This window comes from Eisenbergiella tayi (genome assembly GCF_001881565.1).
In the GTDB taxonomy this organism is placed as follows: Bacteria; Bacillota; Clostridia; order Lachnospirales; family Lachnospiraceae; genus Eisenbergiella; species Eisenbergiella tayi.
Window position 1 is genome coordinate 1 of the sequence record NZ_MPDJ01000014.1, and the last position, 84,639, is coordinate 84,639.

The 84,639-nt window shown below is 44.8% G+C and carries 66 protein-coding genes, 3 pseudogenes and 1 riboswitch; of the genes and pseudogenes, 54 read left to right on the forward strand and 15 right to left on the reverse strand.

The features are described 5' to 3' along the window. From BLA28_RS30760 to BLA28_RS30795, 8 genes and pseudogenes are all read left to right on the forward strand, one after another. Positions 1-512, forward strand: a pseudogene (locus BLA28_RS30760) (hypothetical protein); the annotation flags it as partial. 280 nt (positions 513-792) lie between these two features. Further along, positions 793-4,245 (forward strand): helicase-exonuclease AddAB subunit AddB, encoded by a 3,453-nt coding sequence (gene addB / locus BLA28_RS30765; protein ID WP_069155645.1) that lies wholly within the window; start codon positions 793-795, stop codon positions 4,243-4,245. A gap of 3 nt (positions 4,246-4,248) precedes the next feature. Further along, a complete protein-coding gene (gene addA / locus BLA28_RS30770) occupies positions 4,249-7,896 on the forward strand; it encodes a helicase-exonuclease AddAB subunit AddA (protein ID WP_069155644.1) in 3,648 nt (1,215 codons plus the stop codon). Positions 7,897-8,081: 185 nt separating this feature from the next. Continuing rightward, complete coding sequence (locus BLA28_RS30775; protein WP_009254284.1) at positions 8,082-8,636, forward strand: ECF-type riboflavin transporter substrate-binding protein; 555 nt, start codon at positions 8,082-8,084, stop codon at positions 8,634-8,636. 178 nt (positions 8,637-8,814) lie between these two features. Next, positions 8,815-10,524: an ABC transporter ATP-binding protein gene (locus BLA28_RS30780; RefSeq protein WP_069155643.1), complete on the forward strand. Its 1,710-nt coding sequence runs from the start codon at positions 8,815-8,817 to the stop codon at positions 10,522-10,524. Next, on the forward strand, positions 10,517-11,344 hold the full coding sequence (locus tag BLA28_RS30785) for an energy-coupling factor transporter transmembrane component T family protein (RefSeq protein WP_069155642.1): 828 nt from the start codon (positions 10,517-10,519) through the stop codon (positions 11,342-11,344). Before BLA28_RS30780 ends, BLA28_RS30785 begins: the two co-directional genes overlap by 8 nt. Before the next feature lie 58 nt (positions 11,345-11,402). After that, entirely contained in the window at positions 11,403-12,284 is an 882-nt protein-coding gene (locus tag BLA28_RS30790; protein WP_069155641.1) for an aldose 1-epimerase family protein, read from the forward strand. A 193-nt stretch (positions 12,285-12,477) separates the two neighbouring features. After that, a pseudogene (locus tag BLA28_RS30795) lies at positions 12,478-13,806 on the forward strand (oleate hydratase); the annotation flags it as partial. A gap of 67 nt (positions 13,807-13,873) precedes the next feature. On the opposite strand, the gene BLA28_RS30800 reads toward BLA28_RS30795, so the two are convergent. Then, on the reverse strand, positions 13,874-16,285 hold the full coding sequence (locus BLA28_RS30800) for a hypothetical protein (RefSeq protein WP_069155640.1): 2,412 nt from the start codon (positions 16,283-16,285) through the stop codon (positions 13,874-13,876). Between the two features lie 395 nt (positions 16,286-16,680). Between BLA28_RS30800 and BLA28_RS30805 the strand changes: the two genes are divergently transcribed. The 11 genes from BLA28_RS30805 (at position 16,681) to BLA28_RS30855 (ending at position 28,411) form a co-directional block, all read left to right on the forward strand. Next, positions 16,681-18,042: an ABC transporter substrate-binding protein gene (locus BLA28_RS30805; protein ID WP_069155639.1), complete on the forward strand. Its 1,362-nt coding sequence runs from the start codon at positions 16,681-16,683 to the stop codon at positions 18,040-18,042. Between the two features lie 63 nt (positions 18,043-18,105). Further along, on the forward strand, positions 18,106-18,996 hold the full coding sequence (locus BLA28_RS30810; protein WP_044970380.1) for a carbohydrate ABC transporter permease: 891 nt from the start codon (positions 18,106-18,108) through the stop codon (positions 18,994-18,996). A 5-nt stretch (positions 18,997-19,001) separates the two neighbouring features. Beyond that, positions 19,002-19,841, forward strand: a complete 840-nt coding sequence (locus BLA28_RS30815) for a carbohydrate ABC transporter permease (RefSeq protein WP_242880541.1) — start codon at positions 19,002-19,004, stop codon at positions 19,839-19,841. 36 nt (positions 19,842-19,877) lie between these two features. Next, on the forward strand, positions 19,878-20,789 hold the full coding sequence (locus tag BLA28_RS30820) for a dihydrodipicolinate synthase family protein (RefSeq protein ID WP_069152187.1): 912 nt from the start codon (positions 19,878-19,880) through the stop codon (positions 20,787-20,789). A gap of 35 nt (positions 20,790-20,824) precedes the next feature. After that, positions 20,825-21,967, forward strand: a complete 1,143-nt coding sequence (locus tag BLA28_RS30825) for a mandelate racemase/muconate lactonizing enzyme family protein (protein ID WP_069152188.1) — start codon at positions 20,825-20,827, stop codon at positions 21,965-21,967. Positions 21,968-21,980: 13 nt separating this feature from the next. After that, positions 21,981-22,757 carry an SDR family NAD(P)-dependent oxidoreductase gene (locus tag BLA28_RS30830; RefSeq protein WP_069152189.1) on the forward strand — a complete coding sequence of 259 codons (777 nt, stop codon included), beginning with the start codon at positions 21,981-21,983 and terminating at the stop codon, positions 22,755-22,757. A 19-nt stretch (positions 22,758-22,776) separates the two neighbouring features. Beyond that, positions 22,777-24,126, forward strand: a complete 1,350-nt coding sequence (locus BLA28_RS30835; RefSeq protein WP_069152190.1) for a family 4 glycosyl hydrolase — start codon at positions 22,777-22,779, stop codon at positions 24,124-24,126. A gap of 33 nt (positions 24,127-24,159) precedes the next feature. Then, positions 24,160-25,644 (forward strand): beta-galactosidase, encoded by a 1,485-nt coding sequence (locus tag BLA28_RS30840; protein WP_069155638.1) that lies wholly within the window; start codon positions 24,160-24,162, stop codon positions 25,642-25,644. A gap of 51 nt (positions 25,645-25,695) precedes the next feature. Continuing rightward, positions 25,696-26,541, forward strand: coding sequence for an SMP-30/gluconolactonase/LRE family protein (locus tag BLA28_RS30845; RefSeq protein ID WP_169897325.1), 846 nt, complete (start codon positions 25,696-25,698; stop codon positions 26,539-26,541). Continuing rightward, positions 26,538-27,536, forward strand: coding sequence for a 2-dehydro-3-deoxygalactonokinase (locus BLA28_RS30850; RefSeq protein ID WP_044970393.1), 999 nt, complete (start codon positions 26,538-26,540; stop codon positions 27,534-27,536). The genes BLA28_RS30845 and BLA28_RS30850 overlap by 4 nt, the downstream gene beginning before the upstream one ends. A gap of 92 nt (positions 27,537-27,628) precedes the next feature. Then, positions 27,629-28,411 (forward strand): IclR family transcriptional regulator, encoded by a 783-nt coding sequence (locus BLA28_RS30855; protein ID WP_071699717.1) that lies wholly within the window; start codon positions 27,629-27,631, stop codon positions 28,409-28,411. Positions 28,412-28,471: 60 nt separating this feature from the next. Here BLA28_RS30855 and BLA28_RS30860 read toward each other — a convergent pair whose 3' ends face one another. Further along, positions 28,472-29,032, reverse strand: a complete 561-nt coding sequence (locus BLA28_RS30860; protein WP_069155636.1) for an energy-coupled thiamine transporter ThiT — start codon at positions 29,030-29,032, stop codon at positions 28,472-28,474. A gap of 140 nt (positions 29,033-29,172) precedes the next feature. Beyond that, a riboswitch (TPP riboswitch) is annotated at positions 29,173-29,276 on the reverse strand. Positions 29,277-29,735: 459 nt separating this feature from the next. Here BLA28_RS30860 and BLA28_RS34475 point away from each other — a divergent pair. The 22 genes from BLA28_RS34475 to BLA28_RS30970 all read left to right on the forward strand — a co-directional run bounded on the left by BLA28_RS34475 (position 29,736) and on the right by BLA28_RS30970 (position 55,392). Then, the gene (locus tag BLA28_RS34475) at positions 29,736-29,984 is read left to right on the forward strand and encodes a DUF4147 domain-containing protein (protein ID WP_069155635.1); all 249 of its coding nucleotides are present in this window, start codon (positions 29,736-29,738) and stop codon (positions 29,982-29,984) included. A gap of 164 nt (positions 29,985-30,148) precedes the next feature. Next, the gene (locus BLA28_RS34755) at positions 30,149-30,292 is read left to right on the forward strand and encodes a DUF4147 domain-containing protein (RefSeq protein ID WP_278336223.1); all 144 of its coding nucleotides are present in this window, start codon (positions 30,149-30,151) and stop codon (positions 30,290-30,292) included. 79 nt (positions 30,293-30,371) lie between these two features. Continuing rightward, a complete protein-coding gene (locus BLA28_RS34365) occupies positions 30,372-30,590 on the forward strand; it encodes an MOFRL family protein (protein WP_069155634.1) in 219 nt (72 codons plus the stop codon). 69 nt (positions 30,591-30,659) lie between these two features. Next, positions 30,660-31,790, forward strand: coding sequence for a CdaR family transcriptional regulator (locus tag BLA28_RS30880; RefSeq protein ID WP_069155633.1), 1,131 nt, complete (start codon positions 30,660-30,662; stop codon positions 31,788-31,790). A 152-nt stretch (positions 31,791-31,942) separates the two neighbouring features. Then, positions 31,943-33,406: an ABC transporter substrate-binding protein gene (locus BLA28_RS30885; protein ID WP_069155632.1), complete on the forward strand. Its 1,464-nt coding sequence runs from the start codon at positions 31,943-31,945 to the stop codon at positions 33,404-33,406. A 116-nt stretch (positions 33,407-33,522) separates the two neighbouring features. Next, complete coding sequence (locus tag BLA28_RS30890) at positions 33,523-34,443, forward strand: carbohydrate ABC transporter permease (RefSeq protein WP_069155631.1); 921 nt, start codon at positions 33,523-33,525, stop codon at positions 34,441-34,443. A 54-nt stretch (positions 34,444-34,497) separates the two neighbouring features. Next, a complete protein-coding gene (locus BLA28_RS30895) occupies positions 34,498-35,325 on the forward strand; it encodes a carbohydrate ABC transporter permease (RefSeq protein ID WP_044968883.1) in 828 nt (275 codons plus the stop codon). 38 nt (positions 35,326-35,363) lie between these two features. Next, positions 35,364-36,704 carry an FAD-dependent oxidoreductase gene (locus tag BLA28_RS30900; RefSeq protein WP_133304936.1) on the forward strand — a complete coding sequence of 447 codons (1,341 nt, stop codon included), beginning with the start codon at positions 35,364-35,366 and terminating at the stop codon, positions 36,702-36,704. 47 nt (positions 36,705-36,751) lie between these two features. Continuing rightward, positions 36,752-39,292 carry a glycoside hydrolase family 2 protein gene (locus BLA28_RS30905; protein WP_069156548.1) on the forward strand — a complete coding sequence of 847 codons (2,541 nt, stop codon included), beginning with the start codon at positions 36,752-36,754 and terminating at the stop codon, positions 39,290-39,292. Positions 39,293-39,308: 16 nt separating this feature from the next. Next, positions 39,309-41,453, forward strand: coding sequence for an alpha-amylase family protein (locus BLA28_RS30910; protein WP_069155629.1), 2,145 nt, complete (start codon positions 39,309-39,311; stop codon positions 41,451-41,453). After that, a complete protein-coding gene (locus BLA28_RS30915; protein WP_242880540.1) occupies positions 41,390-42,700 on the forward strand; it encodes a glycerate kinase type-2 family protein in 1,311 nt (436 codons plus the stop codon). Before BLA28_RS30910 ends, BLA28_RS30915 begins: the two co-directional genes overlap by 64 nt. 230 nt (positions 42,701-42,930) lie before the next feature. Next, the gene (locus tag BLA28_RS30920; RefSeq protein WP_044968879.1) at positions 42,931-43,890 is read left to right on the forward strand and encodes an NAD-dependent epimerase/dehydratase family protein; all 960 of its coding nucleotides are present in this window, start codon (positions 42,931-42,933) and stop codon (positions 43,888-43,890) included. A gap of 65 nt (positions 43,891-43,955) precedes the next feature. Further along, a complete protein-coding gene (locus BLA28_RS30925; protein ID WP_069155628.1) occupies positions 43,956-44,888 on the forward strand; it encodes an aldo/keto reductase in 933 nt (310 codons plus the stop codon). Between the two features lie 6 nt (positions 44,889-44,894). After that, positions 44,895-45,794, forward strand: a complete 900-nt coding sequence (locus BLA28_RS30930) for a glycyl-radical enzyme activating protein (RefSeq protein ID WP_069155627.1) — start codon at positions 44,895-44,897, stop codon at positions 45,792-45,794. A gap of 32 nt (positions 45,795-45,826) precedes the next feature. Next, positions 45,827-48,160, forward strand: coding sequence for a pyruvate formate lyase family protein (locus BLA28_RS30935; RefSeq protein WP_069411340.1), 2,334 nt, complete (start codon positions 45,827-45,829; stop codon positions 48,158-48,160). 41 nt (positions 48,161-48,201) lie between these two features. Next, entirely contained in the window at positions 48,202-49,197 is a 996-nt protein-coding gene (locus tag BLA28_RS30940) for a dihydroxyacetone kinase subunit DhaK (RefSeq protein ID WP_069155625.1), read from the forward strand. Positions 49,198-49,248: 51 nt separating this feature from the next. Continuing rightward, positions 49,249-50,253, forward strand: coding sequence for an aldo/keto reductase (locus tag BLA28_RS30945; RefSeq protein ID WP_069155624.1), 1,005 nt, complete (start codon positions 49,249-49,251; stop codon positions 50,251-50,253). Between the two features lie 43 nt (positions 50,254-50,296). Further along, entirely contained in the window at positions 50,297-51,190 is an 894-nt protein-coding gene (locus BLA28_RS30950; protein WP_069155623.1) for an SMP-30/gluconolactonase/LRE family protein, read from the forward strand. A gap of 39 nt (positions 51,191-51,229) precedes the next feature. Continuing rightward, a complete protein-coding gene (locus BLA28_RS30955; RefSeq protein WP_081329783.1) occupies positions 51,230-51,877 on the forward strand; it encodes a DAK2 domain-containing protein in 648 nt (215 codons plus the stop codon). After that, complete coding sequence (locus BLA28_RS30960) at positions 51,874-52,848, forward strand: DUF4432 family protein (protein ID WP_069155622.1); 975 nt, start codon at positions 51,874-51,876, stop codon at positions 52,846-52,848. The genes BLA28_RS30955 and BLA28_RS30960 overlap by 4 nt, the downstream gene beginning before the upstream one ends. A gap of 80 nt (positions 52,849-52,928) precedes the next feature. Next, a complete protein-coding gene (locus BLA28_RS30965; protein ID WP_044968854.1) occupies positions 52,929-54,431 on the forward strand; it encodes a CoA-acylating methylmalonate-semialdehyde dehydrogenase in 1,503 nt (500 codons plus the stop codon). Between the two features lie 13 nt (positions 54,432-54,444). Further along, positions 54,445-55,392, forward strand: coding sequence for a 2-hydroxyacid dehydrogenase (locus BLA28_RS30970; protein WP_071699718.1), 948 nt, complete (start codon positions 54,445-54,447; stop codon positions 55,390-55,392). A gap of 191 nt (positions 55,393-55,583) precedes the next feature. On the opposite strand, the gene BLA28_RS30975 is transcribed toward BLA28_RS30970, so the two are convergent. Continuing rightward, complete coding sequence (locus BLA28_RS30975; protein ID WP_069155620.1) at positions 55,584-56,585, reverse strand: LacI family DNA-binding transcriptional regulator; 1,002 nt, start codon at positions 56,583-56,585, stop codon at positions 55,584-55,586. A 396-nt stretch (positions 56,586-56,981) separates the two neighbouring features. Here BLA28_RS30975 and BLA28_RS30980 point away from each other — a divergent pair, with 396 nt between their 5' ends. The 5 genes from BLA28_RS30980 to BLA28_RS31000 all read left to right on the forward strand — a co-directional run bounded on the left by BLA28_RS30980 (position 56,982) and on the right by BLA28_RS31000 (position 63,403). Next, a complete protein-coding gene (locus BLA28_RS30980) occupies positions 56,982-58,418 on the forward strand; it encodes an ABC transporter substrate-binding protein (protein ID WP_071699719.1) in 1,437 nt (478 codons plus the stop codon). 97 nt (positions 58,419-58,515) lie between these two features. Beyond that, positions 58,516-59,403: a carbohydrate ABC transporter permease gene (locus BLA28_RS30985; RefSeq protein WP_069156545.1), complete on the forward strand. Its 888-nt coding sequence runs from the start codon at positions 58,516-58,518 to the stop codon at positions 59,401-59,403. A 15-nt stretch (positions 59,404-59,418) separates the two neighbouring features. After that, the gene (locus BLA28_RS30990) at positions 59,419-60,255 is read left to right on the forward strand and encodes a carbohydrate ABC transporter permease (RefSeq protein WP_071699720.1); all 837 of its coding nucleotides are present in this window, start codon (positions 59,419-59,421) and stop codon (positions 60,253-60,255) included. A 45-nt stretch (positions 60,256-60,300) separates the two neighbouring features. Continuing rightward, the gene (locus BLA28_RS30995; RefSeq protein WP_071699721.1) at positions 60,301-62,655 is read left to right on the forward strand and encodes a glycoside hydrolase family 38 N-terminal domain-containing protein; all 2,355 of its coding nucleotides are present in this window, start codon (positions 60,301-60,303) and stop codon (positions 62,653-62,655) included. A gap of 58 nt (positions 62,656-62,713) precedes the next feature. Beyond that, on the forward strand, positions 62,714-63,403 hold the full coding sequence (locus tag BLA28_RS31000; protein ID WP_071699739.1) for a D-lyxose/D-mannose family sugar isomerase: 690 nt from the start codon (positions 62,714-62,716) through the stop codon (positions 63,401-63,403). A 130-nt stretch (positions 63,404-63,533) separates the two neighbouring features. On the opposite strand, the gene BLA28_RS31005 is transcribed toward BLA28_RS31000, so the two are convergent. The 8 genes from BLA28_RS31005 to BLA28_RS31040 all read right to left on the reverse strand — a co-directional run bounded on the left by BLA28_RS31005 (position 63,534) and on the right by BLA28_RS31040 (position 70,266). Then, a complete protein-coding gene (locus BLA28_RS31005; protein WP_081365680.1) occupies positions 63,534-64,445 on the reverse strand; it encodes a sensor histidine kinase in 912 nt (303 codons plus the stop codon). 31 nt (positions 64,446-64,476) lie between these two features. Continuing rightward, on the reverse strand, positions 64,477-65,214 hold the full coding sequence (locus BLA28_RS31010) for an ABC transporter permease (protein WP_071699722.1): 738 nt from the start codon (positions 65,212-65,214) through the stop codon (positions 64,477-64,479). Positions 65,215-65,228: 14 nt separating this feature from the next. Beyond that, positions 65,229-65,915: an ABC transporter permease gene (locus BLA28_RS31015; RefSeq protein WP_069152210.1), complete on the reverse strand. Its 687-nt coding sequence runs from the start codon at positions 65,913-65,915 to the stop codon at positions 65,229-65,231. Beyond that, a complete protein-coding gene (locus BLA28_RS31020; RefSeq protein ID WP_071699723.1) occupies positions 65,908-66,831 on the reverse strand; it encodes an ATP-binding cassette domain-containing protein in 924 nt (307 codons plus the stop codon). Before BLA28_RS31020 ends, BLA28_RS31015 begins: the two co-directional genes overlap by 8 nt. A 168-nt stretch (positions 66,832-66,999) precedes the next feature. Continuing rightward, positions 67,000-67,686 (reverse strand): response regulator transcription factor, encoded by a 687-nt coding sequence (locus BLA28_RS31025; RefSeq protein WP_071699724.1) that lies wholly within the window; start codon positions 67,684-67,686, stop codon positions 67,000-67,002. A gap of 156 nt (positions 67,687-67,842) precedes the next feature. Beyond that, entirely contained in the window at positions 67,843-68,661 is an 819-nt protein-coding gene (locus tag BLA28_RS31030; RefSeq protein WP_071699725.1) for an ABC transporter permease, read from the reverse strand. A 2-nt stretch (positions 68,662-68,663) separates the two neighbouring features. Further along, positions 68,664-69,467, reverse strand: coding sequence for an ABC transporter permease (locus BLA28_RS31035; RefSeq protein WP_071699726.1), 804 nt, complete (start codon positions 69,465-69,467; stop codon positions 68,664-68,666). A gap of 10 nt (positions 69,468-69,477) precedes the next feature. Beyond that, a complete protein-coding gene (locus tag BLA28_RS31040; protein ID WP_009254242.1) occupies positions 69,478-70,266 on the reverse strand; it encodes an ABC transporter ATP-binding protein in 789 nt (262 codons plus the stop codon). A 431-nt stretch (positions 70,267-70,697) separates the two neighbouring features. Here BLA28_RS31040 and BLA28_RS31050 point away from each other — a divergent pair, with 431 nt between their 5' ends. The 7 genes from BLA28_RS31050 (at position 70,698) to BLA28_RS31080 (ending at position 79,872) form a co-directional block, all read left to right on the forward strand. Then, on the forward strand, positions 70,698-71,354 hold the full coding sequence (locus BLA28_RS31050; protein WP_071699728.1) for an HAD hydrolase-like protein: 657 nt from the start codon (positions 70,698-70,700) through the stop codon (positions 71,352-71,354). 398 nt (positions 71,355-71,752) lie between these two features. Continuing rightward, positions 71,753-72,688 carry an alpha-L-fucosidase gene (locus BLA28_RS31055; RefSeq protein WP_071699729.1) on the forward strand — a complete coding sequence of 312 codons (936 nt, stop codon included), beginning with the start codon at positions 71,753-71,755 and terminating at the stop codon, positions 72,686-72,688. A 459-nt stretch (positions 72,689-73,147) separates the two neighbouring features. Then, on the forward strand, positions 73,148-74,047 hold the full coding sequence (locus BLA28_RS31060) for an ABC transporter permease (protein WP_242955530.1): 900 nt from the start codon (positions 73,148-73,150) through the stop codon (positions 74,045-74,047). 7 nt (positions 74,048-74,054) lie between these two features. Continuing rightward, positions 74,055-74,960 (forward strand): carbohydrate ABC transporter permease, encoded by a 906-nt coding sequence (locus tag BLA28_RS31065; RefSeq protein ID WP_071699731.1) that lies wholly within the window; start codon positions 74,055-74,057, stop codon positions 74,958-74,960. Between the two features lie 105 nt (positions 74,961-75,065). Continuing rightward, the gene (locus tag BLA28_RS31070; protein ID WP_071699732.1) at positions 75,066-76,847 is read left to right on the forward strand and encodes a type 2 periplasmic-binding domain-containing protein; all 1,782 of its coding nucleotides are present in this window, start codon (positions 75,066-75,068) and stop codon (positions 76,845-76,847) included. 187 nt (positions 76,848-77,034) lie between these two features. Beyond that, entirely contained in the window at positions 77,035-78,912 is a 1,878-nt protein-coding gene (locus BLA28_RS31075) for a helix-turn-helix domain-containing protein (protein WP_169897326.1), read from the forward strand. Between the two features lie 150 nt (positions 78,913-79,062). Beyond that, entirely contained in the window at positions 79,063-79,872 is an 810-nt protein-coding gene (locus BLA28_RS31080) for a CPBP family intramembrane glutamic endopeptidase (protein WP_071699734.1), read from the forward strand. Here the strand turns inward: BLA28_RS31080 and BLA28_RS31085 are convergent. The 4 genes from BLA28_RS31085 to BLA28_RS31100 form a co-directional block, all read right to left on the reverse strand. Further along, the gene (locus BLA28_RS31085) at positions 79,850-80,815 is read right to left on the reverse strand and encodes a WYL domain-containing protein (protein WP_071699735.1); all 966 of its coding nucleotides are present in this window, start codon (positions 80,813-80,815) and stop codon (positions 79,850-79,852) included. The two genes, BLA28_RS31080 and BLA28_RS31085, sit on opposite strands and share 23 nt — an antisense overlap. 75 nt (positions 80,816-80,890) lie before the next feature. Then, complete coding sequence (locus tag BLA28_RS31090) at positions 80,891-82,216, reverse strand: WYL domain-containing protein (RefSeq protein WP_071699736.1); 1,326 nt, start codon at positions 82,214-82,216, stop codon at positions 80,891-80,893. Then, on the reverse strand, positions 82,200-83,540 hold the full coding sequence (locus tag BLA28_RS31095) for an MATE family efflux transporter (protein ID WP_071699737.1): 1,341 nt from the start codon (positions 83,538-83,540) through the stop codon (positions 82,200-82,202). Before BLA28_RS31095 ends, BLA28_RS31090 begins: the two co-directional genes overlap by 17 nt. 3 nt (positions 83,541-83,543) lie before the next feature. Beyond that, positions 83,544-84,011, reverse strand: coding sequence for a MarR family winged helix-turn-helix transcriptional regulator (locus BLA28_RS31100; RefSeq protein ID WP_071699738.1), 468 nt, complete (start codon positions 84,009-84,011; stop codon positions 83,544-83,546). Positions 84,012-84,362: 351 nt separating this feature from the next. Here BLA28_RS31100 and BLA28_RS31105 point away from each other — a divergent pair. After that, a pseudogene (locus BLA28_RS31105) lies at positions 84,363-84,639 on the forward strand (hypothetical protein); the annotation flags it as partial.

The following is an 84,639-nucleotide window of genomic DNA, read 5'->3' on the forward strand; positions in this document are numbered from 1 at the left end:
TCCCGGCGAAGAAAAAATGGATGACTATGAATGCGCCCATGCATATAGGAAATGCCATGGCGGAATACCGGATAACCAAAGAGGATATCATAGGAAATATCCCGGAACCGAGAAAAAGCTATGATAAACTGTCGGTAATCATCATCTGTCTGAATGAGAAGCTGAAGAAGGGGACCGAAGGAACACTCCATGGTTTTCTGAATACGCTTCTGTCACCAGAAATGGACAGGAAGGAAAAAGAAGAGTCGCTTGTGCGGGATTACGGAATGAAAATGGAATATGAACTGGGAGAGGAGCTGAGTGAAATGTGCAATCTGAGTGAAGCGATTGAAGAGAATGCAATTAAAAGGGGAATTCAGCAAGGAATACAGCAGGGAATACAGATTTTAATAGAGGATAATCTGGAGGAGAAAATTCCCGAGGATCGCATTATCGAAAAGCTCCAGAAAAAGTTTAAACTGAATAAAGAAGAAGCGGTAAAGTATTTGGAGAAATTCCGTGGTGATAAATAAGGATTAAGGATTCCAAACTGGTTTTGAAAAGAACCGTATAATATACCGATTTCTGCCGGCTATTTTTGATTATAGTCTTGCTGATGAAAGCCCGGACTGCACTTTGATGCGGTCAGGGCTTTTTGGCTCCTCGCACGACTGTCAGTATAAAATTGTAAGATGTCAGCCCGGGTGAAGTATGGTATAGTAAGTAGTATATTTCAGGTTACAGTGCGTATCACAGGAGAGGAACAGGAACTGCTTTTTGACAGCAGTAACCAAAGCTACAGGAGGAATAATCGTGTCATTGCGTTTTTATACAGGAGCGTCAGGAGCGGGAAAAAGTACGGGGCTTTACAAAGAAATCATTCAGCGCTCCGGGAAAGAGCCGGATCGGAATTTCCTGATCATAGTACCGGATCAGTTTACGATGCAGACGCAGATGGATCTGGTGACGATGCATCCCTGCAAAGGGATTATGAATATAGATGTGCTCAGCTTCGGGAGGCTTTCCCACCGGATTATTGAAGAGGTGGGAGCGGACGAGAGGCCGGTGCTGGACGATACGGGAAAGAGCCTTGTTCTCCGGAAAATTGCGGGGAAGCTGAAGGGGGAAACGTCGGTAATCGGGGGAAATCTGAATAAGACCGGTTATATCCACGAAGTGAAGTCCGCGATTTCGGAATTCATGCAGTATGGGATCGGTGTGGAGGAACTGGAGAAGCTGACGGATTATTCCAGAAAGAGGGGACAGCTTTATCATAAGCTGAAGGATCTTGGAGTGCTTTATCAGGGGTTCCGGGATTTTATACGGGAAAAATATATCACAACAGAGGAAACGCTGGATGTGCTGGCGCGGCTGCTTCCCAAATCGGAACTGGTGCGGGGGAGCGTAATTGCTTTTGACGGATTTACGGGTTTCACGCCGGTGCAGAACCGGGTGCTGCAGCAGCTGATGGGGCTGGCGGGCGAGGTGATCGTTTCTGTGGTTATGGACGGAAGCGAGGACATGTATGACGAGAAGGAGGAGCAGAACCTGTTTCACCTGAGCAAGAAAACGGTGGCGTCTTTAAGCCGCCTTGCGGCGGAGGCAAAGGTGGCCCGGGGAGAGGATGTGATTTTAACGGCTGATCCGGTGCCCCGGTTCCGGGAGAATCCTTCCATGGCGCATCTGGAGAAGCAGCTTTTCCGTTATCCCAGCAGGCCCTATGAAGGAGAGGCTCAGATACGGATCATGGAGGCGTCCACGCAGCAGGAGGAGGTGCGGCAGGTATGCATTGCCATCCGCGAATACCTGCGCCGGACGGGAAACTGTTACAGGGATGTGGCTGTGATTGCCGGGGATCTGGCGGCGTATGCCAGCTTCCTGGAAAGAACGGCGGCTTTGTATGATATTCCCATTTACCTGGATCAGACGAGAGGAATTGTCCTGAATCCTTTTATCGAATATCTGAAAAGCGCCCTGCAGATTGTGACAAGAAATTTCACCTATGAGTCGGTCTTTCATTATATCCGCAGCGGCCTGGCTGATTTTACCCCGGAGGAGGCGGACCTTCTGGAAAACTATGTGCTTGCCACCGGTGTGCGGGGAAAAAAGAGATGGCAGACGATTTTTGTGCGCAAAACGCCGGATATGGAAAATGAACTGGAGGCGCTGGAGGGTTTGAATGTAAGCAGGCAGAAGCTGGTGGAGCAGATGGAGCCTCTGATGCAGACATTTACGGATACCCGATCCCTCGTCATGGGATTGTACGGATTTATTGAGAAAAACGAGGTGCAGGTTAAGCTTAAGGCATATGAAGAACAGTTTGCCGCGGAAGGGGATGCGGTAAAGGAAAGGGAATATGCCCAGATTTACAGGCTTGTCATGGAGCTGCTGGACAGCATTGTGGAGCTGATCGGGGATGAGCCGGTGAAAATGGAGGAGTTTTCCCAGATTCTGGAGGCGGGCTTTCAGGAAATCCAGGTGGGGACGATCCCTCAGAACGTGGACAGGGTCGTGGCGGGAGATATGGAAAGAACCCGTCTGAAGCAGGTTAAGGCTTTATTTTTCCTGGGAATCAATGACGGCTATATTCCCAAGTCTGCGGGGAGCGGCGGGATTATATCGGACATGGACAGAGAGTTCCTGGCGGAAAGCGGGATGGAGCTGGCACCGACTCCGAGGCAGCAGATGTATATCCAGAAGCTTTACCTTTACATGAATATGACCAAGCCTTCGGACAGGCTGTATCTGTCCTATGCCAGGATGAGCAGCGAAGGGCGTTCCATGAGGCCCGCTTATCTGATTGAAATGGTGAGAAAGCTGTTTCCTTCCATACAGGTGGAAAAGCCGGAGGAACTGCCGGGCCTCATGCAGGTGCAGACGCTGGAGGACGGGCGGGACAGCCTGGTACAGGGACTGCGGAAGTTTGCGGATGCCAGAATGGAAAAAGACGGGGAAGAAGAAAGGGATTTCCGGCATCTTTATCAGATATATGCGATGCAGGAGAATACACGGGAATGGACCCATGAAATGGAGCAGAAAGCGTTTTTCAGCTACCGTGACAGGCCTCTTGCCAGAGAGGCGGCCCTGGCTCTTTTCGGGCGTACCCTTCTGGGGAGCGTAAGCCGGCTGGAGCAGTATGCATCCTGCGCTTACGCCCACTTCCTGCAGTATGGGCTGATGTTAAGGGAGCGGGACGGATATAGCTTTGAAGATGTGGACATGGGGAATATTTTCCATGGGGTTTTGGAGATTTTCGGAGAAAAGCTGAAGGAACACGGCTGGACCTGGTTTGACTTTCCCAGGGAGGAAGGGGAAAAGCTGGTGGAGGAGGCTGTGGAGGCCTATGCGGTAACCTATGGGGAAGCCGTTCTTTTTGATAACGCGCGGAATCAATATGTGATAACAAGAATCAAACGGATTTTGAAACGAACGGTGTCAACCCTTCAGTATCAGCTGAAAAAAGGTGCCTTCCGACCGGAGCAGTTTGAGGTTTCGTTCTCCGTGCTGGAGGATTTGGAGTCTGTAAATATTGCCCTCACGGGAGAAGAAAAGCTGCGCCTTCGGGGGCGGATTGACCGTGTGGATGTATGTGAAGAGGAAGACAAGGTGTATGTGAAGGTCATCGATTATAAATCGGGAAACCGGGATTTCAGCCTGGCGGCCCTGTATTATGGCCTGCAGCTGCAGTTGGTGGTCTACATGAACGCCGCTGTGGAAATGGAAGAAAATAAATTCCCGGACAGGAAGGTGGTGCCGGCGGCCATGCTGTATTACCGGGTGCATGACCCGATTGTGGAAGGGGAAGAAACGGAGAACGAAGAGCAGATCCAGGAAAAAATCCTGGCGGGCCTGCGGATGACCGGTGTGGTGAATGCCGATGAAAATATCGTGGCCAGCCTGGACGGGGCGTTCGGAACCAAATCCGATGTCATTCCCGTGGAGAGGAAGAAGGACGGATCCTTCAGCGCCCGTTCCAGCATCCTGCAGGAAAATGATTTCCGGGTGATCTCCGACTATGTGAATTTAAAAATCAGGGAAATCGGCACGGGGATTCTGAATGGGAATATAGAGCTGAATCCTTATATCCAGGGGAGCGGCCAGTCGGCAAAGGATGCCTGTACCTATTGCCCTTACAGCAGGGTTTGCGGTTTTGACAGGAAAATCCCGGGCTTTCGGAAGCGGGAGCTGGAGGCGATTCCGGAGGAGGAAGCGCTCCATAAAATGGAGGAAGCGTTAAACAGCAGCAGGGAAGGCGGAAGGAGTTAGAACATGGCAGTGACATTTACACCGGATCAGCAGGCGACCATCGATGCCAGGGGCAGCAGCATTCTGGTATCGGCGGCGGCAGGCAGCGGAAAAACGGCGGTATTGGTGGAAAGGATCATACAGATGGTAAGCGACGGGGAGCATCCGGTGGATATCGACAGGCTCCTTGTGGTTACCTTTACCAATGCGGCGGCGGCCCAGATGCGGGAGCGGATTACCCAGGCTCTTTCCGCCAGAGTGGATGATAATCCGGGAAATGCCCATCTGCTCAAGCAGCTGACGCTGATCCATAATGCCCAGATCACCACCATTGACAGCTTCTGCCTTTATATTATCCGGAACCATTTTGATGAAATTGACCTGGATCCGGATTTCCGTGTGGCGGATGACGGGGAAATCAAGCTTCTCATGCAGGATGTCCTGGCGCAGATGCTGGAGGATTATTTTACGGAAGGCAGGGAAGACTTTCTGGCCTGTGTGGAATATTTCGCGCCGACGGGAAAGGAAAAGCGGCTGGAAGAGCAGATTCTGGGACTGTATGAATTTGCCATGAGTTATCCATGGCCGGGAGAATGGCTGGAACTTCACAAAGAGGATTATGCGGTTTCTCCGGAAAACCTGGAGGAATGCAGGTGGGTGGGACTGCTGGAAGACTATGTCCGCACCATGCTCGCGGAAGCGGGGGACAGCCTGGATCAGGCGAGGATGCTCTGTGAGGAAGCGGACGGTCCGTATATGTATCTGGATACACTGGAGGCGGATAAAAATACCATAGACCGACTTGCGTCAGCGGATAGCCTGCAGGAACTGTATGAACGGTTTTCGGTTCTGTCCTTCGGACGGATAAGCTCCAAAAAGGATGACAGCGTATTGCCGGAAAAAAGGGAAAAGGCCAGAGAAATCAGGAACAGTGTGAAGGATCTGCTGAATGGTCTGGCTAAGAAGTATTTTTATGCTTCCCCCCAGGCCCAGGCGGAACGCATGGCGGCCTGTGCCCCTTATGTTTCCTGTCTGCTGTCTCTTACCGATGACTTCCGTATGCGCCTGGATGCCAAAAAAAGGGAAAAGAACCTGATGGATTTTCATGATATGGAGCATATGGCGCTGCAGATACTTACGGAAAAGCGGGAGGACGGAGTCTATCCCACCGCAGCGGCACGGGAAATGCGGGAATATTATGCAGAAATCATGATTGACGAGTATCAGGACAGCAACCTGGTGCAGGAATATCTGCTGAAAAGCATTTCCGGTGAGGAGGACGGTAAATTCAACCGTTTTATGGTGGGGGATGTCAAACAGAGTATTTATAAGTTCCGTCTGGCACGTCCGGAGCTTTTCATGGAGAAGTTTGACAGCTACGGAAAGGGAGAAGGAAAAGAGCGGCGGATTGACCTGAAACAGAATTTCCGAAGCCGCCGTCAGGTGACGGACAGCGTAAATGCCTGCTTTTCCGTGCTCATGGGCCGTGATCTGGGGGGCGTGGAATACGACGAGGACGCGGCCTTGTATCCCGGAGCCGTTTTCCCGGAGCCGGAAGGGGAGGAGGAAGATGTTTACCGCACCGAGGTGCTGCTCACGATGTCGGAGGAGGACGGCCTGGAGGATCGGGAACGGGAAGCGCTGGCGATTGCAGGGAAAATCCGCCGGATAGTTGGAACGCTGCCGGTCGTGGATAAGGAAAGCGGCGAACTGCGCCCCGCAGGCTATGGGGATATCGTCATCCTTCTGCGGACCACGGCAGGCTGGGATGAGGTATTTAAAAAGGTGCTGGAAAAAAGCGGCATCCCTGTTTATATCACCTCCAAAACCGGATATTTTGCGGCGACGGAGGTTCAGACCATACTGAATTTTCTCAAGGTTTTGAGCAATCCGCTCCAGGATATTCCTCTGTTCGGGGTTCTGAAATCAGACGCAGCAGGCTTTACCGACGAGGACATTGCCTGTATGAAGGCGGAAATGGAAGGGGAGGGCAGAAGGCTTTTTACATGCCTGACCTCTTATACGGAAAAAGGAAGCAGGGAAGAGCTTTGTGAGAAGGCGCGGCGCTTCTGCAGCATGCTGGAGAGGTTCCGGCGGTATGTGGCTTATATGCCCATTCATCAGCTGATAGAGCAGTTCCTTAAGGAAACGGGGTATCTGTATACCATATCCGCCCTGCCCGGCGGGGAACAGCGCAGGGCCAATGTGGAAATGCTGCTTTCCAGGGCGGAGAATTTCGAAAAGACCAGCTATTTCGGTTTGTTCCATTTTATCCGGTACATGGAGCAGGTGGAAAAATATAATATCGACTATGGAGAAGCCAACATTCAGGATGAAAATGCGGATACCGTGCGGATTATGAGCATCCATAAATCCAAGGGCCTGGAATTTCCCGTCTGCTTTGTGGCGGGGCTTTCCAAGAAATTCAATATGCAGGATACCAGCAAGCCTGTGATAATGGACATGGATTACGGAATTGCCCTTGATTTTGTGGATATCGAATCCCGTGTGAAAGGGAATACCCTGAAAAAAAGCGTGCTTTCCGGCAAACTGCGCAGGGACAGTCTGGGAGAGGAACTGCGCGTTCTGTATGTGGCGATGACCAGGCCCCAGGAAAAGCTGATTCTCACCGGCAGCTGCAAGGATGAAGAAAAAGTGCGGCGGATGCTGGAAAATGGGGAGGACTATGAGCGCGCCGGGGGGCGTCTGGGCTTTATCCCCCGTTCCGAAGCCGCTTCGTATCTGGACTGGCTTCTGCCGGCCTGGGCTGTCTGCGGGCAGGAGGTGACACTGCTGTCAGGATCTGACCTTTTACAGGAAAATATGGAAGAAGAGCAGGGACGGGAATATCTGAGACAACGGCTGCGGACATTTGAAAGAGAGGCTTCGGAGGAAAAACAGGAGGAGGTTGAAAAACTCCGGCTCCTCCGTGAGCATATGGAGAGCGTTTATCCCCATGAAAACCTCAAAAACCTGTATACAAAAACCACAGTTTCCGAATTGAAAAAGGCGGGAATGGAGGAAGCAGCGGAAGAAGCCTATCATCTGTTTGAAGAAAAGGAAATCGTCCCTTATCTGCCCCGTTTTGTCAGGGAAGAGGAGGCGGTGAGCGGAACGGCACGGGGAAGCGCTTATCATAAGGCGCTGGAGATTTTTCCCTTTGAACGGCTGGCACAGGAAAAGGGCGCAGGCCCGGCAGATCGGGAAAAGGTGAAAGAACTGCTGAATCAGATGACCGAAACGGGAGCGCTCAGCCGGGAATTCCGTGCGGCGGTGAATCCGGATAAAATAGCAAGGTTTCTGGAATCCGATCTGGCGGCCAGGATGGCGGGGGCGGCGGTGAAGAAGAAGCTGCACAAGGAACAGCCCTTTGTGCTGGGCCTTCCTGCCAGTATGCTGAACCCTGGTTTCCCTCAGGAGGAAACCGTACTCATCCAGGGGATTATCGACGTGTATCTGGAGGAAGAGGACGGCCTGGTTGTTGCCGATTATAAGACCGATTCGGTAACTCATGCCCAGGAGCTGGTGAACCGCTATCAGGTGCAGCTGGATTACTATGCGCTCGCCCTGGAACAGCTGACGGGCAGGAGGGTGAAAGAGAAAATTATCTATTCCTTTGCGCTGGCGGAGGAAGTGATGCTTGGTGCTGCCGGCGGACCGTATCTGAAATGACCGGGAAATTCAGGGAAACCATTGCAAAAACAGTGAAAATCCGATATAGTTAGGAGGTGGGTACAGGCTGGAAAACAGCTTGTGCAGACTACGTAGGAACGGTGTGCCGGGGAAGCCGCTCCGTCTTGGCGGAAACGTCCGCGGTGACATCGTAAAATACTTTATCTTATGAGGAGGAAACTCAAATGAAACTAAAATTCGGTATCAAAGAAGTTGTTGCTATCGGTATCGGAACCGCGCTTTTCATCGTTCTCACCAACGTTCAGGTTCCTTTCGGCATCATTCCCAATACCGCCCTGCAGTCCAGAGTCGCTGTCCTGACATTTTTCTCGGCAGTATTCGGACCTATCGTCGGCGGAGCCATCGGCCTGATCGGCCATGCTCTGGGTGATGCGCTCTTCTACGGAAGCGTATGGTGGAGCTGGGTGTTCCCGGATGCTCTTTTCGGTATCCTGATGGGACTGTTCGCAGCCAAATATGCCATCAAGGACGGCGGTTTCAACGGAAAAGCAATTGCTCTGTTCAATGTGGTACAGATCATTGCCAACGCTCTTGCCTGGATTTTGCTTGCTCCTGTACTGGATATCCTGATTTATGCGGAACCTGCCAATAAGGTATTTACCCAGGGCGTGCTTGCCTTCATAGGAAATATTGTTGTTGCCGGTGTCCTCGGAACACTGCTTGCGGTGGCATACTCCAAGATTGGGGCCAGATCCTCCAGCCTGTCCAAGGAAGATTAAAGGTTTCCTTTCGGGAAACAGGGTAAGAATATAAAGAATACCGGGAGGCATAGGTCCGGCTGCGTATGCGGCGTGATCTGTGCCTCCGGGACTGCTCTGACTGCCCTGACGGCAGAGGCCGAAGCCATGAGGATATGGTTTGGGAGCGCTGCCAGAGGGAATTAAAGTGAGGTAAACCATGACCCCGATTATAGAATTCAAGGATTATACATTCAAATACCGTTCCCAGGTAGAACCGACGCTGTACAATATTGACCTTGCGGTTTATCCGGGTGAGAAGGTTCTGATTGTGGGACCATCCGGCTCCGGAAAGTCAACGCTGGCCCATTGTATCAACGGACTGGTTCCTTTTTCATTCCCGGGAGAAAGCTCCGGTACTCTGACTGTGGGAGGACAGGATCCATCCAAAGCCGGGATATTCGGCATGTCCAAGCTGGTGGGAACTGTGCTTCAGGATACGGACGGGCAGTTTATAGGCCTGACGGTGGCGGAGGATATTGCATTCGCCCTGGAAAATGACTGCGTGGAACAGGCAGAAATGTTTTCAAAGGTTGATGAAGTTGCAGAAATCGTGGATGTCAAAACACTATTGAGCCATGCCCCCACAGAGCTGTCGGGGGGACAGAAGCAAAGGGTTTCCATGGCGGGCGTTATGATTGATGACGTGGATATTCTGTTATTTGATGAACCTTTGGCAAACCTTGACCCGGCTACCGGGAAAAAGGCGATTGACCTGATAGACAAAATCAGCCGGACAACCGGCAAAACGGTGCTCATCATAGAGCACCGCCTGGAGGACGCCCTTTACCGGGATGTGGACCGGATCGTGGTGGTGGGAGACGGCAGGATTGTGGCGGACAGGAAACCGGATGAGCTGCTCTGCACGGATATTCTGGAGAAGGAAGGTATCCGTGAGCCTCTGTATATCACGGCTTTAAAGCATGCCGGCTGCGAAATCCTTCAGGAGACCCATCCCCAGCATATTGAAAGCATGGATTTGGCCCCTTATAAGGAAAAGGTACAGGCATGGTTCCGGAAAGCCAAGCTGCCTCCGGCCCGTCCCGGCAAGGAATCAGCCCTGGAGGTTCTGGATCTGGATTTTTCCTATATTACGGGCAATCCTGTGCTGCGGAATATTGATTTTAAAATCGGAAAAGGGGAAATGCTCAGCATTGTGGGAAAAAACGGCGCAGGCAAGAGTACTCTTTCCAATCTTGTGTGCGGATTTATCAGCCCGGACAGGGGAAGCATATTGCTGGGCGGCACGGATATTTCATCTAAATCCATAAAGGAGCGGGGCGAGGTGATAGGCCTTGTCATGCAGAATCCCAATCAGATGATCAGCAAGCCCATGATTTATGACGAAGTGGCATTGGGGCTTGCGGTCAGGGGCGTGCCCGAGGAGGAAGTGAAGGAAAGAGTATACGAGACGCTGAAAATCTGCGGCCTGTACCCGTTCAGGAACTGGCCCATATCCGCGCTGAGCTTCGGACAGAAGAAAAGGGTGACCATCGCCTCTATCCTGGTTATGAATCCTGAAGTCCTGATTCTGGACGAGCCTACGGCGGGGCAGGATTTCCGGCATTATACGGAAATCATGGAGTTCCTGAAGGAGATCAACGACCGCCTGGGAATTACCATTATCATGATTACCCATGATATGCACCTTATGCTGGAATACACGGATCGGGCGATTGTCATTGCGGACGGAGAGCTGATAGCCGATGATATTCCTGCCAATGTCCTGACCAGTGAAACCATTGCGGATAAAGCCTACCTTAAAAAAACATCCCTGTATGACCTGGCGGTGAAGTGCGATATCCCGGATCCCTCCGGCTTTGTGGAACGATTTATTTATTTTGAAAGAGAGGAGAGAGCCAATGGCTAGACTTCTTACTTATGCGCCTAAGAATACATGGATTCACCGGCTGAGCGGCGTGACGAAGATGCTGTTTTTTGTCCTTTGGTCCATTGCGGGCATGCTGACCTATGACACAAGGGTGCTGGCGGTCATGCTTGCGATCAGCCTGCTGATTTTCAAGGTGTCCAAAACGGAATGGAAGCAGGTGGGAACGGTATTCAAATTTATCCTCTTTTTCCTGTTCCTGAACCTGATTACCGTATTCCTTTTTTCGCCCTACCAGGGTACGGAAATTTACGGGACCAAGACGGTGCTGTTTCATATCGCGGGACGTTACAGCGTGACTACCGAGCAGCTGTTTTATGAATTCAATATCATGCTGAAATATTTTACGGTCGTGCCGGTAATGCTGATGTTTATGGTAACCACGAATCCCAGTGAATTTGCGGCCAGTATGAACCGTTTAGGGATCAGCTACAATGTAGGCTATGCGATTGCCATCGCCCTTCGGTATGTTCCTGACGTACAGTCCGATTTTACCAAAATCAAACATGCCCAGGAAGCCAGGGGAATTGAAATGTCCAATAAAGCATCCATTTTTAAAAGGCTGAAAAATATGGCAAACATTATTTTTCCCCTGATTTTTTCCAGTATGGACCGAATCGATGTGGTAAGCAATGCCATGGAACTGAGAGGGTTCGGAAAAAAGAAAAAAAGGACGTGGTACATGGGGAAACCGCTGGAACGAAATGATTATCTGACACTCGCATTTGTAGTCTGCTTTGTTGCGGCGGCGCTGGTCATTACTTTCCACGACGGAAACCGTTTCTTTAATCCATTTCAATAAATGACGGAATTATCCTCAGAATACGGCAGCGTATTAGGAAGGATGCGGAGGAAAACATATGAATTATACAATAGAAAATGACAGACTGAAGATTCAGATAAGCAGCAGAGGCGGGGAAATGCAGTCTGTTATCAGAGACGGAAGGGAATATCTGTGGCAGGCGGATCCCCAATACTGGGATGAAAAAGCGCCTAATCTTTTCCCATATATCGCCCGAATGACGGAAGGAAAATATGTGCTGGACGGCAAAAGCTATCCCATGCCTCTTCATGGCTTTGTCCATGTGACGGAGCTGTCCATGGAAGAGCAGATGGCCGATCGCATTGTTTTCCGGCTGGATTCTGATGAAGAAACAGGAAAATGCTATCCTTTTGCTTTTACCTACAGAGTGATCTATGAGTTGGACGGAGATGTCCTTCATATTACGTACCAGGTGGAGAACCATGATGAAAAGACCATGTATTTCGGAATCGGCGGCCATCCCGGCTTCCTGGTTCCCATGGAAGATTCTCTCGGATTTGAAGATTATTACCTGGAATTTGAGGGAACAAAAGATTATGACGAGCCTGTCAGAATTGGATTTTCACCCGATTGCTTTGTGGACGGCGGCATGACACCTTTTCCTCTGACAGACGGCAGTAAAATTCCGCTGAAGCACAGCCTTTTTGACAATGATGCCATAGTTCTGACACATACGCCGAAAACAGTGTCGCTGAAATCTGACAGAGGAACGCGCCGTGTGACGGTGAGTTACCCGGATATGGACTATATAGGCTTCTGGCATGCCACTCTGACGGAAGCGCCCTATGTATGTATTGAGCCGTGGTCATCCCTGCCTTCGCGCCAGGATATCGTGGAGGACCTTTCCACCCAGCCGGGGCTGAAAAGCCTGAAGGCGGGCGGTGTGTACCGGAACAGCTGGAGTATCGAGATTCTTTAAGAAGGATAATCCGATTCAGCCAAAATTCCCAAACTGTATAAAGTTTTTACAATATGGCAGTCCTGTCAGGATTTTTGACAGGGCTGTTTTTTTGTCTATGGAAGGGATTCTGTAATTAGGCTATCCTATGGCTACAAGGTTCCGACAAACAGGGAACAGCAAATCCAAGGAGGTAAGAATATGTATTACAGTAATGGAAATTATGAAGCTTTTTTTCACAAAGGATGAAGACCTCTATGACAAGAAAATAGAAGATTCTTTTACCGATGAATTTTTCTCTTCTAACTTCTGGCTTTACTGGAGAACCATGTTTGCCTTTGAGGAATGGCACAGCGCCCTGGAGATGAAGCTGTATATCCAGCATTTTATCCACCATATCGGAGGCCTTCCTGATTTCTCCGCCCTGAAATTTACCAAGTACAATCAGTATGAATCCTTGATTCTACCCATGGTGAAGTACCTGGAAGAACATCATGTGGATTTCCAGTATGATACCCGGGTTATCAATGTGATTTTTGACATCTCCGGGACGAAGAAAGCGGCAAAGCAGCTTGTGCTGGAGCGCAGCGGGAAAGAAGAAACCATCAATTTGACGGAAAAGGATCTGGTATTTATAACAAATGGAAGCTGTACGGAGAATTCGTCCCTGGGGGATGATGATCACGCGCCTGTCCGGGATGATTCCGCAGGCGGCTGCTGGCAGCTGTGGCGCAACATTGCAGCCCAGGATCCTTCCTTCGGCCATCCGGATAAATTCTGCACCGATACCAAGGCTACCAATTGGGAATCTGCAACCATCACTACGCTGGATGACAGGATTCCTCCTTATATACAGAAAATCTGCAAGAGAGATCCCTTTAGCGGCAAGGTGGTGACCGGGGGTATTATCACTGTGAAGGATTCCAAGTGGCTGATGAGCTATACCCTGAACAGACAGCCTCATTTCAAGGATCAGCCCAAGGATCAGCTGGTGGTGTGGGTATACGGACTGTTTACGGATGTTCCCGGTGATTATGTGAAAAAGCCCATGCGGGAATGCACGGGGCGGGAAATTACGGAGGAGTGGCTTTATCATCTGGGAGTACCTGTGGAGGAAATCCCGGATATGGCGGCTGGTTCCGCACACTGCGTTCTCTGTATGATGCCCTATATTACTGCATTTTTCATGCCGGGGGCTGAGGGCGACAGGCCTAAGGTGGTGCCTGAAGGCTGCACGAATTTTGCCTTTATCGGACAGTTTTCCGATACGGTAAGGGATACGGTATTCACTACGGAATATTCGGTGCGTACGGCTATGGAGGCTGTATATACGCTGCTGGATGTGGACAGAGGGGTTCCGGAGGTATTTGATTCCTGTTATGATGTGAGAGTTCTGCTGGATTCTACGTCGAAGATGATGGATGGTAAGAAGCTGATGGATATGAAGGTGCCGTTTATATTGAATCTGGTGGAGAAGAAAGCACTGAAAAAAATAGAAGGGACGGTGATTGAGGAACTGTTGGAAAGGTATCATGTGATTTAAGGATGGAAGAGCCGATGAGTGAAACTCCGGAGATTTATCTCCGGAGTTTCTTGATTTGTATCAGCTGTTAATTATTGAGTAAAGTCCTGCTATCCAGTAACAACTCTATCATTTTTGATGGTGCAGAAGTATTGGAGGAAACAATTGTTAATGTATCGGACTCATTTTGATAAAGTTCAGCAGCAGGCCATTCTCCATCAGAAGTAATAATTTTAGCATTTTCGACAGGAAAAGGACAGGAATTCCATACAAGTTCCAAAGTAGTGGAATCATTTTCTGTATCATAAGTCCATATGTGTATTATTTTGTTATCGGGATCCCAGGTCAGATTGCGGACCATGCCCGTACAGGAAAGAATATATGGCATATTTTTACCCATACAAGGATTAAAGGGAAGATTATAGTCAAGGCCGATTCCCCAGTCCGGACCACCCACATACATCAGATTCAGCGGACTGTTTACTGCTTTCAGGAAGAGTGCTGCAAAGCGTATGATGTAAACACTGTTGCGTTCTCCCAGTTTGTCAATAGGTTCTCTGCCTTCATAACTGCACTCCAAGCCGATATGAATGCCCTTGTAATCAAAGTTCTTTTCCTGGTAATCCATTTCTGTCTGCAGAATAATACGGAAAAACTGCATAAACAGAGGGTCTCTGGTGACTTTACTCAGATATGGAAGACAATCCACATAATCGTTGATGCGCATAGGAAGGTCATAGGCAGAATAAAAATCCTGTTCTCTTACCAGACCACGTGTTTCATGGGTAAAACCTGGTATCTGTACGGGGATAACAGCAGCCCACTGATATGCAAAAGCATCTTTTGCCATCTGCAGATATCGTTCTTCTCCGGTTCTTATGTGCATTTGAGCACAATAACACATAAATCCCATAATACCGATAGCATCATTATTTTTGGGCGGTTTGCCGCCTCCTACCCAGGCACCTCCGTCCATGCAGCCATCAGCCCAGTTATTTATATGTACAAAGTTCTGATACAGCCATTTTTCAATTCGAAGCTGTGTATTATGTATCTTTTCATCACCGGTATCCGCGTACATATAATCCATGGCAAGTAATGCTTCTGAAATAGCAGGCGCATACTTATCACATTTTCCATTTATATTATAGTTACGGCCAAGAGAACCATCCTCTTCTGTCATATTTACTGCAAACAAGATACATTTCTGGGCGGCTTCTTTCCATTCCCTTTTATCAATTCCTTCTGTCTTTAATACTTCGTCATAAAGCATGTAAAGGTGATGAGCGCCCAGATTCATATCGCCTATGTTGTAATAGAAACCAAATAATTCCTCTGACTGCATATCTTCAGAATTTGACTGATAAAGGGTACCCATATCCGTATTATAGATGGTGTATTGCCCTGATGAAAGCTGTTGAGATACTAAAAAATCTGCCATTTCAAAAGCACGTTCTCTTGCCCATGTTTCTTCTCTGTGTCGGCACCAATAGCGGTATAGTTCATAACCAAGCTGTACCTGAGGGCCGGGGCAGATATATTTGGAATACCATCCATGAGGAACTGTTGTATCATAGCGGCCGGTATCAGTTCGAATTAACTGGGTATAGCCTTTTCCGGGTATATAGCCAGGAGCATTCTTATACATATCCATCAGCATTTCCACAGCCCGATGAATGGGATAGCGTATGGAAGTGTCTTTATTATAACCACAGTTATCAATATATCCCTTCAGACACTCATACTGTGAATGACCCATTGATACGAGGAAACGAAAGTTTTTGATGGATTCTTCTTTTTCTTTAGTGAGTTCCACTCTAAGCAATTCTAATTCAGTAATACACTGTAAATCTAATGCCCGTGCCATTCCTTTAAAAGGAGAATAAAGACGGAAGGGAGCCTCAGGTGTATTTTGGCTGTCAATTTCGACATGGGCTGCATAGAATTCATCTTCCAGATGATACCCTGCACTAAGATACACTTCCTGTCCATTCAGTTTTTCACAGCCTAAAATTACAGGAGCCCGGGAAATATCCGTATCAATACACCAACGTTTTCCTTCTTTACCAAAAAGAGTATCTTCATATGGGTATTTCATAAAAACGGCTTCACTGGTATAAAAAGGAATGCTTATAAATACACGGTGATAAATAGGATGAATAGGATCAAGTTCATATTCAAAGATAATGGCTGGAGAAGAAGCTGATATACTAGCATAAATGTGAAGGCTTAGTTTTTCATCTTTTCCCCAAAAATGTATTTTTCCTTTTTTCTCTGTATTTTCTACAATTTCATACTGTTGCGCACAAAATTGTTTTCCAACGGAATCTTCTTCTAAAAAAAAGGAAATTGGTTCACCAAGGGGCACATCATCAAGATAAAAGGTACCAAGCCCCCATTTTCCATCATTCAGGGATGGAATCCATTGTCCTGTATTACGATTCCCCATTATGGGAATCCCCTGATTATTTACAGATATTAACATATTAGCAGTAGTCATTCTGCGCCTCCTTATTCTTGTAGAATTGTGAGATTCGTATATAAGAACAAATTGGCATTTGAGAATTATGTAATTTGAAATTAGCACATATAACGAGAAATGTCAAATAAAATCATAAAAAATACATTATATATGAGAATTTATTTTTTACACTTAAATAATAGACAAAAAATGTATAAAAAATTTATATATTATATAAGAATTTATGCAATATGAACAAGAGTGTATTGACAAAACTGCAAAACAGTAGTACTTTGAAAATGTGAGATTCGTAATTAAATAAAAGTTTTTATATAGGAACACATTAAACGTATATACAGTTAATAGAAGGTAAGGAAATGAGCAATTTATGTAAACAGGAACAGTATGAAAGTTAAGTGAAAAGGAGAAGGTTTATGAAAAGAAAAGTATGGAAAAAGGTGACGGCAATCCTGGTAACCTCCGCAGTTTTATTAGGAGGATGCACAAGTACGAATCAGAAGGAATCAGAAGGAGCAGCGGAACCCACACCGGAAGCAGCAGTGGATAGCAGTGAGGTAGTAACCGGTGAAGGAAAGGAGACTATACGTTATATGATCTGGGGAGATGCCAGTCTGTATAATCAGATATCAGATAGTCTTCAAACTACTTATCCGGAGTTTTTCGAAAAATATGAAATAGAAGTAATTGTTGGCGGCTCTGGTGATAATGAAGTTGCTGAAAAAATTCGTTTATCTCTGGCTAGTGGAGAACCATGTGCAGATATTATTCAGCTGAATTATACGCAGGTGCCTGAATTTGCTGAGGCAGGAGCCTTGGAAGATTTGAGCGATGTATATGAAGGTTTTGAAGATAATCTGACATTTGCAGCAAAGAATCTATCTCAGTATAAAGATCAGATAGTTACGGTAGCTAATCAGATAAACAGTAAGCTTTTCTACTATAGAAAAGATATTTTTGATGAATGTGGTGTGGATCCGACACAATGGAAAACAGTTGATGATATGATAGCTGGTTCGGCCCAAATCAAAGAAAAATATCCGGATTCTTTCATACATAACTGCAGTAAAGAAGAAGGCTTCAGCGGATACGATGCCTATATGATGATGTGTGTTTATGATGCAAAATTCAGTGATGAAAACGGGGAATATATATGTGACACGGATCCAGGTCTGCGAAAGAGTATGGAAACATTGAAAAAAATATTTGATTCCGGTATTTGTTATGGCTCTGGTGATTTTACTCCGGACTGGGAAGCAGCGTTGGCGGATGGAACATTGGTAGGTGAGTTTACAGGAAGCTGGTTTAAATTATTTATTCCCGGATATGCGCCTGATCAATCCGGAAAGTGGGCAGCTTGTCTGTGGCCGGAGGAAATCCGTAAAGGTTCGGAAGCAGGAGGCAGTGTATTGGTAATTCCTGTTTTTTCTGAGCAGAAAGAGGCGGCCAAAGAGTATTTGAAGATGTACAGGCTACAGAAAGAAGGTGTTTTAGCAGCCTTTGAAAATGCTGACAGAACTCCGATAACTCAGGCAGAATTTGATACTATTGCTGAAAAAGAAAATGATTATCTGACTAATAATTATTGGAAGATTGAAAGTGACAGCTATGATCAAAACAGTTTTACTATTTTTAATTATTCTCCTAATGCGGTAGCGGAAATGACCATTTTTAATGGTTGGTGTGCAAAATATTTTTCTGGTCAGGCAGATTTGGATGAAACACTGAAGGGTATGAATGACGATATGAAAAACCAGATAGGTAATGCACTGGAGTAAAGATTGCCATGATGGCGGCGGGGATCTGTTCAAAGATCCCTGCTATTAAAGGGAGGTGTTTTTTTGCAGGGAAAATCATTGAAAGATAAAGTAGTACCATATCTGTTTATTCTGCCTTTCCTTATTTCCTTTCTTTTATTTTTTGTAATACCAAGTATATATTCTTTTTATCTGAGCTTTACTAAATATCCTGGATATGGGCAGGCTAAATGGCTGGGAATTCAGAATTACAGGAATATTCTGCACTATGGAAGATTTTGGGATGCTTTGGGAAGAACATTTTTTTATTGGCTGGTTAAGTTTATTCCTGTTACAGTAATCAGCTTTATGATGGCTTATTGCCTTAAGACAAAGGCTATTGTTAATAACCCTGTTTCCAAGGTTATAAAACCGATTCTGTTCCTTCCTCAGGTATGTGCAACAACAGCCTGTGCTCTGGTTTTTATGATTATTTTTGCTACACAGACAGGAGTAATCAATCAAATTTTTGGAGGGGAAATTTCCTGGATAGAAAATGCCAGAACATCTAAATGGGTGGTATTGATTTTGCTGATCTGGCGAGGAGCAGGATGGTTTATGGTAGTTTATCTGTCAGGGATGACAGCCGTTTCTCAAGATGTAATAGAGGCATCCAAAATCGATGGAGCCAATGCGGCCCAAACGCTAAGACTTATCATCATTCCCCTCATGAAACAGACCTTTAAATTTGCTTTTATTATGGATGCTATTTCCAGTCTGAGGATGTATACGGAAGCAGCTGTTCTTACAGCAAAAGACGCGGGAGGTGTAGCAAGAGAGGTCGCAGAAGGGGTTATTAACCTATTGATGTTTAACTTGAATTCCGGTAATTTTGGTATGGCATGTGCCTATGGCTGGATCATATTTGTGATTATATTTGTCATATCTTTGTTTATTCTGGGAACGTTCCGTGAGAAAAAGGAGAAAGGGCGGTAATAAAATTGAAGAAACAATATAAGTGGAAAAGTTTGCCGGTATGGATCTTTTTAGTTATCATGTGCCTTCTTTCCCTGTTTCCCGTTTACATTATGATAACAGGATCTTTTAAGAGTGCTTCAGATTTAGCAGTGAATTCCTATGGACTTCCTCAGAAATGGACACTGGAAAACTACAGAAGGCTTTTATCGTATAACAGTGGAATTATTGCCAGGACATACATGAATTCTATAGTAATTACGGCCTCCCATACTATATTGGTTATGTTATTTGGTTCTATGGCGGCTTTTGCATTTTCTAAGTATCATTTTAAAGGTAAAACAGTCCTTTTCACCCTGCTACTTGCCACGATGATGGTACCGTTTGAACTAAGTGTGACACCATTATATATCATGTTCAGTAAGATTGGATGGCTGAATTCCTATAAAATACAAATCATTCCATTTACAGCAAATGTTTTCGCCATGTTTATGATCCGCCAGTTTATGGAAGGTATTCCGGATTCTTTGGTTGAGGCTGCCAGGATAGACGGAGCAGGACATTTTAAAATTTATTACAAGATTATGGTACCTATATGTAAACCGGTAATGGGATCTACTACGGTATTAGTAGCTTTGGCTAAATTTAATGATTATCTTTGGCCTAAAGTTGTGGTTCAGAAACAAATGTATCAGCCTATTATGACAGTACTGCCCACTCTAAATGAAAAGAATGTAGTCTGGAATATCCCAAGGGAACTGATTCTAACGGGATGTACTATTGTTATTGTACCACTTATTATTTTGTTTGTTTGTCTACAGGATTTATTTATGGATTCAGTAGCAATTGGCGCGGTAAAAGAATAGAAAGGAATAGCTGTACACAGGCTTGGAGGAAAAAAAATGACACAATTCAGAGGTATTTTTGGTATACTCACGGCTTCTTATAAAGAGGATATGTCACTGGATGAAAAAAGTGTACGCAGTCAGGTGGATTTTTGTGTGAAAGCAGGAAGCCACGGGATTGTTGTTCCTGTGAATGCCAGTGAGTTTATTGTTTTAAGTGATGAGGAAAGAAAGGATATTATCAGATTCACGGTAGAACAGGCAGCTGGAAGAGTACCTGTTATAGCCGGGGTAACTACTCAGTCAACGTATCAGTCAGTAGAATTTGCTGCGTATGCAGGAAAGATAGGAGCAGATGGTTTAATTGCTATGCCTCCTTATGGGGCTAGGGCTACTGATGATGAAATTGTAGAGTTTTATAAGAGGATAGGTGATGCAGGCAGGATTCCTGTGTTTATTCAAAATTATATTCCACCGGTAGGAACTGCAATGTCACCATCTCTTTGCGTCCGTATCATGCAAGAGGCAGATTATGCCAGTTACATAAAGGAAGAAACTCAATATTCCAGCCAGGTTATTACTGAAATTGCCAGACTTGCTGAAATACTTCCGAAAGAAAAATATTTAGGTACTATGGGAGGAAAGGCAGGAAGGTATCTGATTGATGAATATCACAGAGGTGTCTGTGGAAATATGCCTGCCTGCGATATAGTAGATATCGATGCTAAAATATGGAACCTTCTGGAAGAGGGAAAAGAAAAAGAAGCAATAGCACTTTATAATCAAGCTATTCCTCTTATGAATATGGAATATATGTATGGATATGTACTATATAAAGCTGTTTTGAAAAAGAGGGGCATAATAGACTGTGATTCAGTCCGGGTTCCTGGGGGAAAACGGCTGGATAAGTTTGACTATACGGAACTAGACAGGATTTTAAAGGAACTGGAACCTTATTATCAAGTATAAGCCAAGAGGATTATAACAGTCAGGCGGTGGGATAAATGAAAATTATAGATATGAAAATTGTCGTAGTCGGTAATCCATGGAAAAATTGGATATTTGTAAAAATTTTTACAGATGAAGGGATAGAAGGCCTTGGTGAATGTACGGGAGGCTTGATGACAGCACCGAATGAAGGAAGTCTGAAGGAATTGAAAAGCCGTATTATAGGCCGGGATCCAACCCGGGTGAATGAACTGATTGATTTTGTAAGAAAAACCCTTTTTCTTTCACGAGGAGGAAATGCTTTATCAGGCATTGAAATGGCATGCTGGGATATTATTGGAAAGACATGCGGCAGGCCGCTTTATCAGCTGCTTGGTGGAAAAGTAAGAGAAAAAATCAGAGTATATGCTAATGGATGGTATCAAGGCCCCAGAGAACCACAGGCATTTGCTGAAAAAGCTGCCCAAATGGTTGAGGCAGGATATACCGCCTTAAAATTTGATCCCTTTGGCAAAGCTTATAAATTCATGAGCAGGGAAGAAGAGATACTTTCCATGGATATAGTCAGAGCCGTAAGAAGAACGGTCGGGGAACAGGTAGATTTGATGATAGAGGCGCATGATCGTTTCAGCTTGTCACAGGCAGTGCGTTTAGGACAGCTTTTAGAGGAATTTCATCCATTTTGGTTTGAAACTCCTGTTTTATCGGATAATCTGGAAAAGGTGAATGAGGTAGCGTCAAGAATACATATACCAGTTATTGCCGGAGAACGTAGTGAGGATCCGCGGGAACTAGCAAGGCTAATGTCAGCAAACAAGATTGATCTTATTAATCCGGAAATTCTTGGTGTGGGAGGTATCGGAGGCCTGTTGGATTGTTTTGCAGCAGCCAGATGCTTTGACTGTTTTGTAGCACCTCATAATGCTCAGAGTCCATATTGTACTGCTGCGAATGTGCATGTTGGTATTACGCAAACTAATTTGTTAATTCAGGAATGTTTTGATGATTCAGCAGCGCCTTGGGTGAGTGAGGTACTTCTTGGTTTCCCCAAAGTGAAGAATGGCTATATTGAGCCGGAAGATGTTCCAGGAATTGGGGTAAGCCTTCAGGAAGAAGAAGCATTGAAACATCCTTATGGAGATAAGAATTTTTTATGGATGTTTGAGGATGGATGGGAACGAAGAAAGGGAAACAAGTAGAGGAGTCTGGGATATGCGGTTACAGGATAAAGTCATTGTAGTTACAGGAGCAACCAGTGGGATTGGAAAAGGAATTGCCAGGGTATTAGCCGGAGAAGGTGCTTGCATTGTTCTTGCGGGACGTAACAGCACTGCCGGGCTGAAAGTAGAAGAACAGATATGCCGGGATGGAGGCAATGCATTTTTCGTGGAAACAGATATTCGCTGCGTGGACATGTGTAGGTCGCTGATTGATGAGACTGTCAAAAAATATGGCAGGATAGATGGTCTGGTAAATAACGCAGGGATATTTCCGTATGCGGAATTTGAAGAAGTAACCGAAGAAATGTATGACTCTGTTTTGGAAACAAACATAAAAGGTGCCTTTTTTTGTACGCAGCAAGCTGTTAAGTATATGAAACAGCGCAGATGCGGTTCAGTGGTTAATATCGGTTCTACACATTGGCAAACAGGGGGACAGGGATTAAGTGTGTATTCGGTCTCAAAAGGAGGGCTGCATACTTTTACACAGCATATTTCGCATCATTATGCCCCGGATGGAATCCGCTGTAACTGGGTAACGGTAGGATGGGTTATGTCTGAAGGCGAAAAAAGCCGGCTTTTGAATACAGGAATGACGGAAGAAGATATTGCAGCACAGGCAAAAAAAGAAATACCTATGGGACAGTTTCAGACTGCTGAAGATATCGCGAATGCTTGTGTATATCTTTTGTCTGATGAAGCAATGCAGGTAACAGGGACGGATATTAAGGTAACAGGCGGCTTTTTATCCGTATCCCGAATTGGATAATTAGGGTTGGAGGAATATTATGGGACAGATTAAAATAGCTATTATCGGTGCAGGCAGCTCACAATTCTCAGGAGGAATAATAAGAGATATTTGTGTTACTCCGAATTTGCACGGAATAAAAATTACGTTGATGGACATTGATGAGAAACGGCTGCGTTTCATCGGTGCCATGGGAAAAAAACTGGCGGATGAACTTCATGCTCGTATTGATTTTGAGCTCACCACAGATAGGGAAAAAGCCCTTGATGGAGCATCTTTCGTTATAAATACCGCTCAGGACCAGGGGCATCCATGGGCTACAGAACTGACAGAAATGGCAAAACGTCATGGATATATGTATGGAGGCCTTCTTTCTCTTACCTACAACGCTGCCTTTCTGATAGATGTGGCAAAGGATATAGAAAGAATATGTCCGGATGCATTGCTTATCCAATCATCGAATCCGGTTTTTGAGGGATGTACCGCAATTACGCGAAGTACACGGGTGAAAACGGTAGGACTATGTCACGGACACTATGGTTATCGTGATATAGCTGATGTTTTGGGGCTGGAGCGGGAATATGTTTCAGCAAAGATGTGTGGCTTTAACCATTGGATTTTCATGACAGATTTCAGATATAAAGGAATTGATGCCTATCCTCTTATAGATAGATGGATAGAGGAAGAAGCGGAGGAATATTGGAAAAAGCCAAGGAAATACTCCGATCAGCAAATGAGCAGGGCGGCTATTCATCAATATAAAATGTTTGGTCTTATGCCTATTGGTGATACCCCTCGTATGATGGATTTTCCAACTATGTATGGTTGGATATACAATGAAAGCCTGGAAGCCAAAAAGTATTTTTATAGTCAGCAGGGAGGCTTTGACAGCGAAGAGGGATGGAACCAGTATCTGGCCGACTTAAATCAGAATTTAATAAAAATTGAAGAGGCTGCTGTGAATCCTGAGAAAAAGGTAAGTGAAATTTTCGAACCCAAGCAGTCAGATGAACAGATTGTGCCAATAATAGAGTCTCTTTTGTTTGATATACCAAGGATATATCAAGTGAATATACCTAATAAGGGCAATTTATTGGAAGGTTTTCCTGAAAATATAGTAATAGAGGGGCAGGCATTGATATCCGGTGCAGGTATTCAGGGAATACATAATAACAGACTTCCGGACAGAGTCATGGCTGGAGCAATGAATCCCAGATATGTACAGTGTGAATTGATTTGTGAAGCGTTGCTTTCCGGAGAGCGGCAAGCTTTTAAGCTGGCTCTGCTGGCGGATCATTATACAAAGAGTGAAGCCCAGGTGGATGCTCTTCTGGACGAATGGTTTTCTCACCCGAAGAATACTGCTATTAACAAACTGCTGAAGAAATAAGAGGCATAATATATTTACATAGGAGGGTAGGATATGTCAAGTAATATAGAATTACGAAATATAAATGGAAAACAGTTGATTTATGTGGAGGGAGATCCCTTTTTGATACTTAGTTTTCAGTTGGATTGTGATTCCTGCTATGATGCAGGCACAATAGACCGTATGATGAAAAATGCGGTGAAGATGGGGTGTACAGGAATATCTCTTCTCTTATACTGGCGGTTGATCGAACCGGAAGAAGGTAAATACGATATGACGATTTTAAAGTCTATGCTGGACAGTGCGGCGGCATATGGTTTGAAAATTGTGCTCGTATGGTTTGGATCTTATAAAAATGCATGTATGCATTATGCTCCTGACTGGGTCATCCGGGATAGAACACGTTTTGCCAGAGTGATAAAAGAAGATGGCAGTATAACCCCTTTTGTGGCCTGCCCTAATGGAAAGGAATTATTGGAGAAGGATATTGCTGCTGTCAGTCAGGTATTTTTATTCCTTAAGAGTGAAGATACCCAAAATACAGTAATTCTTTTTCAAGTTAATAATGAAACAGGAATTATTGGAAATACAGATCGCTGTCACTGTAAGGTATGTGAAAATCTGTTTATAGAAGGAGGATACCGGGAAAAGTACCCTGATAATGCAGCAGAGGCTTTTATGGCAGAAAGTATACTATCCTATCAGGAAGCAATAGCAAAAAAAGCAAAAGAAATTTATGATATTCCCTGTTACATGAACTGCTGGCTTGCCCAACATTCTCCTGATTCGATACCAGGCTATACTTATCCCTGCGGGGGGCCGGTTTATCGTGTCCTGGATATTTACCGGGATAAAAAGAAATATGTGGACTTTGTTTCACCTGATATTTATACACCAGGCTATAGAGATTTTATGAGAATTGCAGAAGAATATTGTTTTGAAGGAAATCCTTTATATGTTGCAGAGCATGCTTTGGGAAAAAGCAGCAGGGCTTATAAAAATGTATATTATGCATTTGGAGAATTTGGAGCGCTTGGTTTTGACCCATGGGCTATTGACTGTGCATATCCGGATATGATGGAGTCTCCTCTATGTGACTGTTTTCATGAGCGTTGGAGTGATGAAGCATATGATATGCTGGAGTCTTTCGTTCCTATCAGGGATTGTATGATTCCGGTGGCAGAAAATATGGGTACTGAAAGATTACAGTACTGGGTACAGGAAGAAGGAGAAACGTCAGTAACATTACTTTTCGAAGATGTAGCGGTTAAAGTGGATTATTGTAAGCCGGAATTTGGAGCTAGCCGTGGTATTGTAATTCGGATGGACGATAAGGAATTTATTGTACTTGGATGCAAATCGACATTTTGTTTCCTGGATAGGAACGGGAAAAAACTTCGGCTTAAGGATTCCTGGAGAGGCACATATAAAAAGAGAAAATTCATCAGAGAACGAAGAAATACCATATCTTGGAATGATGATGCATTTACAGTTATGCTGAAAGAATGTGGGGTTACCCTGAATATTCTGGATGAATGAAAATATGTTGGCTGAAAAAGGAGAAATCAGATGAAACAGCTTGAGGCACAGTTGGAAGAAGCCATTAAATGTTTATTGGGAGAAGGTCCCTGTTATGATGAAAAAACAGGGATACTGTCTTGGGTGGATATTAAAACCGGTACCCTTTATAAAAAGAAAGAAGGCAGAGTTACATCTATTCAAACAGGACAATATCTGGGAGCAGCAGTTCCTGCTGACAGCGGAAATTATGTAGGTGTGCTGACCACCGGAATTTATCTTATAACAGATAAGACTATTCATAAAATATATACCCTGAATGAATTTCATGATTTCCAGCGTGCTAATGATGCGAAATGTGATGCCGAAGGCAGACTCTGGTTAGGTTCCATGCCATTATTTGAAGATGATATGGATAAAGGAGGAAATCTGTATTGCTATAGTATGAAAGCTGGATGCAGGCTGATGTTTGGTGGAACAAAAATATCCAATGGTATGGCTTGGAGCAGAGACGGACAAATCATGTACTATATTGATTCAGCTAGGAAACAGGTAGATGCTTTTGATTATGATATGCAAAATGGGATGATTGGTAACAGAAGAAAAGTGATTGAAATTCCCGTTGGTGTCCCGGATGGAATGACTATCGATGAAGAAGGAATGCTTTGGATAGCCTTATGGGGAACGGGCAGTGTAGGAAGATTCTGTCCTATAACTGGTAAAATGTTGGAAAGAATTATAGTACCCACATTAAATGTGTCTTCCTGCTGTTTGGGAGGACCGGAAGGCGATATCCTATACATAACGACATCAGGGGAAGGCGGCGGGAATGGAGACGGATTTTTATATTCAGTACATACTGGTGTGAGAGGGCTTCCTGTAAATCGGTTTGATGACAGAAAATGGATATTACAATGAGAGAAAACAGAATAACTATCGATATGGGGACAACAAATACAAGAATTGTCTTGTGGGGAAAAGGACAACAAAAGAGAGGAGAAATAATCTATAGAATCGGAGCAAAAAGAAGTGCTGAAGAGGGGAATAACAGAGAAATCTGTGAAGCTTTAAGAAATGGATTTACAGAACTTTTCAAGCAGACAGGGGTATGCTGGGAACAGGTAAAAATGGTAATTGGCTGCGGGATGCTGACTTCTGAACTGGGACTTGTTCAAATACCCCATATATCTGCTCCGGCAGGTATATGTGAATTGGCACAGTCTGTAAGAATGGTAAACATTCCCGATATTTGTCCTTTGCCTTTTTATCTGATACCCGGGATACAAACAGCAAAAGAAACAGTTACTGTGGATAACTATGATAAGTATGATGTCATGCGGGGAGAAGAGACGGAAACAGTAGCTATTTTGAAACAGTTCGGGCTGTCCGGCCCTGTCCTTTTGTTTTTGACAGGATCTCATGATAAAATTATTTTTGTGGACAGGAATGGAAGAATTTCTCATTCTATTACCAGTATGACAGGCGAATTGCTGGAAGCGGTAACTTTTCATACAATATTATCAGATGCGACAGGAAATGCTTTTGTTACATCGGAGGAATATGAAGAAGATATGGTTATGAAAGGATACTTGGATGGAAAGCGATTTGGAATAGGACGAAGTTGTTTTTATGGAAGAATTTTAAAGGAATGCGCCGATATAAACAGAATCAAGATATGCAATTACCTTTTGGGTGTTATGCTTCAAAATGATATAAAGGCTGTCGAGAATGAAACAGCTGGTTTTCGGGATGCGGTAGTAGCAGGAAAAGGTGCTGTAGGAAACGCATTGTATATGATTCTGAAGAAAGAACGAATATTTGAAAAAGTAATTCATTTCGAAGATTGTAAAGGAGAATCTTTTTCTTCTGTTGGTGCTTTAATGATTGCGGATTATCTGATACAAAACGGTTGAATTAATGGAAAATTAAGGATAATATTAAAGAGATATAGGAATATTCTGTTAATTAAAATGCCGGATTAAAAAATCTAACGGGGGAAAAGGTTATGAGAGAACAGAACCACAGATCAACATCCAGGGTGCTTGATATTTTTGAGTTGCTGTCCCTGTCAGAAAACGGTTTGACTTTGACTGAGCTGGCAGCAAAGCTTGATGCACCCAAAAGTAGTATTTTTCCTATTATTCATACAATGGAGGAGAGGCAGTTCGTTAAATGTGATGCAACTACTAATAAATATAAGATAGGTCATAAAGCGTATCTAACAGGCGGAACATTTGAAAGTGAAAAGCCAATATTTGAATACATTAAATGCCAGATGAAAGAGGTGGCGGACAACTGCAATGAAACCTGTAATCTGGGTATATTAGTAGGTTCCCTTGTTACCTATGCTGCTATTTGTGAATCCAGAAATTCTTTTGGATACAGGGCCTATGTTGGAGTACGTTTTCCAGCTTATTGTTCTGGTATAGGGAAAGCTCTTCTCTTGTATAAGACTAAAGAAGAATTGATGGAATTATACCCGGAAGGCCTTAAGAAATATACGGAAAATACCATTACAAGTTTTGATGAGCTGTATGCCCAGCTTCAGAAAGCAAAGGAAGAGGGATTTACTTATGAATCGGAGGAGGCAAGAGAAGAAATTTTCTGTATTGCCATAGCGTTGTGCAATGGAGACAATTCTGTTGCTGCCATCAGTGTATCTATTCCTCTTTATCGGGCTACAGATGATAAAATCAGTCTGGTAAAAGAAAATTTGAAAAGGGTAAAAATGAATACAGAACAGTATCTAAAAAAATTCAATATTGTAGATGGATGGGAAATCGTATGAGTGAATAAAGGATAAAAAAACAGCAGCCTAAAACTGCTGTTTTTTTATGAAAACGAAAGATCAATTACTGCTGGTAGCCATAACCTTCAATCTCCCCATAACCCTCTCTATCGGCGGCAGAGCGATGAGGACAACGGTAAGAATGGCTTCCGGAAGAATATAGCTCAGATTATAAAGGGTAGATGCCCAGATAGCAGCCATATTTCCGCCGAAATTTCCCACATAAGTGGTATAGAAAATAAAACCGGAAATTTCATGGAACAGGAAGCGGCCTGCAACACCTACCAGATAACCCTTCAGAAGTCCATGCTTTGACTTACTGAAGAAACCGGAAAGCCCCAGTGCGCCGAAGGCCAGAGGAAAGTCCAGAAGCACCTGGGCGGGATGGACTACATAAGGGCCGGTAATAAACTGCAGGACACCGTAGGCCAGAGCGGCGATAATTCCCACCTTGGGTCCGTACCAGTAACCGACCAGACATACGATCAGCATGGAAAAAAGGGTGATTGAGCCGCCGTTAGGAAGACTGGGAAGTTTGATAACAGTGGCGATGACGGTTGCCAGCGCGATGGCAACACCGGAATAAACGACTTGCTTTACAGTGATAGAACTTTTGCTCATAAAAAAACCTCCTTGGTATTTGTACGCAAAGAGGGAAGTGATTTAATCGCTGCGAATCTGTATGATTATGGCATATAACAGAATCGCATGATATTGCTTTTGTAAATAACGGATGCAGAAGGTATAAGTTAATTTATCCGTATTTACAAAATATGCTTCCTTACGCCGGTATTACCCGGGTCAAGTGGTAAGGGTCAGAAACCAGTGGTTTCATTCTCAGCAATCGGCTCCCCTAGCGTGCATTTGTATTAAATTCTTACTTACTATAAACCGGTAAAGTGAAAAAGTCAAGTATATGGAAAGATGAATTATTGTGTTGAATGGAAAGATGAATTATTGTGTCCTGCTTTTAAAATTGTTCATGGAAAATATGATAATTGGAAATAATGGGAGTGTTAATTGAAAATGAGTATAACTTAAATAAGGCAAGTGACTGGCTTCATTTTTATTATTATCTGTTAAGAAAATAAAAGGAATGACGGCGGCTGTTTTTGTAAATAATCATATGTTTAGAGAAAAGTGGAGTGAAGGATGTTAAATTTCGCTCCACTTTTTTGTATTACTGACACAAAAAACATAGAAAAATTTTGGATAATTATAATGAGAAAAAAGATAATATTAACGATATAATGATAATGAGAAGATATAATAGGTAAGTCTTTACATTAAACAGGTATAGGAAAGCAGGGGGTATGAATAGAAAATGAAGACAGAATACAAGGATGCTGAAATAATTATCCGGAATGCGATCAATGAAGTATTATCGGACAAAGTGGTTTGTACCGTGTTTAATGGCAGAGAATGTATGGATAACGTATATATTGTAGCAGTGGGAAAAGCAGCATGGAAAATGGCTTATACCTGCAAGAAAATATTGGATGCTTATATAAAGAAAGATATTATTTTGACAAGATACGGGTGTGCACAGAAGGATTTGACCATTTTGAGATAATTGAGGCGGGACGTACAATACCTGATGATAATTCGATAACGGATATCCCCAAAGTAATTAATATGGTAAAGGGGCTTATGGAAGAGGATAACATAGTCTTTCTTTTATAGGGAGGAAGTTCCGCACTCTTTGAAAAACCAGTACCGGGAATTACATCGGAAGATATTCAGGAGGTTACACGGCAATGTATGAACAGCGGTGCCAATATTACCGAGATTAAAACCATAAGAAAAAGATTGTCGGATGTAAAAGGCGGAAGAAACCAGGAAATAGCATTGAGTGCGGCACGTGGAATACGAGATTTGTAAAATGTAGTTATTTTTCCATCAGTTCGGATGGTACGGACGGTCTCACGGACGCGGCGGGAGGAATTGTAGATGGAAGACAGTGAATGAATTGGAGGCTATGGGAATCAGCTGTGAGGAGATTCTGAAAAATTATGATTCATACCATGCGTTGGAAAAAGCAGGCGGTTTAATCAGAACCGATGCAACGGGAACTAATGTGAATGTTAATGAACAGGCCGTACTGAACGTATTACTGGCAATGGAAAAGCAGAGTTTAGAGAGGCTGACGGAAAACTACGTCAGCTTTTTCTTGATTTGACAGAAAGGTGAAGTCAGAATATGATCGTAAAACTACAGAAAAGTAGTAAAAGTGATGGAGGACAATATAATGGACAGTGTTTTGGCAGGAAAGCTGATTGAACGGATATCCAATTTTACGGATTATAATGTAAATATTATGGACGAGAACGGAATTCTTGTGGCAAGTCGGATGAAAGAACGTATCGGTTCTTTTCATGAAGTGGCGTTCGATATTATTAATGGTACAAATGATACGGTGATGGTAGATATGGATAATCCGGAAACCGGCGTAAAGGCAGGTGTGAATATGGCTATTTATACCAACAAAAAAAAGGTTGGCGTAGTTGGTGTTACGGGCAGTCCGGATATGGTTTTATCTGTTGCGAAAATAATAAAGATGTCCGTGGAAGTTATGATGGAATATGAAATGTATAAGTATGAGAGTATGAAAAAATATAATTTGAGGGAACAGCTCATGCATCTCATATTTTATAATGATAACTTTGAAAGAGAAGATCTGAGTAAATATTTTAAAGCGCTGAATCTGGATGAAGAAATTTTACGTATTCCGATTTTAATCCAGATAGAAAATTCAGAGGCTTATATGACAAAGGTAAAAGAAATTCTGGATGGGAATAAATTCCGTTCCCGACAGGATATTGGAGATACTACAAAAGAAGACTTTATTTTTCTTTTTAAGGGAATTGACTGTGATATTAGAAACGTCATGCAGGACTACAAATATCTGGTCGGTGAATACCTGTCCCCTCTTCTTCAATATATCAGGGCACGTCATTTGATTTATAACATTTACGTGGGGCCCATACAAAATGATATCATGTATTATCGTCAGGCTTATCTGGATTGTATGTGGATGCAGAAAAATATGGGGAACAGCGAGAACGGAAGCTTTTATTTTTATGATTATATGATCCGTTATATGGAATCCAGGGTTCCGGTATCCGAGTTTAATGCCATATTCTATATGCTGAAGAAAGAACTGGGGAAAAAATTTACAGATAACTATACAGAGACAATAGAAGCTCTGATAGAGAAGGATTATAATCTGGCAAAGGCGGGGAATATGCTTCATATCCACAAAAACACCCTTGTATACAGGCTTGATAAAATAAGAGAGGTATTAAATATGAATCCTCTGGTAAATAATACGGAAAGAGAATTTATGGAGTGTTTTTACTACTATTTGATACGAAAATAGATTTGTGTTGAGGAAACAAATAACCGTCGGGAATTTTGGTGCGCAGGCTGATTTCAATACCTTCCTGGTCCGATATAATAAACTCATGATTCAGCGGGACAATAAAGCTGAAGATGGTAGTCACTATTATAAAGAACAGGGAGGTATTTTTAATGGGAAAAATGAAAAAACTGATGGCATTGCTGGCATGTACAGCCATGGTAGCAGGAAGTATTGCAGGATGCGGATCCAGCAGCGATACCAGCGCACCGGCGCCTGCAGAACCGGCGGTATCTGAACCGGCTGGTGAATCGGCGGAAGCGGGGAGTGAAGCCGCTCAGGGTGATTCACAGGTGGTGAGTGAAGAGAGCGGTACTCTGAGGATGTATGGCCCGGGGCTTTTTGCAGCGGTCGGGGAAAACGGAACCACAGATATGATTACAGGAGTTACACGTCCGGGCTACAGCGAGCTTATTAAACGCTGGAATGAACTTTATCCCAATGTTACATTGGAAATTGAGCCAATCCCGTGGGATAACTGGAAGGCAGCTATTCAGACAGCGGCTTTGTCAGGCGATTATGATATCCTGATTCATGGAAACGGAAACGCGGATTACAGCCTTGACTTAACGGAATATCTGGAAAAGGATCCGGAGGTAAAAAATGCTCTTACCTTTTATCCTTACAGAAGAAATCCGGATAATATGACTGAAGTAAGACCTTACGGCCTTTCTTACACACTGAATCCTGTTGTCTGCGTAATCGACAAGGAAATTCTTAAAAATTATGGTGTAGAGCTTCCTGATTCCTCATGGTCACTTGAAGATATGACGAAGATTGCGGAAAGCTGTACGGGAACGGATCCGGTAACCGGAAAAGAGACATATGGTATCAGCATGGTGAAAGCTTCTGATGCTTATAAGAATTACATATTGATCGGCCGCGGCATGGATAATGAGATTTTTGAATTCAGCCCTAAGCTGAGTGAAACAAAGGTAAATTTTGATACCCCTAAAACCCAGGAAGTTTTTGATTATCTTGCAGAACTGGGCAAATACAGCAGCCCTGATTATCTGGAAGGTCTGGATTTGGCAAATGCTTATACAGAGGATCATAATCTGGCAATGATTTGGGCAGAAGATGTTTACAATGTTTACAATACAATCAAGGCAGCAGGCCTGGAGGAGCGTTTCATGTTCCTTCCCCTTCCCAAGATTCAGGAAGGCGCTCATAAAGGAATTACCTGCAGTAATGTAGGTGACCTGAATATCTGTATCTATAAAGATACGGAGCAGAAAGATCTGGCATGGAAGTTCCTGAAATTCCTGGTAACAGATCCGGAAGTACAGCAGTGGTTAATTGATACCAATTCTATTCCCGCTAATGTAGAAGCCGGCAGCCTGCTTTATGATGTAATGCCTGCGGATTATGCGGATGCTATCACAGAAGTTATCAGCACAAGCCCGGAGGGATATAATTCATCAGCATCTGTTTGGTATGACAGCACATGGTTCGGTACCTTCCAGAGTGATATTGTAACGGAATTTGATCAGCTGCTTAAAGGCAACGCAACATCAGCAGAAGTTACAAAGGATATTCAGGGTACTGTAGACGGATATCTTAAGTCACTGAATTAATCAGACAGTATTTCAGTCAGGCTTTGGTAATCAAAAAGGAGGGAGACTCATGGATCCCTCCTTTTTCCTCTAAGAATCAAAAATGCGCATACAGACAGCGCGGAGGGGAGCATTAAATGAAAGATAAAAAAACCTTTAAATTGAGGTTGAAAAGAGAAATGCAGTGGTATTCATTTCTCATAGTCAGCATTATAGCCCTTGTACTGCTTACTTATATTCCCATGCTGACAACAATTAAATATAGTTTTTACAACACCAGGATATTGTCCTTCGGGGGAGAATTCGACGGGATTACCAACTATAAGGTTCTGATGGGAAATAAAGCATTTATACAGTCTCTGGGAAATACCTTTATTCTCGCACTGCTGAGCCTGCTTCAGATTCCGATAGGTTTTATTCTGGCATCGCTCATTAACGGGCTTGGAAGGGGAAAACTGCAGAGCTTTTTCCGGGTGTCTTATTATCTTCCCAATATTATTACCGGTGTCAGTGTCGTATTGATATTCCAGGTGGTGCTGAAGGAAAACGGAGGCCTGCTCAATGATCTCCTTTCTTTCCTTACAGGACATAAGGTGACGATAGGATGGCTGTCGGATGCCCGTTATTCCCGTTTTGGGGCGACTATTCTTAATGTATGGCAGAATACGGGATATGCGATGCTGATTAATCTGGCAAGCATGCAGTCGATTCCCACGGAAATCTATGAGGCGGCCGAAGTAGACGGCGCCAACAGTCTGAAAAGATGGTTTTATATTACCATTCCCAATATGAAAACATGTTTTGCCTTTTTGTTTATTACAACGATTATCAACGGACTTTCCCGTTTTACGGATTTGTTTATTATCGGCGGGAACTCCGCTACAGGAAGACCCGGCGGTTCCCTTCAGACGCTGCTTATGTATATTTACCAATACAGCTTTGAATATCCGCAATATGGCATGGCCAGTGCAGGCGCCATGATTTTATTTGTCCTCACTTTTGCGATTACGATGGTAAATCTTAAAATGACAGGATTTTTCAAGAAAAATAATGACTGATGCAGAGACTTTTGTATCTGATGATATCTATTTGAAATGGAATCGAGGAAGCATATGAAAAAAAAGAAAATAACGAAATATATAGTGGCAGCATTACTGCTTATTGCCCTTCTATTGATTCTGACCCCTTTGTTCTGGTGTATTTCCCTGTCCTTTGACAGAAGGGCTCTCACGAACCTGCCGGCATTTTCCCTGATACCTCATGAGCCGTCACTCTTTAATTATCAGGCGGCATGGAATACGATTCCGCTGGTACGGTATTATGCCAATACATTGTTCCTTACGGTGACCAATACGGTAATCTCTGTCTTTTTTGCCATGATGTGCGGTTATGCATTTGCAAAAGGGAAATTCATGTTTAAGAATTTCTGGTTTATTTTCATGCTTGCGGTTATGATGATCCCTTTTGAATCCAGAATGATTCCTCTTTATATCCAGTATAAGAACTGGGGGATGCTGGATACATATAAACCGTTGATATTCGGAAGTTTTGCTTATGTATACGGCGTATTTTTTTCCAGACAGAATATTGAGGCGATACCGGATTCTCTGAGAGAGTCTGCCTACATTGACGGCGCAGGGGAATGGAGGATCTTCCTTCAGATAATAATCCCTCTTTCCAAGCCTTTGATCGCTACTTTGTCGATACTGCAGGTCCTGGCAAACTGGAATTCTTATCTTTGGCCTTTAATTGTACTGCGTTCCAGCCAGAAGCAGGTGATTTCTGTGGGTGTTGCCATGTTTAACGCGCAGCAGGATATGGTATATTACGGCCCGAGAATGGCAGTTGCGGTAGTCAGCGCTATCCCTCTTACCATACTCTTTCTGTTCCTGCAGAAATACATAGTCCAGAGTATTGCGTTAAGCGGAGTCAAACAGTAACCGGCGGCAAAGCAGAAGGGAAAAGGGAGAATAGAACTGTGAAGGTAATAAGACCGCAGATGGAATTGGAGATTAAAAGAAAAGCGGATATTTTAGTGGTTGGAGGCGGCCCGGCAGGCATAGGGGCGGCGATCAGCGCAGCAAGGCTTGGGAAAAAGGTACTTCTTCTGGAAAAGAGAGGTTTTCTGGGAGGAAATATCACGGCCTGTTATGTGGAAAACTGCAATCATTTTCTGAAGGGAACCCCTTTCCATTCAGAAGGGCTGTATAAAGAAATTGAACAGAAATGCTATGAAATATATGGGAATGACAATATCCGTGAAAAAAATAAAATGGCTTTCCACAGTGAGTATCTGAAAATTTTCCTGGATAAGTTTATGAAGGAAAATAAGGTGGAGGTTCTTCTTCATTCCTTTGTCAATGAAGTGATCACCCGGCGCAATCAAATAGAGGCTGTAATTATTCAGACCAAACAGGGGCCGGAAGCAGTTAGCGCGGAGATCATAATCGATGCCACAGGCGATGGAGACGTGGCTTTCGGCGCAGGGCTGCCTTTCGAACAGGGAAGGGAAAAAGATGGAATGTGCCAGCCGGGGACGGTGAATTTCCGGGTGACAGGAGCGCATACGGAGGAGATGAAAGGGGAACGGCTGTCTGAAATCAGCAATATCTTCACAAAGGAATCCAAAGAAGGCAGAACAGGGCTTGCCTGCTCCAAACAGGATATCCCTTTTGGAAGGCTTACGAAGGCAGGGCAGATCAGTTACGTGAATTATTCCTGCGCCCATGGAATCGATCCTACCGATATCGAGGGGCTTACAAGAGGAGAGATGGAGTGCCGTGAATATATCCTTGAAATTTACCATTATCTGAAAAATCAATTCCATGAGTTAAGAGATATTGAAATTACTTCCATTGCTCCGGAAATAGGCTTCCGTGACAGCAGAAGAATCCGGGGTGAATATTATCTGACAATAGAGGATATGGAGTCCGACAGGCAGTTTGATGATGCCATTGCCGTATTTCCCAGATTTTATGATATGCTCCCTCCGGACGGAACAAGCAGCGGAGACGGAAAAGTGGAAGGGAAAGGCTACGACGGGCATATTTTTGAACCGATTGTGGATGAACGTACCTTTCAGGTGCCATACCGGGCTCTGGTGCCGGCAGGCATCAATAATCTGCTGCTGGCAGGCAGGTGCATCAGCGCGGATCATGTGGCGGAAAGCGGCATAAGGGCGATTTCCCTGTGCATGATGATGGGCCAGGCGGCAGGCGCCGCGGCGGTGTTGGCCGTACAGGACAGGGTAAAACCGGCTGATATAGATTATAAGAAGCTTCAGGAAATATTGAGAAAACAGGATATTTCCCTTCCCTGATCAGAGGGAGGAAATGTCCCGTTTGCTTGGAAAGACAGGGAAAAGATATGAATACAGACAGAGTGCTTTCGGATGGCTGGGAGCTGAAGAGGATTGATCCCCGGGAAAAAATAGATGCAGCTGCCTTTGGACAGGAAAAAGAAGACTGGATACAGGTGAAGTCTATGCCTGCCCAGGTACATGATATTTTATATGACAATGGTTTTCTTGATGAGGAATACAGGCTTGGCTGGTGTGAAAATGTATTGTGGGTCGGAGAGTATGACTGGCTGTACCGCTGTTATTTCCGCTGTGAAGACGAAGCGTCAGGCGCAGGCCTTTTGTTTGAAGGGCTTGATACCTATGCGGATATTTATCTGAATGGGAAACTGGTGGGAGAGCATGATAATTTTTATCTCCCTCAGGAGGTAAAAGTCAGTGGGTCACTGCAGAAGGAAAATATCCTGCTCATTCATTTTCACCGGGTTTCCGATTTCCTTGAAAGGGAGAAATGGAATCCTGAATGGGACGGAGCTGTCCAGAAATGCAAGGTGATCCGAAAACCTATCCATGATTTTCCGCCGGAGGTTCCCGACGGGGGAAGCAATTACCAGGGAGCCATTCCTTATTTTTCACCGATTGGCGTCTACGGAAAAGTACATGTAAAAACATGGGGCGAAGTAAGGATTGAGGAAGTGCTTGCAAAAGTTACGGTTGATGAAGCGAATGACGGTAAAGTGAGGCTTATCATAAAGGGAGAAGGCGGTAATACCGCATTATCCTATAAGCTATATGCAGGGCGGGAGCTTGTTCAGGAAGGGGCATTGGAAGAAGGACAGGAGCCCGGGGCAGAATGGAGCATAGAAAGCAGCTTTACTGTTGCGCAGCCCAGTCTGTGGTATCCCAGGGGCTTTGGAAAACCCTTCCGCTATCGTTTGGAAATCATAGCGGCCCAACGGGGAAACATCGTGGATAAATGGGAAAGGCAGATTGGTTTTAAAAAAGTGGAAATGCCTTCTCCTCTGGAATTTATTATCAATGGAAAACGTGTCCGCCTCTGGGGCGGCAGTATGGATCCTCTTCAGGGGTATACGCACTGCTACTGCAGGGACAGGGCAATGCGGCTGTTTGATATGGCGGAAAATGCTAATATGAATACCCTGCGGATTTGGGGCGAAGGAATCCCGCAGCCGGATGAATTTTATGAAGAGGCGGATCGGAGAGGAATCCTTATATGGCAGGAATTTTTCCTCGGACACGGGGCGTATCCGGATACGGAACGGATTGCGGACGAATGCCGGAAAGAGGCGGCGGCGCTGGTTAAGCGGCTGATGCACAGGCCATCCCTCCTGATGTGGTGCGGAGGAAACGAGACCATAATGGGAGCGGAATTTGCCGGAAAAGAACCCTTCGGAAAGGATATCCCCCTGAAGGTATTCCCGCAGGTAGTGGAAGAATTGGATCCGGGAAGGTATTACCATCCGAATTCACCCTGGGGCGGAGAGTGGGCGAATGATCCCAGGACAGGAGATTATCATACCTATGATTGTGTATGGCAGTATCCTTATCAGGATTATCCGCAGTTTATCAGCGAACATATACGGACGGCGCCGCCGGTAATGCACAGCCTGAAAAAAATAATCAAAGGCTCGATTTGGCCGGAGGATGAAAAAGTATCAGGCTGGGAAGCGGCAGCAAAACAGGGGCTGCTGAGTACCTATGAAAGCCCTGACTGTATGCCGGAAAACTGGCTGCAGAGAAGCCACCGCAATGCAAACGGACAGCGGAAGAGCGGACCGTACTGGGAGTTTTATGAACCGCAGGGGCCGGAGGATATGATATACCGGTTCGGAGCTGCTTATGGACAGGAAATCAGAAGATACGGGGAGCAGATCCGCAGAGGGAGCAGACAGCCGGGTGAAAGCAGGAGAAGCAAAGGGTATTTTTCCTGTAAGCTTCTGGATACCTGGCCGAAGGTATACTGTGCATCCATTGATTTTTTCCAGGAAGGATATATTCCTTATTACTCCCTGGTCAGGCTTTTTCAGCCCGTACTACTCAGCTTTGAAAAAGGAGAGAGCATCCGCCTCTGGCTGGTAAACGATTCGGACAGGGATGTGGAAGGAACGGTCACGGTTTCTATTTATCATTTAGGGGAAGAAAGAAATCTCCGGGAAAACCAGGTGGATATTCGTATCGGGCAGGGCGGGTCGGATATGGTCTTTGATTTGGCGGAATACCGGTTTTTCCCGAAGGACTGTTTATTATACGCAAAATTTGTGGAAAAAAATGGTGATGTATGCTGTTCTGGTGTAGACTATGTAGATATAGAGAGACATCTGCGCTACAAGGAAGCAAACCTTGATGTCAGGCTGGATGGAAATTATCTGGTGCTGAAGACAGATGCGTTTATACGCTGCGTGGAGATCAAAGGACAGAGCGGAGAAGATGAATTCGGCTGGCTTTTTTCGGATAATTATTTTGATTTGATGCCCGGAGAAGAAAAGAGAGTAAAGATTCTCGGAAATAAGGACAGCGGACAGCTGCGGATAAAAGGACATTATCTGCAGGATGAAAAGGTACTGTCATTTACACGCAAAGGACTTTGACAGCGGGAGGAAAGAAATGGACGATATGCAGGATAAGGCTCCATGGTATAAACGTACCTTTTTATGGGGGCAGACCAATTTGACGGAGGATGATCCCGAAAAATGTGATTTGGATTTCTGGATTGATTATTGGAAAAAAACAGGGGTGGAAGGGGTCATTATTAATTGCGGCGGAATCGTAAGCTATTATAAGAGCAGGTTCACGGCGCAGTATAAGGCAAAATATCTGGGAGATAAGGACTATTTCGGTCTCTGGAAGGATGCGGCCAGACAGGCAGGGCTTGCTGTGGTGGCGCGTATGGATATTAACGCCACAACGGAGACTCTGTATTCTTCAAACCCGGAATGGTACTGCAGGGATAAAGAAGGAAATCCGTATCTGTCTCAGGGAAGATATGTTGCCTGTGTGAACGGCGGCTACTATCAGGAATTCCTCCCTCAGGTTTTTCAGGAGATCATTGAGAACTATCATCCTGACGGTTTTGCAGACAACAGCTGGGCGGGTATGAAGCGGACAGATATCTGTTATTGTGAAAACTGCCGGAAAAAGTTCCGGGAAGAGTACCGGATGGAGCTGCCGGAAAAAGAAGACTGGGAAGATCCGGTTTACCGGAAGTGGGTGCGCTGGAACTATCAGCTGAGGATCCGGAACTGGCATTTCTTTAATAAAGTTACAAGGAAGGCAGGAGGAGAAGACTGCCGGTGGTTTGGGATGCTGACGGCGGATCCGTTTGATACAGGCGAACGTTTTTATGATATCAAAGCGTTGGTAAAGGATTCGGATTTCGTTTTCAGTGATCAGCAGAGCAGAGATCCCATTGACGGATTTGAACAGAATTCAGTGAACGGAAATCTTCTGCGTCTGGCTTCTTCAGAAAATATACTTGTTGCGGAAAGCATGGCGCATTATTATAAAGGCCTGCGTACCTTCCGGCTGAGTGCGGCGCCAAGACAGGAAGTGCGCAACTGGATGCTCACCGGTATAAGCGGAGGTATCATGCCCTGGTATCATTTTGTGGGCGGAGGGACACAGGATCGGAGAAAGTTCCGGATTTCCGATGATTTGTTCCGGTGGTTTAAAAAGCAGGAGCCATATCTTCATGACAGGGTAAACTGTGCCTGTGTAGGACTTGTATGGAATCAGGAAAGCGCGGTCTATTATGGCAGAGGGCATGGAAAAGAGGTCTGCGGCTATCCGTTTGCCGGATTTGCACGGTCACTTTCAAAAGCGGGGATTCCTTTCGTGCCGGTTCATGCGGATGATATAGAAAAATATGGAAATCGGCTGGAAACCATTATTCTGCCGAACGTGGCTGTTTTGTCATGGGAGCAGGAAGAGCAGGTTATCCGGTTCCTTCAGTCCGGCAAAGGCCTTGTCATGACCGGTATGACCGGACGGATGGATGAAGAAGGAGAAGAAAGAGCCCAGGAGGAGTGTTTGCTCTGGGAATTTCTCGGACTCAGCAAAAGCGGCTCTGTTACAGGGGTATGCGGTGACAGCAAAGATGACTGGATGAATCATGAGACCCATAATTATCTGAAGGGCAACGATACGTTTAATCCTCTTCTGGAAGGTCTGGAGGATACTTCGATTCTGCCTTTTGGAGGATCCGTAGTGGAGACAGCAAGCAGCGGGCCGCTGGAAGCTATTTTCCATTTGATTCCGGCATTCCCTATTTATCCCCCGGAGTTTTCCTGGATACGGGAAGAGAGGGAAGACCTGGGAACCATTTTTGCAGGGGAATTGGAAAACGGGGCCAGGGTGGTATATATGCCGGCGGATGTGGATCGCTGCTATGCCCGTTTTTATCTTCCGGATATGGGGAAACTGCTGGAAAATGCGGTGCGCTATACGGCAAAGAACCGATTCCCGGTAAGTGTTGAAGGAAAAGGGCATATTCAGTGCGATGCGTATGTTCAGGGGAAAAAGTTAATTCTCCATCTGGTGAATCTGTGCGGCTGCGATGGTCCGGTGGGAAGTGTAACAGATAATCTGCCTACAGGGCCTGTCATAATAAAAATTACATCATATCCGATGGAGGAGGAAGCTGTTTCGCTGGTATCCGGAAAGAAGCTTCCCATATACCAGGAAGGGGAATGGAAATGTATCAGGCTGGAACAATTAGAAGAGCAGGAGATGATTCTGGCATCTATGAAGTAGAGGCTATGCGCCGGGATGCGGAAACTGTTATTCAGAAAACAATTGAAGATGTGCTGCCGATGAAGGCAGTGCGGGAGGTTTTGGAGGAGATTGCCTTAACCAAACCTGTTTATGTCATTGCGATAGGGAAGGCGGCATGGGGAATGGCGGATGAAGCCGCCCGGCTGCTGGGCTCCCGCATTGTGGAAGGTATTGTGGTTACCAAATACGGGCATTCGAAGGGGAATATTGAGGGATTTCAGATTATGGAAACGGCTCATCCGTTCCCGGATGATAATTCGATGCTCGCAGCCGGAAAAGTGCTTGAACTGGCGGATCGGGTGACCGAAAACGAAGAGGTTCTCCTGCTTTTGTCGGGAGGAGGCTCAGCCTTAGTGGAGATGCCGGCTGCCGGCCTTACTCTTCCGGAGGTGACACGGGTGACGGAAATCCTGCTGAAATGCGGAGCCAATATTGTGGAAATCAATACGGTACGCAAGCATCTTTCCGCGATTAAGGGCGGAAAACTGGCAAAACATCTTCAGCCAGCCACAGGATATGCTATTATTCTTTCGGATGTGGTGGGAAACCATCCTGAAATGATTGCATCAGGAATGACGTATCCGGATGCAACCGATGCGCCGGAAGTGATGGAAGTTATTGAAAAGTATCATTTGGATGTGGAAGATAAGGTAATCCGCGTCCTGGAAAAGTCGGAGGAAACTCTGGTTTCCAATATCACGAATATTGTGAAAGGAAATGTAGAGGAACTATGCAGCTCTGCGGCGGAGCATGTCAGGGAACTGGGATATAAGCCGTATATATTCTCTACAAATGCGGATTGTGAAGCAAAGAGCCTGGGGCAGTGGTTTGCACGGACAGCAAAGGCGATCCGAGAGGATAATCCCTGGAAGCTGGAGCTGCCATGTGCAGTGATTGTAGGAGGGGAAACCGTAGTTAAGGTGACCGGAAACGGGCTGGGAGGGAGAAATCAGGAAATCGCCCTCCAGGCGGCGGAAGGGATACAGGGGATGGAGAAGACGGTTCTGTTTTCCCTGGCTTCCGATGGTACGGACGGCCCTACGGATGCTGCCGGAGGAATCGTGGACGGCTATACCGTAAAAGCGCTTGAGGATAAGGGGATGAACATCAGGGAGTACCTGGAAGACAATGACGCATACTGCGCCCTGCAGGAGGTTAACGGTCTGATAATGACGGGACCTACGGGAACCAATGTAAATGATGTTACAGTATTATTAATCAAATAGGGCATGGAAACCTCTGATAAGAAGTCAGAGGTTTTTCTTTTGTCTGCCGATTTATTCTTTGTATCTGCAATACAAAAAAGGAAGGGAAATTTGTAACATGGTCTGTTTGCTCAAAAGGGTTAATTTTGTATAGTTAAGTCAAGGTTAATCATACTGTAGGGAAGCCGCAGGGATAACCAGGTATTTTAGATACTCTATACAGAATAAACAGGTGAAGGAGAGCGGAGATTATGAAAGCAGTAGTTATCGGAGGATGCGGACACATCGGAACATATTTGGTTCCCAGGCTTGTAAAAGCGGGTTATCAGGTGGTAAGTGTGACAAGAGGACAGAGTAAGCCTTATTTGCCCAGCCACGCATGGGATGAAGTGGAAAATGTCATCCTTGACAGAGAAGAGGAAGAGAAAGACGGTACGTTCGGCAAAAAGATTGCTGCAATGAATGCGGATGTGGTAATCGATCTGATTACTTTTAAGGCGGAAAGCACCTATCAGATGGTGGAAGCCCTGAAGGGAACCAATCTTTCTCATTATTTATTCTGTGCATCCATTTGGGCGCACGGACATGCGACAATCGTTCCTGCTCCGGAGGATCTTCCCAGACATCCGCTGGAAGATTACGGAATCAACAAAGCAAAAAGTGAAGCCTATCTTCATGAGCAATACAGAAAAGACGGTTTTCCGGAAACGGTTGTAATGCCCGGCCATATTACCGGACCCGGCTGGAACTGCATTAACCCTACCGGAAATCTGGATCCTCTTGTTTTCCAGAAGATCGGCAGAGGAGAAGGCATTGTCCTTCCCAATATGGGAATGGAAACCGTACATCATGTTCATGCCGATGACGTGGCACAGGTGTTTATGAATGCAATCTGCTACAGAGGCCAGGCTCTTGGCGAAAGCTTCCATGCGGTTGCGCCTCATGCCATGACGCTGCTTGGATTTGCGGAAGCTATGTATGCATGGTTTGGAAAACAGCCCGATATCTCATTCCTTCCCTGGAAAGAATGGTGTGAACATACGGCTGTTGACAGCTTTATCAACAGTACATGGTCTCATGTAACACACAGCGATAATTATAGTATTGAAAAAGGCAAGAGACTGATAAACTATAATCCCCGTTATACCATCCTTCAGGCAGTGGAGGAAAGTGTAAACAGCATGCTGGAACGCGGGGTTATTACCGTATAGTTATAAGACATAGTCAGGGAAACCCTGCTGAGGCAGGGGATCCCTTTTGAAAAGGAGCAGAGAGCATGAAATATTGTAAACTGGGAAAAACGGATATTTCCATATCCAGAGTGACTCATGGATGTATGGAGCTGGGAGGCGGACGGTGGAAAACTTTGGATAAGGAGTCCAACAGCGCCCTTTTAAAAACCGCTTTGGAAAATGGAATCACCACATTTGATACGGCGGAAGGCTACGGAGCCGGCGCTTCAGAGCTGATTGTGGGAGAAGCATTGAAGGACAGAAGAAAAGACTGTGTGATAGCGACCAAGGTGCTTCCTGATAATCTGAGGGCTGCTGATGTGAGAAAAGCGGCGGAAGGAAGCCTGAAGAGACTGCAGACGGATTATATTGATTTGCTGTATGTTCATTGGCCCAATGCCGGGATACCCATTTCGGAAACCCTCGGTGAATTTATTAAATTAAAAGAAGAAGGTAAGATACGGGCAATCGGCGTTTCTAATTTCAGCCTGGAGCAATTGAAGGAAGCGATGGAAATAACCCACATAGACGCCCTTCAGCCGGAATATAACCTTCTCCAGAGAAAGATTGAGGATGGACTGCTTTCCTATTGTGCAGATAATCAAATCAGTGTTCTCAGCTATAATTCTATTGCGAAGGGAATCCTTTCCGGAGTATTCCATTTTAATGGGGTGAAACTGGATGCAGAGGATTTCAGAAATGAAAAACCTTTATTTTTCCCTGAGAACCTGGAAACGGAGAAACCGCTGATGAACAGCCTGAAGGCGGTTGCCCAGGCACATAACGGCACGATTTCCCAGATAGCGGCAGCCTGGGTGCTTGCACAGAGAGGTATGAGCTCCGCAATCATAGGAACACAGAACCCCCGTCATTTTGTGGAAAATATCCACAGCGTGGATATAGAGCTGACACAGGAAGAAATAGATGTACTGAATAAAACCAGCAGTGAAGTAATCGGTAAACTTATCGGTGTGTGAGGAAAAATGGAAACTGGAATTGTAATGGATATTGACCATTTTGCTGTTCATGACGGCCCCGGGATCAGAACCTGTCTGTTCCTGAAGGGCTGCCCGCTTACATGTCTCTGGTGCCATTCGCCGGAATCTCAGCTGAGAGAGCCTCAGATTCTGTTTGCACAAAACAGGTGCGTGAAATGTGGGCTGTGTGCAGCTGCCTGCGAGAATTACGGACAGATTCTGGATGAGGAAGGAAACCGGGAATACCGGAGGGAAAACTGCCGTGGGTGCAGGCGCTGTGTGGAAAGCTGTCCGACGGGTGCGCTGTTTGTTTCCGGAATGCAGATGAGTGTAACAGAAGCGGCGGCAGAACTGATTCAGGATAAGCTCTTTTATAAGAACAGCGGCGGCGGTGTGACAATAAGCGGCGGAGAATGTTTGCTTCAGCCGGTCTTTACAAAGCAGCTGCTGATGCGTATGAAGGCAGAAGGCATCCATACAATTGTAGAAACCTCCGGCTGCGGCAAAAAGGAAGACCTGCTGGCCCTGGCTGATTATACGGATACCTTTTATTATGATTTTAAACTGGCGGATCCTGCGATGTTTGAGAAGTATACAGGAGGAAACCTGAATACGGTCAGGGAAAATCTGGAGGCGCTGAGAGAAAAAACGGACAGGATTGTACTGCGTATTCCGTTGATTCCCTACATAACAGACACCATGGAAAATATAAAAGAAGCTTATAAAACAGCTCAGAGACTGGAAATCAGGCAGATTCACCTGCTTCCCTATAACCAAAGTGCCGGAGCCAAATATGAATGGTGCGGCAGAAATTATGAGATTGGGGATAAGGGAAGAAATACGGCATGGGCTGAAGAGCTTTGTAAAGCTGCGCCGCGGGAAATAGAAGCAACAATCATGAAATGATTTCATTTGGCACAGTAAGGAAGGAAATGGGAATGAAAACTTTTGATATCGAACAGTATTCTCGCAGAATCGTTGAAAGCAAGCCCTCACAGAGAGTTTCCTGGCTGATTGATGCGACAAGGGAAAATATGCTTGTTAAAAATGAAAAAGCACCGGATCCGCCGTCTGTCTTGAATGAAAAAACGGGAAAGCTTCCCGTAATCATAAGGAAAGCGATGGCAGAACGCGCGAAATTATCCTGTGCGCCGGTGGGTATCTGGGATAAACAGGTCTTTGCGGGATGCTTTACGCTGCGTGAGGAAAGAATTGTCAATACATATGCCCTTCCTGAATTCGCGTATCCGGAGGAACAAAAGGAAGGAGAAAAATATGGTTTTGGTATTTACTCCATGTTCGGCCATATTTCACCTGATTATAAAAGGCTGCTGAAGCTGGGGACTGACGGAATAAGAAAAATGGCAGCAGAACAGCTGAAGACGGCAGAGGATGAAACCGCACGGGCTTTTTTACAGGCTGTGCTGATTTCGCTGGAAGGTCTGGAGATTTATGCTTCCCGTCATGTGGATATGCTGCTTGCCAAAAGTGAGGCGGAGGAGGATCCCGTGCGCAGACAGGAACTGCTGAGGACTGCGGCTGCGCTTGGCAGAGTGCCCAGATATCCTGCCTCTTCTTTCTTTGAAGCGTGCCAGTCGGCCTGGCTTCTGCATTTGGCGCTGCAGCTGACGGATAATTACCTGGCGCTGGGACGTCCGGATCAGTATCTGTATCCCTATCTGGAAAAGGATCTGAAAGAAAACAGGCTCACTGTGGAGGAAGCCCAGGAATTAACCGATTTGTATATGCTGAAATTCAATGAGCGTTCCCAGGACAATGAAGTGGCTGCAGAAATGATGGATCTTGAAATGGAACAGCAGAAGCAGGAAAAGAAATGGGAAGAACGTAAGCTCTATGACATCGGACAGCAGAGATACAACGTCAGGGATACCATTGACGCCATCAATCACTGGAACCAGAACGTGATGATTGGGGGATGCATCCCGGAAACAGGGGAAGATGCCACCAATCTGATGACGGTGATGATGCTGGAATCCTTCCGGCGTATGAGAATGACAAATCCTGTTTTATCGGTCAGACTGAGCGGGCAGACACCGGATTATCTGAAACGCCAGACGGCCATTACCCTGAAAACCGGAGGCGGGCTTCCTGCCTTATATAATGATGAAACCGTTATAAAAGGATATCAGAAGTTTGGAGTGGATCTGGAGGATGCAAGAGATTACGCGAATAATGGCTGCTGGGAATGTATCCTGCCGGGGAAAACGGATTTTTATTTCATAAAGCTTAATGCTCTGAAATGTATGGAATGGGCTCTGAATCACGGAAGGTGTCATATTGACGGAAAACAGGAAGTGCCGGATCAGGGAGATGTCTCAGAAATAACGGATTTTGAGGCTCTGTATAAGAGAGTGCTGGATAACTTTAAAATCGTTATGGAAGGGGCGGCGGCCCATATGGTGGAGACACAGCATCTTCGTTCTATTGTAGCGCCTGTCCCGCTTCTTTCCGCTTTTCTGGAGGGGCCTGTGGAGAAAGGAAAGGACATGACGCAGATGGGCGCCCGGTTTATCCTGGGAGGAACCATTGCCGAAGGTATCAGCCATGTCATCGATTCTCTGTGTGCAATCCGCAGAGTGGTTTTCCAGGAAAAATATTGCACGATGACGGAACTGGCCGATGCCATCGATCATAATTTCGAAGGAAATGAAAAACTCAGGAATAAGCTGGATTCCTGTCCGAAATATGGGGCCAATGAAGAGGAAGCGGATGAAATAGGGGTTCGTCTCACCCATGACTATGCGGAGCTGATGATGGAAATCGACGGGAAATACCCGGAAATGAAATTTATGCCGGGCATAGGAACGTTTTCCTGGTATATAGCAGTCGGCAACGGGACGGGAGCCAGTGCGGACGGACGGCTTGCTGCGGAACCTGTCGCAAGTAATTTTTCTCCTTCCAAAGGGGCAATGACAAAAGGCATTACGGGAGCGCTTCTGTCCTTCTCGAAAATGAATCTGGATGTTATGCCGCTGGGCTCGCCGTTGGATCTGGGAATGGCAGGGCAATATGTGCAGGGAGAAGAAGGAACAAAGCGGCTGGTCGGCCTGATGGATACTTTCACGCAGCTGGGAGGCAATCTGCTGACAATCAGCGTGGCGGACAGCGAGACTCTGCGGGATGCGCAGAAGCATCCGGAAAATTACAAAGATCTGCGGGTCCGTATGGGCGGATGGTCGGCTTACTTCACCATGCTCAGCAAAGAACAGCAGGAGCATCATATTAAAAAGAGTGAATCCGGATTTTTCTGACAGACAGGAAAAGGTGCCGGTATCAGTAAAGGGGGAAGCGTATGAAGAAATGTATGAATAACAGCGACGATTTTGTGGATGAGAGTCTGAAGGGAATATATAAAGCTTATCCGTCCTTTTATGAAGCCGGATGTGATGATATCAGGGCTTTTGTGCATCCGGGAAAGGCTAAGGGCAAGGTAAGCATTGTGACAGGCGGCGGCTACGGCCATATTCCCGTATTCCTGGGTTATGTGGGAGAAGGACTCTGCGATGGGGCTGCGGTAGGCAATGTTTTTACGTCTCCTTCCAGTGAGGCTATTTTAAATACAACCAGGGCGGTTGAAAACGAAAACGGGGTTCTTTATCTTTTTGGTAATTATTTCGGAGACGGGATGAATTTCGAAATGGCGGCGGAAATGGCGGCGCTGGAAGGTATCCGTACGGAAACCGTTAAAGTATCGGATGATGTTGCGAGCGCGCCCAGAAAAGAGTATATCCAGCGAAGAGGGATTGCCGGAATCTGTCTTGTATATAAAGTCGCTGGAGCGTGCGCCGAAAGCGGAGCCAGTCTGGAGGAAGTGACACGGATAGCACGGAAAGCGGTGGATAATACGGCAAGCTACGGCGTTGCTTTTTCTTCCTGTACACTGCCGGGAGCGGAGCGGCCTATTTTTGAAATAAACGATCAGGACATGGAAATCGGCATGGGAATTCATGGGGAGCCGGGGATAAAACGGGTCAGAATGATGAACAGCCGTGATTTGGCACGGGAATTATGCCCTGCTGTTTTAAAAGATCTTTCCATTGCGGAAGGGGAACGGGTCGCTGTTCTGGTGAACGGACTGGGTATGACAAGCCGTGAAGAATTATTCATTTTTTATAAGGATGTGGCTGAATATCTGGAAGAAAAAGGGATTGCTGTAGGAAAAACGATGGTAGGCGAATTCGCCACTTCTCTGGAAATGGCAGGGTTGTCTTTATCGATTATGCGGCTGGATGAGGAAATGGAAACCTATTTAAAAGCGCAGGAATATACGCCTTTTATTCGTTATTAAATCATTTGCAGGATTAACAGATGTGCACAACGGGCACAGATAGGAGCAGCTATGAAATATTGCAGATTGGGAAGAACCGGCCTTTATGTCAGTAAGCTTTGTCTTGGCACCGCAAATTTCGGAACAGGAAAATCCTCGGGAAAAGGGGATTGGGGTGTTGTAGATGAAAAAGGGGCGTTCCAGATTATGGATTATGCTCTGGATTGCGGAATTAATTTTTTCGATACGGCAAATGTGTATGGAGGGATTGAAACAAGAGGGCTGACAGAGACCATCATAGGCAATTGGTTTAAACAGGGCAATGGCAGGAGAGAAAAAGTAGTCCTTGGAACTAAGGTGGGAAGAGTCTTTGAAAAAAGCGATCTGGATGGCCCCAATAATGTGGAAGGACTGTCTTTATATAAAATAAGAAGACATGTGGAAGCATCCCTTACCAGACTGCAGACCGATCATCTGGAGCTGATTCAGATGCATAAAGCGGATCCTCTTACAGGCTGGGATGAAATCTGGGAGGCCTTTGAGGGGCTGGTGAGAAGCGGAAAGGCAGACTACGTAGGCTCCAGCAATCATGATGCATGGCAGATTATGAAAGCGCAGGAAGCGGCGCGCCGGAGAGGATTTATGGGACTGGTCAATGAGCAGCATTTGTATACGCCGCTGGCTAGGACCCCGGAGCTGGAGCTTCTGCCGATGGTAAAGGATCAGGGTATCGGTATTACTATTTTCAGCCCGTTATTCCGGGGGCTTTTGGGAATTGATGCCTTTCATCCTGAAAAAAGGCCGATGAATGCGGAAAGCAGGAAGCTGTTTGAAAAGTATAGAGATCAGGCGGAACAGTATTCCAAACTCTGCAGAGAGCTGGGAGAGACGGAAGCCAATGTGACATTTGCCTGGGAGCTCAGCAGGCCTGAGATAACGAGTGTAATCGTAGCGCCGACCTGCATTGAGGATTTGAGCAGTGTGCTGAAGAGCGTGGATATTGTCCTTCAGGAGGATGTGCTGAGAAAGATTGATTCCATCTTCCCGCCTACTGTGGAGGCTTCTCCTTACATATAGGCCCAAACAGCTGAATCACAAAAACGATGGGAGGAGAACGGACATGGGAATTATAAAGTTTACAGAAAAAGCAAATGCCTGCTTCTATCAGACTGCGGAACTGGAGAAGATTGCAGGAGGGTACTATTTCACGGAAGGGCCGGTATGGGATAGTGTTGAAAAATGTCTTTATTTTACAAACTTCCAGGATAATACCATTTACCGCTTTAAGGAAAGGGAAGGTACATCTCTCTACAGAAAGGAAAGCGGACGCGCCGTGGGACTGAGTCTGGCGGCAGACGGCAGAATAGTAAGCGCCGAAACCAGTTCCCATGCCGTAACCTTTGCGGGAGAGACAAAAAGTGAAGTGATAGCCGGAACGTATCAGGGGAAAATGCTCAACAGCCCCAATGATGTTGTGGTGAAAAAGGACGGCGCCGTATATTTTACGGATCCTTATTCAGTGGCTATGGGCGGTGAACAGGAATTGGATTTTAATGGGGTGTTCTGTGTGCCTGTAACAGATGGGAAACCGGACGGAAGCAGAATATGCCTGATTGATGATCGTATGGAAAGACCGAACGGAATTGCCTTTTCTCCGGATGAAAAAATATTGTATGTGAATGATACCAATAAACAGTATATCAGGGCTTACCAGATGCGCAGCGCGGAAGAGGCTTCTTTGATAGGCACCTTTGCAGAATTGGATGAAGCATATGGAGCCGGGTGTGCAGACGGTATGAAGGTAGATGAGGAAGGAAATGTGTATCTTACCGGGCCGGGAGGCATTTGGGTGATTGACAGCAGCGGGACGCCTGCCGCAATACTGGAATGTCCGGAAAATGCGGGCAACCTGTGTTTCGGCGGGGAGGACAACTGCTTCCTGTATATAACGGCAAGCACCAGTGTGTACCGGATACCGGTAAAAATCCCGGGCATTGTGCCCCGCCGTGTATAGGGACCAAATGATGCAGAGAGCCGGACAGAAGGAGAAAATATGGGAATAGGAATAGATAAAGTTAAAAAAGCTCTTTACAGTATTTGCGATGTTCTGCAGGAAGAAAAAGAAGAACTGACAGAAATAGACAGCAGACTCGGCGACGGAGACATGGGGATTTCCATGGATAAAGGTGCGGCGGCAGTCAGAGAGGTGCTGGATGCTTATCAGGAGACGGATATTTCAAAACTGCTTTCTTCCTGCGGGGCTGCATTCAACAGGGCCGCGCCTTCCACGTTAGGTACGCTGTTAAGCTTCAGCATGCTGGCTGTGGCAAAGGCGGCGGGAAAGAAACCGGAGCTTGAGGAAGCGGATCTTGTCCGTTTTCCTGCTATTATTGCAGATACCATAGCTGCCAGGGGAAAAGCGAAGGTGGGGGATAAAACCATACTGGATGCTTTGGTTCCCTTTGCGGAAACGCTTGAGAAGCTGTCGGCGGATAACGTATCCTTTGCGCAGGCATGGAGAGAAGCGGCGGCAGCGGCAGAAAAGGGCATGGAAGGCACAAAGGGAATGACAGCGAAGACCGGAAGAGCAAAATGGCTTGACGGAAGAAATAAAGAATATCCGGACGGCGGCGCTGTATTATGCGTTAAGGTGGTACAGCGTCTGGCGGAACCGGAATGCGGCGAGGTGCAGGGAGAATGATAAAGGAAAGCAGCAGCGGAAGCATCCGTACATTGATTTTATCGAACGAAAAACTGTCTGTTAAGATACTTGCCGGCAAAGGCGGAGATATTAACCAGATTACTTATCTTCCTGAACAGGCAGAGCTTCTTCATACGGAGGATGAGAATTTTGCCCGTTATGATAATCGGGATCTGCGTACAAACCCCTTATCCCGTTATTCGGAGGACAGTACGGGAGGATGGCAGGATGTGGTGCCCGGATACGGCAGGTACGGCAGTCTTGTTTTTCAGGAATTTCCTGTGGGAACAGCTGCGACACTGCCCTGGGATTATCAGACGCAGACAGCTGCCGGCGGAGATACCCGGAAGGAAGAGGAAGTGAATTTGTCCGTGCAGCTGCCGGAATTTCCTCTGTTCATGAAAAAACAGATCCGACTGGAAGATGAGACCCTTAATGTAACGGAAACGATACGGAATGAAGGCGGTGAACCGGCTGATTTTACGTGGACACAGCACTCGGCATTCGGCGGCAGCTTCCTGGATGAACAGGTTGAAATCTCCTATCCGGGTGAGGAAATTTTTCTGTCCTCACTATATGCCGGACAGGGAGGAAAAAAGGAAGAGTACCTCAAAAATATCTGCAGTGTGCCGATGCCGGACGGGACGATATGGAATTTGAAGAATATGAGAGAACCGGGACAGGACGGACATCTGATCTTCACAATGAAGGCGGAGACAGGGGATTTCGCTCTGTATCATAAAGCCAGAAAGTTCGGATTCCGGGTAACCTGGGATAAACAGGTATTCCCTTATATCAGATGCTGGTATCAGAATACGGAGGATGGATATTCCTTCGCCATAGAGCCCTGTAATTACGCTTACAGTTCTTTTGCGGATACGGATAAAGAAAATATGTATCTGCATCTGGATGCCGGCGAAGAAATGAGTACGGAGATCCGATTGTCGATCATACATGAAAATAAAGGATAAGGTTGACGGAAGCACTTATATTTTTTGACTGGAGTGCATCTTTAATCGCTTGTGCGCCATACGCGCAGACGGGAGCAGCAATGGAAAAACTTAAATTTTTTAGTAATGGCGAATACAGAGAATCACAGACGACGGTTTATTATGAGCTTCATAACCCAAGCACGGGAGAAGTGACAGGGATGGCGCCCAGATGTACCGAAGCGGAGGTTAAGGAAGCCGTGGAAGCGGCGAAAGCGGCGTACCCGTCCTGGAGTGCGACACCGGTAGCGAAAAGGACACAGATTTTATACAGAGTCCGGGAACTGCTGATGGAGCACATGGAAGAATTGACCATGCTTGTAGCCAGGGAAAATGGAAAGACCTGGTCGGAAGCCGAGGGAGATGTGCTGAAGGCCAAGGAAGGGACCGAACTCGCCACCCAGGCACCATCCCTGATGATGGGAGACAGCCTGATGGATGCTTCCAGCGGCTTTGATACGGTTCAATACAGAGAGCCTATGGGTGTTTTCGCAGGAATTGTCCCTGTTAATTTCCCGGCAATGATTCCGTTTGGCTGGATGACGCCGGTATGTCTCGCCTGCGGCAACACCATGGTTTTGAAGGCAGCCAGTCTTACACCTATGACAGCCCTGCGCATCGCAGGACTTTATAAAGAGGCGGGCCTGCCGGACGGGGTATTGAATGTAGTGACCTGTTCCAGGGAAGAAACAAAGGTTTTATTGGAACATCCGGATATTAAAGGGATTACATTTGTTGGTTCCACGGCAGTCGGAAAGTATATTTATGAAACGGCGGCAGGAAACGGAAAGAGAGTACAGGCTCTTTGCCAGGCTAAAAATCATGCTTTGATTATGAAAGATGTCCCCCTTGAGAGAACCGTGGCTGGTGTGATAAATTCCGCTTTTGGCTGTGCCGGACAGCGCTGCATGGCTTTGAGCTGCTGTGTGGTGGAAGAGGATATTGCAGATGCCTTTGTGGAAGAGCTTATCCGGCAGGCTAAAGAAATCAAAATAGGACCTGCATGGGAAAAAACCAGCAAACTGGGGCCTATTACCTATGAAGCGCATTATAAGGAAATACTGGCGGATATTGAAAAAGGGATAAAGGAAGGCGCAAGCCTTGTTTTAGACGGCCGGGACTGTGTGGTTAAAGGCTATGAAAACGGTTATTTTATAGGACCTACTGTTTTTGATCACGTATCGGAAGATATGAGCATCGGCAGGGAAGAAATTTTCGGGCCGGTTCTGTGTGTGAAGAGAGTCAAAAACTTTGAAGAAGGCCTCAGCCTGATGAATGGCAACCCTTATGCCAATGGTTCCGTTATTTTTACGCAGAGCGGATATTATGCAAGGGAATTCGTAAGGCATACGGACGGCGGAATGGTAGGAGTCAATGTGGGAATTCCGGTTCCCATCGGATTTGTACCTTTTGCAGGACATAAAAATTCCTTCTTTGGGGATCTGCATTGCCTGGGCAAGGATGCATACCGCTTCTTTACGGAAAGCAAATGTGTAACAACCAGATGGTTTGATGAGGAAGAAAAGAAAAATAAAGAGGTTTCGACTTGGGACGGAACCATTTAACAGGAGGAAAAAAATGAAAATAGTATTATTAGAATCTTTGGGGATTGCCGAAAAGGAATTGGATCAGTTCGCGCAGAAGCTGAAAGCGGAAGGCCATGAGTTCTGCGCCTATGAAAAAAATACGGATGAAGATGTCCAGATAGAAAGAGCGAAGGACGCCGATGTCATCATGATCGCCAACATGCCTCTTAGCGGGAAGGTTATCCGCAGCTGTCCTTCCCTGAAATATATCGATGTGGCGTTTACCGGTGTGGATCATGTGGATTTGGAAGCAGCCAAAGAAAGAAAGGTTGCGGTCAGCAATGCATCCGGATATTCCAATGAATCGGTTGCGGAACTGTCTCTGTGCATGATGCTGTCATTGCTGCGGAATGTAAAACAGGTGGAAGATCGCTGCCGTAATGAAGGAACGAAAGACGGCCTGGTAGGAAGAGAACTGAAAGGAAAAACAGTCGGAATTGTAGGGCTTGGAGCTATCGGTAAAAGAGTGGCGCAGCTGGTTAAGGCATTTGGCTGTGAGGTACTTGCCTACAGCAGGCATCCCAAGGAAGAAAATAAGGATTTGGCATCCTATGTGTCTTTGGACGAGCTGCTTCAGAAATCGGATATCGTAACTCTTCATTGTCCTCTGACTGATGAAACCAGGCATATGATTGATAAAGAGAAAATCGGCATGATGAAGCAGGGTGCGATTTTAATTAATGCGGCCAGAGGGCCGGTGGTGGATTATGAAGCCCTTGCGGCAGCATTGGAAGAGGGTAAGGTCGGAGGAGCCGGAATTGATGTGTTTGAAGGAGAGCCCCCGATTAAGAAAGACCATCCTATGCTGAAGACACCAAATACTATTGCAACGCCTCATATTGCATTTGCTTCTGCGGAATCTATGACCTTGAGGGCCGGAATTGTTTTTGATAATCTGGAGAAATGGGTGGCTGGGAAGCAGCAGAATGTGATTTTATAAAAGAGAGAAAGGCAGTTGACAATTATCATTAAAATATATGTATTATAATTAATTTTAAATTATTTTTATACTTGAAAAAGAGCCGGATCTATTATCAGGCTCTTTTTATGTCTTTAGGGGAATTATTTAAAATGTAATAATTAAGTATTATATTCTAGTTGACAGCCTTCTGTTAGTAAAGAAAACATATTTCATAATTTTCTTACACTTTGTCTTATAATAAGAGAGGTTAACAGTTCTGTTTTACAAGGTGTATAATTGCCTTTATTACTTTGCTCTATTAAACGTTTGACGGCCAGTTCACCCAGAGCTCTTTTAGGAACATTCATTGTAGTGAGTGAAGGAGAACTTATTTCGCCAAAAGGCATATTATCAAATCCCATTATAGAAATATCATCGGGAATTTTATAACCGTATTCTTGAAAAGCTTTTAATGCTCCTAAGGCAACAATGTCATTGACTGCGCAATAAGCAGTGGCCATTTTCCGAGGAGATGATTCCAAGTAATTTTTCATAGATTCATAAGATCCGTTCAGAGTGGGATCGAGATATATAAATAAATCCTCATCTATAGAACATTCATATTTTTCTAAGGCATCTCTAAACCCCTGTTCTCTGTAGTAAAAATTTTTTATTTGAATTTGGCTTCCAAGAAAACCGATTTTTGTATGACCGTTTTCTATTAAAAATCTGGTTGAAGTAATAAAGGAATCATAATTATTCATGAGTACTGTGTCGAATAGAAATCGGTCAAACCATGCGTCCAGAACAACTAATGGGCAGCATATCTTTTGAAATGGAAGTAAATCATTTTCGCTTAATTCTGTTGCTAACAAAATAATCCCAGAGTTCCTGTCGGTAAAGAGAGAATCAAATTTTTCTTTATAGTCATCATCATTTTCCTGAATATTAAACAGAATTGTATCTAAGCCATTATCGCGTGCTTCACTTACAATACCATCTATTAATTCATTTATCAAAGGAGTTTCTGTTAAAACCTTACCACTTTTTTTAAAAAAGACCAATTTAATATTTTCGATTTTCGGAGTGTTCAGATATCCTATTTCTTTGGCTACTTTTAGAATTTCTTCGGCTGTTTTTCTGTTTGTTCCCTTTTTATTATTTAATACATTAGATATTGTGGATTGCGAATAACCAGTTATCTGACTGATAGTTTTCATATTGATTTTCACAGTAAATACCTCCGTAAAGAAATATGTATTTATAATACGAGTATTTCGCTTATATCATATCATATTTTTTCATTTTTTTAACAACTTGTTAAAAATTATTTTGAAATATTAGAAATAAAAATTTATATAATTTTTTATAAATATATTATATTGGATAAAAGGTAAAATATCAATAAAATTATTGCTTTACTATATATTAGTAGAAATTAATAAAAACTTTATGTTAAAATTGGCAATTATAAATATTGATATTTAGCATAAATGCTTGTAATATAATAAAAAAGAAGTAAAAAAGTAATTAAAAATTTATATAAAAATATATAAAACGGAAAGGAGGATAGTTTATCTGAAATTTATTGATGTAACAATATTGTTTAAGGTGAAGGAGAAAAGAATATGAAAAAGGTATTGATTATGTTAGTTAGCGCCGTAATGTTGTTCAGTATGACAGCATGTTCATCAAAGAAGTCTGAAGAAATACAGGAACCCGGAATAGAAAATAGTGAGGAGAAGGCATCAGTTTCTTCAGAGGTACCACAAAAAACAGATGGATATGAATATGGAGTTACAGAAGATGGATATACCATAATTACAAATCTTGATACAAGTAAAGACGTAACCTTAACAATGGCAGGCTGGGAAGGAGGACCCAGTGAAACAGATAATCTGAATCGTGCACTTGAATTATTCAGTGAATATTATCCTAATATAAAGGTAGAGTATACACCAAGTGCGGATTCGGGGGAAGGACACCATGGAAAAATAATGACCATGTTTGCTGCTGACAGTGCGCCTGATGTTTTCTACTGTGGTTCATCATATGTCCATAATTTTGCAGATAGAGGAATTATCTATGATATAACGGATATATTTAATGAAGCCTTTTCTTTGGATGATTATATTCCGGCTGCGTTGCAATGTATGCAGTACAATGGCAGGCTGTATGGCATTACTTCCTGTAATGTAGGGCCTCAGCTTTATTATAACAAGGATTTATTTGATGCTGCAGGTGTGGAATACCCTTCACCAGATCCCGGTAAAGCGTGGACATGGGATGAATTTATTGATGCTGCTTCTAAACTTACAGTCAAAGATGAGAACGGAAAAGTAAAACAATATGGTTTCTACGGACTCGAAGATTCTGAACTTTTAACGGCTTACTTCAATCAATTTGACATGAAATACATAAGTGATGATGGTAAAGAGTTTATTGCAACCGATGATCCAAATTTTAAGAAAATATTTGAAAATATAAAAGCATTACGAACAGAGTATGGGATATCTCCTCAGGCGGCGTTTACAGAAAGTGCAGGTATGAATAATGTACAGATGCTGCTTACCGGAATGGTGGCAATGTTTGTAGAAGGATCATGGGGGATGGAAGAAACAGCAGAAAGTGGAGTGAACTTTGGTGTTGCACCATTACCTGTAATGGATGGAGGACATTCTGCTACGTGGGGGCAGGCCCATATTCATTCTATTGCCGCAAATACTAAACATTTTGATGAAGCATGGGCATTGCTGTGTTTTTTGGGAAGCGATGAATACCAGCTTAATATGGTAAGAGAAGGGCTGTGGACACCTAATAAAACATCCTGTTATGAGCCCGATGTTATTAAAACATGGCTTACAGATAATCATCCGGATGGCTATGATAAGTTTATTTATTATTTCAAGGATTACAGTAGTATTGCTCCTCAGACTGTGATGGGAGGCGAAGCCCAGGATATATTCACCGAAGAGTGTCAGGCATATTTTGATGGAAATGAGGAACTGGATAGTGTAATTCAGGAAATGAGATCTAAAATTGATGGAGTATACAACGGCAAATAAATTGGACATATAAATTATTTGTGCGGGGATGTCCATAGAGACAGCTTTGGACGTCCCTGCATTACATGGTACATATACGGATGGGAAAAGTGATTATATGCAAAAAATAAAACAAATGTTTTATAAAGACAGAATATGGGTTTTTATTTTGTTATTTCCTAATTTATTGATATTTTTGATTTTTACAGTTTTTCCTGTAGTGGCTACATTTGGAATAAGTTTTACATCATGGGATTTGCTGGGGAGCATGGAATGGGTAGGACTTGAAAATTATTTAACTCTTTTCAGAGACAAGACTTTTTTGAAGGTAACGGGTAATACTTTTTATTTCACTGTGGTTTCAGTACCTTTGTGTCTTATAATCTCTTTTTTCATGGCGGTTTTATTAGATAGTAAGATAAAACTGCTGAAGCTTTGGAGGGCTATTTATTTTTTACCGGTTATTTCATCAATGGTAGTAGTGGCCATTGTCTGGAACTGGCTTTATAACCCTCAATTTGGTTTGGTTAATTATTTCCTGGGATTGATTGGAATTGAAGGGCCGGCATGGCTTAGTGATACAACATGGGCTATGCCAGCAGTCATTATAACAAACATATGGAAGAATATGGGGTATAATATGATGTTATTTTTGGCTGGACTTCAATCCATTTCAAGCAGTTATTATGAAGCGGCTGAACTGGATGGGGCGAATTTTTGGCAGAAAATCAGATATATAACATTTCCGATGATTTCATTCACTACTTTATTTGTTATCATAACATCGGTTATAGGTTCTTTCCAGGTATTTGATCTGGTGATGATGATGACGGATGGAGGGCCTGCTAGAAGTACGTCTGTTATGGTTCATTATCTGTACCAAAATGCATTTTCTTATTTTAAAATGGGATATGCCTGTTCTCAGGCGGTTGTTCTTACTTTGATAGTTCTTATTCTTACACTGCTCCAGTTTAAATTTGTAAAGGTAAATGATATTAGTGAATAAGTCAAAGGAGTAGATATGGCATCAAAAAAGAAAAAAAGAATAATTAATTCATTTAAGTATCTCTTTTTAATAATGGGTTCGTTTGTAATGATTGTTCCTTTCATATGGATGATATCTACATCATTTAAAGGAACATCGGAGATATTTACCTTTCCTCCGATATGGATACCAAAGGAGCCTACATTACGTGGTTATGTGAGACTTCTGACAAATAACAGGATGCCATTTCTGGCATTTTTTAAAAACAGTTTTATTATTACTTTAATAGTTGTTATTACACAGGTATTTACCAGTGCATGCGCGGGATATGCCTTTGCAAAACTAAAATTTAAAGGACGTAAAATTATTTTTATTGGGTACCTTGCCACAATGATGATTCCCGTTCATGCAACCCTGGTTCCCACATTTATGGTTATGAAACAATTGGGGCTGATCGATACACATGCAGCATTGATTTTACCTAATATTGTATCTGCATTTGGGACATTTCTCTTAAAGCAGTTTTTTGAAACGGTTCCTCAATCTTTAGTTGAAGCAGCGAAAATGGACGGTGCGACTCCGGGCAGAGTATTTATTTCAATTGCGCTTCCGCTTTCGAAACCTTCATTGGCCACACTGGCAATTTTTGTAATGTTGTCAACATGGAATGATTATATTCGTCCATTAATCTTTTTAAATACATTAAATAAGTATACGTTGCCTTTGGGACTTGCTCTATTGAATGGAACTTTTACAACGGATTGGGCTGTTCTTATGGCAGGAACTACGTTAGCTGTTGTACCAGTATTAATAGCTTATATTCTTGCACAGGATTATTTTGTAAAAGGAGTTATGCTGTCTGGAATAAAATAAATAAAGATAGCAAGAGGATTGAATTATTGGGCAAGGAGGTTAAAAATGGAGAAAATGCGCGAGGTCGTTATTATTTATCATAATCATCTGGATCCGGAATGGGCAAGATGTTATGCAAAACCACTATATAAAAATGCAGTTATGCTTAGAAGCTATGCGGATGTGTGGGAATATATTATTAATACCTGGCTGAGTATGGCAGAAGATGGATATCAATACAGCGAAGGCCAGTATATTGTCTGGAGGACTTATCTGGAAAGATATCCTGAAAGAAAAGAATACATTAAAAAATTAATAAGGGAGAAGAAACTGGAAATTCTGCTCCAGGGTGAACTTACACCAGAAACAAACTATGTACCGGCAGAGGGCTTAAGCAGAAATTATCTTCTGGCAAAAGAGTTTTATGACGAATTTTGCGGAGACGATTATGAAGGGACAAAAATAGCCTGGATTTGGGATGCTTTCGGGAATAGTGCCAATATGCCGCAGGTTTTAAAATTAGCTGGAGCAGAAATGGTGGGAGGTACTAAATACAGAGTATGTAAAGATGATTTTTGGGTAGGAATAGATGGGACAAGAATTCCTTGCGTTGATAAAAGACTGCAAACCGACTCCTGGGAAAAGGGAGGTTCAACTTACTATGGTTTGAGCCGGCACGCTCATTGTAAGAAATGTAGTGGGTATGGATGCACAGAGTGTCATGGTACAGGAATGGTTGCGGAGCATAATTTTACAGAAAAGGAAACGCTGCTCTTTCTAGAAGAAGCTGCAAAAGAAGGAAAAGGAAAAAAGTTTGTATTAATTGGCGGTGAGGAAGTTCTTCCTAACCAATGCATTTTAAAGGCACTTGAACAGTTGAATAAAAAATATACTGGGCTGATAAAATTCCGGTTTGGAGATATATCTGAATACTGGAATGATAATAAAAATTATTACGAACAGATTGAAAGTGAATATCAAAAACCTACGGAAGATTTGAATCCAGTTCATCAAGGTTGTTATGTTACAAGAATTGAGAATAAACAAAGAGTAAGAAAAGTAACCTATAAGCTTTTGCAAGCGGAAGCTAAAGTTGCAAAAGCAGCTTGGACAGATAAGAAATATCATAAAAACGATCCTGAATTCACTCAGGCATGGCAGGATTTGATGCTTAATATGCACCACGATTCCATCAGTGGTGCTCATATCGACAGCGGACAAGATGAGTTAATGGATTACTTAGACGAGGCGGAATCGATTGCTGATAAATATGTCTTGAGAAAAAATAAGGTAAATATCAATCGGGTACTGGGAAAAGAAAGAGGAACTTCAGGTATACATAAAAAATGTCTGGGGAAAATGGAAATTTTTTATGACCGAAAAGGAATTACATCTGTATTGAAAAATGGAAAGGATTTATTTGGTGATTTTCAATACAAAAATATGACTTACACCAAAAATTGCAGCGGCCCAATTCATATTGGGGAATTACTTCTTCAGTGTGAGTGGGGGGACAATCATAATGCATATTTTCTTGGCGATTATGTAACTCTTGGTGACTATAATTATGCAGTATATGAAGAGGAATTTAGTATCTTATGGCGGGGCCGTCATGAGGCAGCTGATCCTGGAGTAAAATGCCTGGACTGGGAAATGAAGGTGGAGGCTTCTGATGATGGAGAAAGACTTGATTTCTACTTGAATGTTAATTGGGACACTTCAAATAAAAGATTGCGTGTTGCTATACCAGTTGCAGATGATTCAATTGAATCTGATTGGGAGGTTCCTTATGGATTTATTCAAAGAAGCTTTAATCCCGATGATATGGTTCCTTTTTCAGATGATTTTCAGACTTTGGCTACTCGTTCTATTGGTGAATTCCCGGCGCTGCATTGGGTTAGGCATAAGATTAGCGAATCGGAGGGTATAGTTATACTGAATAAAGGAATTCCATCAGTTAAATGGATACCGGGGTGCTTTGAAATGTCTTTATTAAGATCTCCCACAATGACTGGAGATACTGTATTGCCAAGCGTTGATGAAATATGGGATGTGGATGGTGTTAGAGATGCAGGAAAACATAAATTTGAATTTTCCATATGGCCCTATACTGAAAAGATAAGCTGTTCAGAAATAACAAAAGAGGGATACAAATACAATGAAGCGATGCTGAAACTTCCTTTTTCCGTGGAGGGAGACATTGTAGTGACAGCTTTCAAACTTGCTGAAGATGGCAAAGGCTGTATTCTTAGAATTAATGAAGCAAACGGAACTTCTTCAAAAGTAAAGATTATTTTTTCTGAAGAAAGGTATATTCAGGAAGTCGATTTGATGGAGCGGGGATGCGGTGAAATCTGTTTTGGAGTAACCTATGAAAAAATACTTCATAAGCATCAAATTGCGACATTTTATATTAGGTAAACATAAGAAAAGATAATATTATCTATGTCGTACTTATAACGGCAGAATGGAGAATGGTATGAAAAGATCTGAGGTTAATCGTATCGTCGAGGATGCGATAAGTTTTGTTGATAAAAGAGGATTGAAATTTCCTTCATTTGCCACTTGGAATTTAGAAAAGTGGAGAAATTTCAGCGAAAGCCAAAAAGAAATTATAGATAATATGCTTGGGTGGGATATTACCGATTTTGGCAGTGGTGATTTTGCAAAGACTGGGCTACTTATTTTTACTTTCCGAAATGGAAATTTTTATAAGAAGGAGGAATATCCGAAACCATATGCTGAAAAACTTTTGCTGGTTGGGGATGGGCAGGAACTGCCATTTCACTTTCACTGGAAAAAAATAGAAGATATAATAAACAGAGGAGGGGGTAATCTTTTGATACAACTTTATAATTCAGATGAACATGAAAAGTTTGCCGATACACCTGTTGAAGTGAGTATGGATGGAGAGAAGAAGGTGATAGAAGCAGGTGGAACTGTAAAGTTAGAACCTGGTCAAAGCATAACTTTAATGCCTGGACAATATCACCGTTGGATTGGAGAAAAAGGAACCGGACAGATCATGCTTTTTGAAGTCTCTTCCACGAATGATGATACGATTGATAATCGGTTTTATAGTGCCAATGAAAGATTGCCTGTTATTATAGAAGATGAGGAACCAAGATATCTTTTATTTAAAGATTACGAAAAGTATGTACAATACTAATAATATACGTTAAAACATTAATTGCTAAAGGGCAAGGCCAGTTTTCTGGGCTTTGTCCTTAATTGTATTATTATAAATTGAATCTTTTTTGAGAAAAAGTATTATTGTTTCGGCATTGTGTATTCTGAATTTACTTATAAATTGAATATTCAGCTTTTATCCACAGCACATCCCCCCGCATCCCCGCATCAATCTCCCCTCCAAGCTTCTCTGTCAGCACCTTAACAACAGCAAGCCCCAGCCCCGTACTTTCCCCATGCCGGGATGGATCTCCCGTATAAAACCGGTCAAATATCCGCGCAGTATCGATTTTTGTACCGGCAGGCACCGTATTTTCCATGCAAAAAACAACCTTTCCGTTTCCCTCCTCAGAAAGGCTGATCATAATATCCCCCGCACAATAACGCACAGCATTGGACAGCAGATTCTGAAGGATACGTTCCATCATAATCCGATCGGTATCAAGAAAGACCGAACAGCCAGGCAGCCGGATATCCGGAAGGATATTTCTGCTTTCCAGCAGCGGTGCATTTTCCGTCAGAAAATCCAATATCAGATTGGAAAAATTGATCCTTTCCTTTACCGGCGCCGCCTGTTCCGAATCGATAAGAGACAAATCATAAAAAGTCTCCATTAATTCCTTCATTCTTTCCGCTTTGCGGAGAGCCGTCTCCACCCGCCGGTTTTGCTCCTGTGTCAAGTCCGATTTCCGGACCAGCTGAAGATGCCCCATGAGAACGGTCAGGGGAGTCCGGAGATCGTGGGAAATATTAGCGATGGATTCTTTCAGACGCTGTTCGTGCTGTACGGCACGGGCTACCGTATAACGCTGTTTGGCGTAATGCTTATTGATAGCTCCGGCAAGTTTTTCCAAATCCCTGTCAACCAGAGACATATCCAGCATTTTTTCCGACGCTCCGTCAGCCAAATCGTTTATCTGCCCGGTAAGGTATCTTATTTGTTTTTTCATCCTGATATATTTTACAGTCAGGATTATTAACAGCAGAGCGGAAAGACCAATAATAATACGGATATCAATCACCTCTTTTCCGATAAACCCCTGAATCCCATATCTATTTCAAATCACATTTACGGAACATATGCCAGGACAGGAAGAGCATCCCGCCCGCCCACACAGCAGCCGACAGCAGGCAGGACGGAAGGAACAGGGCCTGTGTGCTGACCGCTTTTCGTATCTGATAGGCAGGCAAGAAGGAAACAGGAAAGCCCAGCTTCATTCCATATCCCAGATACAGACTGAGAAGAAAGGTCAGTCCTGCTGTAAAAGCAACGGCTTTACCGTTGTTCCTGAGCCAGAAACAGCAGAAAAAAGCAGGCAGGAATACCGCGCTGTTCAGGAGAAAGGAATAAAGGACTGCCTTTATTACAAGGAAAAGAAATGACCCGGCGCCGCCAAGCCCGAAACGGGAGGCCTGCCGGATACATCCTGCAAAAGGGTATAGGATGATCATGAAATTAAAGGCAAGCAGATAGGAAATCACTTTGCCCGCAAAGATCGTTCCTCTTCCATGGCCGGAGCAAACCTCCTGGCTGATAGTCCTGTGGGAAAATTCCTGGCCGAGCAGCAGGGCAAGAAGGCTGGAAACGATAATATGAAGAAAGGTGGAGTCATATACCATCCCAATGAAAATATCCGAAAGGGATGCGGCAATGCCTCCGCTTGCACCCAGGACATCGGTTTCATAGGTTCTTGCAGTCAGAAAACCCAGCAGAAAAATGCCGATGCATCCGCCAAGGTATATCCGGTTCCGAAGCAGCTGATAGTTGTTCATTTTCAGTAAATTATTCAAACGAATCCCCTCCTTTATTTTAGATCACAACGGCAGAAGCTGCCATAGGCAAGAAGACCGGATAAGAAAATCCATACCCCGTCGATCCCGGCCGTTACTGCTGTTGGAGACGTTAACTGGTTTAAGGAAATAAGCCGTATCTGTCCTATCGGCAGAAGTACTGCCAGCTGCGCGGCTCTGCTGCTGTTAAGGGCAAAGATCATCAGAAAATAAAGCACCATGGGGATGACAAAGGTTTTGCCGATATCCCTGAAAAGAAAAGCGAACAGCAGCGGCAGCATTCCCATGGCAGGAACCGCCATGAAAAGGGTCAGCATATTTGAAAACGAAAGAATAGCTGTCTTTCCCAGAATTGCCGCGGCGGCAGAATGAAAAAGCACGGGAACGGCTAAAAGGGCGGTGCTTGCTGTCAGATAGGACAGGGTTTTGGCGAAAAAGACGGCTCCCCGTTTATGACCGGCGCTGATAAAAGACGATATGGTGCGGTTTTCAAAATCTTCACCTATAAAAAGTGCGGCAAACAGGATGCTTATGAAATATATCTGAGGAAGATTATAAAGAGAACCCTTCACCAGATCGGAAGTCGTGTTTTTGCTGTCCGTCAGAAGAAGGCTTCCCAAAGCAAGGGAAAAGAACAGCAATCCCCAAAAGCTTTGTTTATGCAGGAGTTTATAATACTCGGCTTTTAACAGATTAATCATGGGAATAACCTCCCACTCTGCGCAGAAAATAATCCTCCAGGGTATCCCCTGAAAGATGCAGCTCTGTTACCAGGATATGGGATTCCAGCAGGATCCGGGCAACCTGTTCCATGTTTTCTAAATGATCATATAAACGGATCGTTCCGTCAGGCATTAACTGCAGGTTATCGGTTTGCAGTTTCTCCTCCAGTATAAGAAGTGTGTTTTGCGGATCAGCCGATTTGATTGCGATATGCTGCCTGCATCGTTCATTTAGTTCGGAATCGGACAGTTCTTCCATGATTTTCCCCTTCTCAATTAAGATAAACTGGGATGCGGTGTGGGAAAGCTCCTCCAATATATGGCTGGATATCAGAATTGTCATCCCATATTCCTGGTTAAGATGCTTCAGCAGATTGCGGATTTCTGCAATACCTGCCGGATCCAGCCCGTTAATGGGTTCGTCCAGAATTAAGAATTCGGGCATATTTAAAAGAGCGGCGGCAATGCCCAGGCGCTGGCGCATTCCCAGGGAAAAGTTCCTGACCGCTTTTTTTCCGGTGTCTTCCAGATGAACCATATGCAGGCATTTATCAATGACTGTTTTATCCGGAATCCCTCTTTGCAGCCGCTGTACCTCCATATTTTGATGGGCGGAGAGACTGGGGAAAAGCGCCGGTGTTTCAATCATACAGCCGATCCGTTTCCTCTGTGTCTGCAATTCCTGTGTTCCGGATTTCCCCCACAGAGCCAGAGTTCCGCAGGTTGGAAAGGCCAAACCGGTTATGAGCCGGAGGAAAGTAGTTTTGCCCGCGCCGTTCCGGCCGATGAAGCCATATATTTTCCCCTTTTCCAGCTGCAGATTAATATGATCCAGTACGACAGCCTCTTTATATTTTTTTGTGAGATCCTTTGCTTCCATTACTATGTCTTTCATTTTTACTCCTGTCTGTGCACTTTTGTATGAATGCGGCGGTATTGAATTCCAATCGGTTAAGAGAATTTCAATTTTTACCTCTTCTATATTTTTATAGTGTAAAACGGAAACATAAAGAATTTCTTAAGTGGATCAAGAAAGGAATAAAGAAAAAATAAAGCCGGGGAATCAATCCTCAGCCTTATGCAGCCGGTAACCGATTCCCCATACGGTATCAATATATTCTTCATCAGGGCAAAGTGCTTTCATTTTATTGCGCAGGTTGCTGATATGGACATTCAGCGTATTATCTTCGTTCAGATACTCCGTATTCCAGACACTTTGAAACAGATTGGCCTTGGAAAATATTTTGTCGGGATATCTCATTAGCAATTCCAGTATGGCCAGTTCCTTCGCAGTCAGGAGCAGTTCCTGTCCGTTCAGGAAGACCGTATTTTTTTCTCCGTCAAAAATCAGGTTCTTGTATTGCAGGCGCTTCGGAACCGCCGATTGAAACTGAATCCGGCGCAGGCTGCTTTCTATCCGGGCCAGTACCTCTTCCATATCAAAAGGCTTGGTAATATAATCATCCGCGCCCAGGCGCAGCAGATCGATTTTATTCTGCGTCGTTTCCCTTGCGGAAATAATGATTATGGGCAGGGTATATTGCCTGCGTATATCTGCAAGAACCCGATCTCCGTTCCGGTAGGGAAGCATGATATCCAGCAGTATCAGGTCGATTGTTTCCCGGGCCAGGCAGTCCTGAACATGCAGGCCGTTAAACAGACTGGTCACCTGATAGCCGTTCTCTGTGAGAAAATCAGTTAAGAGCCTGTTGATTTCCGGATCATCTTCCACGAGTAAAATGTGAGACATATCAGTTCCCTTCCCTTCCGGCAGTACCTTTCGTCCGCTTTATGCAGACAAAAGGCTGCTGAGTGACTTGATTACAGCAATTATAGCACGCAGAGAAAGGATACACAATTAGTGAGGCGGACAAAGGCAGGGCAGATTTTTACCATATATAAGGCATCAGGAACCGGTCGATTTATAATGTCTCACCCCTATCCTCCACAGCATATAGCAGGGAAGCAGAAAGAGGAAGCCTCCTGCCGGCAGCAGCCCATACCACCATTTGCCCCGATCCAGGAGAAAAAGAAGGGGATAGTACTGGATGCAGGCGTAGGGAACGAGAATGGTAGCGAACAGCAGCACCCTTTTCCCGTAAATATCAACAGGATATTTGCCATATTCCCGGGCCCCGTCCGTGAGGATATTCATGAATTCCAGCCCTTCCAGTGTAAAAAAACAGATTGCCGCATAAATCAGAAAAATACCGGAAAAAAGAGCGGTGCCGCCCGCCAGCATAAAGAGGACGACAAGAACCTTGGAAAGGCTCCAATCCACCCTGCCGGCTGCCAGGCCGTAGGCAAACATTATCACGGCCTGCAGCATTCTGCCGATGCGGGTAAACTCAATCCTCTGTCCCAGCACCTGCAGGATCAGGCTGCGGGGACGTACCATAATGCGATCGAAAACACCGTTCCCGATGATAGAAGCAAAGGAATCGAAGCCCCTGGCAAAAGCTTCTGCCAGACCGAATTCCATCAGTGTAATGCCGAAGCAGAGCAGCACTTCATTGTAACTGTAGCCTTTAACCGTGTGAAAACGCTGAAACATAAAGTAAATCCCTATAAATACATTGAAGGAGACAAGGAACTGACCGATGCAGGTAAGAAAAAAAGAGGTCTTATACTGCATGGCGCTTTTCAGCTGAATCAGGAAATATTGCTTATAAAGATGGAAGCCGCCGCATTCTGCCGCCGCTTTCTGGTGTCTGTTGATATACATAGTTAACCTCCCTGTACTACAATTCGTTTCATTGCCCGCTGTTCCAGAATCTTGCCTGCAAATACCATGACAGCAAGCCAGAAGAACTGCAGAAGGATGGCTTGTTCCAGAGCGGCGCCGGAAAGATCACCGCTGTATACCCGCAGGGGCACATTCTGCATGGCGGCAAAAGGAAGCAGCTCCAGGATCTGTCTCACTGCATCAGGAAAGAAAGGAAGGGGAATGATGGCGCCCTGCAACAGCTCAGTCACAGACAGCGCCACAATACGGATGCCGTCAGGAGTAATGGTAAAAAAGGAAAGCATATATATGAGCATGCAGAAAGCCGCCACGTTAAATAGTCCCAGGAACAGAGTGAGCAAAAACAGCAGAAAGGCCTGCAGATCCGGCGGTGCGGCAAGGCCGTAGGGAGCCGGAATGAACGCCGCTGCCAGCAATATGGGAAGACAGCGCAGCCCTGCACGGGAGAGGCGGTAAGCCAGGCTTCTCGCAAACCACATATGATAGATGCCCAGAGGACGGCACAGCTCATAAGAGATATTGCCGTCCCGTATGGCATCAAATAATTCCGCTTCCATATTCCAGCCCATGAACAGCACCAGAAATGCCTGCTGTATCCAGATATAGGAGCTTGTGGCCTGCAGCGTCATGGGAAAAGAGGCGGGATCCGACTGGTAAAAAGCCCGGAAGGTGAGGATTTCCATGGCTCCCCAGAAAAACTGGGTGGCAATGCCGGCCAGGGCCGCGGTACGGTACTGCAGCCCTGTAATAAACCGCAGACGAAAAAAAGACAAATATTTTTTCATGCTGTCCCTCCTATATGTCATACTGCTGATAGAGGGAGGCGACAGTTTCATCAATGCTTTCCCCACCCTTGCGGATATCATCCAGAGTGCCGTCCATCAGGATTTTTCCTTTTCCGATCAGAAGGATCCGGCTTGCAAGAGCTTCGATATCCTGCATGTCATGTGTGGTGAGGATCACGGTGGTATGCCGGACAGCATTCAATTGTTTGATGAAATCGCGCACAGCCAGTTTGGATACGGCATCCAGGCCTATGGTCGGCTCGTCCAGGAAAAGCAGCTTCGGAGAATGCAGGAGAGAGGCGGCGATTTCACAGCGCATTCTCTGACCGAGGGAAAGCTGCCTTGCAGGTGTCCTCAGAAGCTGGGAAAGGTTTAAAAGCTCAGTCAGTTCATCCCTGTTTTTCCGGTAGAGAGCTTCATCGATCTGATAAATGTCTTTTAGCAGTTCAAAGGAATCAGCCACAGGGACATCCCACCACAATTGGGAACGCTGCCCGAAAACCACGCCGATTTCAGCCACATGCCGGATACGGTTTTCCCAGGGGACACGGCCGTTAATCCGGCATTCCCCGCAGTCCGGAGTCAGGATTCCGCTGAGAATTTTGATGGTGGAGCTTTTGCCTGCCCCATTCGGCCCTATGTAACCTACCATTTCCCCATCCTCTATGGTGAAGGAAACGTCGTCCAGTGCCCGGATCACTTCATATTCCCGCCGAAACAGGCTGCGGAAGGCATGGCGAAAGCCAGCGTCACGCCGTGCCACGCGGTAGGTTTTGGTAATATGAGATACTTCAATCATGAAAAAAAGTCACCCCTTTCCAGGTAAACAAATAGAGACTATGCCTTACGCCGGCAGGAATCTCCCTTGCCGCGGGCACAGATCGGTGAATGGGAACAGGAAGAAAATATTTCCGAAGCCCGGTACTCAGGGCCGGCGGAAAAAGACAGGATATACTCCTGTAAAGAACGGTGAGAGGCTGTTTGATGCACAGCGTCACTGTCTGAAAGTCTGAGATGCCGCCTGAACAGAATAAAAAAGGATGATGGTAAAAAACGGAATCCTTTTCAGGCAGATTTTCAGAATAACACTATGGCGTCTTACTGTCAAGAATATATCGTACAAAAATGCCCCTCTGAAATTGTGCAAATATCCCAAATTTCAGAAGAAAAGCCTTTTGACTTCTGTTATGAACTTTGTTATAGTGAGAAAAAGATCAGGAGGATAAAGCCATGTTTCCCTATGTTTTATTTGATTTGGACGGAACACTTACCGATCCGAAACCGGGTATTACCCAATGTGTGCAGTATGCCCTTCGCTGTATGGGAATCGAAGAACCGGATCTGGACAAGCTTGAGCCTTTTATCGGGCCGCCCCTTACTGACAGTTTCCGTGAGTTTTATGGGATGGATCAGGAACAGGCAGCTGAAGCGGTGGCAAAGTACAGGGAGCGTTTTTCGGAAAAAGGTTTATATGAGAATGAGATTTATCCCGGAATGAAGCAGATGCTGGAGAATTTGAAGACGGCTGGATGCCATCTGGCTGTTGCATCCAGCAAACCGGAGCATTTTGTAAAGCTGATTTTGGAGTATTTCGATATTGATGGATATTTTGAGGTGATTGTGGGAAGCGAGCTGGACGGAACACGCTGTCAAAAGGAAGAAGTGGTGGCGGAAGCCCTGCGGCGTTTCTTTCCCGATGGAAACATTCCCTGCGATGATATTGTCATGGTAGGCGATCGGAAGTTTGATATCATCGGAGGCCGGGAGAAGGGGCTTCATCAGATTGGAGTTGCCTATGGGTATGCGCCGGAAGGGGAACTGGAGGCTGCGGAGGCGGAATATATAGTGAATGATTTGGATGAATTGGAAAGAGTTCTGATTATGTGATTCATTGAGTGTATGTCAGGGGGATTTCTTTTAATGTACGACTGCTTTACTGGCAGGTATAGTTCGAGAAACTCCATTGAAAGCGGTAAAAGTGCAGAGAATAGACAGATAGGCGGGATAATCCAGAGTGGACTGTCCCGCCTGTTTTCTTACTTTGCTTGTTAAAAAGTACTAGTCAAAAATTTATATGGAGGTATTGGAATATGGTTTTCATGCAGTTTCGATACCGCTGGCTTTATAAATGTCAAAATAACATGATTCAAGTATAAGTTATAGCTGTTGATTGAAAAAAAACTAGGATTTAGAATATTATTGTAGCGAATAACAATAAGGCAGACTATTATTACAGCTAGCAGGCAGGGAAAATACGGAGTCCGGATAGAAAGGGGAAAAGAGAAATGGGAGAAATTAAGTGGATGCAGGGAAATCGTTATGGTGTAATGGTACATTATCTGAGTGACATACAACCTCAAAAAGGTCCCGGATTCGGAAATTGGGATGAAATGACAGAAGCCTTCAACATTATAGATTTTGCAAATGAGATAGAAAAGATGGGGGCCGGGTGGGTTATTTTTCCGTTTGGACAGAATTCGGGCAGATATTGTTCCTATAACAGCCATTTGGAAGCAGCGGTACCGGGATGCTGTTCCAGAAGGGATATTATGTGGGAGCTGGCACAGGAATTGAAGCGGAGAGGTATACGGCTGATTGCCTATCTTCCGTCGGAGATGGATGCTAATATACAGGAACTTCGGGAACAATTCGGATGGGATCTTGATTTAGAGGATAAATCTGTTTTCCAGGAACGTTATCAGAAGGTTATCAGAGAGTGGGCAGAGCGTTTTGGAACATTGATTGATGGATGGTGGTTTGATGGGTGTTATGATTCTCTGACAAAGGATTTTCTTCGCACACAAGGATGGACGAATGACAGATTTGACTATTGCGAATGGAAAGCTGCTTCCTGTGCAGGGAATAAGGATGCAGTGATTGCCATGAATCCGGGAGCGGAAAAAATGGAATATGCCTTTACGGAACAGGATTATCTTGGCGGAGAGGCGAATACGCTGAATCACAGGCCTGAGAAGCCGCTGCCTGGGGGAATGCAATGGCACTGTCTTGTATGGCTGGATTGTTTTTGGGCGCATTGGGAAAAAGCCGGGGAAATTGCGCCGCCCCGTTTTACGGATGAAGAACTTTGGGATTTTTACAAAGAATGTCGGAATAGAAATGGAGCTGTCACTTGGAATATTGGAATATATCAGGATGGTACATTGGCGGAAAAAACGGTGGAGCAGGTAGTACGTCTGAAGGAAAGGCTGGAGAGTATTTAAAGCTTTACGAAGGGAATGTGTTCAGAAGTTCTGTTACATCCTAGTTTCAAACTAAAACGGACATTTGTATTTAATTTAAAAGAAACATTGGAGATTAGAACAATAAAGATTGGTGGTTTCCGCTATACGTTGGATCAGACGATATAGGAGAACCGCCTTTTTTATATAAGTTACAAAGAGAATCCTGTTTTCTTATACTTACAATACCGCTGTTTTGACATATATAAGATAACATTATTCAAGTGCAAGTTATGAATATTGAATAAAAAATAATTTGAATATACAATTTTGTTGTAGTCAATGACGATGCAATTTGACAAAAGGTATGAAGAACAGGAGGGGGATTAGTGAATAAGGTAAATTGGATGTTGGGTAATTACAGTATTATGGTGCATTATTTACCGGATACCTTAATTGATGAAAAAAAGAAAAAGTTCGATATCAGGAGGGAAATATGAATTGAAGAAGCTACAGATTCATTTAAGAAAATACTGGCAGCTTTATCTGCTGCTGCTGCCGGCATTCGTATATGTTTTGATTTTTTCCTATGGACCCATGTATGGAATCATTATTGCTTTCAAGGATTTCAAGCCGAAGCTGGGATATTGGGGAAGTGACTGGGCCGGGCTGAAATATTTCAAACGTTTTCTGACCTATCCGGACTTTTGGAAGCTGGTACGCAACACTTTGTCTATTTCTTTATATACATTGCTGACGTTTCCCTGTGCAATCATTCTGGCGCTCCTTTTTAATGAACTGAAAGGCGTATTTTTCAAGAAAACGGTACAGATGGTTACTTATGCGCCTTACTTCCTCTCTTCCGTAGTCATGTGCAGTCTTGTCATATTGATGGTAGGCAGAGACGGGCCGCTGGGAATCCTGTATGGGATGATTACGGGAAAAAACGCAGATTTGCTTACCATACCAAAGTATTTCAGCAGTATCTATGTTTGGTCCGGGGTTTGGCAGTCTACCGGCTGGGGTACTATTATATATCTGGCGGCACTGGCGGGAGTATCTCCGGAATTGATTGAATCCGCCAAAATTGACGGGGCAGGAAGGCTGCAGATTATCAGGCATGTAAATTTACCCTGTATTCTTCCCACGATTATTATTATGTTCATTATGAGTACGGGAAGTATTCTGACGGTAGGGTTTGAGAAGATATTTCTGCTCCAGAATGATCTGAATCTGGAAACTTCCCGGGTGATTTCCACGTATACATATGAGATTGGGTTGTTAGGCGGACAGTTCAGCTATTCTACGGCTATCGGGCTGTTCAATAACGTGATAAATGTTATTATGCTGTTTCTGTCCAATAAGATAGCTAAAAAAGTATCGGGAATCGGATTATGGTGAGGTGGTTATGAAAAAGAAGAAAAAAATAGGGGTATTCGATATCGGCAACTGTATTTTTATGCTATTCATTTTATTTATAACCGTATATCCATTATACTTTACAGTGATAGCATCCTTTTCTGAGCCGAGTGCGGTTGCTACGGGAGAGGTGGTTTGGAGACCCGTAGGATTTACGCTGGATTCCTATAAACAAGTATTCGCTTATAAACAGATTTGGAAAGGGTATGCCAATACTATTTTCTATACGGTTCTGGGGACGGTTTTTAATCTTTTTTTAACGATTCCGGCGGCTTATGCGGTAAGCAAGAAGTATCTGCCGCACAGAAAACTGCTTATGGGATTTTTCCTTCTTACGATGTATTTCAGCGGAGGCATGGTTCCTTCTTATCTGCTGGTGAAGAATCTCGGCCTGATTAATACCAGAGCGGCCCTGGTTCTTGTAGGCGGAATCAGTATCTATAACCTGATTGTGACCAGGACTTATTTTATGACAAGCATATCGGATTCTATTTACGAAGCGGCTAAAATAGATGGAGCAGGGGAACTGAAAACATTTCTGTCAATCGCCCTGCCTCTGGCAAAACCCATCATAGCAGTTATGGTTCTGTATTATGCGGTTGCGCACTGGAATGATTATTTTAATGCCTTACTCTATGTATCGGATCAGACACTGGAACCTCTGCAGTCGGTACTCAGAAGAGTACTGATTCAGAACCAGAATGCGTTGGATGAGAGTATGATGCGGCAGTCCATGCAGCCCGGAGAACTTGTGGACAGCGCGAAAAGGGCTTATGCGGCCTATACCATGAAGTATACAATGGTATTTATAGCCAGTGCGCCGCTTCTTATTGCATATCCCTTTGTACAGAAATATTTTGTGAAAGGGGTTATGGTGGGAGCTGTGAAGGAGTAGCGTTTAACAATTGGGAAACGGCCTGCAGTATTGCAGGATAAAACAGAATCGCGGCCCTTATCAGAGGGAACCGATTCCGCAAATAATAACAGGAGGATTTAGTTAATGAAAAAAATATGGAAAAAGGTTGTTGCTGTCAGCATGGCGGCGGTACTGATGTGCGGCTGCGGTACGGGAAGCGGCGCACAGACTGGTTCCCAGGAAGAACAGGGAGCGGTTCAGGGCTCCCAGGCAGAGGAAAATGCCGGCGGTAATTCATCCGATGAGGCCGCCATGCAGTATCCGGAATATCTGAATCTGGATTCCTTCCGCCCTATTGTAAAGGAGGGAGAAGAGGTGACGCTTCGTGTCCTCACTATGAGAGAATCTATTGCCAACAATGATGTTAAAGAAAACTGGTTTGTGAAATTTATTGAAGAAAAGCTGAATATTAATCTTGAAATCGAAGAAGTGAATACATCGACTTATGAAGAACGCAGAAATCTGATGTTGGCATCTAATGATCTTCCCGACATTATACTGAATATGCATCTGAGTGCCAACGATATGGTTACATATGGTATGGATGGACAGCAGTTTCTTGCGATGAGTGATTATATCAGTGAGGAACTTACACCGAATCTTTATAAAATACTTTCTGAAAACGAAATGGCTAAGGCTGAAAATACCGCTCCGGACGGTAAGATGTATACGATGCCTAATATCAGTGCCAGTTTTCCCGGCTGGGGAGATACACTCGGCACGCAGAGAGTATTCATCGACACCAAGTATATGGAGGCCGCAGGTATAGAGAAGGAGCCAGAAACTTTAGACGAATTTGTTGATATGCTGAGAGCATTTAAGGCACTGGATCCGGCTTCTATGGGAGTTAATGAAATCTGGCCAATGGTATCTACATGGGGAAATGATAAAGAATTCCTTCAGAATGCTTTCGGGTGGATAACAACGGATATAACTGACATGACATTGCCTGCATGGGATGTGGAGACAGAAGAAATAGTGATTCCCTGTTCTCAGGAAAAGTATAGAGATTATGTTACCCTGCTGAATACATTGTACAGTGAAGAGCTGATACATCCTGATTTTTTTACCATTGATAAAACGGCGGCGAGGGCGCTGTATACGGAAGGCGCTGTGCCTGTTCTGTGCGATGCGGCTCCCTATCTTTCCCTTCCAGACAGATTTGATGAATTTATCGCGGCGACTCCTGTCAGCAGCCAATGGTGTGAAAACGGCGTAACCAGAAAAACCCCCAGCTACACTCTGGGAACTGCCTGTATATCAGCTGACACGGAATATCCGGAGGTCTGTATGAGACTGCTTGATTACTTCTACTCCGATGAAGGCTCTGTTTACAGGCTGTATGGCTGTGCAGAAGGCAGTGAAGATACCATGAATATGATTGAAGGCTTCAGTCTTGATGAAAACGGGGTTCTGGTATTTGGTGATGTGGCTTCAGGTAAGTATGAATCCGATTTCGACTATTGGGTAAATGCAATTGAGATATCGCAGACAACTCCCGGAGATGAGGGGAAAATGAAGCTGTATTCCCAGAAGCTGGCCGGAGTGGAAAACCCGGAATATCCAGGGCTGGATCTGACGAATCCCGATGACCATTATAGATCCATCTGTTACGAGACACAGCAGGGACATCTGGCAGACGGGCTTCCCAGCATGTATCTGGAAACAGATCAGGCAGCCCGTTATACGGATCTCAAGACAGTAATAAAGAATTATGTAGATACGGAAACAGCGAAGTTCGTGGTAGGACAGAGAGCACTGGAAGAGTTTGACACCTTTTTTGAAGAACTGAAAAATATGGGAATAGAGGAATATATGGAAATCTGTAAGGACTCTTATGCTGATTTCACAGGAGTACAGAAGTAATCAAAGAAAATGAGAAGGGCCGGGTATTCCCGGCCCTTAAAAAGGTTAAGGCATGCAAATGGAACGCTTTCTTCCGGTTACGATAGGAGGAAGTAAAAGGGAAGGATAAGTCTTCAGGTGAACTGCTGGTACGGAAATGATACTTCTGCTATACTGGAACATAGAGGTTATCAGAGGGAGGGAAGATATGGGAAAGGGTAAAAAGTACAGGTTTCGCTCCAGAACACTGAGAAGCTATATTATATCCTATACAAGTGTTGTGCTGATTGCTCTGGCAATGCTAAGTATTATGGCGGCATGGCAGCTTGCGGTAAGAATGCGGAATGAAAGCATCAGGGTGACAGAGGCCAGGATGTATACGATAATAGAAGATTTGGACAGCCAGCTTGCGGACATACGCAGTATGGCGGTGGAGTTGGCCTCAAGGGAAGAATTTTCTCTGGATTATTTTCAGGAGAATAAATACCGGGAGGTGGAACTTCTCGCGCAGTTAAAGAAATATTACAGCAATAATTCGATATCGGATTATTATTTCCTGAAATATCAGGGATATGAAAATATTTTTACATCTTCCGGTACTACGATGCCGCTTCAGGTACACTTGAAACAATTTATGAATGAGAAAGACAGCGAAAATACAGCGGCACTGATTGGTGAAATGTGCGAAGAGACGGACCGGGCATTTTTTCTGCTGAAAAATGAAGGCGCTCCGGCACTTTTCCTTTATCCGTTGGAGAAGTATGCTATGACAGGAGGCAGCAGGGGTATTCTCTGTATGGAAATTCCGGAGGACAGGCTGGCAAAGCGGATGGAAAAGATTGCAGGCCGAATGGATGGAGAGCTTACACTTTATTATGACGGAATACGAATTTACGGAGAAGAAACGGAGGGGCTTTTAGAGAGACAGTCGGATGATGGCAGAATCATGGCTATTTTTCGTCCGGCGGAAGAAAGCTGGTTTTCCTGGGGAAATGTGTTTGCGGCAAGGGAATGGCTGGTGCTGCTTGGAATTGCCCTGGCGCTGCTGTGTGTGGCGATTATGGCGGCATGGAGAAGCTATCGTCCCATTTTGGAAATCGTGAAGAAATATAAGGTAGCTGCGGAAGACAGTATGAGCTGGGAACTGGAAAATATTGATATGCTTATTGACGGACTGCTTCAAAAGGATGAAAAAAACAGCCGTATGCTGCAGGAACAATATCAGACGCTCAGGGAACAGACCATCCGTTTGATTTCCAGAGGCGGTTATTCCGAAGGAATCCGGGAGAGACTGCCCATGCTGAATCTTCATCTGGACACATCTTCCTTCTGCAGAATCCGATGCGTGCTCGAAGTACCGGAGGAAACAATGGAATGGAAGGAATTGCTTTGCAGGGATGTTGAAGAATTATCGGATGAGGGTGTGTGGCTTTATCCATTCTGGGGAGAAAATGAGATTATGAATGTTCTGGCAGCGGTCAGTGAGGAGTATCAGGCAGAAGAAGCAGCGGAAGCGCTTCGTGCGCTGTTTGAAGCTAAAGGCATCACTGCCGGGGTAATACGGGAAGAGATTTGTCATGACCTGAAGCTAATTAATCAAAATGACAGCCAATCAGACAGCAGGGCGGTTTTAGTTCAGAAAACATATTCGGAAGCGCATTACAAGCAGGAGAGGGAAAAAACAAAGGAATTTACAGGAAGGGGAGGCGAGGAGGAACTTTCGGTACCTTCAGGAAAGAAGAATAGCACTGCGCTGCGGGCAGTCAGGTATATTGAGGAAAACTGTACCAAATACGATTTGAGCCTGGATTTGGTAGCACAGGAATTTCACATTACATCCACCTATTTGTGCCGTCTGATTAAACAGCAGACGGGTGAAAGCTATAAAGAGTATTTGACGGGGCTGAGAATTGCGGCAGCCAGGCAGATGCTTCAGGAGGAGGGCTCCAGTGTGGCGGATGTATGTCAGCGGACAGGTTATACGAATGTGTCACATTTTATAAAAGTGTTTCAAAAGGCGGAGGGGATCACTCCCGCCAGATATAGGGATGAATACAAAAAGGGGAAAGAGACGGAAAAGGGCTAATCCTTACGAATAGAAATCTGTGGGAGAAAGATAATTCCATTGCGATTGTTGCAAGCAGTATTGTTCCTGGCGTATAATGGGTAAATTGAAACAGAAAAAAGCTGGAGATTCAGCATAGAACTAATAAAGGATAAGTTAAGAAGGACAGATATGAGAAATAAAAAGGAAGTACTCTCTGATAAGCCGCAGATTTTCAGGACAATGCTGTCAGTGATAGCGGCGCTTCTGGTATATGAAGCCGGCAAGGCGGCAGGGCTGATTCTGGCGGGGCTTTTGTTTGGTTATGGCGGAAGCACGGGCGGATTGGATGCGGGAACGGTAAACAGCGGCCTGACAGGAGGCATGGCAAACCTGCTCATGACACTGACAGGAGGCCTGGCCTGTCTGGCGGTCTGGAGATCCTCCCTGAATTTCCGGCTCGGGAAAAAGCCTGACTGGAAATGGATTCCTCCCTTTATTCTCCTGGCGGCCGCCCTGTCCCTGGGGCTTAACATTGTCATCGCTTATCTCGGTCTGGCACAGCATTCCCAGACCTTTCAGCAGGTGGCAAAGGAACAGGCTGCCGTACCGCTGTGGCTGGGAATCTGCCTGTATGGATTTGCAGCGCCTTTTTCCGAGGAACTGGTATTCCGGGGAATTATCTATGGGAAATCCAAAGAGGTATTCGGCGCGCCTGTTGCCATGGTATTTTCCGGCGTGGTTTTCGGCATTTACCACGGGAACCTGGTGCAGGGGATATATGCTTCCCTGCTTGGCATCATGCTTGCTTGGGTGACGGAACGATCCGGCACACTTTTGGCTCCCGTTATTTTTCATGGGATAGGGAATCTTGCTGTTTTTTTCCTTATCGATGTGGCCGGGCTGGGGAGTATCCTTGCGCAGCCGCTTGTATGCGTGGGGCTGCTGGCAATTTCCGGTGTCTGCTTCTGGTATCTGGTTACCAGGAATGCTGCCGCCTGACCCGTTCTTTTATCTGTTCCAGAAAAGAGGCGGGGCCCAACACCTGTACCACCGGCCCAAAGGAAAGGATATCGATCAGCAGCTCCGTCTCATCGGTGCGATCATAATAAATGGAGCACAGATAACAGCCCTGTTCTTCATCATATTCCGTATGCTTCTCATAGCTGGCAAAATGCAGCATGCACCGTTCCAGAGAATTCCGTTCCCCGCTTATCCGCAGGAGAACCGGTTCCGGCGCTCTGCTGACCGGACGGAAGCGGTAATCCGCCGTATGGGCGGGACAGATTTCCGAAGAAAGGCGGCAGTCTTTGATTTTTGCCAGATTCAGCTGGGTATTGAGGCGAAAGGCACCCCGGCTGTATTTCAGACAGCAAAGCCGGAACTTATCATCTTTGGAGGAATACTGGATCTGATAGGGAGCCACTTCAAAATGGCTGATTCCCTGTTTCCCTTCATAAGCCACAAGCAGGACGCAGTTTTCCTGCAGGGCCTTCAGAATGATTCCAAAATGCCGGCGGTACGCCGGATCCTCAATGGGCTCTCCATCCAGATACCGGTCGAAATAATAAAAATCCTCTTCCCGGTATAACGGTTTGGTATCTTTAAGCATTTCCTCAAGAGCCGCCAGATCGGAATCACTGAAAAAAAGGCGGATACGTCTGTCTTCCAACAGGGCCTTCAGCCAGGATTTCTGAAGGGTGCTGAGCGGAATATGCGTAGGATGGGCGAGTCGGGAACGAAAGGTATGATCCCCGCAGGGAGTGAGAAGGGGCCAGTCATCACCCGTAAGCTTGGGAAGAATGGCCAGCGCGCTTTCTGCGAAGGCATTTTCTGCCGCGATCTGTTCCATCCGTCCGAGGGTGATGGGTGATTGGTGCGCCTCCGTAAGAATACGCTGCACCACATTTATGTAACTGCTGTATATTTCATGAAAAAGTTCCATTTTTTATGCCTCCTGCATATCGCAGACAAGCCTGCGATACTGCATGAATCAATAGTCTGAAAGCTCCTTACAAACTTATTTCCTTTCCCTGTCGTCAGGTTCCTCTGAGATATTCTTTTCGGGTATTTCCGTATCCGTATCACAGTACATATGGTACATCCTTTCCCAGTCCCCGGTCACCTTGCTGACAGCGGCCTGATTGGAACACTGGATATCCATAACTCTTCCGGTAAAGGTTTTCACCCAGGAAAGCATTTCATTGGTATCGAAAAAGAAGCCGCTGTAAAGATATTCATTTTCCCGTATCCGGAGCACTTCCCCGCCCCGGCTCTCCCGGTACAGCCTGTTGAGGATGTAGGGCTCTTTTTTTTCGTCGATATAAAGCTTCATGCATATTTCTTCCAGCCGGCTGCGGCTGCTCCCGAAGGAAACGCCCCAGCAATGGGGAAGGTTCCGTTTCAGCTTAAGGGACAGCTCCTCGTAGAAAGGGCATTCCTGAAGAAGCTGTACTTTGGTGATGCAGTCCAGGCGCAGTGTGTTGAAACGCCGGCTCTCTTCCTGGTACAGGCACAGATACCGCCTTCCTGTCCTGGTGCTGACCATGATTTTTAAAGGGATCCCTTCCATAACCGTAAGCTTTCCGCTGCGGCTGCTTTTGTTTTCCAGACGTACAGCGCGTTTCTGCCGGATAGCGCTGAGTGCGTCCGAAAGGATGCCGTCCTCCAGTGTATGGACGATGAAATGATGCTTCCATTGAAATAAGGTATTCCGGGCACCGCTCCGATCCAGAATCGTGCTTCCCACAAAACCGAAGGGAACCGCTTCCTGAAAAAATTTTACGGCTGTCAGAATACGTTCCCACAGGCCGTGAGACGGATCGGCCTCCCCGGCGGCAGCCCCTTTTTCACAGGGGAGATCCGGAGCGAGGCGGTAATATAACGCTTTGCCCTTCTTCTCGGAAAACAGCAGGCCCAGGGATTCATATTCCTTTAATTTCAGGCGGATGGTCTGGCTGTCAAAGACACAACCATAAGAAGCGACAATACTGTCACAAAGTTCACCTGCCGTCATTCCTTGTTCATTCTCTGTCAGAAGATCTGTCAGAAAGAAATGCAGCAGCAAATCATTGTCCGTGAAGGTTTTGGACTTCCATGCGGCATAAAGGGGATTGCGGGGGATGGTTTTGCCGTCCACACTGATATACAGATGCTTTCCCTTTGCAGTATAGCCGGAACGGGTATAATCCCCCAGCCAGCTTTCGATTCGGCGTCTTTCATTGTCATAGGTACGGGCGCTTTTGGCATCAAAATCACTTCGTACCTTAAAGCCATATACATAGAACTGGCGCATATAGTCTCTTATTTTATCAAAATTCTTAATAAGCTCATGAAATTCCTGCATAGCTGCCCTCCGCGGTTCCCTCTGTCTTTTTCCCTGTTCCCCGGTTTTGGTTCCTGATAAACAGCAGGCTGAGCAGCGTCATGCATATCTGGGACAGCGGAATCGCCAGCCAGGTTCCCTCAATACCCCACAGCCGCGGAAATACAGTGAGAAAAAGCAGCAGGCACAGAGGTTCTCCATAAATAAGGATAGAGGCAAACCGGTTTTTCTCCGTTGCGTAAAAATAGGAGGTGGTAATCCGGGAGATGCCAACAAACAGGTAGCCCGCGATGAAAACAGGAAAGATACGGCTGACATTTTCCGTTACCTCGCGGGAGGCCCCGAACAAAGCGGCGGCATGCTCCCGGCTGAAAAAGATGACCAGCATACAGGCGGTGGATACGGCAAGGGCAAAGCGATAGGCCATATTCCGATAGGATGCCGCCTGCCGGATTTCTTTTTTTCCATAGCAAAGGCTGATGAGCGGCTGACTTCCGTCACTGACACCCTGCAGCAGCAGAAGGACTACAGAGGATATATAGCTGATGGAAGCGTAACAGGCCACCGCCGTATTCCCTCCATAATATACGGCGCTTTTGTTAACGAGGATAAGGGTAATATTAGGTGAAAAAGTGAGCCCGAATGGCGATATTGCCACAAAAAGGACTTTTCCAGCCATGTGCAGCGTTTCTTTGTCAAAGGATAAGGATGGCAGTTCCCGTTTCCGTATAAGAAAAATCAGGCATACGGCGAGAGTTACCGCCTGGCCGATTACGGTGGCCACAGCGGCGCCTGTCATTCCGTAAGGCAATACCCACACCAGAATATAATCCAGTAAAATATTGGTCAGAAAGCCTCCAGTCATGGCGAACATGGCCGTTACCGGGCTTCCCATGTTCCGGATAAAAGGAACGATACCCGTAGCCATTACCTGGAACAGGGTGCCGAAAGCAATATAACGGAAATATTCTGCCCCCAGCCTGAGAATATCACCCTCCGCTCCGAACATCCGTAGAATCCTTTCGCCGCTCCCAAGAAAAAATAATGTGAACAGAAATCCGGAAAGGGCAAGAAGCAGCAGGGAAATGCCAAAAAATTTACGGCTGCGGCTATAATCACCGGAACCGTTATGGATGGCAAACATTACGGCCCCGCCCATCCCGATTCCGGTACCGGCCGCCTGGATGAAAGCGGTGAGGGGATAGGCTATATTTATGGCGGCGAGGGCGTTATCGCCCAGAGAATTCCCAACAAAGAAACCATCGGCCACAGAATAAATGCCCGACAGTGCGAAGGCCAGCATGGAAGGGATCACTGCCTGATAAAAAATTTTACGGTGGTTCATTATTTAACCCTCCTCTCCACGTTCTGACTGCAGACGTAAATTTTCTTCCCGGAAATAAGAAACATAGAGTATGGTGGATTCCAGCAGGGCATTGCTTTTTTCATTTCCGAGCCGTTCCCAGACTCTGCATTCCAGCGACTGCAGTTTATCAATAACCTCTCCGGCAAAGGCAGAGCCAGACCGCGTGAAAGAAACTCCCTTATTCCACTTGTCATTTTCTAAAACATGGAAGGTTACCCATTCCCGTTCCAGGAAATTGCGGAGAATGGAATGGACCGTCTGCTTCGGCAGAGTCCACTGCTCACAGATCTGTTTCTGTGTACAGGGTTCTTTTCCTTCCCGCAAGGAAAGCAGCACAAGAAGTTCGTAGTAAGAGAGACCATACTTTTTGGCCCAGTCCTCGTAAATCGCATTCGTGGCCCGCCATGCGGAGTAGTATCGCTTTAGCTGTTCTGAAGTATTAGGTTTCATAAGTTAATTCCTCATCGTAATTAGTCTGATTACAGACTAATTTATCAAAAGAGTCTGTTGTTGTCAAGAAATATCTGAAGGGATTTGAAGTATATGGATATAATTCACGACACCGGAGCCGTGAATTGCAGCAGCAAATAATTGAAGAAAATGTTTGCAGCTGTAAAATAAAAAGGCAAGTTGACATTCTAACAATGATAAAGTATCATAATAGTAGTCTTATATAAAACACGTGCGTTCGCACATTCCGGCAGTTTCTGCCACGAATCACATTTTATGAACAGGGCAGGAATTGTAACAGAAGTCCGGCGATATGGCTTTTTCAATCCCTGCCGCATCAAGGAGGTATGGATGAAGAGAAAGACATGGATATCCCGGGAGCTGGACACTGCCGGGATAATGGTACAGTATGACGAGCATGTAAAACGTATCCTGGGGAGCCGACAGGTTCTGGCCCGGATATTAAAAGGTACGATTGAGGGGTACCATTCTTATTCCCCAGAGGAAATAACTCTCTGGATTGAGCCTGATATCGAAATAGCCAGCGTACCGCTGTGTCCCGGCGAAGAAAAAATGGATGACCGGCTCATAAACGGGGAGAACACGGAAAGCAAGGTTCCGGGAGAGG

Bases quoted from the DNA above. Each gene is read 5' to 3' on its own strand.
- BLA28_RS30915 (WP_242880540.1), top strand. From the start codon at position 41,390: ATGGAAATGTATCAGGCTGGAACAATTAGAAGAGCAGGAGATGATTCT.
- BLA28_RS30950 (WP_069155623.1), top strand. From the start codon at position 50,297: ATGGGAATTATAAAGTTTACAGAAAAAGCAAATGCCTGCTTCTATCAG.
- BLA28_RS30850 (WP_044970393.1), top strand. From the start codon at position 26,538: ATGAGAGAAAACAGAATAACTATCGATATGGGGACAACAAATACAAGA.
- BLA28_RS31075 (WP_169897326.1), top strand. From the start codon at position 77,035: ATGGGAAAGGGTAAAAAGTACAGGTTTCGCTCCAGAACACTGAGAAGC.
- BLA28_RS30980 (WP_071699719.1), top strand. From the start codon at position 56,982: ATGAAAAAGGTATTGATTATGTTAGTTAGCGCCGTAATGTTGTTCAGT.
- BLA28_RS30840 (WP_069155638.1), top strand. From the start codon at position 24,160: ATGTCAAGTAATATAGAATTACGAAATATAAATGGAAAACAGTTGATT.
- BLA28_RS31085 (WP_071699735.1), bottom strand. From the start codon at position 80,815: ATGGAACTTTTTCATGAAATATACAGCAGTTACATAAATGTGGTGCAG.
- BLA28_RS30855 (WP_071699717.1), top strand. From the start codon at position 27,629: ATGAGAGAACAGAACCACAGATCAACATCCAGGGTGCTTGATATTTTT.
- BLA28_RS31000 (WP_071699739.1), top strand. From the start codon at position 62,714: ATGAAAAGATCTGAGGTTAATCGTATCGTCGAGGATGCGATAAGTTTT.
- BLA28_RS30835 (WP_069152190.1), top strand. From the start codon at position 22,777: ATGGGACAGATTAAAATAGCTATTATCGGTGCAGGCAGCTCACAATTC.
- BLA28_RS30830 (WP_069152189.1), top strand. From the start codon at position 21,981: ATGCGGTTACAGGATAAAGTCATTGTAGTTACAGGAGCAACCAGTGGG.
- BLA28_RS31035 (WP_071699726.1), bottom strand. From the start codon at position 69,467: ATGAAAAAATATTTGTCTTTTTTTCGTCTGCGGTTTATTACAGGGCTG.
- BLA28_RS30930 (WP_069155627.1), top strand. From the start codon at position 44,895: ATGGAAACTGGAATTGTAATGGATATTGACCATTTTGCTGTTCATGAC.
- BLA28_RS31070 (WP_071699732.1), top strand. From the start codon at position 75,066: ATGAAAAAAATATGGAAAAAGGTTGTTGCTGTCAGCATGGCGGCGGTA.
- BLA28_RS30885 (WP_069155632.1), top strand. From the start codon at position 31,943: ATGGGAAAAATGAAAAAACTGATGGCATTGCTGGCATGTACAGCCATG.
- BLA28_RS31015 (WP_069152210.1), bottom strand. From the start codon at position 65,915: ATGATTAATCTGTTAAAAGCCGAGTATTATAAACTCCTGCATAAACAA.
- BLA28_RS30945 (WP_069155624.1), top strand. From the start codon at position 49,249: ATGAAATATTGCAGATTGGGAAGAACCGGCCTTTATGTCAGTAAGCTT.
- BLA28_RS30825 (WP_069152188.1), top strand. From the start codon at position 20,825: ATGAAAATTATAGATATGAAAATTGTCGTAGTCGGTAATCCATGGAAA.
- BLA28_RS30860 (WP_069155636.1), bottom strand. From the start codon at position 29,032: ATGAGCAAAAGTTCTATCACTGTAAAGCAAGTCGTTTATTCCGGTGTT.
- BLA28_RS31020 (WP_071699723.1), bottom strand. From the start codon at position 66,831: ATGAAAGACATAGTAATGGAAGCAAAGGATCTCACAAAAAAATATAAA.
- BLA28_RS30880 (WP_069155633.1), top strand. From the start codon at position 30,660: ATGGACAGTGTTTTGGCAGGAAAGCTGATTGAACGGATATCCAATTTT.
- BLA28_RS30800 (WP_069155640.1), bottom strand. From the start codon at position 16,285: ATGACTACTGCTAATATGTTAATATCTGTAAATAATCAGGGGATTCCC.
- BLA28_RS30820 (WP_069152187.1), top strand. From the start codon at position 19,878: ATGACACAATTCAGAGGTATTTTTGGTATACTCACGGCTTCTTATAAA.
- BLA28_RS31090 (WP_071699736.1), bottom strand. From the start codon at position 82,216: ATGCAGGAATTTCATGAGCTTATTAAGAATTTTGATAAAATAAGAGAC.
- BLA28_RS31030 (WP_071699725.1), bottom strand. From the start codon at position 68,661: ATGTATATCAACAGACACCAGAAAGCGGCGGCAGAATGCGGCGGCTTC.
- BLA28_RS30775 (WP_009254284.1), top strand. From the start codon at position 8,082: ATGAAACTAAAATTCGGTATCAAAGAAGTTGTTGCTATCGGTATCGGA.
- BLA28_RS31095 (WP_071699737.1), bottom strand. From the start codon at position 83,540: ATGAACCACCGTAAAATTTTTTATCAGGCAGTGATCCCTTCCATGCTG.
- BLA28_RS30935 (WP_069411340.1), top strand. From the start codon at position 45,827: ATGAAAACTTTTGATATCGAACAGTATTCTCGCAGAATCGTTGAAAGC.
- BLA28_RS30805 (WP_069155639.1), top strand. From the start codon at position 16,681: ATGAAAAGAAAAGTATGGAAAAAGGTGACGGCAATCCTGGTAACCTCC.
- BLA28_RS34475 (WP_069155635.1), top strand. From the start codon at position 29,736: ATGAAGACAGAATACAAGGATGCTGAAATAATTATCCGGAATGCGATC.
- BLA28_RS30790 (WP_069155641.1), top strand. From the start codon at position 11,403: ATGAATTATACAATAGAAAATGACAGACTGAAGATTCAGATAAGCAGC.
- BLA28_RS31065 (WP_071699731.1), top strand. From the start codon at position 74,055: ATGAAAAAGAAGAAAAAAATAGGGGTATTCGATATCGGCAACTGTATT.
- BLA28_RS30780 (WP_069155643.1), top strand. From the start codon at position 8,815: ATGACCCCGATTATAGAATTCAAGGATTATACATTCAAATACCGTTCC.
- BLA28_RS30905 (WP_069156548.1), top strand. From the start codon at position 36,752: ATGAATACAGACAGAGTGCTTTCGGATGGCTGGGAGCTGAAGAGGATT.
- BLA28_RS30985 (WP_069156545.1), top strand. From the start codon at position 58,516: ATGCAAAAAATAAAACAAATGTTTTATAAAGACAGAATATGGGTTTTT.
- BLA28_RS30890 (WP_069155631.1), top strand. From the start codon at position 33,523: ATGAAAGATAAAAAAACCTTTAAATTGAGGTTGAAAAGAGAAATGCAG.
- BLA28_RS30955 (WP_081329783.1), top strand. From the start codon at position 51,230: ATGGGAATAGGAATAGATAAAGTTAAAAAAGCTCTTTACAGTATTTGC.
- BLA28_RS30940 (WP_069155625.1), top strand. From the start codon at position 48,202: ATGAAGAAATGTATGAATAACAGCGACGATTTTGTGGATGAGAGTCTG.
- BLA28_RS30970 (WP_071699718.1), top strand. From the start codon at position 54,445: ATGAAAATAGTATTATTAGAATCTTTGGGGATTGCCGAAAAGGAATTG.
- BLA28_RS30960 (WP_069155622.1), top strand. From the start codon at position 51,874: ATGATAAAGGAAAGCAGCAGCGGAAGCATCCGTACATTGATTTTATCG.
- BLA28_RS30965 (WP_044968854.1), top strand. From the start codon at position 52,929: ATGGAAAAACTTAAATTTTTTAGTAATGGCGAATACAGAGAATCACAG.
- BLA28_RS30895 (WP_044968883.1), top strand. From the start codon at position 34,498: ATGAAAAAAAAGAAAATAACGAAATATATAGTGGCAGCATTACTGCTT.
- BLA28_RS31080 (WP_071699734.1), top strand. From the start codon at position 79,063: ATGAGAAATAAAAAGGAAGTACTCTCTGATAAGCCGCAGATTTTCAGG.
- BLA28_RS31025 (WP_071699724.1), bottom strand. From the start codon at position 67,686: ATGTCTCACATTTTACTCGTGGAAGATGATCCGGAAATCAACAGGCTC.
- BLA28_RS30785 (WP_069155642.1), top strand. From the start codon at position 10,517: ATGGCTAGACTTCTTACTTATGCGCCTAAGAATACATGGATTCACCGG.
- BLA28_RS30925 (WP_069155628.1), top strand. From the start codon at position 43,956: ATGAAATATTGTAAACTGGGAAAAACGGATATTTCCATATCCAGAGTG.
- BLA28_RS31100 (WP_071699738.1), bottom strand. From the start codon at position 84,011: ATGAAACCTAATACTTCAGAACAGCTAAAGCGATACTACTCCGCATGG.
- BLA28_RS31040 (WP_009254242.1), bottom strand. From the start codon at position 70,266: ATGATTGAAGTATCTCATATTACCAAAACCTACCGCGTGGCACGGCGT.
- BLA28_RS31055 (WP_071699729.1), top strand. From the start codon at position 71,753: ATGGGAGAAATTAAGTGGATGCAGGGAAATCGTTATGGTGTAATGGTA.
- addA (WP_069155644.1), top strand. From the start codon at position 4,249: ATGGCAGTGACATTTACACCGGATCAGCAGGCGACCATCGATGCCAGG.
- BLA28_RS30920 (WP_044968879.1), top strand. From the start codon at position 42,931: ATGAAAGCAGTAGTTATCGGAGGATGCGGACACATCGGAACATATTTG.
- BLA28_RS30990 (WP_071699720.1), top strand. From the start codon at position 59,419: ATGGCATCAAAAAAGAAAAAAAGAATAATTAATTCATTTAAGTATCTC.
- BLA28_RS30995 (WP_071699721.1), top strand. From the start codon at position 60,301: ATGGAGAAAATGCGCGAGGTCGTTATTATTTATCATAATCATCTGGAT.
- BLA28_RS30910 (WP_069155629.1), top strand. From the start codon at position 39,309: ATGGACGATATGCAGGATAAGGCTCCATGGTATAAACGTACCTTTTTA.
- BLA28_RS31050 (WP_071699728.1), top strand. From the start codon at position 70,698: ATGTTTCCCTATGTTTTATTTGATTTGGACGGAACACTTACCGATCCG.